This window comes from Lentzea sp. NPDC058436 (assembly GCF_042721515.1).
In the GTDB taxonomy this organism is placed as follows: Bacteria; Actinomycetota; Actinomycetes; order Mycobacteriales; family Pseudonocardiaceae; genus Lentzea.
This window is the reverse complement of sequence record NZ_JBHXLF010000009.1, coordinates 108,812-222,990: the sequence shown is the minus strand read 5'-3', so window position 1 is coordinate 222,990 and position 114,179 is coordinate 108,812. Positions and strand designations below refer to the sequence as shown.

Genomic DNA, 114,179 nt, shown 5'->3' with positions numbered 1-114,179 from the left:
GACCCCAACGGGCGCAGCACCCTGCTATGAATACCGGTCTCCTCGGCGACCTCGCGCACCGCGGTCTGTTCCGCGGTCTCGCCGGCCTCGATGTGACCCTTGGGCAAAGACCACAGCAACCGGCCTCGCCGGTCAAGTCTGCCGATCACCGCGGCCCGTTGCTCTCCGTCGAGCACCAGGCCACCCGCCGACGTCTCGTCGACGGTCTTGAGCCTCCGACCCCGGCGCTTCTTCCGGCGCCCCGGTTTGGGACTCCCGGAACGTGACGCTGACGGGGACATGAGCCCGATCGTACTTACGAACCTTAAGTACGCTGGTTTCTCGTGTCTCGATCGCTCCAGCAGAATGCGGTGGTGGAGAAGCCCGCCATCACACCAGTCGTCGCCGAGCTCGCCGCCCGGTTCGCAGCCGAGGGCAAGCGCCTCTACCTCGTGGGTGGAAGTGTGCGCGACGCCGTGCTGGGGCGCCCGACGAACGACTTCGACTTCACGACGGACGCGCGACCTGCGGAGATCCAGAAGCTGCTGAGCGGCTGGGCCGACGCGCAGTGGGACACCGGCATCGCGTTCGGCACCGTCGGGGCGTCCAAGAAGGGCGAGATCATCGAGATCACGACCTTCCGCGCGGACGTCTACGACGGCGTGACCCGCAACCCCGAGGTGACCTTCGGCGACTCCATCGACGGCGACCTGGTCCGGCGCGACTTCACCGTCAACGCGATGGCGTTCGACATCGCCGCCTCGCAGTTCGTCGACCCGACCGGTGGTCTGCAGGCGGCGCACGACGGCGTGCTGGACACCCCGGCGACCCCGCAGGAGTCGTTCGGCGACGACCCGCTGCGCATGCTGCGCGCCGCCCGGTTCGTCTCGCAGCTCGGCTTCACGGCCGCGCCGCGCGTGATCGAGGCGATGCGGTCGATGGCAGGCCAGCTCACCCGCATCACGCCGGAGCGCGTGCAGGTGGAGCTCTCGAAGCTCCTGTGCGGCGCGCACCCGCGCCGCGGCATCGAGCTCATGGTGGAGACCGGGCTGGCCGACGTCGTGCTGCCCGAGCTCACGGCCATGAAGCTGGAGATCGACGAACATCATCAGCACAAGGACGTCTTCGACCACTCGCTGGTTGTGCTGGAACAGGCAATTGATCTTGAAGAAGTTGATCAATCACCCGATCTGGTGCTGAGGATCGCCGCTCTCCTGCACGACATCGGCAAGCCGGCGACCCGGAAGTTCGAGTCCGGCGGCGGCGTCTCGTTCCACCACCACGAGGTCGTGGGAGCGAAGATGGTCCGCAAGCGCTTGCGCGCGTTGCGGTTCTCGAAGGAGATCACCGAGGACGTCGCGAAGCTCGTCTACCTGCACCTGCGCTTCCACGGGTACGGCAACGGCGAGTGGACCGACTCGGCCGTGCGCCGGTACGTGACGGACGCGGGTGACCTGCTGACGCGGCTGCACAAGCTCGTCCGTGCGGACTGCACGACCCGGAACAAGCGCAAGGCGAACCTGCTGAAGCGGACCTACGACTCCCTTGAGGAACGCATCGCGCGCATCGCCGCCGAGGAAGACCTCGCGCGCGTACGCCCGGACCTCGACGGCAACGAGATCATGAAGCTCCTCGGCCTGCCGCCGGGCCGTCAGGTCGGGGCCGCGTGGAAGTTCCTCAAGGAGCTCAGGCTCGACCGCGGACCACTGGATCGCGACGAAGCCGAGGCCGCGTTGCTCGACTGGGCGCGCGAACAGGGGATCACCCCGCCCGCGTAGTGACGCATTGTGAGCGAATGCAATCCCCGCGTTAGCGAAGTGTCAGCGCGGGGAGGCACCATGGAACCCGCGCTAGGGGGCGCATGGGGGGTGGTGCAGATGTTCGCCTGGGGACTTTCCGCAGGTCCTGCCGTCTACGACCTGGACGTTCTGACCGACGACCAACGGGCCGTGCTGCGGTGTCTCGCACGCGGTCACGCCGAGCACGAGATCGCGCGCGTGCTCGGCATGGGGCAGCAGCAGGTGGCCGACGAGGTGGCCGACATCCTGCTGCGCCTGGATCTACCCGATCGAGTGGCTGCTGTCGTTTTCGCGCACGAGGCCGGGATGCTGCACCTGCCGTTTCCGCGCTGACAGGAACAGGTAGGCGCCCAGCCCGACCAGGTAGAGGGACGCGGCGACGAGGATCAGGCCGGGCGAGCGCCCGTCCAGGGGGACCACCGTCGCCGTGATCGACACCGCCGTGACCTGCGCGATGTTGAAGAGGGTGTCGTAGAGGGCGAACACGCGCCCGCGCACCTCGTCGCCGACGTCGTGCTGCACGGCGGTGTCCACGCACAGCTTGACGATCTGACCAGCGAAGATGATCACGAAGCTGGCCAGCAGGATGGTCACCAGCGTCATCGGCAGACCGAGCCCGACCTGCGCGGCGGCAGTGAGCAGCAACGCGCCGCAGATCGTGCGCCGGACGCCGAACCTGTCGACGATCCGGTCGGTCAGGATGCCCGCGAGCAGCACACCCGCGCCGCCCGCGACCGCGACCTCGCCGAGCCCGCCGATGCCGGCCTTGAGGATGCCGACGTCCTCCAGGCTGTAGCGCATCAGCAGCAGCGTGATCATGAGGCTCATGCCGAACGCGGCCCGGTGCGCGAGCAGCGCGGCCAGACCGGCCGTGACGCTCGGCGTGCGCCAGGTGGCCTTCGCGCCGTCCACCAGACCCCGTGCGACCGCGCTGATGGCGTTGTGCGGCTCGTTGACCTCGTCCGGCCCGAGCACACCAGGCTTGAACCGGCTGGCGATGAACGCGCTGAGCAGCAACCCGAGCACGGCGATGCTGGTCGTCCACGCCGACCCGCCGTCACCGGCGCCGAGCACCGTGCGGAACCCGATCGCGCAGGCCGCACCGATCACGGCCATGATCGCGCCGGCCGTCGTGGCCAGCGCGTTCGCCTCGACGAGGTGGTCCTCGGGCACGACGTGCGGCAGTGACGCGGACAGCCCGGACCCGACGAACCGGCCGATGCCCATGGTGACGAGCGCGGAGACGTAGAGCGGCAACCCGCTGAGCCCCGCGCCGACCGCCGCGGCCGTGAGCAGGATGAACGCCGCCCGCGTGGCGTTCGCGACGACGATGACCTTCCTGCGGTCCCACCGGTCCAGCAACGCGCCCGTGAACGGCCCGATCAGCGAGTACGGCAGCAGCAGCACGGCGAACCCGGCCGCGATCGCCGCCGGATCGGCCTGCCGTTCGGGGTTGAAGAGCACAGCGCCGGCCAGACCGGCCTGGAAGAGTCCGTCACCCCACTGCGACGCGAGGCGGGTGGCGAGGAGCCTGCGGTACTCGGGAATGCCGAGGAACCGGCGTGATCCCCAGTGGTGCTTCTCCACCGCAAGCGTTGTCACCGTTGCACTCTATGCGCGCAGTGGTGAAAACCACGAAAGCCGGACCTCGCGGTCCGGCTCCCCTGGTGCCGGATGCCAGGTCGCCTCACGGCGCGTTGCACCAAGCGGTTCCAGCCGAACGGTATTCCGCAAGGGCGGTTGTCTGTTGAGCCCGGGGGACACAAAGACATCCGACACCTCAGTCTAACGGGGAGCGGGCCTGAGTTGTTCCGGCGATCACGAGTGATTTCATGGTGACGTGCGTCCCGATGACGAAGTCGAAGTCGAGCCAGGCTCCCTGTTGGTTGCCGCTCCGAGCCTCAACGACCCGAACTTCACGCGCACCGTCGTCTACATCATCGACCAACGTCCAGAGGGGACCCTCGGCGTCGTGCTGAACCGCCCCTCCGAGGTGGCAGTCCACGACGTACTGCCGCCGTGGGGCTCCCACGTCACGAAGCCGCAGTGCATCCACATCGGCGGCCCGGTCGAGCAGAAGACGGCGCTGTGCCTGGCAGCCCTGAAGGCGGGCACCGACCCGGCGACCGTGGAGGGCCTCGTCAGCGTGCAGGGCCCGATCGCCCTCGTCGACCTCGACGCCGAACCGGACGACCTGATGCCGCTGGTGCGCGGCCTGCGGGTGTTCGCGGGCTACTCGGGGTGGGGCGAGGGGCAGTTGCAGGGCGAGATCGACCGCGGCGACTGGATGGTCGTGACGGGGCTGGCCGACGACGTGCTGGTGGGCGCGCAGGTCGACCTGTGGGGCCGGGTGCTGCGCCGGCAGGGCATGCCCCTCGCGCTGCTGTCGACCTACCCGAAGGACGTCCGCGACAACTGATTCACGTGAAACCTCGGGCACGAAAAAGGCCGGATCACCCGGTGATCCGGCCTGATGCTTGCAGTTCCTAGAGCCCGGCGAGCGGCGAGCAACCGCCACCACCGCAGGCGCAGCCACCACAGCCCTTGGGCTTGACCGGCTCTGGCAGCGCCTCCGCCGCGCGGCTCCCCACGACCCCGGCGGCGAACGCGATCACCAGCGCCCCGACCAGGCCGATGATCCCGGCGGTGACGGCGAGGTCGGCCATGACGAACGCCATCGCGCCCGACACGATCGCCACGGCACCGGCCGCGATGTTCGGCACCCCCGCGACCCGGTTGGCCAGCGCGAACGTCTCCTCGTCGCGCAGGGCGGCGGCCGTGCGCACACCGACGAAGCGGTTGCGGCGCAGCTTGCCCTGCAGACCCATGAGACCGACCGCGCCGAGAGCGACGCCGAGCACACCCAGGACGACCGACAGCACGATGTTCACCCCATGAGGGTAAGCCGGTGCTCGCGTTCACCTCGACCTCACCCCGTGCAGATGTGCCTCAGGCCACCGCCGGGTGCATCCCGCTTGCGCTGCGCTGATACCGTTGACGACATGAGCACGGCCCGCCTGCTCCTTATCTAGCCGCGACGACCTCTTCGAGAGACGGTCGGCGCGGCCACCCTCCATGCCCATCTGGGCTGGGGGGTTTCGTCATGTCAGGGGCAGGAACAGACGTGAGAGGGACCTTGAAATGAGCACGGACGCGGCGGAGATCCCCGCCTACCGCTACACCGCCGACCTGGCGAACCAGATCGAGGCGCGGTGGCAGCAGTACTGGGAGGACCACGGCACCTACTACGCGCCCAACCCCGTTGGCGCGCTCAAGGGTGACGTGCCCGCGGACAAGCTGTTCGTGCAGGACATGTTCCCGTACCCGAGCGGCGCCGGCCTGCACGTCGGCCACCCGCTGGGCTTCATCGGCACGGACGTCTTCGCGCGGTACCACCGCATGAACGGCCGCAACGTGCTGCACACCATGGGTTTCGACGCGTTCGGCCTGCCCGCGGAGCAGTACGCGGTGCAGACGGGTCAGCACCCGCGCAAGACCACCGAGGACAACATCAACACCTACCTGCGCCAGATCCGCAGGCTGGGGCTGGGCCACGACGAGCGCCGTCGCATCTCGACGATCGACCCCGAGTACTACAAGTGGACTCAGTGGATCTTCCTGCAGATCTTCAACTCCTGGTACGACGCCGACGCCGGCAAGGCTCGGCCGATCGCCGAGTTGATCTCGCAGTTCGAGTCTGGCGAACGGGACGTCGAGGGCGGCCGCACGTGGTCTGAGCTGTCTTTTGCCGACCAGCAAAGGATCTTGGGCGAATTCCGCCTGGCCTACATGTCGGAGGCGCCCGTCAACTGGTGTCCCGGACTGGGTACTGTGCTGGCGAACGAAGAGGTCACCGCGGACGGTCGCAGTGAGCGTGGCAACTTCCCGGTGTTCAGGAAAAACCTGCGCCAGTGGATGATGCGCATCACCGCGTACTCGGACCGGCTGATCGACGACCTGGACCGGCTGGACTGGCCCGACAAGGTCAAAGCCATGCAGCGCAACTGGATCGGGCGCTCGCACGGTGCCCGAGTCCGATTTGCGGTGGGAAGCGAGAACATTGAGGTCTTCACGACCCGTCCGGACACGCTGTTCGGCGCGACCTACATGGTCCTGGCACCGGAACACGAGCTGGTGGACCAGATTGCGACGCCCGATCGCGTGGCAGACATCGCCGCGTACCGGCGCGCAGCGTCCCTGAAGTCCGAACTGGACCGGCAGGAGAACAAGGAGAAGACCGGCGTCTTCATCGGGGCGTACGCCAAGAACCCGGTGAACGGCGAGGAAATCCCCGTCTACATCGCCGACTACGTCCTGATGGGCTACGGCACCGGCGCGATCATGGCCGTCCCCGGCCAGGACCAGCGCGACTGGGACTTCGCCACGAAGTTCGACCTGCCGATCATCCGCACGGTGCAGCCGTCGGAGGGCTTCGAGGGCGACGCCTACACCGGCGACGGCCCGGCGATCAACAGCGGCTTCCTGGATGGCATGGCCATCGACGAGGCCAAGAAGACGATCATCGGCTGGCTGGAGGAGCAGGGCTCCGGCCACGGCACCGTCCAGTTCAAGCTGCGCGACTGGCTGTTCAGCCGCCAGCGCTACTGGGGCGAGCCGTTCCCGGTCGTCTACGACGAGGCCGGCACCGCCATCGCGCTGCCGGAGTCGATGCTGCCGATCGAGCTGCCGGACGTCGACGACTACTCGCCGCGCACCTTCGAGCCGGAGGACGCGGACACCGAGCCGTCGCCGCCGCTGTCGCGCGCCACGGAGTGGACGACGATCGAGCTGGACCTGGGCGACGGCCTGAAGTCCTACCGCCGCGACACGAACACCATGCCGAACTGGGCGGGTTCGTGCTGGTACCAGCTGCGCTACGTCGACCCGGTCGAGACCGAGCGGTTCGTCGACCCGGAGAACGAGAAGTACTGGCTGGGCCCGCGCACGGCAGAGCACGGCGCGAACGACCCCGGCGGCGTCGACCTGTACATCGGCGGCGTCGAGCACGCGGTGCTGCACCTGCTGTACTCGCGCTTCTGGCAGAAGATCCTGTTCGACCTGGGCCACGTGTCCGGCGACGAGCCGTACCGCCGCCTGTTCAACCAGGGCTACATCCAGGCGTACGCGTACGTCGACCCGCGCGGCGTCTACGTCCCGGCCGACGAGGTCGTGGAGCAGGACGGCAAGTTCACGTACAACGGCGAGGAAGTCCGCCGTGAGTACGGGAAGATGGGCAAGAGCCTGAAGAACGTCGTCACGCCGGACGAGATGTGCGAACGGTACGGCGCCGACACCTTCCGGTTCTACGAGATGTCCATGGGCCCGATGGACGTCTCCCGCCCGTGGGCGACCAAGGACGTCGTTGGCGCGCAACGGTTCCTGCAGCGCCTGTGGCGCAACCTGGTCGACGAGACCGACGGCTCGCTGCGCGTGACGACCGACGAGCCCTCGGCCGAAGCGCTGCGGCTGCTGCACAAGACGATCGCCGGCGTCCACGACGACTACGCGAACCTGCGCTACAACACGGCGGGCGCGAAGCTGATCGAGCTGAACAACTACGTCACCAAGCACTACGCCGGCGGCACGCCCCGCGCGCTGGCCGAGCCCCTGGTCCTGATGCTGGCGCCGCAGGCCCCGCACGTGGCCGAGGAGCTGTGGGCGAAGCTGGGCAACGACGGCACGCTGGCGCACGGCCCGTTCCCGAAGGCCGACGAGCAGTACCTGGTCGAGGACACGGTCGAGTACCCGATCCAGGTCAACGGCAAGGTCCGCTCGCGGGTCGTCGTGTCGGCGTCCGCGTCGCAGGACGAGATCAAGGCCGCGGCTCTGGCCGAGGAGAAGATCGCCGAGCTGGTCGCCGGTGGCGAGCCGCGCAAGGTGATCGTGGTGCCCGGTCGCCTGGTGAACATCGTTCTGTAGCAACGGGAGGAGCTGGCGTGGCTACGGCCGCGCCAGCTCCACCAGCACCTGCTCCACCTCCAAAGACGGGTCGGCCACGCGTGCCGCCCGCAGCGCCCCCGCGAGCACGGTCATGAGCATCTCCACGACCAGGTCCACGTCGAACGGGTGCTCGCTCGTCAGGTGATCTCGCGCCAGCTGGTCCGCCGCCGTCGTGTACATCCGCAGCACGGCCCGCACCGCCGGTCGCTCGAAGTCCAGGCCGAGGTTCTCGCACAGCTTCCGGTTGCCGTCGTCCCGCACGGCGTCGAACGGCTCCTCCGCACCCCACGGCCGCAGCACCAGGTTCAGTGCCAGATCGCGATGCGCTGCCAGGTACGTCAGGTGCGCCCGGTGCGACTGGCGGATCCGCTTTCCCAACGGCACGGCCGGGTCGCTGACGTGCAGGTCGAGCACCTCACGCCCGATCGTGCACAGCACCTCGCCGTAAAGCCCCTGCTTGCTGCCGAAGTGGTGGAACACCAACCCGTGCGCGACTCCCGCGGCTCGGGCGATGTCGGCTGCCTTCACCTCGTCGTACTTGGACGTGATGAACAGCTCTCGGGCGGCGACCAGGACCTTCTCCCTGGTCGCGGCGGCGGTGGCGGCGCGGGTCATGAGCCCACGCTAACAGGTTCGTTGACTCCCAGTCAGTGAAGGAGTATCCGTTGATTAAGAGTCACTGACTTGGAGTCAATGGAGGGACCATGACCAAGACGCTGATCATCGGCGCGACGGGCACCGTAGGTGGCCTGGTGCTGGACGAGGCCGTACGCCGAGGGGTGGACGTGCGCGCGTTGGTGCGCAACAAGGAGAGGGCGAACCTGCCGGACACCGTTGAGCTCGTCGAGGGCGACCTGGCCGACCGCGAGGCCGTGAGCAGGGCGGTCAGGGGCGTCGACTCGGCGTTCTACGTGTCGCCGCACGAGACCAACGAGATCGAGATCGCCACGGTCTTCGGGCAGGAGGCCGAACGCGCGGGCGCACGGCTCGTGTTCGGCGGCTTCCACATCGAGGACGCGGACGCGCGCGAGGCGGCGGCCCGCGCGATCCCTGCCTACAAGCCGAAACTGCAGCTCGCGGCGTTCCTCGCGAGCACCGACACCCGGCCCGCGATGTTCAGCCTGACCAACTTCGCCCAGAACGACGAGGTCTTCCGCGCGGACATCGAGGCTGGCGTCTTCCCGACTCCCCTGCACGTCGGCGGCGTCAACCGGATCGACCTGCGCGACGCGGCCGAGGTGCTCACGAACGCGCTCACCGACGTGAGCTTCGCGGCCGGCTCCTACCAGCTCGTCGGGCCGGAGTCGTTGAACGGCGAGCAGTCCGCGCGGATCTGGGCCGAGGCGCTCGGGCGCGAGGTCCGCTACACCGGTGACGACCCGCAGTGGCGCGAGGCGTTCGCGAAGAGGCTTCAGGGGCAGAAGCTGCAGGACTGGATCCGCAGCTTCGAGCTGCTCAGCGCGGCGGCGATCCCGACCGATCCCGCCGACGTCGAGACGATGACGAAGCTGCTCGGGCACGCGCCGCGCACGTTCCGCGACTACGTGCGCGACGCGGTCGCCTAGCCAGCGTTCTTGGCGATCAGCTTTCCTGGAAGCCGATGTCCGCCAGCATCTGGTCCAGCATGCTGTCGAACATCGGCTCCGGGTTGCTCACCGCGAACGGGAACCGTCCGAACACCTCCAAAGCCACGTGCCCGTACAGCCGCACCCACGACTGCACGACGTGGTAGATCTTGCCCAGGTTCAGGACCTCGTCCGACAGCGTCACGCCGTGCTCGGCCACCGCGTCCCGCAGCACCTGCTGGAACCGCACCAGATCCTCGTGCAGCACCGCCGGCACCGGCTCGTCCACGTGGTTCGCGTCCTGGTTCGACGCGATCAGCGGTCCGGCCAGCTGCAGGAACACCGAGCCGAACTGGTCGGCGCCGATCGGGTCCCGCGGCGACGCGAACACCAGCGCGAACTCCTGCGGGTGGGCCAGCGCCCAGCGGCGGAAGGCGTGGCACACCGCCCTCACCTTGCACCCCACCTGGCCTGACGTGTCGGCGGCGAGGTCCGCGTACAACGTGGCCGCCATGTCCGCGCAGATGTCGTCGCAGAGCTGCCGCAGCAGGGCGTCGTGCGAGTCGTAGTAGCGGTACAGCGCGGGTGCTGTGATGCCTAGTTTGCGCGCGATCGCACGGAGGGTAACCGCATCTTGGCCACTTTCGACCAAAAGGGTGCGGGCCGCCTGCCGAATCTCACGCTCGGTCTCGGCGCGGAGTCGTTCTCGGCGAGTGGCCTCGGTCATATGTCACTCCATCGGGTTGTAGACCCCGTCCACTGACCCGTACGGTTTCAGTGAACGGTGTTTACAAGAGTTCACGGGATTCACAGCACGGTAACCCAGGAGGCCGTCGTCGATGTTCGCGAAGTGGGGCTCTATCGCATATCGCCGCCGGTGGGTGGTGTTGATCGCGACCGTACTGCTCGCGGTGCTCGGCGGCGTGTGGGGCATCGGCGTGTTCGACAAGCTCAGCCAGGGTGGCTACGAGGCTCCTTCCAGTGAGGCTGCGCGGGCCGACAAGGTAGCCGAGGAGGCGTTCGGGCGGCAGAACGGTGATGTGATCGTCATTTACCGTGGCGATTTCGGTAATCCGCTCGAGCTCAAGAAGATCGCCGACCACATCAGCGGCTTCCCGAAGGACGACGTGCTCAAGGCCGTCGGGCCGGTGCCGTCGGACGACAAGCAGCAGGCGCTCGTCGCCATCACGCTGACCAGCGGTGACTCGAACGAGCAGATCAAGCAGTTCCAGGACGTCGAGTCGCAGCTCAAGATCGACGGCTTCACCGAGCAGGTCGGTGGGCTCGTGCCCACCCAGAAGGCCATCAACGACATGTCCCAGGAGGACCTGACGCGCGCGGAGATCTTCTCGCTGCCGCTGGTCCTGCTGCTGCTCGTGATCATCTTCGGCGGTCTGGTCGCCGCGTCCCTCCCGGTCGTCGTCGGCGGTCTCGCGATCATGGGCGCGCTCGGCGTGCTGCACGCAGTCGCCCTCTTCGCCGAGGTCAACTCGTTCGCCGTCAACGTCGCCTCGCTGCTCGGCCTGGGCATGGCGATCGACTACGGACTGTTCATGGTCGGCCGGTTCCGCGAGGAGCTCGCGCAGGGACGGACCACCGAACAGGCCGTCGGCCGCACGGTCGCGAGTGCAGGACGCACCGTCGTCTTCAGCGCGACGCTGCTGGTCATCGCGCTGGCGGGGCTGCTGCTCTTCCCGCACGGCTTCCTGAAGTCCCTCGCGTACGGCGGCGTGGCCTCGGTCGCGATCGCGGCGCTGGTCTCGGTCACGCTGCTGCCCGCGCTGCTCGGTGTGCTCGGCAAGCGGGTCGACAAGCTCGCGATGCCGTGGCGCAAGAAGGAGCCGAGCGACCGCGGCTGGCGCAAGCTCAGCGGTGCCGTCATGAAGCAGCCCCTGCTGATCGCCGTGCCGATCATCGGTGTGCTCGTCGCGCTCGGGTCGCCGTTCCTCGGCGTGCAGTTCGGCCAGGTCACCGAGAAGGTCCTGCCCGAGGGCAACGCCGTGCGCGTGGCCACCGAGAACATCAACCAGAACTTCTCGACTCTCTCCAACACCGGCTTCAAGGTCGTCGTCAAGGGTGGCGAGCAGGCCGCGGTCCAGGAGTTCCTGGGCAAGGTCGGCGACGTGCCCGGCGTCGGTGAGGTCCAGCCGACCGGTGCGGACAAGGGCGTCACGGCCGCGTCCGCCGGTCTGGAGCACGACGCGCTGAGCGAGGAGTCGAAGCAGGCGCTCAAGGACGTCCGCGCGCTCGCCCCGCCGGCCGGTGCCGAGGTGCTGATCGGCGGCAACACCGCGGTGGTCAGCGACTCGCTCGACGCCATCGCCGACGGACTGCCGTTGATGGTCACGCTGCTGGTCGGCGCGACGCTGATCCTGATGTTCCTGGCGTTCGGCTCGGTCGTGCTGCCGATCAAGGCGGTCGTCATGAGCGCGCTGTCGCTGTCGGCGACGTTCGGCGTGCTGGTGTGGGTGTTCCAGGAGGGCCACTTCGCCGACTGGCTCGGTGTCACGCCGGGACCGCTCGAATCCGGGATCGTCGTGCTGATGGCGGCCATCGTGTTCGGTCTGTCGACGGACTACGAGGTCTTTCTGCTGTCCCGCATGGTCGAGGCCCGCGGCCAGGGCGCGACGACCGAGGAGGCGGTGACCACCGGCCTCGCCAAGACCGGCCGCGTGATCACCTCAGCCGCGCTGCTGCTGATCGTGGTGACCGGCGCGTTCGCGTTCTCGCAGGTCGCGATGATGCGGTTCGTCGGCGTCGGCATGATCCTCGCGCTGGCGCTCGACGCCACCGTGGTCCGCATGCTGCTCGTGCCTGCCGTGCTCAAGCTGCTCGGCAACGCCGCGTGGTGGTCACCCGGTCCGCTCAAGAAGATCCAGGAACGCCTCGCGCTTCACGACGAGCCGGTGGACGACCTGGACGACTTCGACGACGAGGTCCGCAAGCCGGTCCCCGTGGGCTGAGGCGGGAAGGCGACCAGGGCCGCGTCGAACGGGCGCGGCCTCGCCTCCCGCAACTCACCCGTCTTCATCCGGTACGTGGTGAGCACCGCGTTCGTGCTGTCCAGCACCGTCGTCGTCGTGCCGGTCGCGAGGAACACCCTCGTGTCACCCGGCGCGATGGCGACGCTCGGCGAGTCGATGTACAGACGTTCGCGCACGGTCATCGTCGCCGCGTCGAGGACGACGACCGACCGCTCCTTCGGCAGCGTCAGGTAGATCGTGGCGCCGTCCGGGGTGACAGCGATGCTGCCCGCTCCCCTGCCGACCTCGACCGCGCCGACGACCTGGTTCGTGGTCGTGTCGATCACCGACAACGTGCCGGGCGTGGTCTTCCCGAGCCGCATGCCGCTCACGTAGAGGCGCTTGCCGTCCGGCGAGATCGTGAGGTGCTGCGGCAGCCCGCCGATCTGCACCGCCGACGTCTGGGACGCCGTCGCCGTGTCGATCAGGCCGACCGTGCCGTCCTGCGAGTTGGCGACGTAGAGGACCTTGTTGTCCGGGTGCACGGCGAGGCCCTGCGGCTGCCCGCCGGCCCTGACCACCGCGACCAGCTGGAAGGTCTCCGGGTTCACCACCGCGACGCCGCCGGAAGTCGAGACGTAGAGCCGCTCACCGTCCGGGCGCATCGCCGCGTGCGAGAGCTGGACCTGCGTGAAGAGCCGGTCGACGATCGCGCCGGTGGACGGGTCGACCGCGGTGATCGCGCCCGTCCACCCGTTGATCACGTAGAGGCGCCGCCCGTCGGGGGACACCGCGACGCCCGTCACCCGGCCGCCGGTGTCGGCCTCCACGAGAACGGCACCGTTGCGGGTGTCCACGACCTGGACGAGACCGGTCTTCCCCACGACGTACGCAAGCGGCGCAACCGATGCGGAGGAGGTGGTCGTGTACTCGTGTCCTTGGTGGACACCCGTCGCCGCGAAGGCCGCTGAGAGCGCTAGAACCGCGGCCACGAGGCGTGGCTTTGCCATACGCCCGATGGGAACACTTCCGGGTGCTTTCGATCCACTTCAGTCACTCGGTCGAGGGAAATCTTTGCCTGGACGTAGTAAGACCGTGGCCTCAGTAGCGGAAGGGCCGCGTTCCGGTCAGCGACCACGACCGGGCGACCTCACCGTCGCGCACCGCCAGCAGTTCGGCGCCGCTGGCCGCGGGACCGGTCCACAGGAACGCGATCGTGCCGCGAACCGGGTCCAGGACCGGCTCTCGGTGCACGGTGAGCCCGCGCCGGCTGAGCCAGTCGTCGAGCACCTTCTCCAGGTCGTCGCCGCCCGCGTACGGGAGGTCGGGCTCCGAGTCGTGCCAGTCGGCCGCGAAGGTCCAGTTCTCCGCGACCTTCCCGCCGTGCAGGACGTTGAAGTCGAAGCCCGTCACCACGCCGCCGTCTGGCTTCTTCACGTCCCACAGGTAGGCGAACCGGTCGCCGCCGTCGGCCAGCACCCGCGCGGTGAAGACGTTGACGTGCTGGGCGCGGTAGCCCTCGACGAACCGCACCTGTTCCGCCGGACCGACCACGCCGTCCAGCCCCGTGGTCTGCCCCGACCACTGCACGCAGCCGGGGGTCATCAGCTCGTGCGCCAGCATCGGGTCCTCGCTCCACATGCGACACCACTGCTGCATTCGTTCTTCGTTGTTCTCCATGTACGCCACGGTTTCAGCGGACCGCGACACCGTCCTGTCGGTGTTCGGCGTCACATTCAGCGCAGCGCTTCGGCGTCCAGGCGGTCGAGCTCCGCGGCCCACTCGGCCTCGCGCGGGCGGAAGCGTTCGCCGGTCGGTTCGGCGGCGGTGATGAGGTGCAGCTGGAACCCGCGCACACCGTTGCGCAGGCGGCACCACGCGACCAGGTACCAGCCGTGCGGCCCCCACAGCAGGCCCATCGGTTCGACGTCGCGTTCCGAGGTCGCGCCGGCCCGGTCGGTGTAGGTCAGGTGCAGCACGCGGCTGGTCACCACGGCGTCCTCGACGGCCTCGGCCACCGGTCCGCTGATCACCGGGAGGTCGGGGTGCGGTCCGACCCGGTGCACCCGCGCGGCCAGCGCGTCCTCCCGCCGGCGCACGTCCGCGGGCAGCACGGCCAGCACCTTCTGCGCCGCACGTCGAGCCGCGTCCGCGAACGGCGTGGCCGACGCCGCCCGCAGTGCGACGCTGATGGCCAACGCCTCGCGCGCGGTCAGCGTCACGGGCGGAAGCGTGCGTTCACGATCCAGGCTGTACCCGCCGTTGCGTCCGGCGTCGCCGCGGATGGCGACACCGGACTCCCGCAGGGCGTCGAGGTCCCGCTCGACCGTCCGCACGCTGACCTCGAACCGGCGTGCCAGCCAGGCCGCGCTGCGCGGCCTGGGCGACACGGCACGGAGTTCCTCGACGAGCGCGTACAGCCGTTCGGTGCGGTTCACGGGACCTACTGGTAGGTGGGCGGAGCCATCTGCTGGGTCTGCTGCGGCTCCGGGGCCTTGGCCGACGACACCAGTTTCGCGTACCGGGTGCCCGCGGTGAGCAGGACCAGACCGGCACCGAGGAACGCCAGCACGCGGGCGACGCCGTCGAGCGCGGACAGGTCGAACAGCACCAGCTTCACGACCGCGGCGGCGACCAGGATCAGGCCGGAGATCCGCAGCGCCTTGTTGTTGATCCCCCTGACCAGCAGGAACAACGCGGCGATCGTCCACGACACCGTCACCACCGAGTGTCCGAAGAGGAACCCGGTCTCGTCCGGCGACACGAGCAGCGCCGCGCACAGCACCACACCGGCCGCGCCGTAGAGCAGAACCAGCCCGGAGACGATCCACGGGAACGGGTGCCTGGCCGGCTCGCGCAGCACCTGCATCTTCAGCGCCGCCCACGGCAGCACGGCCGCGAAGACGCCCAGCACGATCGCCGTCACCAGACCGGCCGCGTAGTCGCCGGGCCCGACGTTGTCGAAGAACCGCGGTTCCTCGACCAGCCAGGTGATCGGCACGGCCAGGCCGATCGTCATGAAGAACCCGAGCAGACCGAACGCGATCGAGCCGACGAGCGCGCTCTTCTTGTTGAGGCGAGCCGCGAGGAACGCCAGCAGCACGGCCTCGGCCAGCACGATCGCCGTGCGGACGTTGCCGTCGAGCGCGATCACCGTGGTCTGGAACAACGCGAGCATGCCCGTCGCACCGGCCGCCGTCGTGAACGCGCGCGGCAGGTCGGGGACCATCCAGATCGCCAGCAGCACCGCCGCGACCGCACCGGCGAGGATCGAGTTCGTGGGGTCCGAGAGCAACGTCGTCGCGAACAGCGACGGCAGCGCCGAACCCACGACCAGCGCGATCGCGACGATGTCGTCGGGACGCTTGCGGATCGTCAGGAACGCCACGGCGATGCCGACGACGGTCGTGGCCGCGGCGACACCCACGACGGTCCACTCGAACGAGCGCGGGATGGCGTTCGCGGTGGCGAGCAGCGAGGCGAGGATCGGCGGGAACCCGCCGGCGACGGCGAGACCGGGCCAGTTGCGCTTGAGCTGGACGGGCGTGCTGGCGAGCTTCAGCACCAGCAGGAACGCCACCAGCAGCACCGAGAAGCCCTCGGTGATGATCGGCGAGCACACGGCACACGCTGCGACGACGGTGACCGCGAGCGCTTGCGACTCCCACTTCAGCGCGAGCACGACACCGGAGGCCGCGACGCCGAGCCCGAGCACGAGACCCACGCCTTCCGGCAGGTAGTGGTAGAGGCTCGTCGCGGCGATCACGTCCAGGTAGAGCCCGGCGAAACCGGTGAACGCCAACGCCATCGCACCGGTCCGGCCGGCGGGGTTGCGGTGCAGCCGCATGCCGATGCCGATCATCGCGGCGCTGAACACGGCACCACCGATGACGCGCGGCAACGGGCCGAGCCAGCCGCGCTGCACGGCCAGGACCAGCAGCATGACGAAGCCCAGCACGGTGATCGCGCCACCGACCCACGCCAGCAGCCTGGAGCCGGCGCCGTCCTTGCCGAGCTTCTCGAACAGGGTCTCGCGCGGAGGCTGCGGTGCCCACGGCTGCTGCGGGTGCGGCCACTGCTGACCGGGAGGCGGCGGGAAGCCGTGGCCGGGCGGAGGCGGCGGGAGCTGCTGACCGGGGAACTGCGGGCCGGGAGGCGGCAGCTGGGCGGACGCGGCTGCCTGCGGCGACCACGGGTTCGGCGGCATTCCGGCGGGCGCCTGCTGCGGCGGGACACCGGGTCCCTGCTGCGGCACCCCGGCCGGCGGCGTCGGCACGCTCGTGGCAGGCGGCTGCGGCACCTCGACGGGCCGTGCCACCTCAGGTGCCTCGATCACCGCGGTCGCGGTCGAGGCGGAGTGCTCGCGCATCTCCGAGCTGATCGTCGAGAGCCGCTGCCCGATCGCGGCGAGCTCCAGGGCGAGGCGCTGCTCGTACCCGAGGCGATCCTGTCCGTCCATGTGATCAGAGTGAGGCAGCGCACGCCCGGTGACATCCGTACACCTACTCATCCGCTTGACTAGATCCATGTGTAATCGATTAACTACTGCGCCGTGACCACAATGAAGGACGTCGCGCTGCACGCCGGCGTCTCCACGGCCACCGTGTCGCGCGTGCTCAACGGCCACTCGGCGCCGACCCCTGAGACGCGGGAGCGAGTGCTCGCCGCGATCGAGGAGCTCGGCTACCGGCCCAACGCACTGGCGCGATCCCTCAGGACCACCAGCACCCAGACCCTCGGTCTGGTCATCAGCGATCTGCTGAACCCGTTCTTCGCCGAGATCGCCCGAGCGGTCGAGGACGAAGCCCGGTCACACGGCTACTGCGTCGTGATCGGGAACGCCGACGAGAGCGCCGAGCAGGAAGCGACCTACGTGCGCACCCTGCTCGACCGCCGGGTGGACGGCCTCCTGCTGTGCCCCGCGACCGACGACCCGAGTCTGGTTCGCGAAGTGAGCGCAGGCGGCGTGCCCGTCGTCCTGCTGGACCGGACGGTCAGGGGCGCCACATGCCCCGTCGTCCGTGCCGACGGCAGCGAGGCGTTGACCGCGCTCGCCCGGCGGCTCGTCGGCGCCGGCCACACCCGCATCGGAGTGATCGCGGGTCCGCCGAACACCTCCACCGGAAGAGAGCGGACCGACGTGCTCACGGGGTCGCTCGGCGGCCTCGCGCAGGTCGTGCACGGCGACTTCCGGCAGGAGAGCGGCAGTCAGGCCGCCGCGAAGCTCCTCGACGGCGGCGCCACCGCGCTCGTCGCGATGGACAACCTGATGGGCCTCGGCGCTCTCGGCGAGATCAAGGCTCGTGGCCTGCAGATCCCGCACGACGTCGCGCTCGCGGTGTTCGACGACCAGCCGTGGTTCCCGCTGCTCGACCCGCCGATCACGGTCATCGCGCAGCCGACCGTCGAGATGGGCAGGGCCGCCGCCCGCAGCCTGCTCGCCCTGATCAACGGCCGGCAGCCCGACGACGTCCGGCTCACCGCGAAGCTCGTGCTGCGCGGCTCGCTCGGGGAGGCCGAGCTGTGAACGCCCTGATCACCGCTCGTGGGATCACCAAGCACTTCGGCGCCACCAAGGCGTTGGACGGCGTCGATCTCGACATCAACGCGGGCGAGGTCCACGTCCTGCTCGGTGAGAACGGCGCCGGCAAGTCCACGCTGGTCAAGGTCCTCGCGGGCATCCACGGCCACGACGCGGGCACGATCGAGGGCCACGCCAGCCTCGCCGTCATCCACCAGGAACTGGCGCTCGTGCCGGAGCTGTCCGTCGCCGAGAACCTGTTCCTGAACCGCCTCCCGCGCAGGTTCGGCCTCGTCGACCGTGCCGAGATGCGCCGCAGGGCACCGGAACTGCTCCGGAAGGTCGGCCTCCAGGTCGACCCGGACGCCAAGGTCCGTGACCTCGGCATCGCCCAGCAGCAGATGATCGAGATCGCCCGCGCGCTCGACAAGGACACCGGCGTGCTGATCCTCGACGAGCCGACCGCGGTCCTCACTGACACCGAGACCGACCGGCTGCTGCGGATCATGGCGCAGTTGCGGGACAACGGCGTCGGGCTCGTCTTCATCACCCACCACCTCGACGAGATCCAGCGGATCGCCGACCGCATCACCGTCCTGCGCGACGGGAGGTCGGTCGGCGTCCTCGGCCCGAAGGCCACCACCCAGCACATGATCGAGCTGATGGTCGGCCGCCCGATCGATGAGCAGTACCCGCGCGCACAACAGCGTCCGGGCCAGCCACTGCTCCACATCCAGGGCTTGACCAGGCGCGGGGCGTTCGAGGACGTCACCATCGAGGTCCACGCTGGCGAGGTCGTCGGCATCGCCGGACTGGTCGGCGCGGGACGCACGGAGGTCGCGCGGGCCGCGTTCGGCGTGGACGGCTACGACCGCGGCACGGTCGCGGTCGACGGAAAACCGTTGCCGCGCCACAACGTCCAGGCGGCGATCAAGGCGGGTCTCGGCCTGGTCCCCGAGGACCGCAAGGGCCAGGGCCTGGTCCTCACCGCGACCGTCGGCCAGAACCTCGAACTCGTCACGCTCGACGACCGCGACCAGACGCGCCTGCACGACATCGCGGGCAAGCTCCGCATCAAGGGCCGCGTCGAGCAGCCGGTCAAGGAGCTCTCCGGCGGCAACCAGCAGAAGGTCGTCATCGGCAAGTGGCTGCTGGCCGATCCGAAGGTGCTGATCCTCGACGAACCGACCAGGGGCGTCGACGTCGGCGCCAAGGTCGAGATCTACGAGCTGATCAACCGCATGACCGCGCAGGGCCGGGCCGTGCTGCTCGTGTCCAGCGACCTGCCCGAGGTGATCGGGATGAGCGACCGAGTCGTCGTCATGGCACACGGCCGCGTGGCCGGTGAGCTGCCCAAGGGCGCGACCCAAGACCAGGTGATGGCACTCGCCGTGCAGGAGATTCCAGCGTGAGCACGATCAGCATTCGCAAGTACGCCAGTGAGAACGGCGCCCTCGCGGGGCTTCTGGTCCTCGCCCTGGTCATCGCACTGATGCAGCCGGCGTTCCTCAACGCGCAGAACCTGCTCAACGTCGGCGTGCAGGCCGCGGTCATCGCGATCATGGCGTTCGGCATGACGTTCGTGGTGGTCGCGGGCGGCATCGACCTGAGCGTCGGCAGCATCGCCGCGCTGGCCGCGATGGTCGGCGCTCTCACCGCAGGACCGGTCGGGCTGCTGGTCGGCGCGTTGTGCGGTCTCGTCAACGGCGCGCTGATCAGCTACGGCAAGTTGCCGCCGTTCATCGCGACGCTGGCCATGCTGAGCGTCGCCCGCGGTCTCACGCTGGTGTTCTCCGAGGGCCAGCCGCACGAGACGGACGAGCTGGTCACGTTCCTCGGCTCGAACCTCGCGCCCAGCGTGCCGTTGCCGCTGCTGCTGATGCTCGCGTTCTTCGGCGTCACCGGCCTGGTCCTCACACGCACCAACCTCGGCCGTCGCATGTACGCGATCGGCGGCAACGAGGAGGCCGCGAAGCTCAGCGGCATCGACGTGCGCCGCAACAAGCTCTGGATCTACGCGCTCTCCGGCCTGTTCGCCGCCGCCGCGGGCCTCGTGCTGGCGGGACGGCTCGGGTCCGCCGGTCCGCAGGCAGCGGCCGGATACGAGCTCGACGCCATCGCCGCTGTCGTCATCGGTGGTGCGTCGTTGTCCGGTGGCGTCGGCCGCGCCACCGGGACGTTGGTCGGCGCACTCGTGCTCGCCGTCCTGCGCAACGGCCTCAACCTGCTGCAGGTGCCGCCGTTCTGGCAGCAGGTCGTCATCGGCGTGGTGATCGCTCTCGCCGCGCTGCTCGACTCACTTCGCCGTCGCTGAGAAAACCCGCAACAGGTAAGGAAGACACCAATGAAGGTGACCCGACGGATCGCGCTGACTCTCGGTGCCGCTGCTCTCGTGGCGACCGGTTGCAGCGGAACTGGGGCGTCCGGAGACATCACCATCGGCCTCGCGGTGTCCACTTTGAACAACCCGTTCTTCGTGGAGCTGCAGCAGGGCGCGCAGGAGATGGCCGACCAGCTCGGCGCCAAGCTGACCGTGGTCGACGCGCAGAACGACGCGACGAACCAGGTCAACCAGGTGCAGACGCTGGTGACGCAGGGCGTCAAGGCGATCATCCTGAACCCGGTCGACTCCAAGCAGTCCGCGCCCGCCGCGAAGGCCGCGGAGACGGCGAACATCCCGCTGATCTCGGTCGACCGCGCCGTCGAGGGCGGCAAGGTCGCCGCCGAGGTCGCGTCCAACAACGTCTCGGGCGGCAGCCTCGCGGCCATCGAGCTCGGCCGCGCCACCTCCGGCGACGTCGCGCACCTCAAGGGCATCCCTGGCGCGTCCGCGTCCCGTGACCGCGGCCAGGGCTTCGAGCAGGGCCTGAACAGCGGCAACATCAAGGTCATCGCCTCGGCCGTCGCGGACTTCGACCGCGCCAAGGGCCTCAACGAGACCACGAACCTGTTGCAGGGCAACCCCGGCCTCAAGGGCATCTTCGCCGAGAACGACGAGATGGCGCTCGGCGCGATCAAGGCCCTCGGCGCCCGTGCCGGCAAGGACGTGCAGGTCGTCGGCTTCGACGGCACCCCGGACGGCCTGAAGGCGATCCAGGACGGCACGCTCGCCGCGACCGTCGCGCAGCAGCCGAAGCTCCTCGGCTCCAAGGCCGTCGAGCAGGCCGTGCACGCGGCCAAGGGCGAGGCCGTTCAGCAGGTCGTGGACGTCGAGGTCAAGGTCATCACCGCGAAGAACGTGGCAGAGTTCGTCAAGTGACACAGACTCTGCTCGTTCTCGGGTCCGCCAACGCCGACCTCGTGGTCGAGGTCGGCAGGCGGCCCGCCGGCGGTGAGACCGTGCTCGGCGGCGACACCGTGGTGCTGCCCGGCGGCAAGGGCGCGAACACCGCCGTCGCCGCCGCTCGCGTCGGTGCCTCCGTCGCGCTGGTCGGCGCCGTCGGTGACGACGGGTACGGCTCGCTGCTGCGTGAGTCCCTGGAGTCGTCCGGCGTCGACACGGCGTTGGTGAAGACCTCCGCGCGTCCCACCGGGATCGCGTACATCACCGTGACGCCGGACGGCGAGAACTCCATCGTCGTCTCGCCCGGCGCGAACTTCGACGTGTCGTCGTCCGACGTGGACGGTCTGTCGTTCGACGGCGCCCAGGTGCTCACGTGCTCACTGGAAGTGCCGCTGGAGACGGTGATCCACGCGATCGGCGCCGCTTCGAAAGCCGGACTGAGCACCGTGCTGAACCTGTCGCCCGTGGCGGAACTGCCTGCGGAAACGTTGCGGCAGCTCACCGTGCTGGTCGTGAACGAGCACGAGGCCGCCCAGCTAGCGCCTGAGTGGAACGACCTCCTCGCGCTCGGCCCCACCTCCGCGATCGTGACGCTCGGCTCGCGCGGTATCGCCGTGGTCGAGCGGTCCGGTGTCGTCGAGGTGCCGGCGGTGGAGGTCGCCGAGGTCGTGGACACCACCGGCGCCGGTGACGCGTTCGCCGGAGCCCTGTCCGCCCGGCTGGCCGACGGCGACGACCTGGTCCAGGCCGCGCGCTACGCCGTGAAGGTCGCCGCGCTGTCCGTCACGAAGGCGGGCGCGCAGCCGTCCTACCCGACCGCCGCCGAGGTCGGCTAGGACCGCACCGCTGCCCGGTCGTCGAACAGGTCCTCGTCCGGCAGCGCGTACCTCTCGGCGTCCGGCGTCCTGCCCGGCAGCGGCCCGTTCGGCATCTCCGGCTGGACGGGCGGGGCGGCGACCTGCGTGAACGGGATTCCGCGCGGTGTCCTGGACTTCCGCGTGGGCATGCCGAACACCACGTCACCCCTGGGGTTGCCGACGACCAGGTTGCGGAACACCACGTTGCGCGGGCTCGACGTGATGCTCATGCCCACACCGAACCCGCCGTCGGGCCGCGCGGGTGCCAGCTCCTCGTCGTTGTCCGACACCAGGTTGCCGGCGACCGTGACGTAGTCCTGCCGTTCGGCGTTCGAGACCAGGCCGACCCGGTTGCCGCTGAACCTGTTGCCCAGCACGAACATCTCGCCGGACGCGTTCGCACCCTCGTAGCCGACGGCGTTGCGTTCGGCGACGTTGCCGCGCACGACGATCTCGCACGGCCGGCAGTGGCCCACGTAGATGCCGGCGGTCGCGCTGCCGCTCGCGTAGCTCTGCTCGATCACGCCGCGCTGCGAGTCGAACGCGTGGATGCCGAACACCGCGTTGTTGCTGGCCGTCACGTACGAGACGCGGAAGTCCCGCTGCGCGGAGATCAGCACGCCGTTGGACGTGTGGTTGCGGACCGTCAGGTTCTGCACGGACACCTCCGGCGCCGCGACCACGATCCCGTTGGCGCGCTCGGTCCTCCCGTCGATGATCACGCTGCCGCGGCGGGTCCCCCTGATCGTCAGACCCCTGGTTTTAACGCGCACGGACTCCTCGTAGACACCGGGGGCGACGAGGATGGTCGCGCCCTCGCGCGCCGCGTCGACAGCCTGTTGGATGGAGCCCAGCTCCGCGGGGACGGTGATCTCGGAGCCGAAGTCCGGTTGTGCCGAAGCGCATCCGGCGATCAGGAGCGCTGCGGTGAGGACGTACGGAAGGCGCACGGCTCGTCACCGTACTGCTCCGAACGGCCTACTCCGCGCGCGGGCGCTCCATTGGTCACACTGAACTGTCCGGGGTGAACGGTCGAAGGGTATGGTCTAGACCATGTCGAGCACGCGGCTCAGCGGTGTCGGTGTCAGCAGCGGCCGGGCAACCGGTCCCGTCGTGAGGGTCGCGGAGGCCCTTCCCGAACCTCCTGCGGGGCCCCGGCCTGCGGACACAGCGGCTGAGGCCGCACGCATCCGTCCGGCCACCGAGGTCGTGGCGCAGCGCCTGATGGAGCGCGCGAAGACGGTCGAGGGCGACGCCCGCGCCGTTCTGGAGACCACGGCGGCGATGGCGGGCGACCCGTCGCTCATCAAGTCCGCCGAGAAGCTCGTCAGCGACCAATCGCTGCCCGCCGCCCGCGCCGTCCACCAGGCCGCCGCGAAGTTCATCTCCGCGCTGCAGGCCGCCGGTGGCTACATGGCCGAACGAGCCCGCGACGTCCAGGACGTTCGCGACCGCGTGGTCGCCGAGCTCCTCGGCCTGGCCGCGCCCGGCGTCCCCGACCTGGCCTCGCCGTCCGTGCTGGTGGCCCGCGACCTCGCGCCCGCCGACACCGCGGGCCTGGACCCGTCGAAGGTCCTCGCCCTGGTCACGGAGGAGGGCGGCCCCACCTCGCACACCGCGATCCTCGCCCGTTCGCTCGGCATCCCGGCCGTGGTCGCGTGCCGCGGCATCCTGGCGTTCGAGGGCACCTCTCTCGACGTCGACGGCGACACCGGCCAGATCCGCGAGTCGGACGGCAAGGTCCGCACGGCGGGCACCGGCAAGAAGGCCGAGTGGAACGGCGTCGGTGTCCTCAAGGACGGCCACCGCGTGAAGGTCCTCGGCAACGTCGGCTCCCCGGCGGACGCGGCAGCAGCGGCGGCCGCGGGTGCGGAAGGCGTCGGCCTGTTCCGCACGGAGTTCTGCTTCCTGGATGCGGCAGAGGAACCGACCGTTGCTGAACAGACTGCTGCTTATGAAGCGGTGCTGGCGCCGTTTGCGGGCAAACCCGTTGTGGTGCGCACCCTCGACGCGGGCGCGGACAAGCCGCTGGCGTTTCTGAACCCGGATCCCGAGCCCAACCCGGCCCTGGGCGTCCGAGGTCTGCGCGTCGCCTTCGACCGCCCCGAGATCCTCGACCGCCAGCTCGAAGCCATCGCCGCCGCGGCCAAGTCCTCCGGCGCCGACGTCTCGGTCATGGCCCCGATGGTCGCCACCGCCGCCGAGGCCGCGTGGTTCGTCGAACGAGCCCGCAAGGCAGGCATCCAGCGCGCCGGCGTCATGGTCGAGGTCCCCTCCGCCGCCCTGTCCGCCCGCGAGATCCTGCAGGTCGTCGACTTCATCTCCATCGGCACCAACGACCTCGCGCAGTACGTCTTCGCCGCAGACCGCCAGCTCGGCGGCGTCGCGGCCCTGAACGACCCGTGGCAGCCGGCGTTGTTGCGCCTCATCGCGCAGGTCGGCGAGGCGGCGACCGCCACCGGCAAGCCCGTCGGTGTCTGCGGCGAGGCGGCCGCCGACCCGTTGCTCGCGTGCGTGCTCATCGGCCTCGGCATCACGTCGTTGTCCATGAACCACACGGCACTCACGGGCGTCGGTGCGAAGCTCGCGAGCACCAGCGTGGACATCTGCCAGCTCGCGGCCCGTGGCGCGCTGGCGGCAGGCGACCCGGCGGCGGCGAAGCTGGCGGCGCGCGCCCCGCACTAGGGGGCATCACTCGATCGTGTGATCAACGCGGGGGCTCGGCCCCCGCGTTGTGGTCGCATGACTCGGTTCATCACCAAGAACGGCAAGGTCATCCCGCTGAACGGCGGGGGCGGCGGCAAGAAGGGCGCCGGCGTCGTGGTGGCGGGAGCGCTGGCGTTGGCCGTGGCCGCGGGCACCGGTGGTGTCTCGACCATCGGCGGTCTCGGCACCGAGGCGGGCTCGGGCGGGTCGTCGTTACGGCTGGGCCCGCGCAAAGCCGAAGGCCAGAAGGCCGCGCGCAAGGGCGACGCCGAGGGTGCGTGGCAGCGCATGGGCATGAAGCAGCTGAGACGCACGACCCGTCAGCAGGCCGAGTGCGTGTCGGTGTCGTTCGGTGAGATCCGCGAGTTCTTCCTGCGCAACCGCTGCGCCTCACTGGACCGGGTGCTGTTCGCGGTGGCCGACGGGTCCGGCAACACGGCGGTGATCTCCGTCGTCTGGGTCGGCCTCGCCTCGGACGGCGACGCCCGCAGGTTCGAGTCGGTCATGACGAGGCACGGCAGCGGCGACGTCCACCCGCTCGGCAGCCACCTGCTCGACCTGGCCGAGATCCGCTTCACCGGCCTGCGCTACGGCAGCGATCGCGACGGCCGGACCGTGACCGTCGCCGAGGCCGAGACGGCGAGCGGCCAAGTCGACCACGACACCCTGGACGCCCTCGCCGAGGTCGCCGCCCACCTCCCCCGCGTCTAACCGATCGCCGTCACCCGGATCTCGATGCGCATCTTCGGGTGCCCCAGAGCCGTGACCCCGCTCTCGGTCCAGATCGGCGCCCGCTCACCCATCCGCTTGCGGAACTGCTCCACCATCACGCGGTTGTGGTCGTCGAACGTGTCGCCGCCGAGCACGTGGTACGAGTTCACGTGCACCACGTCGGCCCACGACGACCCCGCCGTCGCGAGGGTCCGCTCGACGTTGTCGAACGCGCGCACGATCTCGTCTTCGAGCGCCGAGGGGAACTCGAACTCGTCGCTCCACCCGCCCTGACCCGAGATCTCGACCCGGTCGCCGATGCGGACGGCCTGGCTGTAGCGCATGTTCTCCAGCTGCGTCTCGCCGTATCCGGGGGTGGCGAAGAACTCCGGCTTGCTCACGATTGCCTCCAATGACTTCACGCTTGAAGTCAACCGTACATGACTTCAAGCGTGAAGTCATGCGGGGCGCAGCTCGTCGAGAACGGCCCTGATCAACGGGTGGTCCTCGGAGCCGGGCCGCACCGCCGCCACGACCCGCCGCAACGGCGCCACCCCCGCCACGGCCCGCCGCACGGCCTTCACCCCGCCGACGGCGTTGCGAGGAGCCAACGCCACCCCGGCACCAGCCGCGACCAGTGCCTCGATGGCGCGGAAGTCGTCGGACGTGTGCCGGATGCGCGGCGTGAACCCGGCCTGCGCGCACGCCATCTCCACGACGTCCCGCAAAGGGTTGCCGGGCAGCGTCACGACCCAGTCCTCATCGGCCAGCGAGGCAAGGTCCACGGGGCCCGAACCAGAACGCCCCGGCGGCAGCACGACGTCGAAAGGCTCGGTGTACAGCGGAAACCGCGTGAAGCGCTCGGTGGTCCGGTGCTCCTCGGTGATCGCCACGTCGATCTCGCCGTCAAGCAGCAGCCGCACGCTCTCGTGCCCCTCGGCGTCGCGCACGGACAGTTCGATCGACCGTTCCTTCAACGCCGCCAACGCCGGCGCGACCACCTGCGTGATCGCCGACGCGAACGCCGCCACGGCCACGCGGCCCGCGACGCCCGTCGCCAGACCGTCCAAAGTGGCCTGTGCGCGTTCCAGTTCCGCGGCGACGGCGTGGGCGTGCGCGACGAGCAACGAGCCTGCCGGGGTCAGCGACACGCGGCGGCCCTTGCGCAGCAGCAACGGGTGTCCTGCCTCGGACTCCAGTGCCGCGAGCTGCTGCGACACCGCCGACGGCGTGAGGTGCAGCGCGGCGGCCGCGGCCGTCACCGTGCCGTGGTCGGCCAACGCGCGCAGCACGCGGAGCCGTCGTGGATCGATCACCGCTCAATGATGGGGGATTCCACCGGACCGTTCACGGGGACGCCCAGCGGCAGGATCGGCTCGATGTTCGTCCCCTCCAGCAGGAGGTACTGCTCCTCCGAGATCGCCGTGTTCGCGGACAGGCCGTGCTGGGACGTGGTGAGGACGTTCTGCCTCAGGATCGGCTTGCCGGTGCCGGGGTTGATGACGAACCGGGTCTCGACGCCGCTGAACTGGAACTGCGGCGGCGCGGGAATCGCCACCCCGACGCCCTCGCCCTCGTTGCGCAGGCGCACGTGGTCGAGGTACCGCACCCCGTCGAGCGACCTGAGCAGCTCGAACGCTCCCCGCCGCTGGTCGTCGCGCACGTTCGAGAGCATCACCGCCATGACGAGGTCCGCGAGCTCGTAGGTGCTCTTGTCCTCGGGCATCAGCTTCGCCTTCATCCCCGCCGGATCCGCGGGCAGGTCGTCGAACGACTCCAGCCGCTCCCAGTACATGGACGTCAGCGACAGCCCGGTCACGTAGGACTCCTGCACCGCCGGCTCCATCGCACCGACGCGCACCGACCGGCTGCCACCGAGCTGGGGAACGACCTCCGGCCGGCCCGCGGCCTCCCACGCGGCGTCGTCGTCCCGCGAGTACGGCTCGACCAGACCGTCCTTCTGCACCACCGCGATCTCGCGCTTCCCGGCCTGCCACTGGTCGGTCTTGGAGTCGAACCGCACGACATAAGGCTTCGACGGCTCCCCGACCACCATCAACGACGACTGCTGCCGCAACACCCGCCACCACTGAGTGGGCGCCGCAGGCTGCACGGGCTGAGAAGGCGGAGGCAGCGCCACGACCACAAGAGCAATCACGGCAGCAACGACAGTCAACGGAGCAAACCGCCGCACGAACTGCTTCCGCACCGGCCTCTCCCGCGGCAACGCGACGATGCGCGCGAGATCGCGTTCCATCCGCTCGGCGTCGACCTCGGGAACAGGCGGCCTGGCCTGGGCAAGGTCCTTCAGGACGTCTTCCATGACTCCCTCGCACTGTCGAATTTCGGAGTCCAGAGAGCGGCCTGCAACCGCCGCCGAGCCCGGTGCAGCCGCACGAAGAACGTCGCCGTCGTGCACCCGAGCACCTGCGCCGCCTCGGCGGCCGCCAGCCCGTGCCAGGCGATGAGCGTCAGAACTTCCTGGTCACCCTCGGACAGACTCGACAACGCCGCCCGCAGCTCGATCACCGCGAAGTCGTCGTCGGCAGGGAAGTCCGTGAGCTCGTAGTGCGTCGTCTGGCGGTGAGCGGCGCGCACCAGGTTGCGGGCGATGCCGAGCAGCCACGGCAGCGCGTTCGACGGCATCTGGGCCGACTTGCGCCAGGCGATCGTGAAGGTCTCGCTCGTGATGTCCTCGGCGAGGCGCGGCCCCGCGTGGCTCGCGGCATAGGCGAGCACCCGCGGGTAGCACTCGCGGTAGACGGCCGGGAAGTCCTCCACGGTGGGTAGTGCTGCGACCGCGCCGATTCTTACCGCGGAGTGATGCGGGTCACATCTCGGAGGAACGCCGACCAGGCCGTGGCCGACACGGGCAGGTGGGTGGCGGGCGCCTTGCTGTCCCGGATGCCGATGCCGTGTCCGACCTCAACGCAGTCGCTGGAGTTCGGGCTGTAGGAGCTCTTGCGCCAGGTCGACATGCGGAACGTCTCCTCAGATCAGGAAGTCTGTGATCAGCTCCTTCGATTCTTCCGGATTCAGAGCTTGATCGTCGAGCCGCTTCACGACGGAGGCGTAGACGGCGAGCGAGGCCGCGTCTTCGAGGAAGAGACCGGAGTTCTCGCCTTCGAGGAAGACCACCGGCTCGAACTTCTCGTAACCGAGCCGGATGAACGACCCCGAAACACCCGCGTGCGCGCCGATCGCGGCCGGCACGATTCGCATGGTGATGTAGGAGCGCTGCGCCATCACCAACAGGTGGATGTATTGATCCTTCATAACTTCCGGCCCGCCCACGGGGAGGCGGAGAGCGAATTCGTGGATGTAGAAGACGAACGTGCGGCTCCAGTGGAAGAGCTTGTGGCGTTCGAGCTTCGCGGCGATGACTTCCTCGTAGTCGACCGCCTCGGGGTGCACCACCCCGTCGATGGCCGCCCGCATGTAGTCGGTGGTCTGGAGGTGACCCGGGATGAGGAGCGACGACCAGACGGTGATCTCGTTGGCCAGGCGTTCCTGTTCGAGGAGAGCCGGCACCCGATCGTCGGGGAACTTGAGGTACCCGCGCACCCGAGTCTCGTGGAACAGCACGAGCAGGTCCCGGATCACGTCCGGCTTGACGTGGCAGTAGCTGAGCAACTGCATCACTTCGACCTCGGTCACGCCGCCCTTGCCGCGGACCAGGTCGGAGAGCTTGGCTTCGTCCCAGCCGAGTTCTTCCGCGAGTTTGCGATGGGTCAGGCCGGTCTGTCCGATGACCTGGCGAACGGCGTCACCGAACTCGCGGCCGACCACACTGGACTTTCGTCGTGGCATGTCGACGAAAGTAGAAGCACAGCCTGTACCGGCTCCATTGTTTCCTTCCGAATGTGCCCGAAGGAAGTAGTTCTTGGAGCCGGTACAAGTCCTACCTTTACATCTTCTCCCGCGCGGCGATAAACGCGTCGACAGCGCGGTTAACGTCCTCGGTCGTGTGTGAAGCGGACATCTGCGTGCGGATACGGGCCTTGCCGTGAGGTACCACGGGGTACGAGAAGCCGATCACGTAAATGCCCTGCTCCAGCAACAGGTCCGCGAGCTTCGCCGCCTCCGCCGCGTCGCCGATCATCACGGGGATGATCGGGTGCTCGCCGGGCAGCAGGTCGAAGCCCGCCTCGGTCATCCGCCGGCGGAACAGCTCGGTGTTCGACCGCAGCTGGGTGAGCAGCTCGGACGAGTTCGACAGCATGTCCAGCGTGGCGATGGCGGCCGCGGTGATCGACGGCGCCAGGGAGTTCGAGAAGAGGTACGGGCGCGAGCGCTGGCGGAGCAGTTCGATGATCTCCGCGCGACCGGACGTGTAACCGCCCGACGCGCCGCCCAGCGCCTTGCCCAACGTGCCGGTGACGATGTCGACGCGGTCCTGCACGCCGAACAGTTCCGGGGTGCCGCGGCCGGTCGGGCCGGTGAAGCCGACGGCGTGCGAGTCGTCGACCATGACCAGGGCGTTGTAGCGCTCGGCCAGGTCGCAGATCTCGTCCAGCGGCGCGAGGTAGCCGTCCATCGAGAAGACGCCGTCGGTCGCGATCAGGCGGTAGCGGGCGTCGGAGGCGTCCTTGAGCTGGCGCTCCAGGTCGTCCATGTCGCGGTTCTTGTAGCGGAACCGGCGAGCTTTGGACAGGCGCACGCCGTCGATGATCGAGGCGTGGTTCAGCTCGTCGGAGATGATCGCGTCCTCGGCGCCGAGGAGCGTCTCGAACAGGCCGCCGTTCGCGTCGAAGCACGAGCTGTAGAGGATCGTGTCGTCGGTGCCGAGGAACTCGCTGAGCTTGCGCTCCAGTTCCTTGTGCGGCTCCTGGGTGCCGCAGATGAACCGCACCGAGGCCATGCCGAAGCCCCAGTCGTCCAGCGCCTTCTTGGCGGCTTCGATCAACGTCGGGTGGTCGGCGAGACCGAGGTAGTTGTTGGCGCAGAAGTTCAGCACCTCGTCGCCGGAACCGACGCGGACGGCGGCGTTCTGCGGGGTGGCGATGACGCGTTCGGACTTGTAGAGCCCTGCCTCCCGGATCTCCCCGATCGTCTTGACCAGGTCGTTCTTCAGCTCGCCGTACATCAGGCTCCCGTCCAGTCGAGGATGACCTTGCCGCACTTGCCTTCGCGCGCGGTCGCGAACGCTTCCGCGTGCTGCGTGTGGTCGTACCGGTGGGTGATCACCGGCGCGAGGTCGAGGCCGCGCTGCAGCAGCACGGTCATCGAGTACCAGGTCTCGAACATCTCGCGGCCGTAGATCCCCTTGATGTGCAGCATCTTCAGCACGACGCTGCTCCAGTCGACGGAGAACTCGTCCGCGGGCAGTCCGAGCATCGCGATGCGGCCGCCGTGGGCCATGTTCGCGATCATGTCGCGCATCGCGACGGGCTTGCCGGACATCTCCATGCCGACGTCGAAGCCCTCGGCCATGCCGAGCTCGGCCTGCGCGTCCGCGATGGTCTTCTCGGAGACGTTCACCGCGAGGTCGACGCCGACCTTGCGGGCCAGGTCGAGGCGGTGCTCGGAGATGTCGGTGATCACGACGTTGCGCGCGCCCGCGTGCTTCGCGACGGCGGCGGCCATGATGCCGATCGGGCCGGCGCCCGTGATGATCACGTCCTCGCCGATGACGGGGAAGCTCAGCGCGGTGTGCACGGCGTTGCCGAACGGGTCGAAGATCGCGGCCACGTCCAGGTCGACGGGCGTGCGGTGCACCCAGGCGTTCTGCTCGGGCAGCACGACGTACTGCGCGAACGCGCCGTTGGAGTGCACACCCAGACCGCGCGTGTTGGCGCAGAGGTGGCGGCGGCCGGCCTTGCAGTTGCGGCAGGTCCCGCAGACGAGGTGGCCCTCGCCGCTGACCAGGTCGCCGACCTTCACACCGGTCACCGACGCGCCGATCTCGACGACCTCGCCGACGAACTCGTGGCCGAGGACCAGCGGTGCCTTGATGTTGGTCGCGGCCCAGTCGTCCCACGAGTCGATGTGCAGATCGGTGCCGCAGATGCCGGTGCGCAACACCTTGACCAGCACGTCCGCGGGACCCGGGGTGGGGTCGGGGACGTCGGTCAGTTCGAGTCCAGGCCCAGCGGCGACCTTGACGAGAGCCTTCATGCGGGAAGTCTCACCCTTTGCTGCTTGTGCAGTCCATCAGGACTTTCTGAAGTTGTTGTGCAGCTCAGCTTCATTGGCGATGTTGCGCACCATGCCGCCGAACACGATGCCGTGAAACGGCCAGACGGCCGCCCAGTAAGCGTGTCCGGCGAGCCCTTTGGGCACGAACACGGCGCGTTGGCGGTAAGTGGACCCGTGTCCCTCGTCGGCCGCCACTCGAAGCTCCAGCCACGCCTTGCCGGGCACCTTCATCTCGGCCCGCAACCGCAACAACGACCCGCGCTCGATCTCCTCGACGCGCCACCAGTCGAGCGCCTCACCGACGTTCAACCGGTGCGGGTCCCGCCGGCCGCGCCGCAGCCCGACCCCTCCCGCGAGCCGGTCCATCCACCCGCGCACGGCCCAGGCCAGCGGGAACGAGTACCAACCCCGTTCGCCGCCGATGCCCTCGACGACCTCCCAGAGCCGTTCGGGACTGGCGGTCGTGCGCCGCTCGCGTTCGTCGACGTAGGCCGAACCACCGGACCAGTCGGGGTCGCTGGGCAGCGGCTCACTCGGCGCCCCCGGCAGCGAAGCGCCCGACCAGCGCGTCTCGACGTCGGCGTCGCGGATCTTGTCGAGGGCGAGCGCCACGGCCTTGTCGTAGCCGATGTTCTCGCCGGGCAACACCTCGCGGATGTCGTTCTCCCGGCACACCACCTCGTGCACCAGCGACTCGATCAACGGCTGCGCGATCGACTTCGGCACCGGCGTCACGACGTTGACCCAGTGCGACGACAACCGCGGCGTCAGGAACGGCACGGGCAGCACGCGGCGCTTGGGCAGCCCGGCGACCTCGGCGTACCGGAACATCATCTGCAGGTAGGTCAGCACGTCAGGCCCGCCGATGTCGAACGTGCGGTTCTGGCCTTCGAGCGTCGTCGCGCCGACCAGGTACCGCAGCACGTCCCGCACGGCGATCGGCTGGATCCGGTTGTGCACCCACCGCGGCGTGACCATGACCGGCAGCCGTTCGGTGAGGTAACGCAGCATCTCGAAGCTCGCCGACCCCGACCCGATGATCACCGCCGCCTGCAGCACGACGGCCTCGGGCTTCGCGCGCAGGAAGACCTCGCCGACCTCCGTGCGAGAGGCCAGGTGCGGCGACAGCTCCGTGCCCTCGGGATGCAGTCCGCCCAGGTAGACGATCCGCTTCACGCCCGCGCGTTCGGCGGCGTAGGCCAGGTTCTGGGCGGCCTTGCGGTCGGCGTCGGCGAAGTCCTTCGACTGCAGCGAGTGCACCAGGTAGTGCACGACCTCGACGTCCCGCATGGCCTCGTCGAGGTCGCCGAACACGTCTCCGCGCACGATCTCGACGTCAGCGGCCCACGGGACGTCGCGCAGCTTCTCCGGTGAACGCACGAGGCAGCGGACCTCGTGCCCTTCGGCCAGCAGCCTGGGCACGAGCCGTCCGCCGAGGTACCCGGTCGCGCCGGTCACGAGGCATCGCATGCCTCGATCCTGCGGGTTCGCAGGTGGTCGCGCAGATCAGCGCTTGCTGCGCTTGACCACCACGGTCCCCCCGCGCACCACGCCCTTGAGCTGGAAGTGCGGGCTCCCGGCCGTGTTGCGGACCTTGTCCTTCACCTCACCGGCGGTGATCTCGACGGCGTCGAAGTTGAGCGACGCCCCCGCCGGCAGCAGCATCTTCACGGTGCCCAGCGACACGTCCAGGTCGACGTTGACCACGGGCGGCACCTCGGCGGCGGTGAAGTCGAGGTTCGTGGTGCCGAGGGTGTTGCGGATGACGAGCTCGTTCGGCACGACCCAGTGGCCCTTGCGGGTCGTGGTGCTCATCGTGTTCTTCAGCTCGGTGCGCTCGCGGGCCAGCTCGTTGTTGACCATGCCGGGCAGGTCGATCAACACGGCGTTCAAGTCTGCCCTGGTCTTCGCGGCGAGGGCGGTGTCCGTGCGGACGGTGAACTCGTCCAGCGTGATCATGCCGCGGCCCACGGCCTTGTTCAGCAGGCTGACGACGTGCTCACGTTCCGCGTCGGACACGCGTAAGTCTCTCGGTTCTGTCATTTCTCTGCCTCCGGTTCGGCGTCGAGACCGTGCTCGATGGCATAACGCGCCAGCTCCACCCGGTTGTGCAGTTGAAGTTTCCGCAATGTCGACTGGACGTGGTTCTCGACGGTGCGGTGGGAGATCACCAGGCGGTTCGCGATCTGTCGTGCGGTCAGGCCCTTGGCCACCAGCCGCAGCACCTCGGTCTCCCGATCGGTGAGCTGCGGCTTCTCCTCCGAGTCGTCCGGCGCGGCAGCCATGCGCCGGTACTCGCCCAGCACCAGGCCCGCGAGCCCGGCCGTGAACACGGCGTCACCCGCGGCGGTGCGGGACACGGCCTCGACCAGTTCCTCCGAGGACGCGGACTTCACCAGGTAGCCGGACGCGCCCGCCTTCACGGCCTGCAGCACGTCGTCGTGCTCGCCGGACGCGGACAGGACGAGCACGCGCGTCTCCGGCAGCTCGCTGGTGATCATCGCCGTGGCGTCGACCCCGGACAGCTCGCCGAGGTTGAGGTCCATCAGGACGACGTTGGGTCGCACGGCCTTCGCGATCCGGACGGCGGAGGGCGCGTCGCCCGCCGTCGCCACGATCTCGAAGCCGCGTTCCTGGAGATCGCGCGCGACGCCTTCGCGCCACATCGGGTGGTCGTCCACGACCATCACCGAGACCGTCATCGTGCTGCCCCCTTCCTGAACACCCGAACCTCCCACTCCGTGCCCTCCCCCGGCCCGGTCTGGAGCTCCAGCGTTCCGCCGAGCGACTCCACCCGGCCTTTGATCGACTTCTCGATCCCCAGCCTGCCCTCCGCGGCGGCCACCGCGATCCGGCCTTCCGGGATCCCCGGACCATCGTCCCTGACGCTCAGCACGATTTCCTCACCGAGGTCTTCCAGCAGGACCCAGGCCCGCGCGTCCTGGCCGGCGTGCTTGTCCACGTTGGACAGCGCCTCGCGCACCAGCGACGTGAGCTCGCCGGCCGCCGCGGACGCGAACATCACCTGCGTCGCGGGCGTCGAGACCTGGATCCTGGGCGTGGCGAGGACCTGCAGCCCCGGCCGCAGGTCGATCTCTCCATCCACAGTGGAGTCGACGGGAGCGGCGGCCACTAAATTCCTCAGCGCCACTTCCTGTTCGCCTGCCATCTGAGCCAGTTCGGCTGCCTCTCCACCGACTTCGAGGCCGCGCTTGCGGACGCGGGCGAGGACCTGCAGCACGCTGTCGTGGATCGAACGGGCAAGGCGCTCGCGTTCCGCCGTCGCCGCTTCCGCTCTCAAAGCCTGTGCGAGCAACACCGCGGAACGCCGTGCCGTGGCCGAGGCCATGCCGACGACCATGCCCGCGCCGGCCAGCAGCACGACGTCGCGCAGCAGGTCGAGGCTCGGCACGCCCTTGGTCAGGTAGGTGGAGAGACCGACCGCGAGGCCACCCGCCAAGCCCGCGTACGCCCCGCCCAACGCGCCCAACGCCACCGCGGGCACGCACGCCCAGATCGTCGTGATCAGCGGGACGTTCAGGGTGAGCAACTGGTGGTCGGACATGATCAACGGCGACAGCGACATCAGGCCGCAGGTCAGCACCAGGTCGACGAGGACGAGCGGCCAGCGCCTGCCCCACGTCGTGCTGTAGGCGCGGCTGGTGAAGACGGACCACAGCGCCATCACGCCCAGCGTCGTCCACGCGAGCCACGGCCGGACGTACTCCGTGTGGTTCGCGATGACGTTCGCCGCGGCGAAGAGGAATGTGACTATGCGTAGCGCGATCGTCCCGCGCCACAGGGGCGTGGCCGGGTCGTCGATCACCTTCGTCACACGTTCGGCAGGCTCTTTGGGCACGCTGTGCTCCTTTCGGACACCATCCTGCCGCGTGAACGTGTGCTGGCTAACCCCCAGGTGGCCGTCTTCTGCCGAACGGAGGAATGTGCGACGCTCTCCGGGTCCGGGGGAGGGCGAATGCGGGTGCGCGACTGGCCGTTGTGGACGTTGCGGCGGCCCGCGCTCTGCTACTGGTTGTTGATCGACGCCGCAGCTTTCGCGACCGTCGTCTACGCGATCGTTTCCTCCGAAACGCCGTCACCCTCCGAAATCGCCAGGTTCGCCGCGATCGCCGGCACCGCGGGCGCGGTGATCATCGGCAGCTCCATCTACAGCCACCGCCTGGGCGAGACCGAACGCAACCCGTGGGCCGCGCACCTCTCCTATCTCACGGCGGGCATCCTCGCCCTTCCGCCGAACCTGATGGTGCTGCTCCTGTTCGGCCCGGCCCTGCACTGCCTGCTCGCGCAACGCCCGGAGACCCACCGCTGGCTGTTCACGCTGAGCGCCACGACCCTGGCCGTCTTCAGCACCCGCTACCTGCTCGGCTGGGTCGACCCGCACGCGAACCTGGTGATCCTCACCCTGGGCGCCAGCGCTTTGCTGGTCCTGCGCGCCGGGCTGATCGCGTTCGGCCTGAAGCTCCGCCGCCCCGACGCGACGTTCGAGGAGAACGTCGGCGAACCCATCGACGCCGTCCTGGGCGTCGTCGCCGTGTCGATCGGCGGCCTGATGGGCTGCGTCGCGGAGTCGAACGCCGTCCACGCCCTGCTCGCCGGCCCGTCCCTCGCCCTCCTGGAACGCGCGGCGCAGCTCCCCCAGTGGCGCCGCTCGGCCCAGCGCGACGCCAAGACCGGCCTCGCCAACGCCGTGCACTGGGACAGCCGGGCCCGCTACGAACTCACCAAGGGCTCCGGCCGCACCCGCCCGATGGCCGTCATGCTCCTCGACCTCGACCACTTCAAGCGGGTCAACGACGAGGTCGGCCACCTGGCGGGCGACGCCGCGCTGGCCGCGATCTCGTTGCTGCTGCGCGGCACCGTCCGCCGCGGCGACCTCGTCGGACGGTTCGGCGGTGAGGAGTTCGTCGTGCTGCTGCCCGAGGCCACCGCGGCCGAGGCCGAGGTGGTGGCCGAACGCGTGCGCGACGCCGTGGAGAACCTCCGCGTGCCCACGATGGCGACCAACGGACAGCCGCACGAGCTGCACGGCCTGACAGTGTCTATAGGGGTGTCGACGACGACTCGGTTCGGGTACGAGCTGCCGGACCTGCTCGTGGCGGCCGACGCGGCGTTGCTCGCGGCCAAGGCGTACGGCCGCAACCTCGTTTCGATGGCCTAGAACACTGTGGTCATGACGCGTGATGCACCGCGCTCCATCCGACGGTCCGTCCTCACCCAGCGGTGGAGCGACGTCGCGTTCGTGCACTGGAGCGTTGATCCCGCCGCGGTGGCGCACCTGCTGCCACCCGGCACCGTGCCGGACGTGGTGGACGGCCGCACCTTCGTCGGCCTCGTCGCGTTCCGCCTCCACTCGCTCGGCTGGCCGCGCCTCGGGAACGTCTGGAGCTTCCCGGAGACCAACGTGCGCCTTTATGCCACCGACGACGCGGGACGGGCCGGTGTCGTGTTCCTGTCCATGGACGCCGCGAACCTCACGTTCTCTCTCGCAGCACGTGCCAGCGCGCGTCTGCCGTACATGTGGTCGGACATGACGATGAGCCGTTCCGCGGACGTGCTCAGCTACACGTGCCGGCGCCGGTGGCCTCGCCCAGGCGCGACGAGCAGGCTCACCGTGCGGGTCGGCGAGAGAGTCGCGCAACCGACTGCGCTGGAGCAGTTCCTGACAGCGCGGTGGGGTCTGTACACCACCCTGGCAGGCAGGACGGTCTACCTCCCCAACGACCACGCCGCCTGGGACCTGAACCGGGCCACCCTCGTCGAGTGCGAGGGCGACCTGGTCACTGCCGCAGGCGTTCCGATCTCGGGCGAGCCGGTGAGCGTTCTCCACTCGCCGGGCGTGCTGGCGAGGTTCGGTCTGCCCTCTCGGCGGCCTAGTCGTTCAGGTACTTCGTGATCTCCGACGCCATGTGCTCGTGCGCGAACCGGGCCTTCGCGAACGCGTAGGAGAACAACAGTGCGGGGCACTCGAACGTGACGCGGACCTTGATCTGCACCCCGTCGCCCGCCTCCGCCACCCGCACGTGGCTGGTCAGCGTCGTCCGCGGCTGCTGGTGAGCCACGGTCAGCACCTCGTCCTCGTCCCGCACCATCAGGTCGGCGCGGTAGGTGATGTGCATGCCGACCGGCCCGAACTTCAGCCGCGACGTCACGGCCGTGCTGCGCAGGACGTCCGGACCCGGCGGCGGCACGGCCTCCGCGCGCACCGCCAGCGGGTGCATCGTGACCAGCCGCGGCACGTCCGCCATCAGGTCGACCGCCGACGCGACCGTGCCCCTGCCGTTGATCGTGTAGTCGAAGGTTCCGGTCCGCACAGCGTCAAAGCTCCTTGACCCGCTCGCTCTTGTCGTCCTTGGGCGCTGTGTCCTGGGGGTTGAGCACGTCCACCTTGTCCGGGTTCTGCTCCGCGTCCGCGTCGGACAGGAGCGACCGGATCCCGGAGTTCAGCACCGCCAGCAACGGTACGGCCAGCAGCGCGCCGGCGATGCCACCGGTCACCAGGCCGCCCGCGATCGCCAGCACCACGGCCAGCGGGTGCAGCTTGACCGCGCGGCCCAGCAGGAGCGGCTGCAGCACGTGCGACTCCAGCTGCATCACGCCGATCAGAACGGCGAGCACCACGAGAGCCGCGATAGGCCCGTTGGTCACCAACGCGATCAAGACCGCGACGGCACCCGTGAACACCGCACCGATGATGGGGATGAACGCGCCGAGGAACACCAACGCCGACAGCGGCACCACGAGCGGCACGCCGATGATCGCCAGGCCGACACCGACGCCGACTGCGTCCACGATCGCGACCACGGCCGTGGCGCGCACATAAGAGACGAGAGAGCCGAACCCGCGACGGCCGGCCACGTCCACACGCTGACGCACGTCGCGAGGCACTGCCCGCGTCACGAACCGCCAGATGCCGTCGCCGTCGTGCAGGAAGAAGATCAACGTGAACAGCGCCAGCAGCAAGCCGGTCAGCAACTCGCCGAGGGTGGCAGCGGTCGTCAGCGCGCCGGACGTGATCTCGGCCTGGTTCTCCTTGATCGTCTTCACGATCTCGTTGACGTAGCTCTGCAACTGCTGGTCGGACAGGTGGGCGGGCCCGTCCTTCAGCCACGTCTGGATGGTGTCGAGCGAGGCGGCCACCTGCGTCTGCAGCTCGGGGAGACCGCGGGAGAACTCGCTGATCACGAACGTCAGCACGCCGCCGAGCACGCCGAGACCGATGATCATCATCACGGTCACCGCCACGCCGCGCGGCACCCGCCACTCGACGAGCTTCGAGACGCCCGGCGACAGCAGCGCTGCCAGCAACAACGCGATAGCGACGGGGATCACTATCGACGCGAGATAGCCGAACACGTAGGCGACCACGTACAACGCGGCCACGACGACGACGAACCGCCAGCTCAGCGCGGCACTCACCCGCAGCAGCTTCGGAACTCGGCCGCTGATCTCGGACTCCGGCGTGCTCATGGACCTCACGTTAACTGTTCGGACCCTCGCCAAGCCGGAACTCCACCAGGGATGATCCGACTCGTCAGGGGAGGACGAAGTGATCAAGCCGGAAGACTTGACCGAAGTCGAGCGCCAGGTCGCGGGGGCCTACGCGGGCGGTACCGAGTTGGACCTGACCGGGCAGAGCGCTCGCGGCGAGGTGCTCACCGGTCTGCTGACCGGCATGTACCGCGTTCCGCGCAAGGGACTACCCGCTCTGCGCCTGCGCAACGCACGAATCACCGGCAAGTTCGAACTGGAGGGCACGCGCGTCACGCGCGTCATCGACCTCACCCACTGCACGTTCGAGAACCCGCTCGACCTGCGGATGGCCCGCCTCATCGGCCTGCGGCTGCGCGGCACCCGCGTCCCGGGACTGCAGGGCCGCAACCTCAGGGTGTTCAGCGACCTGGTCCTGGAGGCCGGTTTCACCTGCACCGGCACCGTCGACCTCACCGACGCCGCCGTCGACGGCACGCTCCGGCTGGCCGGGGCGGTGCTGCGGTCCGACACCGACCACGCGCTGCTGGGCGCCCGCCTCCGGGTCAGCGGTTCCGTCCAGGCCATCGCGATGCGGGCCAACGGCGAGGTCAGGCTCAGGGGTTCGGCGATCGGCGGCAGCGTCCACCTCGGCGGCGCCCGGCTGATCAACCCCGGCAAGGACGCGCTCGACGCGTCCGGTGTCGTCGTCTCGGGCAACGTCTTCTGCAACTCAGAGGGCGGCCGCTTCACCGCCGACGGCCGGGTGCTGTTCGACGGCGCGCGCGTCGGCGGGAACCTCGAGTTCACCGGAGCCCGGCTGAACTCCACGCACCAGGTCGACAACCAGGTCCTGGTCCTGCCGCACGGATCGGCCGACGAGGCCGCGACGCTCGTGGCCGACCGCATCCGGGTCGAGGGCAACGTCGAGCTCGACGACGGCTTCACCAGCACCGGCACCGTCCGGCTGCCCAACGCGAGCATCGGCGGCTATCTCCGGCTGTCCGGTGCGGTGATCGGGCCGCGCGAGGTGGCGGAGGAGCTCGCCGGCGACGTCACCAACCGCATCCCGGTCGCCCTGCACGCGGACGGCATGCAGGTCCGCGGCGACGTCGAGGCCCGCAGCGCCGTCAACGGCGGCGGCACCCGTTCGCCCGCCCTGCGCACCTACGGGCAGGTCCGGCTGTCGAACGCGCACATCATGGGCAGCGCCAGCATGTCCGGCGTCTCGCTGCACGGGCCCGGCATCGACGTCCTGTTCGCCGACCGCCTCCAGATCGGCGGCACGCTCTTCCTGCGCGAGCTGAAGGCCAAGGGCTCGGTCCGCCTGCAGAACGCGAACATCGGCTCCACGCTCGACATGTCCGGCGCCGAGCTGACCCTGCCGCGGCTCCGTCCGAACGGCACGCAGAAGCCGTCGCTCGACGCCCGCGCCATCACGATCGGCAAGGACCTCCTGTGCAGCCGCGGGTTCACCGCGGTCGGCGGCGTGCGGATCCGGCTGGGCGAGGTCGGCAAGATGGCGACGTTCAGCGACTCGCACCTCGGCTCGACCGCGGCCGACATCGCGTTGAACGCGTACGGGCTGACGGTCCACCAGTTCCGCCTGCACATCCCCGAGGGCCAGCAGCCCAAGGGGAAAATAGTGCTGAGCCGCCTCAAAGCGGTGTCGGTGACCGACGGGCCGGGTCTGTGGGACGCCGAGGGCGGCGTCGCCGTGGACGACTTCGAGTTCGCCGGCATCACCGCCGACCCGGACGTTCCGGTGCAGACGCGGCTCAAGTGGTTGCTCAAGGTGCAGCCGGACTTCGCGCCGGGGCCGTACGAACAGCTCGCCGCCGTTTACCAACAGGGCGGTGAGGAGGAGCTCGCGCAGAAGGTCCAGCTGGAGAAGCAACGCCGTCGCTACTCCGAACTCGGTCGTGCCGGCCGGGTGTGGGGCGCGGTGCAGAGGTGGACGGTCGGCTACGGCTACCGGCCGTGGCTCGCGATCTGCTGGCTCGGCGTCTTCTGGCTCTTCGGCGCGCTGTGGTTCAACTGGCACCCCATGGTCAAGCTCAACAAGGACGAGGACCCGGTGTGGAACGCCGCCCTCCTCGCGCTCGACCTGTTGATCCCGATCATCGACTTCGGACACGACGGCAAGTGGCAGTTCACCGGTGCGTCGCAATGGATATCTTCGCTGCTCGTGGCCGTCGGATGGATCCTCGCGTCGACCGCGGCGGCGGGTGCGGCACGCGTCCTGAAGCGGGTGTGAGGCAGGGCAAGGCGTTCACACGATGTAGTTAACCGAGCGCTCAGAGCGTGCATTCATGGTGGATGGACTGGCAGAGTCGCCGACGTCGACTTGATCAGCTTGATCGTCGGCGAATCCCTTGAGTGCCACCGAGTAGCGAGGTTTCCTGCGTTGTCCGCTGATCTGCGAGCGAAGACGGGAGCGAACGGCATGCGCCGGTTCGCCTCTCGTGCGTTGCTCGCTGTTGGTGGTGCGATCGCGGGCACTGCGGTTGCCTGGGTGCTCAGCACTTCGGCTGCTCACGCGGCCGACGAGGTGGTCCCCGCCGAGGCGCAGCAGGTCGACGTCATCAGCAAGCTCGTCGCCAAGAGCGACGAGAAGCTGCCGGTCGTCGCCCCCGCCGCCAACGCGGTGCACAAGATCGACGAGACCCTGCGCGCCGAGCACGAGAAGGCTCGCGCCGCTCTGCCGGACGTGCAGGTCTCCCAGGCGGTCGAGCAGATCGCCGCACGAATCCTGCCGCAGGTCTCCAGGATCGGTCAGTCCGAAGCTCCCGCCACCGCGCGGTCGCTGGACGTGACGTTCCCGGAGATCCCGGCCGTTCCCGTCACCGAAGCCGTTCAGTCGCCGGCTCCGGTGGTTCCGCAGGTCACCGGCGTGTCCGGTGCCTCGTGGACGGATCTGTTGGAGCACAACAACTTCGTCGTGCCCTCCGAGCAGGCTCCGTCCCTGCCCAGCAACCCGATGCCGAAGTTGCCCGCACCGGCCCCCGCGCCGGTGCAGTGCTCCTCGTGCCACGACGGTTCTGGCTCTGCCAAGGGCAGCACCATTGCTGCTCTCGCTGCGTCCGGCAACGCTCACGGCATCTCGTCGACGCGCGCTCTCGCGCCGTCCACCGACGAGGTCACCGTGACGCCGGGCAAGCAGCCCGGTATCAACCCCGACTGATTCCAGCGCGCGGTCCGCGGCAGCCCTCCTCCCCTGGCTGTCCGGAAGTCGACCGTCGCGCTTTTTTCTTGCGCTCAATTCGGTCGATCACCGCGTGCGACTCCCCCGGTGATGGCGCGCCTTCCCCTGCGCGCTTCGGCCCCACCCCCTTGAGCCCCCGTCGCTTCTGACGGGAAACCCAATGAAGGAGTTCTAATGCAGACCTGGGCAAAGCGCGGACTTCAGACCGCGTTTGTCACTGGTGGTTTGCTGATGCTCGGTACGGGCATCGCTTCTGCCCAGGAGAACGTCGACCCCGACGCCGCGCCTCCGGCCGTCGACGTCGCGGCGGCTGTTCCGATCAAGGCCGACCAGAACAAGCTGGCGACGCCGGTCCGGGAGGTCACCCTCCCCAAGATCGACCGCACGATCAGCACGGACCGCGTCACCAGCGCGGTGCCGACCCGCACGGCAGCGCCCGTCGCGAACCCGCTCGTCCGCCAGGCCGGTGAGCGCCTGCAGGGCACGCCGCTGCAGAACGTGGTGCGCGGCAACACGATCCAGGCGCACGTCGATGTGCCGATCAACATCTGCGGCAACGCGATCGCGGTCCTCTCCAACACCGAGGCCACCGCCGACTGCTCGCAGCACACCCACCGCGACGGCACGATCGTCACGGACGGCGCGGGCCAGGCGCTTGCCGGCAACGTCGTCGCCGTCAACCACGTGCTCCCGGTCCAGATCACCGGCAACGCGATCGCGGCGGCGGGCAACGCCACCACGCACACCGCGGCCGAGCAGGTCTCCACGACCGGCGGCGACATCACCACCAACGGTGACAAGGGCGCCATCTCGGGCAACGTCATCTCCGAGCAGGGTGCGACCCCGGTCCAGCTGACCGGCAACGGCGTGGGAGCGGCCGGCATCGCCGACGCCAACTCGACCGCCGACACGTTCGCCTCCTCCGAGGGCGACATCTGGACGAGCGGCAAGAGCAGCTCGATCTCCGGCAACGCCATCCCGGTTCCGCTGTCCCCGCTGGCCGAGGTCAACGGCAACGCGGCCGCCGGCGCCGGCAACGCCGACACCGACTCGACGCAGACCGGCACCGCCATCACCGGTGGCAACGTCGACACCAACGGCGACCCGGCCACCCTGGCCGGCAACATCGTCGAGCCCGCGCTCGCCGGCCCGATCACGGTCGACGACAACGCCGCCGCCGTCGGTGGCAACTCGAACGCCGTCAGCGACACGTCCAACTGGGCGAACGCCGGTGGCACCAAGCACACCAGCGGCACCGGTTCGACCGGGTCGGGCAACGTGGCCGGCGCGCCGGTCTCGCTTCCCGCCGCCGTGGGTGGCAACGGCGCGTCCCTCGTGGGCAACGCCTTCACCGACCACGCCAACGAGGTCACCTCGAACGCGGGCGGCGAGACCTACACCCAGGCCGACAAGTCGGTCCTCTCGGGCAACATCGCCGACGTTCCCCCGGCCACGGCCGTCGACGTGTGCGGCAACGGTGCCACCCTCGCGGGTCAGGCCGCGGGCACCTGCGAGAACGACGTCAAGTCGACCACCAACGGTTACCAGGGCACGACCGGCAACGACTCGGTCCTCTCCGGCAACATCGCGCAGACCCCGCTCGCCGCTCCGGCCGAGGTCTACGGCCTCGCCGCCACCCTCGGTGGCCAGGCGTCCGGTGCCGCGGACGAGACCAAGCTGGTCCGTTCCAGCGGTCAGCCGAACACGCAGGACGACCACGGCACGGTCTCCAGCAACATCGTGACCGCGCCCACGGCCGTCGCGCCGCAGGTCTTCGCCGTCACCGCCGGCCTGGTGGGCAACACCACGTCCGACACGGCGAACGACACCAAGGTCATCGCGGGCAAGGACCCGAAGGCCTACGGCAAGAAGTCCTCGGTCTCCGGCAACATCGTCCAGGTCCCGACCTCGACGCCGGCCCAGGTCTTCGCCGACGGTGCCACCCTGGTCGGCAACAACAAGACCACGGGCGACAACGCCACCGACATGAAGGCCGGCGGCGACGCGCTCACCACCGGTGAGAAGGGCTCCATCGCGGGCAACGTCGTGTCGGCTCCGGTCGCCACCGGCACCCAGGTGCTCGGCTGGTCGGTCGGCGGCGGCAGCAACGTCGACGCCTTCTCCACCAACTCGCTGTCGTCCGTCGCCGGTGGCGACGTCAACAGCAAGGGCGACGGCGGCGCCGTCTCCGGCAACCTGATCGGCGCGCAGCCGGCCGTTCTCCCCGCGGTCCCCGGCAACTCCGTCGCGGCGGCCGGCATCACGAACTCCGACGTGGTCTCCGCCACCAACGTCGTCTCGGGTGCCGACAGCTACTCGACGGCTGAGGACGCCTCGGTCTCCGGCAACCTGATCCACGTCCCCGCCAACGCCTTCGCCGGCGTGTACGCGGACGCGGTCGCGGCTGCGGGCAACGCGACGACGGTCACCGACAAGTCGTCGTACACCTCCGCCGGTGGCGAGATGCTGACCGAGGGCTCCGGCCCGCTGACCGCCCGCGAGATGACCGTTCCGGTCGAGGCGGCGGCCAAGGTCGCGCGCATCCCCGTCGAGGTCGTCGGCCAGGCCGTGACCGAGGGCGTCAGCGACGACACGCAGCTCACCGGCGAGGACGCCGGCACCCTGCGTGCCGCGCAGCTCAAGGGCCTCGAGCTCCCCAAGGGCGTCGACAGCCTGCTGCAGGCCAACGAGGTCCCGGCGTTCCACGGCCTCGACAGCAAGCTCCCGGTCAACCAGTTCCCGAACCCGGCTGACCTGGCGGCCATGGCCGGCCAGCTGCCCACCCCGGCTCTGCCCGGCGTGGCGCAGGAGCGTTCCGCTCTGCCGCTGAACGGTGGCACCGGCAGCATCACCCCGAACGTGCAGGGCCTGCCCCTCGGCCAGGTGCTCGAGGTCGCTCAGGGCCTGGTGCCCGCCGGCGCCACCGCGCGTTCGCTGCCGTCCCTGCCCGTGACCGCCCCGGCCCTGCCGGTTCCGGTCCAGCTGCCGGCTCTGCCCACCGAGCGCTCGCTGCCGACCCTTCCGGTCGACGGCCCGGCGTCCCTCTCGGGTCTGAACCTGAACCCGACCCAGGGCCTGGCCCCGCAGGCCGACGAGCGCGCGCTGCCGCAGCTGCCGCTGGGCGCCCCGGCGCTCGCCATGATCGACCCGGCCAACCTGTTCCAGACGGTGACCGGCTCGCTGTAACACCCCGCAGTTGTAACACCCTCCTCCGGTAAGAAGCTGAGCCCCGGCGACACGACGGTGTCGCCGGGGCTCAGTGCCGTGCGGGGGGTGTTTGCGCTGTTCGGAGCACCTGCTCGGGCTCCGCGTCCCCGTCGCTCGTGACCCAGTGGACGTGCGGACTCTCCCCGGCCAGCCGCCTGATCCGTTCCGCGATCGGCGACCCGTCCCCGAAGTCGTGCTCGGCCAGCACCGCCAGCACCGAGTCCCCGTACCGCGCGACCGTGAAGTCCGGCCGCAGGTTCTCCCGAAGCGCTCGTGCGGTCGTCAGCAGGTCGTCCGGCCTGCTGACCAGGACCAACGTCACGAGCGTCCCCCTCGTCCGGGCGCGGATCAGCGACTGCTCCAACCGATCGAGCAGCAACGCGTGTCCGGGCAGCCCCGTCAGCGGGTCGTGCAGCACAGTCCGGTTCTAGCGGAGCCAGACCGCGTTGACCAGGGTGAACCTCACGGCTGGGGCATCGCCTTCTCCGCGGCGCGACTCGTCTCCTCCCAAGCCGCCCACGTCTCCATCCGCCGCCGCGAGATGTCGAACGCGACGTCGTAGACCATGCTGCCGAGCAACAACCGCAGCGGCGGCTCGTCACTGTCGACCAGCGTCATCACCGCCTCCGCCGCCAACGCCGGCGCGCTGTCGACAGACCCCTCGGCCCACATCTTCTGCAACTCCTCCCGAAGCTCGTCGTAGACGGCGTCCGGCGAGGCCGCCCGGCTGCTCGTGTAGAGGTCGGTCCAGTACCCGCCGGGCTGCACGATGGTCACCTTGACCCCGAACCTCGCGACCTCGGCAGCCAACGCCTCACTCATGCCTTCGAGCGCGAACTTGCTGGCGCTGTACAACCCGGTACTCGCGAACCCGCCCAACGCCCCGATGCTGGAAACCTGCAGCAGGTGCCCAGCTCCGTTCTGCCGCAGATGCGGCACGACGGCCTGACTCACCCACAGCGCGCCGAAGAAGTTGAGCTCAATCTGCGCCCGAGCCTCGGCCTCGCTGAACTCCTCGACCATCCCGGTGAACAGCGCCCCGGCGTTGTTGACCACGACGTCGAGCCGCCCGAACCGCTCGACGGCCTGCCCGACGACGTCGAACACCTTCTCCCGATCGGTGACGTCGAGGCTCAACGCCAGCAACCGCTCACCGTGCCGTTCCGCCAGGTCGTCGAGCGTGCTGATGTCGCGGGCCACGCCGACCACCCGATCGCCGGCGGCGAGCGCGGCCTCCGTGAACGCCCGCCCAAGACCCCGACTCGCACCGGTGACGAACCAAACCCTCGCTGAAGCAGTCATCGTGCATCCTTCGTTTTGGCGAGACGAGACGTCTCGTCTCGCTGACGAGCCGAAGCATGCCCCGAGCTGCAACGCCATGTCAAGACGAGACGTCTCGTCTCGCCATTTGCTATCGTCGGCCCCGTGTCCACGACAACCGCCCCGGACCCCACCCGGCGCAACGACGCAGTCCGGCGAGCCATCCTCACCGCCGCCATCGACCAGGTGGGCGAAGTGGGGTACGCGAAACTCACGATCGAACGCATCGCCAAGGCAGCGGGCGTGGGCAAACAGACGATCTACCGCTGGTGGCCCTCAAAGGGCGCGCTCTTCTTCGACGCCTTCCTGAGCCTCGCGGGAGACGGCGAAGCAGCAGCCCTACCCGACACCGGCGACCTGGCAGCAGACCTGAAACTCGTCCTGGTGGCCACCGTCGACGAGCTGAACGACGAACGCTTCGACCAGACGATGCGAGCCCTCCACACCGAGATCGTCTTGGACAGGGCTCTGGCCGCCGACTACGCCACCCGGCTCGACGGCCCGATGCGCGACCTCAAGAGGGCGCGGCTCCGCGCGGCCCAGCAGGCAGGGCAGATCGACGGGGACGTGGACCTGGAGGTGGCGATCGACCTGATCTGGGGGCCGATCCTCAACCGGTGGCTGCACCGGACGGCGCCTCTGACCGGGGCTTATGCGGAGCAGGTGGTGGACACGGCGTTGCGAGGCCTGCGGCCTCGCTCGTAGATCGGGTCCAGCCTTACCGCAGTTAGGCGCGGTGTCGCGCACCCATCCAGCTGGCCGCCGCTCTGGTTATGAGCAGGGCGTTTCGTGGTTTCCACAGGTGGTGTCGGCTTCATGACCGGAGAGCGCCGCGCCTCCAGCTCGTGCCTGGGGGCACCCGGCCAGCGCTGCGGCATGTGCTTGGCGCGGTCGAACTTCGCGAGGAACCCTTCCTCACGTGCCTCTCGCACCCACCTCGCGACGGTGGTGCTGAACTTGTCGATCGTGCCGGTGGTGTTCACCCGGTGCCCGTAGACCCTGGACAGCACCTTGAACGGACAAAGGCCCTGACCAAGAGCAACGCCGTAAACCATCGCGACCGTCTCGGCACGCTCCCGCTTGTTGTGCCTCCCACGAGGGTAGGGCCGCGATGCGACAACGAAGTCAACCGCGTCGAATCCCGTGGCCACCGGCATCCGCTGGCGCACGAGCTGCTCCTGCTCATCGGCTGCGCCCGATGCGCTGGGATCGAACACCCCGAACCCCCAGCGCACTCCGACCGCGCGCATGATGCGGCGGGCCTCTTCGCGCGGGAGTTGGCGGCGTGATCGTGGCGGTTTGCTGATACGACGCAGGAACACACGGCCGGTGCGCAGATCGACGTCAGCCTCGAACTCCCAGTTCTCGAATCCTGGCCAGTTGCGCACGATCGCACCGGTCGGCGTGTCGTCCATCTCCATGTGCTTGATCACGACTTCAGTGTCGGCCCGCCGTGGCGGCTGTCGCAGCGCGAACTCGCGAACCCCTTGTTTTTGGAGGGGACGATGCGTTCGACATCAGCGACAGCCTGACCTGCATGAACCACAACGCAGACACGAAACACTGTCCCGACTGCGGGGGCTCCGGCCTGCGCGGCGACGAGCAGTGCGAGATGTGTCAGGGCGCCGGCTGGATCTGGTGCTAGCCGATAGCTGATCACGTTCTGCGGCCGGCGGCCGACGGTCGCAGACCTGGATCAGCGTGCATCGTGTGGTTCGACTCGACGGGCGTGGATCAAGCCGCCGTGCCCGGTGTTTTGTTCGGGACCGCAGCGTGGTGGATGACGGCATCCGCGGGACAAAGAGGATCTGGTCGTGGGGATTGAACCCCGCAACCGCTGATCAGGTCTGTGCGAGGTCCGTGAAACGGCTGTAGTGCAGCTGGTGCGCCACCGTGATGGTCGCGGTCGGCCCCGCGCGGTGCTTAGCGATGATCAGGTCGGCCTCGCCAGCGCGCGGGTCGTCGCGCTCCCACGCGTCGGGGCGGTTGACCAGGATGACCATGTCGGCGTCCTGCTCCAGGGAGCCGGACTCTCGGAGGTCGGAGAGCATCGGGCGCTTGTCGGTTCGCTGTTCCGGGCCTCGGTTCAGCTGGGAGATCGCGATGACCGGGACGTGGAGTTCCTTGGCGATCAGCTTGAGGTTTCGGGAGAACTCCGAGACTTCCTGCTGGCGCGATTCCGTCTTCTTGCCCGAGGACATCAGCTGGAGGTAGTCGACGACCACGAGCTTGAGGTCGTGGCGTTGCTTGAGGCGGCGGGCCTTGGCCCTGATCTCCATCATCGTGAGGTTCGGGCTGTCGTCCACGAAGAGCGGGGCCTCGCTGATCTCGCTCATGCGGCGGGCCAGGCGGGTCCAGTCGTCGTCGCTCATCGTGCCGCCTCGCATGTCGCTGAGGCGGATGCGGGCCTCGGCGGAGAGCATGCGCATGACGATTTCCGTGCGGCTCATTTCCAGGCTGAAGATGGCGCTGGTCAGGCCGTGTTTGACGGAGCACGACCTGGCGAAGTCGAGGCCCAGCGTCGAGTTGTGGGTCGGGATCATCGTCTTGCCAGCGAGGTACAGGTGGTCGTGGTTGTCGACTTCCACGCACCTGACCGGCACCGACGCGATGGGGCGCACGGCGGTGATCTCCACCTGGTCGTGCTTGCCGAGGCTTGCGACGAGCTCGTCGACGTCCTGGCGCAGGCGGGCGAAGCGGCCGTCGATCTGGAGTGCGGCCAGCAGTTCTTCGCGCTGTTTGCGCGAGCCGCGGAGGTAGGCGGCTGGGATGTGCGGGTCGTCGGCCAGGTCCAGGTCCTTGGCGACGCGCAGTTCGTCGTCGGTCAGTTCGAGGTCGCCGAGGCCCGAGAGGAACAGGCCCAGCTTGCGCGGGGGCAGGGGCAGTGCGGCGGTCGGGAGGTCCCAGGCCGCCGACATGCGGACGAACATGCGGCAGACGCCCACGCGGTCGAACAGTTGCGCTGTCGTGCGGATCGCCCAGAAACCGCCGGTCTCGCTGCACGACTCCGTCAGCCACTGGTGCTCGGCGTCGGCGACGATGACCGTGCCGTCGGAGAACTCCACCTCGAAGCACGGGCGGCCCGTCATCACCTCGGTCGCGGCGGCCACTCGGGTCGGGCGGCCGTCGGCGCCGATCAGGAACGAGCCTACGGAGACCTCGCCCATCGTCGTCCAGCCGGACGGGGTGGGCAGCGGGGTGTCGAGCGCCAGCGCCTTGCCGACACCGGGGCGGGCGGCGACGATGATCATCTGGCCGCCGTGCAGGCCGTTCGTCAGGGCGTCTAGGTCGGCGAAGCCCGTCGGGATGCCCTGCGAGATGCCGCCTCGGGACGCGATGGCGTCGATCTCGTCCATCGTCGGCTGGAGCAGGTCTTCGAGGGCGACGTAGTCCTCGGTCGTGCGGCGGTCGGTGACCTCGTAGATCGCGGCCTGCGCGCGGTCGACCACCTCGTCGACGTCCGCGCCCTCGGCGCCGTTGTACCCGAGCTGCACGATCCGCGTGCCGGCCTCGACGAGGCGGCGCAGCACCGCCTTCTCGGCCACGATCTCGGCGTAGTAGCCGGCGTTCGCGGCCGTGGGGACCGTCGCGATCAACGTGTGCAGGTACGGCGCGCCGCCCACGCGCATCAGTTCGCCCCGGCGTTCGAGCTCGGCCGAGATGGTGATCGGGTCCGCGGGCTCGCCGCGGCCGTACAGGTCGAGGATGCAGTCGTAGATCGCCTGGTGCGCCGGGCGGTAGAAGTCGTTCGGCGCGAGGGCCTCGATCACGTCCGCGACCGCGTCCTTGGACAGCAGCATGCCGCCCAGAACGGACTGCTCGGCGGCGAGGTCCTGCGGCGGCTGACGCTCGAATGAGGGTTCTGCCATACCCCGGTCGTCCACGAGCGCCACTGCCGAATCACCCCTGCGAAGAGTCGAGAGACGGTGCCTGAGTCCCCTAGTTGTACCGCGCGGCACCGACAATTCCGGGCGGCCACGCTGTGCGATGGCGTCGCCCTGGACGCGACGCTAGAGGGACCCGTCCGGAGCAAGCAAACCAGCGTGTGGATCGACCTGTGGACAACTGGGGGACAACCTGTGGATGGTTGCTCACAGGGATCACGGCGCTGGGGACAACCTGTTGACAACCCGTGGAGTGACAGAAATAACCGCAGCTCAGAGGCTGTGCACAAGTTGTGGAAGAAGTTGTGTGCCACACCGTCGGCGTGTCGCGAGAAACACCTTTGTCGGCGTGTCGCGGACGAGCTAAACCTCGATTTTATCCACAGGACGTGGACAGAGCGGCACTAGTCCGAACGAGCGAAAGCGCCACCCACCCGGAGCATTCCGGGTGAGCAGCGCTTCAGCAAACCGAACCGTGGGCGAACCCCACCAACGTGTGGCGGGGACGCCCTACGAGATCGAACTACTCGCCCGCCGTCACAACGAGCGGCAGGGCGACGGTGACCTCGGGGTGGAGGCGAACCGTGACCGAGTGCTTGCCGGTCGTCTTGATGTGACCCGGCAGCTCGATGGCGCGCTTGTCCAGGACCGGACCACCGGCGGACTTGACGGCAGCCGCCACGTCCGACGCGGTGACCGAGCCGAACAGCTTGCTGCTGCCGGCGGCGGCCTTGGCCTTGAGCTCCACGGAGAGACCCTCGAGCGCGGTCTTGATCTCCTTGGCGTGGTCCAGGTCGCGCACGCGGCGGGTGTCCTGCGCGCGGGTGATGACCTGGATCTGCTTCTGCGCGCCGCGGGTCGCGACGATGGCGAGGCCGCGCGGGAGCAGGTAGTTGCGGCCGTAGCCGTCCTTGACCTCGACGATGTCGCCGGGCGCGCCAAGGCCGGAAACGTCAGCGGTGAGGATGAGCTTCATCGCAATGTTCCCTTTCTCTTAGCGGGCGGTCGAGGTGTAGGGCAGCAGGGCCATCTCACGGGCGTTCTTCACGGCAACAGCGACGTCGCGCTGGTGCTGCGAGCAGTTGCCCGTGACGCGGCGGGCACGGATCTTGCCGCGGTCGGAGATGAACTTGCGGAGGAGCGTCGTGTCCTTGTAGTCGATCAGGGACGCGCTCTTGTCCTTGCAGAAGGCGCAGACCTTCTTCTTGGGCTTGCGCACAGGCGGCTTGGCCATGTGTCTCTAACTCCTGGATACGCGATGTGTGAAGTACTGGATGACCGGTGCAGTCGGTCTAGAAGGGGGGCTCGTCGGCAAAGCCACCGGAGCCGGCCGGCGGGGCGGAACCCCACGGGTCGTCTGCCGGCGCGCCGCCGCCACCGCCACGAGACTGCTGACCGCCGCCGCCGCCGAAGCCGCCGCCACCGCCGCCGTCTCCACGGCTGACCTTGTTGACCTTCGCGGTCGCGTAGCGCAGCGAGGGGCCGATCTCGTCGACCTCCAGCTCCACGACGGTGCGCTTCTCGTTTTCCTTCGTCTCGAAGGAACGCTGGCGCAACCGTCCGGTGACCACCACTCGCGAACCGCGGGTGAGCGACTCGGCCACGTTCTCGGCGACCTGACGCCACACGTTGCACCGCAGGAACAGCGCTTCGCCGTCCTTCCACTCGCCGGACTGGCGGTCGAAGGTGCGGGGCGTGGAAGCGACCGTGAAGGACGCCACCGCGGCACCGCTCTGGGTGAAGCGGAGTTCGGGGTCGGCAGTCAGGTTCCCGACTACCGTGATCGTCGTCTCACCAGCCATGTCTTGGGAGCTCCCCTAATCGAGGTTCGTCAGGCCTTGGCGGCCGACTTGGCGGGCTCGCGGCGCAGGACCTTCGTCCGGAGCACCGTCTCCTGCAGACCGAGCTGGCGGTCCAGTTCCTTCACCGCGTCCGGCGTCGAGGTCAGGTCGAGCACGGCGTAGATGCCTTCGCTGCTCTTGTTGATCTCGAAGCTCAACCGGCGCTTGCCCCACACCTCGACCTTCTCAACGTTTCCGCCCGTGGTGCGGATGACGTTGAGGAACGTGTCGAGAGACGGCGCGATCGTGCGCTCGTCGAGACTGGGGTCGAGGATGACCATCACTTCGTAATGACGCATGAGGACCACTCACCTCCTGTGGACTCGCGGCCACGGGCTTTCCGTGGCAGGAGGGTCGTCGCGTCAGCAACTGACAAAGGTTAACAGAGCGCGTCCGGCGACTACGCAGGGGTGCGGCGGAGCACCCAGGTCCGCACCAGCGCGCCCGTGACCAGGGCCAGCATCAGCACCGCGACCAGCACCGGAGCGCCGACGCCGCCGGGACCGGAGAGCCTGGGCAACGCCGTCGCGCGACCGGCGGCCTGCACCGAGTCGCCCGCGACGCCGGTGCCGTTGGACGCGCGGGGCACCTGCGAGCCGTACCGCACGCCGGGCGACGGCGAGTACAGGCCGGGCATCGCGAACGGCAGCGAGCCGTAGCTGAACAGCGGCACGCGGCCGAAGTTCGAACCGATCGGGTACAGCGAGAAGTCGCGGTTGCTGGGCGCGCCAGCGCCCACACCGGGAACGCCGGGCTGCGTGCCCGGCTGGGTGCCGGGGTTGGTCCCCGGCTGCGGCTGGGGCTGCTGGCCGGGCGGCTTCGGTGCACCCGGAAGCGCGCCGACGGCTTCCTCGGACTTGTTCGCGATCGCCGCGGTCCCGTCCTGGATCGGCGCCGCGACCTGGTTGACGGCGACGACGGTGATGCTGCAGCCGCCCGTCAGCGTCGAACGGACGGTCTTGTCGAGCGTGCCGAGGATCGGCCCGAGCAGCGGGATCTTGTTGACCTCGACCATGACGGCGTTCGCGATCGTGCCGCCGGAGATGGTCGTCGTGCCGACCTGCACCGCGCCGATCGGAATGGGCTTGACCTGGGCGAACGCCTGCTTGAACGGTTCGGCGAGCGGTGGCCCGAGCAACGGGACGGCGCGCACGAGGTCCGTGATCGGCTGCGTCACGGCGGCCGGACTGAGGGAGACAGGAGTGCCGGGCGCGCCCTGCACGGTGGTGGCGCAACTGCCGACCACGATGGGATCCGCCGCGTGTGCGACCCCGCCCACCGAAGCGGACGCCAGGGCCAGCAGCGCCGTGGCGGCGACGCTCAACAGCCTCATGCGAACCCCTTTCCTACTCTCAAGTAACGACCGTAGGTCCTGGTGGTGACGCGAACCACCCCCAGTTTTCGCAATTACTCCTATCGGCGGCGGCTGCGATCGCGTTATGGACGCCGACTACCCTCCTGCACATGCGCATCGGGGCCCATGTACGCGACGACGACCCGGTCGGCGCCGCGGCCGAACGCGGGGCCGAGGTCGTCCAGTTCTTCCTGTCGGATCCCCAGGGCTGGAAGAAGCCGAAACCTCATCCACAGGCGGAAGCGCTGCTCGCCTCCGATCTGGAGGTGTTCGTCCACGCCCCGTACATGATCAACATCGCGTCGCTGAACAACAAGATCCGGATTCCGTCCAGGAAGAACGTGATCCAGCACGCGGAGGCCGCCGCGACCGTCGGCGCCAAGGGCCTGATCGTGCACGGCGGGCACGTCACCAAGGGCGAGGACCCGGCAGAGGGCTTCGCGAACTGGCGCAAGTTCTTCGAGCGCCAGGTCGCCGAGGGCGGCTTCGCGGTCCCGGTCCTGATCGAGAACACCGCGGGCGGCGACGGCGCCATGGCCCGCACCTTCGACTCCCTGAAGCTCCTCTGGGACGCGGTCGGCGAGTTCGGCGCGGGCTTCTGCCTCGACACCTGCCACGCGTTCGCCGCCGGTGAGGACCTGGTCGGCATCGTCGATCGGGTGAAAGCGATCACCGGCCGCATCGACCTCGTGCACCTCAACAGCTCGCGCGACGAGTTCGGTTCCTCGCGCGACCGGCACGACAACATCAAGACTGGCACCATCGACGCCGACCAGCTGGCGGCCGTGGTCGCCACCGCCGGATGCCCCGTCGTGGTGGAGACACCGGACGAGGGCCAGGCCGACGACATCGCCTTCCTGCGCGACCGCGCCGGCCGGTGAACACCGTGCACGAGGTGGTGAGCGTGACGCCCGAGCGAGGCGAAGGCGGGCGTTTCGCGAGCCGCTTCGGCAGGCCCGCCGCCGTCGTGCTCGTCCTGCTGTGCGGGCTCACGCTGCTGCTGGGCTTCGTCAACAAGGACCGCTGCACCGGTCCCGCGTTCGACCAGTGGGGCCGCACGCAGCCCGACTACGACGAGCGCAACAAGCAGGACGTCTGCTACTCCGACATCCAGCACCTCTGGATCGGGCGCGACATCGACCGCCACGTCTTCCCGTACGTGGACGGCAACATCAACGAGCAGGGCATCCTCATCGGGGGCTCGGTCGAGTACCCGGTGCTCTCCGGCCTGATCATCTGGGCGGGCGCGATCTTCGCGCACAACGACGCGCAGTACCTGCTCTTCTCGTCGCTCCTGATGGCGCCGTTCGGCCTGCTCACGGGCTGGTTGCTGGGCAAGCTGGCCCGCTGGCGCGCCCTGCTGTGGGCGATCGGGCCACCGCTGATCCTCTACGCCTTCCACAACTGGGACCTGCCCGTGGTCCTGTGCTCGGTCGCCGCGGTCTTCGTGGTGCACCGGTGGAACCGGCCACTGGTCGAAAGAGCGACCGTGGCGTCCGTGCTGCTCGGGCTCGGGTTCGCGTTCAAGGTCTACCCGGCTGCGTTCGTGCTGCCGCTGATGCTCTTCGTCGCCACCGGCGGCTGGCGCGGCCAGGAGATGCCGGAGGGCAAGAAGGTCGACGTCGCCGGCGCGGTCAAGGTCGCGCTCGCCTCGATCGTCACGGTCGTGCTGGTCAACGTGCCGTTCGCGATCGCGGGATACGACGGCTGGGCGGCGTCGTTCGAGTTCCAGTCGCTGCGCAGGGTCGACATCACCACGAACTCGATCTGGTACTGGGGCCTGCGGCCGTTCATCGGCGACGACGCGATGCAGTCGCTGGTCGGCGTGATCTCGCCGATCACGATCCTGATCTCGTTCGCGATCGCCGCCGGCTACGGCTGGATGCGGTTCCGGCGCGAGGGCAGCTACCCGTGGATCGCGGTGTCCGGCGCGATGCTGTGCGGCTTCATGTTGCTGCACAAGGTCCACTCGCCGCAGTACACGCTGTGGCTGGTGCCGTTCCTGGTGCTGCTGCGCGTGCGGCTGATGTGGGCGTTCGCGTACTTCGTGGTCGACCTGGCCATGGGCATCGGCATCTTCCGCTGGTTCTGGGCGATCGAGTTCGGTCAGCCGGCCGGGATCTACGACAGCTTCTCCGCGCAGGCCGTGATGATCGGCGTGTGGGGCCGTGCCGCGTTGCTCGTGGCGCTGTTCGTGGTGTTCCTCAAGGCCAGGGACGTGACCGAGGACGACCACGAAGATCTGAAATTCCTCCGCGGGGACGTAGCAGCACAGCGTTGACCGGCCGCAGACTGCACCCGTGAGGGTGATCATCGTGCTGGCGTTGCTGCTGGTCTGCGGTGCCTCCGGAGTGCCCGTGCGCTCGGAGGTGATCCGCTGGCTGCCGGTGTGGCAGGCCGTGCCGACCCTGTCGAGCACCGTGCCGGACCAGAGCGTGCGCACGACGGTCGACCTCGACGCGGGCGGTACGTCGGTCCGGGTGCGCCTGTCCAACCTGATGGGCACCAAGCCCGTCCGCGTTGAACAGGCCACCGTCACGGCCGACGGCGAGACGCGGCAGCTCACGTTCGGCAGGTCCCGCGCCGTCACGATCAGGGCCCGCGCCGAGGTCTACAGCGACGCCGTGCGGCTCGCGGTCGACAAGACGCTGGAGATCAGCACGTACACCCCGGCCGGCACGCCGTGTCAGGCGCGGGCACATCGCACGATCACGTCCACGCGCGAGCAGATCTGCCTCGTCTCGGCGGTCGAGGTCGCGGGCTTCACCGCACCGGGCGCCGTGGTGATGTTCGGCGACTCGATCACCGAGGGGTTCTACGAGAACACCTGGCCGTCGCTGGTCGAGAGCGACTACGCGATCCTGAACGCGGGCATCAACGGCAACGGCGTGGTGCTGGGCAACGCGCCGATGGTCACCCGTGTGCGCCGAGACGTCCTGTTCAGCAAGGAAGTCCGCAAGGTCGTGCTGCTCGGCGGCATCAACGACATCCAGAACGGCGTCAGCGCCGAGAACGTCATCGCGGGCATCCGCACCGTTCAGCTGCGCTGCCGCCAGGAGGGCGTGGAGTTCCACATCGGCACCATCACGCCGTGGCGCGGCTGGTTCGCCTGGACCGAGGAACGCGAGCAGCAGCGCCAGAAGGTGAACGCGTGGATCCGCGCCACCTACCCCGGCGCCATCGACTTCGACGGGGCCGTGCGCGACCCCGCCGACCAGCTCAGACTGCGTCCGGAGTTCGACTCCGGTGATCACCTGCATCCGAACGGGGCCGCATTCGGTGCAATGGCTCGCCTCGTGCGGGTATGACCAGCGGACGGTCCGGCGCGTCGGCCAGCACGCCCTCCAACGGGTCGTCGCCCGCCATCCGCACGCGGTCGCGCTCCGGGTGGTAGATCTCCCTGATGATCATCACGCACAACGTGATGACGGCCGCGTCGCGCAGCAGGACGGCGCCGAGGAACCAGTCGATCGGCAGGCCCTTGTTGTCCGTGCCGAGGTAGAAGTACATGCGCGGCACCCACACCAGCGCGTCGACCGTCATCCACGCCAGCAGCAGCTTCCAGCGCGGCAACGCGAGTACGGCCAGCGGCACCAGCCACAGCGAGTACTGCGGGCTCCACACCTTGTTCGTCAGCAGGAACGCCGCCACGACCAGGAACCCGAGCTGCGCGAGCCTCGGCCGGGTGGGCGCCGAGAGCGCCACGTAGGCGATGCCGGCGCAACACACGAGGAACAGCACCATGCTGACCGTGTTGAGGACGGTCGGCGGCTGCCCCTGCGTCAGCCCGGGGTCGAAGCCCTGCCAGCCCGTCCACTGCACGAGGACGTTGTAGAGCGTGTCCGGGTCCGCGTTGCGTTCGGTGTTGAGGCGGAAGAACTCTCTCCACCCCGTGTGCGAGGCCGGGTTCAGTGCGATCGGCGCGTTGACGAGCGCCCACGCGCCTATGGCCGCCGCGGTGGTGGTGAGACCGACCTTGATCCGGTTGGACCGCCAGCACAACAACAGCAACGGCCCCAGCAGGAACAACGGATAGAGCTTCGCCGCACCACCGAGCCCCAGCAGCACACCGGCGAGCACGGGCTTCTTCCGCGCCCACGCCAGCAGACCGGCCGTCGCGAACGCCGTGGCGATCGTGTCGAAGTTCGTGAACGCGTGCACGATGACCAGCGGCGACACGGCGACGATGGCCGCGTCCCACGTCCTGCGCCGCGCGATCCGGGCGACCGAGAACACCGTCACGAGCCACGCCACGGCCAGCCAGAACGCGGTGACGTTGAAGAACACGATCACCGTCATCGGCAGGCCGGGCACCAGCGCCACGAGCCCCTGCGCCACCCGAGCGTTGAGCCACATGAACACACCCGTCACCACGGGGTACTCCATGTACCGGACGTGCTCGGTCGGCTTGCCCTCGTCGTCCTTCCACGACGTGATGTACGGGAAGGAACCGCGCTGGTCGAGCCGTTCCGCGGTGTAGAGCGGCACGGTGTCGGAGTAGCAGAGCGCGGTGAACTGCTTGCTGCCCCGCCAGTCCAGCTGCACGACGCCCTTGTCGTCCACGTACTGCTGGATGCACGGCGACTTCTGCACCCACCCGAACAGCAACGTGACGATGGCGAGCAGCAGGATCACCCGCACGGCCGTCCAGAAGTAGTTCCGGCCGACCAGCGCGTGCTCGCCCAGCGGACCGCCGAACGGTCTGCTCAGGCCGCGCGCGAGGGACTCGGTCCACGTGGGCGCGACGCGCTCTTCGCGGGTGAGCGAGGCGGTGTCCTCGGCGAGGTCGGACTCGGGGGCCTCGGCGGGACGCTCGGCAGGGCTGCTGGGCACGTCGCGGATGTTACGGCCAAGACCGTTTCGCCGTGGTCAACATCCTGCCGACTGCGGATCCGTCGCGATCTTCGCGGCGGTGACGGTGCTGGCGGACGACAGCGGTGTGGAGACCGTGAACGTGTAGCACCCCTCCGCTGAGGAGGAACCGAGAAAGGAGCTGGTGACGACGTACACCGCGGTGTCGAAGTGCAGTGCGGACCCGTCCTGGCGCACCTTCGGATCGCCATCGCTGTCGCGGTGGGTGCTCCGCATTATTTCCTCGTTCGTCAGAATCCCGTCCGCAGCGCGTTCGCGGAGGCGGTTCTGGATGTTCTCCACCTCTTGGGAAAGCTGGTTCTCGGGGTTCATCTCGCGGAACTTGAGGTAGATCTGCAACGCGGCCAGCAGGAGGCCCACCAGAATCAGGATCGTAAGAATCGTGAGACCCCACCGACGCCGGACGGAACGCCCGGCGTCGGTGGGATTCGTGCGATCGGAGTCAGTCATCGACCGTAGTTCATCTCCTGGAGCTTTGCTTCCAACACCCTTCCGTAGCCATAGGTTCCCGAGACGTTCGGGTGCACGGACGAACGGCTGGCGCAGCTGGAATTGATGAGCCAGCAGAGCGTTTGTTTGTCACCGGCGTGGAAATCGCCTTCACCCTGCGGTCCGAAGATGTAGCTGTTGATCATCGGTTCCGGATCGCAGATGCCGTGACCTGCGAACTGGCTGCGCGGGTCGGCGAAGCTGACCGCCGATCCGGCACTGGTGACGGTCTGCTTCAGCTTGTCGCTCATGTACTGGGCGAGCCCGGCGATCGCCCTGGCTTCGTCTCCGGTGATTCCATAAGCACAGGCGTTCGTCGTGCTGAAAAGCGCGGGATAACCCATCAGCACGATTTTGGCGTTTCTCGCCTTGACCTTGATGTTGTTGAGAACGCGCAGGATGTTCGCCTGTGCCTTGTCGATGTTCGACTTGTGCAACGACTGGTAGCTTTCCGTTGAGCAGTCGAACACGACGCAGTCCGCGATGGCCTTGCTGAAATTGGCGTCGTTACCGCCGATCGACAGGGTGACCAAGGTGGTGTCGGCGGAAAGCACACCGCTGTCCAACTGCCTGATCTCGCGGAACTGCCCTTCACCCAGATCGTAGTTGTCCGGCTCGTCCCAGGACCTCGGGTAACTGGTCCCGCTCGCACCGCCGTCGAGATTCCAGGTCACCGCCCCGGAACAGGCCACGAATCCCAGCTCGACGTCGGACTGGAAACGGTCAGAAGCGTTCCCGACGTACCCGTCCACGCCGGGCAGGGTGAACTTGCGCGGCCACGCGTCCTGGCTGCGCCGGCAGGCGTTCCACTCCTGGTTGCCGTGGTTGTTGTCGGACTCCTTGTAGTACCCGCCGGCTCCTTCGCCCGACGAGAAGGAGTCACCGAGAGCGGCGATGACGTGCTTGGGCTTGCCCGGCAACGGCTGGAACGCGATCGCGTCCCAGGCGACGTCGGCGGTGCCGAGCCCTTCCCTGGTCGCCGAGCTCAGCCTGACCGTCGGCTTCCCAGGTCCGGCGAACTGGTACACGCCCAGCGAGACCCACTTGTTCGCCTCGGTGCCCTGGGAGATGTACCGCTCCCTCGTGATGCCGTTGCCGAGGTCGATCTCGTACTTCGCCTGCTGGGTGTGGGCGCCGTGGTCGGGCAGGTGCACCAGCACGCGGGCCCAGCTCAGCGACTGGTTCAGCGTCCACGTGCCGGTCACCCTGGCGAACCCGCCCTGCTCGTCGTTCTGACGGGTGTGCCCGAACCAGAAGTGGTTGTCGAAGCCGGCACCGATCTGGTGGAAGTCGATCCTCGCCGACGGTGAGTCGTGGAAGTCGAGCTCGAACTTGCCCTGGTTGTTCCAGTCGCGCACGCACTTGCGGGCCGGGTCGGCCCACGCCGGCGACGGTTGCTGAGGCGTGTTCACCGAGTCGTCGACGATCAGGGCGCCCTGCGGCAGGGTCTCCCGTCCGCACCGGGGCGGGTAGTTGGTGCCCCAGCCGGGAGACGGCTCGACGTCGTAGGTGAAGTTCCAGTTGCCGCACTCGGCGGTGCAGTCGTTCTTCCACGTCGCCGGGAAGTGCCACCAGCACTTCAGGTCCCGTTTGCCGGTGGCGGGGTTCTTGTTGTCGCACGGTCCGGCGGGCTCGGGGTCGTCACCCTCCTCCGGGAGCACCGAAGGGTCGTCCGGCACCCACTTCTGTCCGGGGTAGCAGTTGTTCTCCGCCTTGCAGAACAGGTCCGAGGGCGGTTTCACCGCCGAGCGGTACTCGGGGTTGACCCACCACGCGGGGGCGAAGCCGGGACCCGAGGTCGTGCCGATCGAGTGGGCGGCCCAGCCCATGATCTTCTCCGGGTACGGCCAGTACTGGGGGTTCTTGGCGTCGCACTGGCAGGTGTCCAGGAACGCGTTGCGGTTCGTCTGGTACCTCGGGTTGATCGGGTTGTTGGTCCAGCCGAGGCCCCACGGGGAGCCGTCGCCCTTGTTCACGTTGAAGCCGGAGTTGTAGGCCCACGCCGCGAAGAACCAGTTCTCGATCTTCCGGTAGCTGCCGTCGTTGACGATCAGGCCGGCACGCCGCGTCTGGTTCCACTTCTCCGAGATCATCTGGAGGCCCTTGGCGATGTTGGACTTGTGGTCCAACGCGATGGCGCGCTGCTGGTCGAGGGGAAGCGCCCGACCGTGCCTGTCTATGTCTCCCTCCCTGCCCGCCAGCCGCATGCCGTCGGTGACCTGCGTGATGCCGTAGCCGCAGTCCGCCTTGTCCCAGTGGATGTCCCAGTCGTCAGAGCCGTCCCTGTTGTAGATCAGCAGCCCGAAGTAGTTGCCGATCAACGGGTTCGCGGTGACGCCGGGCAGCGCGTACCGCGCGGCCTGCCACAGGTTCGACTCCTGGGCCATGATGCCGAGCAGGATCTGCGGCGGCACCTTGTCGCCGCCGTCGATCGCGACGCGCGGGAACATCTTCTGCGCGCCGGTGGTCTGCTCCAGCGTGCCGAGCACGGCCCGGTCGGCTGCCCACTCGACCTGGGCGGGCGTCGGCTGGGTCGCCATCTGGTCGGGATCACCACGCGGAATCGAGCAGACCCGGTCGGCGTCCACCGCGTCGGTGACGCCGGCGAGCTGGGCCTGCACCTTGCTGTCACCGAGCTTCGGGTGCAGCGCACGGCCGGAAGCCGCCTTGTCGCTGACCCGTGCCGCGGGGTCGACCTTGAAGCCGAGCCGTTGCCCGGTCGGGAGGACCTTCAGCTCGACCTTCGCCGGACGGGCGGCATCGCCCTCGGCAGGACCGTCCCATTCGGACCGTTCCACCGCGCTCCTGCCCTCGGTGGACACGGTGGCGTCCCTCGCGACGTCGATCTTCGCGACCGACGGCGGCAGAGCCGACACGGACTTCGCGGTGCCGGTGATGAAGACCTTGCCGGCCCGTCCGGACGTCACGGCCAGGTCCTTCAACGCACCGGTGGCCAGCGTCGTGAGCTTGGCCTTCGGGTCGGCCGGCAGCGAACGCCGCACCCGCACGTCGTCCTTCAGCTGTTCCAGGAAGACGAGGCCTCCGTCGGCGTCGGGCTTCAGCAGGAACGGCGTTCCGGTGGCGGCCGCGATCCTCGTGCGCACGCCCTTCTCATCGATCTTGACGACCGCGTCGCGTGCCGCCGCCACGATCCCGGCCTTCGTCGGCACCGCCGAGGTGACCTGTCCGTCCACCTCGATGCGCGCACTCGCCGACCCGGCCGCGGCGTCGACGCGGCTGAGGCCCGTCTTGTCGAACTCGTCGCCTTCCTGGGTGAGCACGGCCTGTTCGCCGTTGCCACAACCGGGGTTGAAGTAGGCGAGGCTGGACCGGACGTTCAGCTTCGTCACGGCACCGGTGTCGAGGTCGACCACGGCGCTGAATCCGCCGCGCGCCGAGAGCGCGTCGCGGTTGGTGAAGATGCGGGGCGCGTAGACGACGACGGCGCGCTTGCCGGACTCGGTGACGCAGGCGTTGCCGATCCACTGGTCGGCGTCGAAACCGGCCTCGGACAGGGTCGCCGCGGTGCGCCACGTGTAGCCGGTCGACGCGTCGGCCACCAGCAGGTGGAAACCGTCCGCGTCACCGCTCGTGGTCCACGCCCGGTCCCCCGACTGCTGCCAGCCGGCGCCGAGTTGTTCGGCGCGCTTGCCGGCGTCGGTCGTGCTGGGGTCGGTCCTGTCGACCGGTGCCGCGGGTCGCCGGGGCGCCTCAGGTGCCGCCGTGACTGGTTGAGCGGTGGTGACGAGCAACGACGCGATGATCGCGGCCACCGCGATCTTGGGTTTGCCGCGCAGGGCCCGGCCCCGCGCTCTTGCTCCGGGTAAGCGCATCTCGATCCCCCAGGTTCGGTCTTACGTCTTCCGGTCTGTGCGGTACTTCCTCCTGAGGCGGACGAACACCGCGAGCGCTCCGGCGACCCCGAGCGCGCCTGCGGCGGACCTCCACCACAAGAAGCTGTTTTCCGAACTGTGTGCGGGTTGTGCCGTCACGGCTCGTGCCGGATCGACGATGCCGTGTCCGTACTGCGGATCCCGGCCAGGTGAACCGGCGTCCTTCGCCGTCGACGTGAGCAGGTCGACCACCTCCGGCGCCGTCAGATCCGGGTGGGCGGCTCTGACGAGTGCCGCCGCACCCGACACGATCGCGGCGGAAAAGCTGGTGCCGGAACGCTTGTCCGGCGTCACCTCGACTCCCGGTGCGGCCAGCGCCACCTCTGGACCTTCGACGCTGACGTCCGGGCGGAACTTTCCGTCACCGTCCACAGCGGACACCGCCAGCACGCCGAAACCGTTGGCGGGAGCCGTGACCGCGGTGTCGGTGCCCGCGTTCCCCGCCGCCGCCACGACCACGACGTCGTGTTCCGCCGCGTAGCGCAGGCTTTCGTCGAACGTGCCCGTCGCCGAGCTGCCGAGCGACAGGTTCAGCACGCGAGCGCCGTGGTCGACCGCCCACCTGATCGCGGCGTTCGCCTCGACGCTGTTGCCGTTGAGCTTCACCGGAAGGATCTTGGCCTCGGGCGCGACGCCGACGACCAACTCGGCCACGTCGGTGCCGTGGCCGAGCCGGTCGCGTGTCCCGGTGCCGAGTTCGGGGAACTCGGCACCGGGCAGCACGGCGCCCGCGAGTGCGGGGCGGTCGTCGTTGACACCGGTGTCGACGACACCGACGACCACCCCGTTGCCCCTGGACACCTCCCAGGCGTGCTCAAGTTCGAGCTGCCAGGAGAGGTCCGCGAGCATCACCAGCGCGAGCAGGATCTTCATCGCGGGATCAGTAGTCCCACAGCAGGAAGCGACTCTGCGGAGGCTGGTCGACGTTGACCGCCTCCTGCTTCATGAAGGTCAGGTCCGCGCTGCTGTCGTTCTGCGGGCGAAGCCCCATTCCCGGCTTGGAGAACAGGAAGGTGCTGTCAGCCGCGGTGTCGAGCAGACGGTCGTTGATCCAGTACATGTAGGACGTGTCGTCGCACGGGCGTGCTTCAGCGATGGCACCGGGGTTGTACGTGTTGCCTTCGACCGCCATGCACAACCCTGTGCTGCGGTGGATGACCTGGTACTTCCACCAGTCGCGCGGCGCGACACCGGGCGGCGCCGTTTCGGTCTGCCCTCCCGCCTTGCGGATCAGCCAGTGATCGGTGATCGAACCCGCGCACGGCGTCTGGCTGACGCTGGTCCGCCCGCCGGTCTGGTCGGTGACGGTCAGGCACTTCCCGGTCTGGTCGTTGACGATCGGCGTGGACCTGTCGTTGTCGGTGCCGAGCGTGGGCAGGCTGAACGCGAGCGCGTCGAACACCATGACCTGATTGTTGAACCCGCCGCCGTTGGGCGTGATCGAGCTCAGACTCACCTTCGGCGTGTTGTTGAAGACGAACGACCCGACGAAGGCCCACTTGTCGGCGAACTTCGACTGGTCGACCGTGGTGGTCCGCACGCCGTCCGCCGTCTCGACCTTGTACTGCGCCTGGGTCGCCTTGATGTCGCTGTGTTTCGGGATGTAGGCCCAGACGTCGACCCGGCCCTTGAGCAACTTGTTGAGCTGCCACTCGGCGGTGATCGCCGCCTTCTGGTCGGTGAAGTTGTCACCCTTCACCGTGGTCTGCCACATGTGGCCGCCCAGCCCGCTGCCGATCTGGTGCAGGTCCACCATCGCGGCCGGTCTGCCGTCGGTGCGGAACGACAGGGCGCCGTTCGACGGTGGCCGGGCGCAGTCCGGGGCTCGCAGGCTCGGCGCGGGGTGTTCGACGATCAGGCTGGTGCCCTGGTTCGGCAGGTTCGCCAGGTCGCAGGTCGGCGGGTAGCTGGTCCCGTTGTCCGGTTCGGCCGCGAAGTCCGGGTAGTCGTAGCGGATGAACTCGAAACCGCAGGTGCGGTTGCAGTTGTCCTCCTTCCACGACACCGACTGGTTCCACCAGCACCGCAGGTCGTACAGACCGCTGCCGTTCTTGTGCCCGCAGGGCCCGGCGGGCTCACCGACGACGTCGGGGTCGTTCGGCGTGAAGCTCCCGCCCGGCACGCAGCTGTTGCTGGCGTTGCAGAACGTGTAGATGCCCGGCTTCACGTTCCGCCGGTTGTTCGCGGCGGTGCCGGGGACGCTCGCGGGACCGTCGATGCCGTTCCACGTCGCGGGGCGGAAGAACGGGACCTCGGTGGTCTCGTTCTCGAAGCCCGACGGCGGGTTGGCCGCGAAGCCCATCACCTTCTCCGGGTACGGCCAGTTCTGCGGGGTGGCGAAGTCACGGGGGTTCTCGCCGAACGAGCCGCGCTGCGGGTTGTACTTCGGGTTGGCCGGGTTGTTGAACCAGCCGAGACCCCAGGCGCTCGGGTCTCTCTCACCCGGTGCGTAGAAGCCGGAGTTGTAGGCCCAGACCGCGAGGAACCAGTTCTCGATGTTCGAGAAGTCGTTGTCGTGGACGCGCATTCCGGCGTTCTGGACCTGGTTCCACTTCTCCATCAGCTTCTGCAGACCGGCGGCGATGTTGACCGCGTAGTCGGTGGCGATGGCCTTCCGCGCGTTCGGGAAGACCTCCGAGTCCGTGCGGCGCATGCCGTCGGTCAGCTGCGTGATGCCGTAGCCGCAGTCGGCCTTGGAGAAGTCGACGTCCCAGTCGTTGCTGGGGATGTCGTCGTAGATCGGCAGACCGTAGTAGTTGCCGATCAACGAGTTGCCGGTCTCCCCAGGCAGCGCGTGGCGGGCCGCCTGCCACATGTTCGACTCCTGGCCCATGATGCCGAGCAGGATCTGCGCGGGCACCTTGCCGTTGTTGTTGGTGTTGGCCAAGGTGATCGGCGGGAACATGCCCTGCGGCGTGTAGGCACCCATGCCCAGCCCGCGCCAGTTCGCCGGACGCTGGACGTACAGGTGGTTCTTGACCGCCATGTTCGCCGCCCACTCAGCCTGCTTGGGCTTCGGCTGGTAGGTCTGGATCGAGGTGTCGTTGCGGGGAATCGCGCAGGTGTAGCCGGGCTCCACCTCACGCGGCTTCAGCGCCGCGGCGGCGTCGACCGTGAAGCCGACCTCCTTGCCCGTCCTGAGGCTCTTCGTCTTCAGGTGCCACGCCTGAGGTTCGCCCTGCACCGCCGAACCGGTCGGCAGTTGCTCGGTGATCGCCGCCTCGCCGTCGGTCGACACCTCGGCGCCGAGTCCGACGTCGAGCTTGCGGACGAACCGGGGCAGCGCCTCGACCTTGGCCGCCTTGCCGGTGATGAACACCTTGCCCGCGGTGCCCGACGTGACGCCGAGCTCACTGGCGTTGCCGGTCGCGAGCGTCGTGACCTTCGCACCGGCACCGGTGGTGGTGCGCTGGACGCTCACCTTCGTGGTGTCCTCGGGCGCGACGAAGACCACGCCGTTCTCGGCGTCGGGCCGCAGGAACGACGGCGTGCCCTTGGTGCGGGCAAGCCGTTCCTTCTTGCCGTCACCGCTCACCTTGAGCACTCCGCCGCTGCTCGCGACGGCGAACCCGCCCTGGTAAGGAACGGCGGAGGTCACCTGGCCGTCGAGGTCGGTCGGTGAGCTGAGCTTGGCGGTCTTGGTGTCGACGGTGAGCAGCCGCGTCTTGCCGCGGTCCTCCTCGCCGGCCTGCGTGAGCGCGACGGTGTCACCGACACCGCAGCCGGGGTTGAAGTACGCCAGCGTCGTTGTCACCGGCAGGTTCTTCACCTCGCCGGAGACCAGGTCGACGACGGAGGTGAGGCCACCGCGCGCGAACAGCTCCGGCTTGTTCGTGAAGATCCGCGGCGCGTACACGACCACGGCCTTGGTGCCGTCGCCGGTCACGCAGGCGTTGCCGATCCACTTGTCGGTGTCGACGGCCTTCGAACCCAGCGTGGCGACCGTGCGCCACGAGTAGCCCGTCTTGGCCTCCGCCACCAGCACGTGGAACCCGTTGCCGTCACCGGACGTGGTCCAGAGCCGGTCACCGGACTGCTGCCAGCCCTGGCCGAGCAACTCCTGCCGCTTCTCCGAGGGCACCACCGGCGGTTCGACCGGAGGCTTGGCCTTCATCGTTCCCGGTGAGTCCGGGTTGGTCGACGGAACGACCGGAACAGGTTTCGCGTCGGCCTGGACAACGGAAGCGAGCATCAGCGCCGCGGTTCCCGCGACGATCAGAGCTCGTCTTCGCATTCGTTTCCCTGACAAAACAACACCCCCAAATGATGTTTTTCGCATGCTGACCGGCTCGTGGTCGCACGAACACGTGCGACCACGAGCTGGAAATCAGAAGGTGGAAAAGATCAGTCGGTGACTAAGGGCGAAGCGAGACCCGGAACATCTCGATCGTGTCGTTCCAGTCGTCTCCGACGTACCAGACGCTGCCGTTGTCCCTGCGGGAGGCGCTGGATTCCACACCGGCCACGTCGTAGGACATGACGGAGTCGCAGGGCGCCCAGACCCGCCACGACGAGATCTTGTTCCGCCAGACGGTCTGGTCGCCCGTCATGGTGGTCTTGTAGCCCTCTCGATCACAGGGCCCGGCGGTGCCCCACCACTCGTACCAACCACCGGCGGTCGACCATCCGGCGTCGTTGTACCAGGTGATGAGGTCCTGGCGGTTGGCGGCGATCGCCTCGGCCCTGGCAGCCTTGAGCTTGCCGGAGTCGGGTTTGACGTCGCAGGTCAGCTTGGTCCGCTGACCGCTCTCGTCGGTCACGCCGACGCAGAAGTCGTCGGCGGGCCCCGCGCTGGCCGGCGTCGAGGAGCCGACCGCGATGACGCATCCGAGCAGGGCGAATACAGCCTTTTTCACATTTCCCCCAGAAATGTGCAACTGTTCCTGTCCGTTTTCGGGCAGGTTGAACGGCCTGCGCATGACGCAGGCTCAGTGCTGTGGAAGAAGCAGGAGTGTCGCCCGAATCGGCAACGATGATCGACAAAAGATCGGCGAGTTGCTCTCCGATACGCCCCCCAGCGCGGACATTGCCCGTGTGGAGGTCGTCCGGCCGCCACTGGACCGATTTAAGTTGCTGTCGGGTGCTGCGTCAAGACGGCGTGTGGTGGTTGTCCGGTCAGACAGGCAAGTCGCGAACACGGCGGTGCTTCTCGCGCCGACCGATTCCCGACAAAGCGAAGGGGCCCGGCGCTGTGCGCCGGGCCCCTTCGCTTTGTCAGCCGTCTCCTGGACCACCCCTGGGGCGGCCGCTCGTGGACGGATCGGGATCGTCGGACGGGTCCGGGCAGTTGATGCCCGGGATGCAGTTGGGCGGCTTCGTCTGCGACGGCTTGCCCGGCTCCGAGGTCTGCGACGGCGGCTGGTTGCTCGGCGGCGTGCTCGGCTGCTGGTTGCTCGGCGGAGCGACCGGCGGTTCGGACTTGCGCGGCGGGTTGAAGTTGCCGATCGGGTTCGGCTTCGCGAACTTCTCCTTCTGAGCGTCCGCGAGCGCCCCGTCCATGAACTTCTTCCAGATCTGGCCGGGAAGGCCGGAACCGAAGATCGCCTTGCCTTCCTTGTTCTTGATGGCGACGTTGCCGGCGTCCTTGCCCATCCAGACCGAGGCGGACAGCTGCGGCGTGTAGCCGACCATCCAGGCCTTCGAGTTCTGGTCGAGGCTGTTCACGAGCTCGTGCGTACCGGTTTTGCCGGCGCACTCGCGCTGGGCGGCGCACCCGATCTTCGAGTAGGTCGGGATCTCCTTCAGCGTCTCGGTGACGTTGTCGGCGATGTCGCGGCTCTTCGTCTCGACCGGGTCGAAGGCCGGTACCGGCTGGTCGACGTGCTGGTAGAGGAGGTCGCCGGTCGGACCCGTGACCTTGCTGACGAAGAACGGAGCGCGGTAGATGCCGCGGGCCGCGAACGTGGCGTAGGCCGAGGCCATGTCGAACGGGCGCACCTGGGCGCTCTCGGCGCCGATGGCGATACCGGCACTGGGGGCGTTGCCGCCCTCACCGACCAGCGTGTCCCTCTGCTTGCCTTCGATCATGATGGTCTTCGGGATGCCCGCCTCGTGCGCGGCGTCCGCGACGGCACGCGTGCCCGTGCCCCTCTTCTCGTCCGCCACCATTTCGTAGAAGACGGTGTTGAGGGACTCCTTCATGGCCTGCTTGACCGGGCATTCCTTGCCGCACGTGGTCGTGCTCGCGTTGCGGACCGGGATGCCGGCGATCTTGCGCGGCGTGCTGTCGTACACCTCGCCGATCCCGTTGCCCCGCTTCAGGTCCGCCACCAGGTCGAACGGCTTGAACGACGAGCCGGCCTCCTGGGCGGTGCCCATGGCGTAGTCGATGCCCTTGAGTCCGTCCTTGCCGGGGTAGTAGGCCCGGACGGCACCGGACTGCGGCTCGATCGCGCTGAGCGACGTGCGCAGCTCCGCGTCCTGGCCCTCCATGACGGAGTTGACGGCGTCGACCGCGGCCTTCTGCATCTTCGGGTCGATCGTGGTCGTGATGGTGACGCCTTCCTTCTGCGCCTTCTCCATCGTGATGCCGACCAGGTCGCTGTCGAGCTCGTTCTGGACTCGCTGGCTCACGCGGGCGAGCGGGCCGTCGAGGCTCGCGGGCTGCGTCTGCTCGAACGGCAGGGGCGTCGGGTACTGGCGTGCGTCGTAGTCGGCCTGGCTGAGCCAGTTCTTCTGAAGCATCTGGAGCATGACGAACTCCCAGCGCTTCTTCGCGTGCTCCTCGTCCTCTGACCACGAGGGGATCTGGATCATGCCGGCGATGAACGCGGCCTCGGAAGGCGTGAGGTCCTTCATCTGCTTGTTGTAGTAGACCTGCGCCGCGGCCTTCATGCCGTTCGCGCCACGACCGAAGTACACCGTGTTCATGTACGCGGTGAGGATCGTGTTGTGGTCCGACTCGTTGCTCATCTTGTAGGCCTTGACGAGCTCGGTGAACTTACGAGTCAGCGTCGGGGCCTCGTTGTTCGTCGCCTTCTTGATGTACTGCTGCGTCAGGCCGGAACCACCCGAGCTGCCGCCGGTCGCCTGGATCCAGACGGCGCGGACGATGGCCTTCGCGTCGAAGCCGGGGTTGTCGTAGAAGTTCGCGTCCTCGGCGGCCATGACGGCCTGCTTGACGGAGTCCGGGAGCTCGTCGTACGTGAGCAGCGTGCGGTTCTCACCGGGCGAGGTGATCTTGCCCATCTCGGAGCCGTCCGAGTAGAGCAACGTGATCGTCTTGTCCTGGTCGGCCGCGATCTTGTCCGGCCGCGGCCAGTCGACGAGCGGGTAGGTGACCGCCACGGCGATCACGGGGCCCAGGATCATCAGACCGATCGCGACGAACGCGCCGATGCGGACGCGCTTCCAGATCTTCTTCTTGCGCAGACGACGCTCCTCCTCTTCGGTGAGCTCCGGCTCGTCGTCGTACTCGTAGTCGTCGTCATCGGCGGCGGCACCGGCCATGAGGAACTCGTCCTCCGGCTCGCGGTGCGTGATGAGCTCGGGCTCGCGCTGCGTCGGCCGGTTGACCGGCGGCATCTGCGTGGTGCGTTCCTCGCCGGGGTTGCGCGGGGGAACGGGACGGCCGGGTCCACCGGGACCGCCCTGAGGGCCGCCGGGACCACCAGGTCCACCGGGGCGACGAGCACCGGGGGGCGGGGCGATCGGCATGCCGCCCGGAGGCGTCGGAGGACGGCCGGGGCCACCCTGCGGACCGCCTGGCCCGCCCTGGGGTCCACCGGGACCGTTCATCGGCCCCTGCGGACGGCCGGGACCGCCCTGAGGCCCACCGGGTCCACCCTGTGGACCGCCTGGTCCGTTCGGGCGGCGCGGGGGCTGCTGCTGTGGGAAACCACCGGGCGGCGTGCCACCCTGAGGAGGGCGCGCGAAACCGCCGGGCGGGGTGCCCGGTCGCGGCTGATTCGGGACATCGCGCCTCGTGCCGCCGCCGTCCGGGTCGTCCCCGGTCGGCCACTGCGGCTCGCCTCCGCGCTGCCGGTCATCATGCTGGTCGTTCACGTGAAAAGGCCTCCCAGACCGGCGTGCATCAGCACACGGTTCGGTGGTCGTACTTCGTTCGGAGCAGTGTCACCTGAGCGTCATTCCGCCGCAGTCCTCCTGCGTGGCTTTTCCAGCCCACGCTTCCCCAGGACGTATGACTGCACCAGGTGGTTCCAACTGCATGTGCGACAAACTTCAACTACGTACACGGAGAACTCGTCGAAGAGGTTCGCCATCTTCACCAGTTCTTCAGGCGTGCGTGCTGAACCGGCTGCGTGCTTGAGCTCGTCACCGTAGACCCAGGAGACGTGGGTCAGCGGTTCCTTCCGGCACACCGGGCATGGCACCTCCGTCACCGTTCCGTGGAACTTCGCAGCTCGCAGCAGGTACGGGGACGCGTCGCAGACCTCCATGGTGCCCGTCCGACCGGCATGGACCTCCGCCAGCAGCGCACGGCGCTGCAGCGAGTAGTCCACCACCTGTCGTTGGGTCAACACGTGACAAGAGTACGTGCCGGGCGCTTTTCGATGATGGGCCGTTCAGGGCAGCAGTGACGGACGCGGTATCACGGTGTGCCACATCCCACAGTTCTGAGGAGCACACGATGTATCGCGCCGATATAATCACCTCACCTATCGGTGCAGGTGCGAGGAGGTGACTCGTGTTCGAGTTCGCGCTGCTCGGCCTGCTGCACGAGGCGCCCATGCACGGCTACGAGCTGCGCAAGCGCTTGCATGACCTGCTCGGAGCGTTTCGCGCGTTCTCCTACGGATCGCTGTACCCAACACTGCGGCGACTCCAGAGGGCGGGCCTGATCGTGGAGGAGGGGCCGGAGGAGTCGGCTCTTTCTTGGGGACGTCGGGCTCGCAAGGTCTACAAGCTCACACCGGAGGGCAAGGAGCGGTTCGCCGAACTCCTGTCCGAGGCGGGGCCGCAGACCTGGGACGACGACTCGTTCGGGGTCCACCTGGCGTTCTTCTCGCGCACGCCGGCCGACATCAGGATGCGCATCCTGGAGGGCCGCCGGCGGTGGGTCGAGGAACGCAGGGAAGGACTCCGCGAGCGGCTCGCGCGCACGGGCGAGCAGATCGACCGCTACACCCGGGAACTGCACAGCCAAGGCCTGGAGAGCACGGAGCGCGAGGTGCGGTGGCTCAACGAGCTCATCGCGCACGAACAGTCCGAGCAGGACGAGCAGTAACTCACATGTTGATCAAGGAGGACTCGGCAATGGGCGAAAACCGCCGCACCGTTCGAGTGGCCATCGTCGGGGTTGGCAACTGCGCGGCGTCGCTGGTGCAGGGCGTCCACTACTACCGGGACGCCGACCCGAGCACCCGCGTGCCCGGTCTGATGCACGTGCAGTTCGGTGACTACCACGTGCGCGATGTCGAGTTCGTCGCAGCGTTCGACGTCGACGCGAAGAAGGTCGGTGTCGACCTCTCGGAGGCCATCGGGGCCAGCGAGAACAACACCATCAAGATCGCGGACGTGCCGCCGCTCGGCGTCGTCGTCCAGCGCGGTCACACCTACGACGGTCTCGGGAAGTTCTACCGGGAGACGATCGAGGAGTCCGACGCCGCGCCGGTCGACGTGGTCCAGGCGCTGCGCGACGCCGAGGTCGACGTGCTGGTCTCGTACCTGCCCGTGGGTTCCGAGGACGCCGACCGCTTCTACGCCCAGGCCGCGATCGACGCCGGTGTGGCGTTCGTCAACGCCCTGCCCGTCTTCATCGCGTCGGACCCGGAGTGGGCGGAGAAGTTCCGCGCCGCCGGCGTCCCGATCGTCGGTGACGACATCAAGTCCCAGGTCGGCGCCACCATCACGCACCGCGTGCTGGCGAAGCTCTTCGAGGACCGGGGCGTCCAGCTCGACCGCACCATGCAGCTCAACGTGGGCGGCAACATGGACTTCCTGAACATGAAGGAACTGGAGCGACTGGAGTCCAAGAAGGTCTCCAAGACCCAGGCCGTCACGTCCCAGGTCGACCGCGAGATGGGCAAGCGCAACGTCCACATCGGTCCGTCGGACTACGTGGCGTGGCTCGACGACCGCAAGTGGGCCTACGTGCGCCTGGAAGGCCGCGCCTTCGGCGACGTGCCGCTGAACCTGGAGTACAAGCTGGAGGTCTGGGACTCCCCGAACTCCGCGGGCATCATCATCGACGCGGTCCGCGCGGCGAAGATCGCCCTGGACCGCGGCATCGGCGGCCCGATCCTCTCGGCGTCGTCGTACTTCATGAAGTCCCCGCCCGTGCAGTACTCGGACTCCGAGGCGCACGAGGCCGTGGAGAAGTTCATCCGCGGCGAGGTGTGACGTGAGGGGCCGCTTCCGGGCGGCCCCTTCGCTCATCGCTTCGAGAGCCTGAGCTTCTGCCAGCTGCCGTCCGCGGTCCACCCGCCGTCGACGGGCAGCGCGACACCGTTGATGTACCTGGAGTTGTCGCTCGCGAGGAACCGCACGGCCTGCGCGATGTCGTCCGGCGCGGCGAAGCGCCCAGCGGGTACGTGGTCGGTGATGTCGTCGTCCACGTAGTACCCGCCGGCCTGCGACTCGACGTCCATCTCGGTCTTCACCCAGCCGGGACACACGGCGTTGACCCTGATCCCCCGCCCGCCCCACTCGACGGCGAGCGTGCGCGTCAACCCGATCAGCCCGTGCTTCGTCGTGTTGTACGCGGCCCGGTCCGCCACCCCCTGCAGCCCGGCGACGGACGCGATGTTGACCACGCTCCCGCTGCCCTGCCGGAGCATGACCTTGCCCAACGCCTGCGTGAGCAGGAACGGCCCGGTCAGGTTGACCGCCATGATCCGTTCCCACTGCTCCAGCGTGGTGTCCTCGAACGGCACGATGCCGGCGATCCCCGCGTTGTTGACCAGCACGTCGACCCTCTGGTGGGTGTTCACGACGTGCTCGGTCAGGCGCTGGACGTCCGCGGCGCTGGCCACGTTGCCGACGACCCCGCCCTCGCTCTCCTGCAGGTCGAAGCCGACGACGGCGAACCCGTCCTCGCGCAGCACCTCCGCGATCCGCAGCCCCATGCCCTGCGCCGTGCCGGTGACCACGGCAACTCGTTGCGTCATGACGGCCACGCTAGCCGTGCATCCGCTACGTTCGGCACGGTGCGCACGCTGCTCGTCGCCCTCCCCGGCCTGGTCCTGGCCGGCATCGGCCTGACCCACCCCCACCACCTGGACGCGTCGACCGCGCTGTGGTGGCAGAACATGCACATCATCCTGGCGGTGGTCTTCCCGTTGCTCGGTGCCGCGCAATGGGTCCTGCTCGACGACAGCCCGCGCTACGTCCGCTACCCGGCTCGCGCCGCCGCCTTCGGCTACGTCGTCTTCTACGGCGCACTCGACGCGCTGGCGGGCATCGGCGGCGGAGCGCTGACCGTCCAGAACGGGGGCCGCTCGCCCGGCGACGCGGCCATCTTCCGGATCGGCAACCAACTCGGAACCGTCGGCGCGTGGTGCTTCTTCGCGGCCAGTCTCGCGATCGCGGTCTGCGCGCTGATCGCACACCGGCTGAAGGCGATCCCCGGCGCCGCGTTCCTGATGCTCGGCAGCTACCTGTTCCTCAGCAGCCACATCTACTGGCCGAAGGGCGTCCTCGCCTGCACCTGCATCGCCGTCGGCATGGCCGCCATCAGCTACGCCAGCGCGTCCGGCAGGTCGGCGATCGACCCCAGCACCCGCACCTGAGCCAGCACGTCCTCGGCGGGCGGGAAGTGCGGGTTCGGCACCGCCAGCACGGTCATTCCGGCGGCGAGTGCGGCCTTCAACCCGTTGGTCGAATCCTCGACGGCGTAACAGGAAGAAGCCTCGATGCCGAGCCGCGAAGCCGCCAGCAGGTACACGTCCGGCGAAGGCTTGCCCGCCGCGCACTCCTCGGACGACACCGCGACGGGCACGGGCAGTCCGGTCACGTCCAGGAAGACCTTGATCAGCGCCGCCGGCGCCGACGAGGCGATGGCCACCGGGAAGCGGGACGCCACGGCCCGAACGACATCCACGGCTCCGGGAATCACCGGCAGATGGGCGGCGTAGGCCTTCTCCATCTCGGCGATCACCCCGGCGGACACCTCGGCGGCGGGCAACCGCACCCCCACGGCCGACACCAGGTGCGCAGCCCACTCCGGCGTCGACATCCCCTGCATGTCGCGGGTGGCGGTCGGAGTCCACTCCCCGCCGTGAGCCGCGGCGAAGGACTGGCGCACCTCGTCCCACACCTGCTCGGAGTCGATCAGCACGCCGTCGAGGTCGAAGATCACCGCATCCACGCCCCGAACCGTACCCTGTGACCCACGATGCTTCGCCATGCTAAGCAAAATCAGTTAGGATGGCGAAGTGAATTTCAAGGCTCAGCCCAAACAGGTCTGGATCACGGCTTTTGCCGCCGTGATCGCCTTCATGGGGATCGGGCTCGTGGACCCGATCCTGCTGTCCATCGCAGAGGGTCTGCACGCAACACCGTCGCAGGTCACGCTCCTCTTCTCCTCCTACCTCGGCGTCCAGGTCGTGGCGATGCTCTTCACCGGTGCCGCGACGGCGCGGTTCGGGGCCAAGCGCACGCTCGTCGGCGGGCTCGCGCTGATCGTCGTCGCGACGCTGCTGTGCGCCGCTGCGGGGAACATCGCGCAACTCGTCGGCCTGCGGGCCGTGTGGGGGCTCGGCAACGCGTTCTTCATCGCCACCGCGCTCAGCGTCATCGTCGGCGCGGCGAGCGGCGGGCAGAAGGCCGCGATCCTGCTCTACGAGGCCGCGCTCGGTCTCGGCCTGAGCGTCGGACCGCTGCTCGGTGCGCTGCTCGGCAGCGTCTCGTGGCGCGGGCCGTTCCTCGGCACCGCGATCCTGATGGCGGCCGCGTTGATCCTTTGTGCAACGTTCCTGGCCAAGGACTCGCACCACGAACGTCCGAAGATCGGCCTGCTCGACCCGCTGAAGGCCCTCAAGAACCCCGTGTTGCTCCGCACCTCGATCGGAGCGGCGCTCTACACGGCGGCCTTTTTCACCGTTCTGGCGTGGTCGCCGTTCGTGCTGCGGTGGGGTGCCGTCGAGATCGGACTGATCTTCTTCGGCTGGGGCGTGTGCGTCGCCGTCTCCAGCGTCTTCCTGGCGCCGCGGCTCGCGGACCGCGTCGGTGAGAAGCGGGCGATCATCGGGTCAGTGCTCGCGTTCGCCGTGCTGATGCTGCTGATGGCGGTGCCCAGCAAGCCGTTGCTCGTGGTGGCCGTCGTCATCTCCGGCCTGGTCAGCGGCCTGCTCAACACCCTGTTCACCGGCACCGCGATGAGCGTCAGCGACGCGCCGCGGCCGGTGGCGAGCGCCGGGTACAACTTCCTGCGCTGGCTTGGCGGCGCGCTGGCGGCGACGTTCGTGAGCCACCTCGCCCAGCCGTTCGTGGTGGCGGCGGTGCTCTGCGCGGTCGCGGCCGTGCTGCTGGCGTTCAACCGAACCGACACGCGTGAGGTACCTACGGAAGTCGTGATCGCGAGCGAGCAGCTAGTGGGTTAACGGAAGGTGAACTACGGTCGGTCGCGGTTCCCGCACCGACCGTAGGAGGCCACCACCATGATCCCCCTGCCGCTCGTCAACCACCGCGTCGGCAGAGCTGCGGTGACATGCGAATACCGTTGTGGCGACGCCTGCTTCCACGACGTCCCGAACACTTCGGACAACCCGTACTTCGGCGATCTCGTCAGCCGCCGCACCGCGCTCAAGGCCGGTGCGGTCGTCGCCGCCGCGGCCACCATCGCGACACCGGCTGTGGCCGCCGCCGAACCGCAGCAGTCCCAGGGCCGCCCACCCAGGGGACTCGACTTCAAGCCCGTCGCGGTCAACACCAAGGACGAGGTCGTCGTCCCCGAGGGCTACGAGCAGGGGATCGTGATCCGCTGGGGCGACCCGCTCTTCCCCGGCGTCCCCGAGTTCGACTTCGACAACCAGACGGCCGCGAAGCAGGAGAAGCAGTTCGGCTTCAACTGCGACTTCGCCGCCATCCTGCCGCTGGACCCGTTGGACCTGACCGGGATCATGGTCACGAACCACGAGTACACCAGCGAGCCGTTCATGTTCCGCGGCTACGACGCGAACAACCCCACCGAGGAACAGGTGAAGATCGCCTGGGCCGCGCACGGGCTCTCGGTGTTCATGATCAAGCGGTCGCTGTTCTCCGGGCACTACCGGCCGCGCTTCAGCAGGTACAACCGCCGCATCACGCTGAACACGGCGTTCGAGGTGCGCGGTCCGGCCGCCGGCAGCGACCTGCTCAAGACGTCCGTCGACCCGACGGGCAAGAAGGTCTTCGGCACGATCAACAACTGCTCCGGCGGCGTCACGCCGTGGGGCACGATCCTGTCCGGCGAGGAGAACTTCAACCAGTACTTCGCGAACGCCGCCGGCCGCAACGACCCGAGGCTCACCCGCTACGGCGTCACGGGCACGGCGACCACGCGCAAGTGGGAGCGCTTCGACAAGCGCTGGGACCTGGCCCAGGAACCCAACGAGGTCAACAGGTTCGGCTGGGTCATCGAGCTCGACCCGCACGACCCGGACTCCACACCGGTCAAGCACACGCACCTCGGCCGGTTCAAGCACGAGACCGCGAACATCCGCGTCGCCGACGACGGCCGCGTGGTCGCGTACTCCGGTGACGACGAGCGGTTCGAGTACATCTACAAGTTCATCTCCAACGGGAAGATGAAGCACGGCAACAGCAAGGCCGCGCGCCGCCACAACATGACGCTGCTCGACGACGGCACGCTGTACGTCGCGCGCTTCAAGGGCGACAGCCCCGCGTCCGAGATCGACGGCACCGGAAAGCTGCCCAGTGACGGGAAGTTCGACGGCGCCGGCGAGTGGATCCCGCTGGCGGCGGGCAAGAAGTCGTTCGTGCCGGGCATGAGCGCCGAGGAGGTGTACGTCTTCACGCGGGAAGCGGCCGACAAGGTCGGTGCCACGAAGATGGACCGCCCCGAGGACATCGAGTGCCACCCGCGCACCGGCACGGTCTACTGCGCGCTCAGCAACAACGTCGAACGCGGCGTCACGGCGGGCAAGGAGGGCGCGACCGAGCCGAACCCGCGCGTCAACAACCGCCACGGCCAGGTGCTGGAGCTGGAGGAACGGCGCAAAGACGCGCTCGCGCTGACGTTCAACTGGGGCCTGTTCCTCGTCTGCGGCTTCCCGGAGGACCCGAACACCTACTTCGGCGGCTACGACAAGTCGCAGGTCAGCCCGATCTCCAGTCCCGACAACGTGGCGTTCGACCGGCACGGCAACCTGTGGATCTCCACCGACGCCGACGGCAAGCTCGACGGGCTCAACGACGGCCTCTACGGCGTGCCGCTGGAAGGCCCGGAACGCGGCCACCTGAAGCTCTTCCTCACGGTGCCGCGCGGGGGTGAGACGTGCGGCCCGGTGATCGGCGAGCGGGTGATCACCGTGTGCGTCCAGCACCCCGGCGAGGTGGACGGCGCGAACGCCGACAAGCCCGTCTCGAACTGGCCGGACCGGGGTACCGCGCGACCGAGGCCGTCGGTCGTGGCCGTGTGGCGCAAGGGTCGTCGTCAACTGGGAGAGATCGGTTGATCACGGCGCGTGCTGTGATCGTTCGGGTGTAGTACGAGTTCGCCTGCCGTTCACCTTCTGGACGGCAGGCGATCTCGTTGGGCTCTTAGGTTCGGCCAGTTCCCACACTGACCGATCTCGGAGGCCTGCGTGTCCTCACCCACCGATCGGGGCCGCCGCCTGCTGCCCCTGCTCCCGACGAACCACCCGCTCGGGCGTCAGGCTGTGACCTGCGAGTTCCGCTGCGGCAACGCTTGTTCGCACGAGGCGCCCAACTCGTCGGCCAACGCGTACTTCGGCGACGTCGTCAAGGAGGTCGTGAGCCGCCGCGGCATGCTCAAGGCCGGTGCGGTCGTCGCGGCCGCCGGCGCCGGTGCCCTCGCGTTCTCCGGCGCGGCTTCCGCCGCACCCGACCAGCCCGACGCCGAGATCCTCGGCCGTGGCGGCAACAACGGCCACGGGAACGACGGTCTGAACTTCGAGCCGGTGGCGCCCAACACCCTCGACCAGATCAGCGTGCCGAAGGACTACCAGCAGGACGTCGTCATCCGCTGGGGTGACGCGGTGCTGCCCGGCGCGCCGAAGTTCGACTTCGACAACCAGACGCCAGAGGCGCAGGCCAAGCAGTTCGGCTTCAACAACGACTTCTGCGGCCTCGTCCCGGTGCCCGGTCACCACGACAGCTGGCTCATGGTGAGCAACCACGAGTACACGACCGAGTCCTTCATGTTCAAGGACTGGGCGCCGGACAAGATCACCGAGAAGCACGCCAAGATCGCGTGGGCCGCGCACGGCCTGTCGGTCGTCCTGGTCGACCGCGACCGCCGCACCGGCAAGCTGGTCGTCTGCAAGGACGACATGAAGAAGTACAACCGCCGGATCACGCTCACCACGCCGTTCGAGGTCAAGGGCCCGGCCGCCGGCTCGAAGTTCCTGAAGACCTCCGCCGACCCGACGGGCCGCAAGGTCCTGGGCACGCAGAACAACTGCGCCGGTGGCGTCACGCCGTGGGGCACGATCCTGTCCGGCGAGGAGAACTTCAACCAGTACTTCGCCAACGGCGGCAACGTCACGGACCCGGACACCAAGGCCAAGTTCGCCCGCTACGGCATCAGCGGCGGCGCGTCGCTGCGCCAGTGGGAGCGCTTCGACAAGCGCTTCGACCTGGCTCAGGAACCCAACGAGGCCAACAGGTTCGGCTGGATCGTCGAGATCGACCCGCTCGACCCGAAGTCGACGCCGGTCAAGCACACCGCGCTCGGCCGCTTCAAGCACGAGGGCGCCAACGTCATCGTCGCCAAGGACGGCCGCGTGGTCGCGTACATGGGCGACGACGAGCGCTTCGACTACATGTACAAGTTCGTCACCGACGAGAAGATGCAGAAGGGCGACTCGAAGCGCGCCCGCGAGCACAACAAGCAGCTGCTGGACAAGGGAACGCTCTACGTCGCCAAGTTCACCGGTGACAGCCCCGCCGCCGAGATCGTCGGTGACGGCACCCTGCCGAAGGACGGCGAGTTCGACGGCTCCGGCGAGTGGATCGCGCTGGCGCACAACGACAAGTCGTTCGTCCCCGGCTTCACCGCCGAGGAGGTCTACGTCTTCACGCGCCTGGCCGCCGACAAGGTGGGCGCCACGAAGATGGACCGCCCGGAGGACGTCGAGCCCTCGCTGCACAACCGCCGGATCTACGCCGCGCTCACCAACAACACCGACCGCGGCAAGGCGGGCAAGGAAGGCCCGACCGAGATCAACCCGCGCAACGGCAACAAGCACGGCCACGTCCTGGAGATCGAGGAGCGCCGCAGCGACAACACGGCGCTGGCGTTCTCGTGGAAGCTGTTGCTGGTCTGCGGTGACCCGAAGGACCCCGGCACGTACTTCGGCGGTTTCGACAAGTCGCAGGTCAGCGCGATCTCGTGCCCGGACAACGTCGCGTTCGACTCGCGCGGCAACCTGTGGATCTCCACGGACGGCAACGCGCTGGCCTCCAACGACGGCCTGTTCGCGGTGCCCGTCTCCGGCAAGCGCCGCGGCCAGGTGAAGCAGTTCCTCACCGTGCCGAGGGGCGCGGAGACCTGCGGTCCGGTCATCACCGACGACTTCGTGCTGGTGTCCGTGCAGCACCCCGGCGAGATCGACGGTGCCTCGGCGAACAACCCGCTGTCGCACTGGCCGGACGGCGGCACCTCGCAGCCGCGTCCGTCCGTCGCGGTGGTGTGGCGCAAGGACCGCCGCAGGATCTGCGACTGATCATGTGGTCCGGCTCACTCTGAAGCCGTGAACCGGTGCGGCCACCCGTCCGTGTGATGGGTGGCTGCACCGCGGACAGCCAAGGGAAAGTCCACTTTGGTCGTCCACTTTGGAGTGAGTCGTGAAGGTTCGTCTTCTCGTTGGTGCTGCTGCTCTTCTGGGTCTCGCCGCGTGTGGCACCCCCACCGCCGGCACCGCCACCCCCACGCCCGTCGCTCAGGAGAAGGACGCGCCCGTCGCGGCCGCCGTCCAGATCCCCGCGGGGCAGAAGCTGGTCGGCAAGTACCAGGCGGAGGGGGTCCAGACGTACTCGTGCCAGGGCAACGCGTGGAAGGGCCTGGAGCCCACCGCGACGCTCATGGACAAGAACGACGAGCCGATCATCATCCACTCCCGCGGTCCCGTCTGGATCTCCACGGTCGACGGCAGCGCGGTCGAGGCGACCCCTGTCGAGGGTGCCAAGAACGACGTCAAGGGCGCCGTGCCCGAACTCCTGCTGAAGGCCAAGGCCGTGCGCGGCGACGGCCTGTTCGGCAAGGTCACCTTCGTCCAGCGCCTCGCGACCGAGGGCGGCGTCGCCCCGGCGGGCGGCTGCAAGGCAGGCGCGCAGACGTCCGTTCCGTACAAGGCGCTCTACACCTTCTACGCCGCCAACTGAGACGAGACTGAACCGGTCCGTTGACCGGTCCGTACGACCGGGGGTGATGAAACGAACTGGCATCGTCCTGGTCGCATCAACTCTTCTGGGCATCCTCGCGGGAGGTGTGGCCTCCACGGCCGCGCCGACCGAGGCTGCCACGAGCGAAGCCTCCGCGAGGGTCGCACCCGCGGTCCAGGTCCCGTCCGGCCACAAGATCGTCGAGAGGCTCCAGGCCAAGGGCGTGCAGACCTACACCTGCACAGCGGGCGCGTGGAAGGGCCTCGAACCCGCCGCCACCCTGGCCGACAGGCTCGGCAGGGCGGTCGGACTGCACTCCCGCGGCCCGATCTGGGTCTCCACCGTCGACGGCAGCGCGGTCGAGGCCGCCCCGGTCGACGGCGCCCGCAACGAGGTGCCGGGAGCCGTTCCCGAGCTGCTGCTCAAGGCCAAGTCCACCAGGGGCGCGGGCGTCTTCGCGGGCGTCAGCTACGTGCAGCGCCTCAACACCAAGGGCGGCCTCGCGCCGACCGGCGCCTGCACCGAGGGCGCCCAGACCTCCGTCAAGTACGAAGCCCTCTACACCTTCTCCGTGCCCGCCGTCTGAACGAGCCCGCCCGCCGTGCCGCTTCCGTTCTCCGGTGCGGTCTCCGTGCCTGGCCCACAGGACCACGGCGACCGCACCGATCGACTTCTTGGGCACTAGGGTTCTCCCATGACTGATCGTCCGGTCGCCCTGGTCACCGGGGCATCCAGCGGAATCGGCTCGGCCATCGCCCGCGCTCTGGCCCCCACCCACGACCTGCTGCTGGGCGGCCGCGACGAGGACTCCCTGTCCGTGCTGGCCGCCGAGCTATCGGGCTCGCAGGCCTGGCCGTTCGACCTGACGAACGTCGCCTCGGCCGACCTCGGCGCCCTCTCACGCCTCGACGTGATCGTGCACAGCGCCGGCATCGCCCTGCTCGGCCCGCTGGGCGAGGCCACGCAGGACGAGTGGCGGAAGACTTTCGACGTGAACGTCTTCGCGGTGGCCGAACTGACCAACCTCGTCCTCCCCCAGCTGCGCACGGCGGGCGGGCACGTCGTGTTGATCAACTCGGGCGCGGGCTTGAACGCCAACCCCGGCTGGGGCGTGTACGCGGCCTCGAAGTTCGCCCTCCGCGCCTACGCCGACGCCCTGCGCGGCGACGAGCCGTCGATCCGCGTGACCACGGTGTACCCCGGCCGGACCGCCACGCCCATGCAGGAGGACGTGCGGCGGCACGAGGGCGGCGAGTACGACCCGTCGAAGTACCTCGACCCGGCCTCGGTGGGGCGGGCGGTGGCGGCGGCCGTGCTGGCGACGCCCGACGCCCACATCACCGAGATCAACGTGCGGTCGCGCCCGCACTGAGTTGTCCACAGGTCCATCAACAGCCTGTGGCTAGAGGTTGACGCTCCGGAGTCGTCGCGCCACCGCGGTGACCCCGGCCTGGGCCTCGTGCCGGTCCACGCGAGTCGACTCCCCACCGGCGACGACCTGCTCCCCGGCCACCCACACGTCGGTGACCCGCCGCGACCCCGACCCCCAGACCAGGTTCGCCAGCAACTGCGGGTCCGGCGAGTCCAACCCGGTCGCGAAGGCGGGGTCATCAGCGGCGATGTGCACGACGTCGCCCCACCGACCGGCCTCCAGCGCCCCGATGTCGTCGCGCCCGAGAGCCGAGGCCCCACCCCGAGTGGCCATCAGCAACGCCTGCGCGGCCCCGAGCACCGTCGCGTCCATCTTGGAGACCCGAGCCAGCAAACCGGCCAGCCGAGCCTCCTCGAACAGGTCCAGGTCGTCGTTGGACGCGGGCCCGTCCGTCCCGAGCCCGACGGCCACCCCGGCGGCCAGCATCTCCGGCACCCGAGCGATCCCCGAGGCCAGCTTCGTGTTGGACCCCGGGCAGTGCGCCACGCCGACACCGAACGACGCGTACAGGGCGATGTCGTCATCGGACAGGTGAACGGAGTGCGCGGACAGCACCCGCCCGCCCAGAACGTCCGAAGCCTTCATCAACGCCGGCACCGACCCGAACTCGGCGCGAGCGGCCTCGTCCTCGAACGGCGACTCGGCCACGTGCACCATGAACAACGCACCGCGCGCCCGCGCCTCCACGGCGATCGAGGACAGCTGAGCGGCGGAAAGGGTGTAGGCGGAGTGCGGCCCGTAGGCCAGTTCGACCCGCTCACCAGGCCCGAACCGCAGCCCGTCGGCGTCGATCCACGACGAGATCTCGCCGGTCAGCGACTTCCAGTCCATCCCGGGCACGTCGAGGATCGCCCCGCCGAACACCACCCGCGAACCGGCCTCCAGAACGGCGGACACCAGCTCGGGGCCGTGGAAGTACATCTCGGCGGAGGTGGTGACGCCGTGCCGCAGCATCTCGACGGCGCCGAGCAGCATGCCCGTGCCGACGTCGGCCGCGGTCATCTGCGCCTCGTTCGGCCACATCTGCTCCTGCAGCCACCGCAGCAGGGGCAGGTCCGAGCCCAGGCCGCGCAGGACCGTCATCGGGCTGTGCGCGTGGGTGTTGACCAGGCCGGGGAGCAGGATGCCCGTCAGCGAACGGACCTCGCCGTCGAACTCGGGCGCGGACGAGAACTCACCCACGTAGGTGATCCGGCCGTCGACGACGTCCACGACCGCGTCGCGCAACACGGCGCAGGACGGGTCGCAGGGCAGGACCACCGGGGCGTGCAGACGCAGTGACATGCGGAGAATCCTGCCATTGTGACCGCAGTCACATTCACGCATACTTCCGGGGCGCCTGGGCATCCTCGCTGTGTCGGGCGCGGGCCGACCCCCAGGGTCCGCCCCGGCCTAAAACTTCTCCCCGACCAAGGGGCCCGTCAGTGCATGAGCCGACGGGCCCTTTGTGCATCCATGAGCAACCACGGGCAGGACAGGGGCGTCCCAAGATCATGTCGAAGAAGTCGTGCACGTCTGCCGGTCAGTTCCGCCGGGCGCAGAAGCCCGCCACCCCCAAGCCGCCGACCCGGCGCTGAGTTGGCATGATCACACTCCACGGTACGGGCGTGATCATGCGGAGGCATCAGTGGCCGACATCGACCCTCAGAACGACGACCAGCAGAGCGATCTTGAGATGACCCAGGAGTTCGAAGCCATCCGCGACGACGCCTGAGCTAGTGGTGTGCCGCGCAACGTCGGCGGCGTGATCCACGCTCAGCAGGGCGCCTCGCGGCACCGCCCCCACGCCCCCATGCGTCCAGTACGAGGACGTGGGGGCGGCACCACGACGCACCCGTCTGACCGCGAATTCCACCGGCGACGTTGCGAGCCACACCACTAGCTGATCGGCAGATCGGCGCGGACCGTCCACCCGGTCGGTTCGCGTCGGCCCGCGGAGAACGAACCACCCAGCAGTTCCACGCGCTCGCGCATGCCGACGAGCCCGTAACCTCCCGATCCGCCAACGGGAACGCCCGACGCGATGCCGTCGTCGAGCACGGCCAGGTGCAGCACACCGTCGCTTGAGGACAGTGATACGTCCACTGAGGACACAGCGGCCGCGTGCTTCTGGGTGTTCGTCAGCGATTCCTGCACCAGTCGCAGCACCGAGCGGGCCAGCTCCTGAGGCACTGCGTCCTCCAGGTCGAACGAGAGCCGCACCGGCAGTTCGGACTCCGCCGCCAGCGAGCGCACGTCGTCCACGAGCGACGAGGACGCCGCCGGCCCTGAGGACTCACCGTCCCGCAACGTTCCCACCAGGCGGCGCATCGCGGTGAGCGCCTCGTTCCCGGACGCCTCGATGCCCGGCAGCACGTCGAACTCGCGGTTGAGCTGACCTGCCCGCGCGTGCACGACGATCGCCGTCACGTAGTGCGCCACGACGTCGTGGAGTTCCCGTGCCAACGCCATCCGCTCGGAGTTCTGCGCCGAAGCGACGGAGACCGCGAGTTGGGACGCGCGTTCGTTGTCGCGGGCGCGGAAGTACAGGCCGGTGCCGACGGCGAGCACGAGCATGATGCACGCGCCGAACAGGTACGACGACGGATCCGGTTCCCACCTGCGGTACTCGAGCTCCGCCACGATCGGCCACCCCAGGACCTCCATCGTGATCATCGCCGCGATCACCAGCAGCGTTCCCGCCACCGCGCGCCACTGCGACGCCTCGCGCACCAGGATCGCGACGGTCGCCATGGCCGCGCCGGTGATCGAGATGTTGGCGCCGCTCAGGAAGAAGTGCGGTTCGATCGAGGCGCCGAGGAACCGCATGTAGATCGCCACGCAGACGATCGCGAACGCCGCAGCCAGTGCCGCGTCGAACGGTCTGCGCGGCGCGAGCACCGAGATGGCGCAGATGACCAGCACGCCGGGGATCTGCCACCAGCCGGACGTGGTGCTGATCGACCCGGTCTCGGCGAGGGTGATCCCGGCCAGCGAGAGTGCCAGCGGCCACTGGCGCTTGGCGAGCAGCCGCCAGGTCAAGTCCGTGCTCTCCACCCGAGCAACCCTAGAGCCGGAAGGACCACCCCGCGTCCGACCAGGGGCTACCTGGGCATCAGCCGGAAGGCTGAGGAAGCGACCTGCGGAAACACCCTCACGGCGGATGCCGGATTACGCGGCGGTCACGGACTCTGGAGGAGCAGGAAGTCGGGGAAACGGAGGAAAGCCATGTTGTCAGTCGTGTTCACTTGGGCCGCCGCGGTGGTCGGCCTGCTGGTCCTCGCGCTGATGGCCCTCTCGGGCGTGATGATCGACTCGAAGAACTAGGCCCTGACGTCGACCAGCGTGTGATGGGGAAGTCAGGCGCTGGTCAGGGAGTGTTGCTGGCGGAGCAGTTCCGCCAGCCTGCTCGTCGGCTGGGGACGGGTCTCGTCCAACGCGGCCGTGAAGCGCGCGGGTGAACCGTTCCGTGCGCGCGCCGCGGCTGCGGTGTCCAGCCGGAACGCGGGCCGTGCGGCAGAAGGTCGTTGCCGCGAACGCAGCCAGGCCAGGCGGTGCAACGCTTCCGCGTGGTGGTCCGTGATGGTGACGGCCGCCTTGTCGAACGAGTGCAGCACTGCAGCGTTCAGGTGAACGGTCGCGAAGTCCCGCCACAGCGTGCGTTCGGACGAGGTGTCCAGACCCAACGCCTCGGCGACCTCGCGCGCCACGCCGTAGGCACCTTCCTCGGCAAGGGAACGCGTGCCGATCTCGGCGCCGACGAACCACGAGTTGAACGGCGCCGCGGGGTAGTGCACGCCACCGATCGACAGCCGCATGTTCGCGATGACCGGAACCGCGTGCCAGCGCAGGCCCATCTCGCCGAACCACGGCAGGGTCGGGTGCTCCAGAGGAACCTCGTGCACGATCTCGGACGGCAGCGTGAACAGCCGCGGGCCCTCGTGCTGCGTCTCCACCACCAACGGCAGCAGGTCGAAGCGTGAGCGCCGCACGGGCGGACGCCACCCCATGCCCTGCATGGACTCGGTGAACCCGGCGTACCGGCGGTCCCCCATGCCGTCGGCGTACCCGGCGTACCGGATCAGCTGCTCGTTCCAGATCACCGGACCGGGAGAGCCGGGGGCGTCCGGCGCGAAAACCGTTACCAGCGGCCGGATCTCACCGCCGTTGGTCGCCAGCCGCAGGTGCTCCACGCACTCGCCGGCGACGGCGGCAGCGTTGCGGTAGCCGCGCAGATCGCGGACCTTGAGCCTGCGCCACGGCACACCCGAGGTGCACCAACCGGAGTCGCGCAACGCGATCCGCGCGCCGTACGCGAGTTCGTCGGTGGTGTGGCGGTAGGTTCCGGTCTCGGCGATCTCGGCGCGCACTTGGGCGATGCGGGCGGACAGAGAGCCTGCGTCGGAGTGCGCCGCGTGGAACATGCGGACGAACTCCTCCGCGACGGGGAGGACGTCGGGGGTCACGGAGCGAGACGCTAAGCCCGGAACAGCCTCACGCGTCACTGCCACTCGGGGCATTTCGGGTGATCAACACCGGCCACTCCAACGAGTGAACGGTAGACCCAAGGTGTTCACTCGATCGGCTTGAGACCTCGATCAGGTGAGGTCGTTCCGCCTGAACATCAGGTCGTGCGAGACCCGATCTTCGTTGACCGCACGCTGCTCGAACTTGGTGACGGGCCGCCAGTCCGGCCGAGGCGCCCAGCCGTCGTGCAGGTTGGTCAGCAACCGCTCGCCGGAACAGACCTCCAGCATCTGGTCGGCGTAGTTCTCCCAGTCCGTCGCGAGGTGCAGCACGCCACCGGGCGCCAGCCGCGACGCGATCAGCGACACGAACTCCGGCTGCACGAGCCGGCGCTTGTGGTGCTTCTTCTTCGGCCACGGGTCCGGGAAGAAGATCCGCACGCCGTGCAACGACGCGGGCGCGATGTGGTCGGTCAGCAGCACGACGGCGTCACCGCGCAGCACGCGCAGGTTGTCGAGACCGCCGAGGTGCTCGGCGCGCAGCAGCAGCTGGGCGAGGCCGGGCTTGTAGACCTCGGCGGCGACGTAGTTGAGCTCGGGCGCGGCGGCCACGAGCTGCGAGGTGGTCTCGCCCATGCCGGATCCGATCTCCAGCAGCACGGGCGCGGAGCGTCCGAACCACGAGTCGAAGTCCAGGGGCCCCTCGGGCAACGACTTCACGTCGTTGCCCATCTTCTCCCAGTACGTGTCCCAGGCTCGTTCCTGTCCCACGGTCATGCGCTCGCCGCGCTGGACGAAGCTGACGATGGAACGGGGGAACTCAGCGCTGGTCACGACCGGACATTCTAAGCAATCAGTTCGATGTCCTCGATCTGAGCACGCAGGTCGTCGACCGTGAAGTCGATGGCCTCCGGACGGCCCGGCCCGCGGTGCGCAGGAACCAGGTGCACGAACCCGCGGTGCGAGTCGGTGAACTGCACGGTCGTCGGGGTGGCTGGCCCGTAGACGCCGCTCTCGGACGGCACGTACTCCCAGTACCCGACCTCGCCGAGGTCGACCCAGGGCACGAACACCCAGCCGGGACGGGAGGCGAGCAGCTCGCTCACCGCGTCCTCGACGGCATGACCTTCTGCACGGGAGCGCAGACGGCCCCGTTCCATCGCACGCAGCCACCACGGCGCGGGCGCCTTCTCGGCGTTGAGCACCGAGCGGTACATCGTGAGCACCTCGTGCTCGGGGGCGCGGTTCACCCAGGAACGACGCGCCTGCGCAGGGGTGAGGGCGATCTCATCAGGGTTGGGTGCTTCGAGTGCACTGGACCACTCGAGGCCCAGCATTGCTTCCACACGGACCACTGGCCACCTCCGCAGCGGGGATAACCCCATTGAACGGGAAACCAAACGTTGGTGTTGTCCAAAATGCCTGTTTTTATCGGTTGTTAACAGCCCTCTTACGCAAGATGGCGCACAACCTGTGACGCCAGGCACGTTGCGTTGTGACGTGGAAACACGATGTAGCTGACGTGTCACTGCTCCCCGCGCTCGCCGTCGCGCTGCCGTTGCTGCTCGCCGCGCAGACGATCGAGGAGCAGGAGTGGCACCTCGACGCGCTCGACGTGTACTCGGCGCAGGCCCAGGCGCGCGGCGACGGCGTGATCGTCGCGGTGATCGACTCCGGCGTCGACGCCAAGCACCCCGACCTCGCCGGCCGCGTTCTACCCGGTACGGGCTTCGGCAGGTCCAAGGGCACGGACGGCACGACTGATACCGACGGCCACGGCACGGGGATGGCCGGGATCATCGCCGCCACCGGCAAGGGCGGCGGCGCGCTCGGCATCGCACCCGGCGCGAGGATCCTGCCGATCGCGAGCGCCGACGAGAAGGAGCAGTTCGGGCTCGACGTCGTCGCCGAGAGCATCCGGTGGGCGGCCGACCACGGCGCCAAGGTCGTCAACATGTCGCTGGGCTTCTCCAGTTCGATGACGCCGTCGCTGGTCAAGGCCGTGAACTACGCGATCGAGAAGGACGTCGTCCTCGTCGCCGCCACCGGCAACGACGGCAAGGAGGTCTCCGCGCCCGCCAACATCAAGGGCGTGATCGCGGTCGCCGGCACGAACAAGGTCGGCAAGCCGTGGGCGTCGTCCAACGTCGGCGCGGACACGGTGCTCGCGGCTCCGGCGCAGGGCGTCGTGACGACCGCGCCGGTGAGCGTCTACGCCAGCGGGTACGCCGAGATGGACGGCACGAGCGCGGCGTCGGCGATCGTGTCCGGGGTCGCGGCGCTGGTGCGCGCCAAGCACCCGGAGATGCCCGCGAAGGACGTCGTCAACGCGTTGGTCAGCACCGCGACGGACCTGGCCGAACCCGGCAGGGACGCGACGACGGGGTTCGGCATGGTCAACCCGATGGGCGCGTTGACCGCGAAACTCCCGCCGGTGGAACGGAACCCGTTGCTGCCGGCACCGAAACCCTCGACGCCGCAACCGACTCCGACCCTCGCCGCGCAACGACCCGAGCAGCCGGCCGACATGAGCGACCGGCTGCCGTTCGTCGCCGCGATGGCGGGCGGCACCGCCGTGATGACCGGGCTGCTGATCGCGTTGCCCGCCATCCGGTCGCGGCGCCCCAGGCCCGTCAGTGAGCCTGGTACTCCACCGACTCCTTGGTGAGCTGCATGAAGGCCTCCTCCAGCGAACCGCGCTGAGGGCTGAGCTCGTGCAGCACGATCTGGTTCTCCGCCGCGAGCTCACCGATCTGCTGCGCCGGGATTCCGTGCACCACAAGGCTTCCGCTCACCGAGTCGTCCGTCACCGTCGCGTGCGCCGCGAGGATCTCGCGCAGCTTCGCGGCGTGCGGCGACCGCACCTTCACGGTGTCCTGGGTGGCGTCGGCGATGAACTGCTCGGTGGAGGTCTGCGCGATCAGCTGACCCCTGCCGATCACGATCAGGTCCTGGGCGGTCTGCGCCATCTCCGACAGCAGGTGGCTCGACACGAACACCGTGCGGCCCTCGTCCGCGAGGCGGTGCATGAACTGCCGGATCCAGAGGATGCCCTCGGGGTCGAGGCCGTTGACCGGCTCGTCGAACAGCAGCACCTCGGGGTCGCCGAGCAGCGCGCCCGCGATTCCCAGGCGCTGCGACATGCCGAGCGAGAAGCCACCGGCGTTCTTGTGCGCGACCTCGGTGAGGCCGACGACCTCCAGCACGTCCTTCACCCGGCTGACCGGGATCTTGTTGGAGACCGCGAGCCACTTGAGGTGCGAGCGCGCGGAACGGTTGGGGTGCACCCACTTCGCGTCGAGCAGCGCGCCGACCTTGCGCAACGGCTGCTTGAGCTCGGCGTAGTGCTTCCCGTCGATCTTGACGTCACCACCGGTGGGGGTGTCGAGGCCGAGGATCATCCGCATGGTGGTGGACTTGCCGGCGCCGTTCGGCCCGAGGAACCCGGTCACGCGGCCGGGCCGGACGGTGAACGACAGGTCGTCGACGGCCTTCGTCTTGCCGTAGTGCTTCTGCAGGCGGACTGCTTCGATCATGACCTCTCCCGGTTCGCTCGACGAAACTGACAGGGACCTGGGTCACCCCCCGACGGATGACCCAGGTCCCTCTCCCCCTTACCTGGAACAGGTCACGCGTCCCGCCGCTTCGCGACGATCAGTGCGACCACCAGCATCGCGATGGCGACACCGGCGAAGTACGCCAGCGAGCCCCACTGGCTGAACTTGAAGTCGACGCCCGCCGCCGCCTGTTCGGCCGGGTTGTCCCCGCCGAGCTGCAGGAAGTGGTTGGCGTTCATGAACGGCAGCCACGCCTGGATCTTCACGCCGACCTTCGGGATGATCCCGATCAGGCCTTCGAGCAGCATGTTCCAGACCAGCAGGATGGCCACGGCGCCGGCGGTCTGGCGGACCAGGATGCCGACCGCGATCGCGATGATCGCGCCGATGCCGTAGAGCAGGCCGACGCCCGCCACGTGCCGCCACTCGTCGCCCGTGGTGATCGCGAGGTCGGAGGCGGGCGACAGCACCTTCGCGATGCCCACCGAGCCGAACGCGATGATCTCGCCGAGCAGAGCGGCGATGAACGCCACCACGACGGTCTTCGCGACCAGCGCGGACGTGCGGTTCGGCACCGCGAGGAACGTGGCGCGGATCGTGCTGAAGCGGTACTCGGTCGTGACCGCGAGCGCGGCCATCACCAGCACGACGGACAGCGCGAGCTGGCTGCTGCCGAACTGCGTGGCACCGAGGGACAGCTGGCCGTTGTCGGTCGAGGCCGCGATGATCGCGGTGAGCCCGACGCCGAGGACCAGGGCGAGCGCGCTGCACCAGTACGGTGAGCGGGTCGAGAAGAGCTTGATTCTCTCAACTGCCAACAGGGTCATCAGACTCACTTCCCGATCTCTGCGTGGTACTCGACAGCATCGCCGGTCAGCTGCATGAACGCCTCTTCGAGCGAACCGCGCTGCGGGCTCAGCTCGTGCAGGACGACACCGTTCGCAGCGGCGATGTCCCCGATCTGGTCACTGGTGGCACCCGATACGGACAACGCGCCGTCCGCGCCGTCACGAACCGTGAAGCCCTTGTCGACGAGCAACGGGCCGAGCTTGAAGAGCTGAGGGCTGCGCACGAGCACGGTGTTACCCGTTGAGCGGTCGATGAACTCCTGCGTGGTGCTCTGCGTGATCAGCTTCCCCCGGCCGATCACCACGAGCTCGCTGGCCGTGAGGGCCATCTCCGACAGCAGGTGGCTCGACACCAGGACCGTGCGGCCCTCGGCGGCGAGGTTCTGCATGAACGTGCGGATCCAGAGGATGCCCTCGGGGTCCAGGCCGTTGACCGGCTCGTCGAACAGCAGCACCTTCGGGTCGCCGAGCAGTGCCGCGGCGATCCCCAGCCGCTGCGACATGCCGAGCGAGAACCCGCCCGCGTTCTTGCCGGCGACCTGCGTGAGCCCGACCGCCTCCAGCACCGCGTCCACGCGGGTCTTCGGCAGGTTGTTGGACTTCGCGAGCCAGCGCAGGTGAGCGCGAGCCGAACGGTTCGGGTGCACCCACTTGGCGTCGAGCAGCGCGCCGACCGTCTGAAGTGGACGGCTGAGCTCGGTGTAGGGCTTGCCGTCGATCAGCACGCGGCCTGCCGTCGGACGGTCGAGCCCCAGGATCATGCGCATCGTGGTCGACTTGCCTGCGCCGTTCGGACCGAGGAATCCGGTCACCCGTCCAGGTTGGACGGTGAACGACAGGTCGTCGACCGCGACCGTCCTGCCGTATCTCTTGGTGAGGCCGATTGCCTCGATCATTGGCTTTCCCCTCTCGGTGATGGGACTACCTTCCCGCTCCGAGGGGTGCCGCCACATCGGCCTGCGGTCTGCGCGTGCGTCAACTTCCGTCGTCGTGTGGCGCTACCTCGGTCGTAGTTGAATGAGCCACATGGGATACACGGAAGCGCCCGAAGGCTGGTGGCGTGAGTTCGTGCTGGCCAAGCCGGCCCGCACCGCCAAGCTCGCGGTCACCCGCAAGGACGGGTCGCCGCACGTCGCACCGGTCTGGGTGGACCTCGACGGCCCCGACGTGGTCTTCCTGACCGCGCGGGACACGGTCAAGGGCAAGTCGATCCTGCGCGACGGCCGGGTGGCGCTCTGCTTCGACGACGAGACCCCGCCGTTCAACTTCGTGACGATCACCGGCCAGGCCGTGGTCGACGAGGACCCCGAGCAGCTCAAGTACTGGGCGGGCCGCACGGCCGCGCGCTACATGGGCGACGACCGCGCCGACGAGTACGCCGAACGCAACGGGGTGCCCGGTGAGATGGTCGTGCGGGTCAAGGTCGACAAGGTCGTCGCCGTCCGGAACGTCTCCGACTAGTTGTCGATGGTGGAGACCGGGTCGATGCCGTAGTTGCGCGCGTACCCGTTCTCCACCCCCACGAGCAGGTCCACCACCTCGAAGTAGGTGTCCCAGAACGGGGTTTCGCGCAACGCCTCCACGAGCAGCTGGTACGACTCGTGGTCACGCGCCTCCCACACCCAGATGTCGGTGACGCGCGTCGAGTAGAACTCCGTGTCGTAGAAGCGGAAACGCACGCTCTCGGAGTTCTTCTCGATCGCCGGCAGGATCTCGGCCTTGAACACCTCCACCCGCTGCGGGACGGTCAGGGTGAGCCACTCGGGAGTGGTCTTGACGAGCATGAACGCGGTGACGCCGGCTTCCTCGAAAGTTGTCATGCGCCCATGCTGCGAGCGGCCAGGCTTTGCTCGCCACGCAACTTTGGCAAGTCTGGGTTGCATACGATGCAAATATGCCTGATCAGCTCGATCTGAACCTGCTGCGCGTGTTCGACGCCCTGGTGCAGGACGGCAGCGTCACCGCGGCGGCCGAGCGGTTGCACCTGTCGATCCCGGCGGCCAGCCGGGCGCTGGCGCGGCTGCGCAGGGCTGTGGGCGACCCGGTGCTGGTCCGCGCGGGTCGCGGGATGGTGCCGACGCCGTTCGCGCTCCAGATCGCGCCGCGGGTGCGGTCACTGCTCGACGAGGCCGCCGCGCTGGTCAACGCGAAGGAGCTCGACCCCGCCGAACTGCGTCGCACGTTCACGATCCGGGTCAGCGACGGCGTGGTGACCTCCGTCGTAGCCGCTGTCGCCGCGCAGGCCCCCGGCGTGGTGCTGCGGTTCGTGGCCGAGGGCGACGAGAGCGTGGAGGCGTTGCGCGACGGGTCGGTCGACCTCGAAATCGGTGCCGGTCACGACGACGAGTCCGACATCCGTTCCGCGGTGCTGTTCACCGAGCGGTTCGTCGGCGTCGTCCGCGCCGACCACCCGCTCGGGAACCGCCCCACGCCGCGTCAGCTCTGCCGCCACCCGCACGTTTCGGTGTCCCGCCGCGGCCGGGTGCGCGGCCCGCTGGACGACGCCTTGCACGCCATCGGTCTGCGCAGGCACGTCGCCGCGGTGGTGCCGTTCTTCTCGGCCGCCGTCCAACTGGTGGCGTCGAGCGACTACGTCGGCCTGGTCCCGCAGCGCCTCGCCGCGCAGCACTCGGGCCTGCGGTGGTTCCCGATCGGCCTGCCGCTGCCGGAGGTGGAGGCGCGCATGCTCTGGCACGCCCGCCTCGACGCCGACCCGGCGCAGCGCTGGTTGCGCGAGACCGTCCTGTCGTCCGTCTAGCCGGGGAAGAAGCGGTTCAGCACCTGGGCGGCGCCGTCCTCCAGCACGGTCGGCGCCACCTCGTCCGCGATCGCCTGGACGTGCGCCGGCGCCTGTCCCATCGCGACGCCGAGTCCGGCCCACGTCAGCATCTCGATGTCGTTGGACCCGTCCCCGATTGCCAGCGCGTCCGCCGGAGTCACGCCCAGTTGCACGCAGAGCTCGTCCAGCGCCGAGCCCTTGCTCACGTCGAGCGGCACGGCGGTCAGCCACGCCTCGGTGTGGTCGACGGACCACTCGACACCGGGGAGTTCCAGCTCCCGCACGGCGAACGACAGCTCGGCCGGCGTGTGGTCGAGCCAGCGCATGACCAGCCGTGGGGTCGGCACGGCCATCTCCTCGAACGTCGCCCGGGTCTTGACGCCCCACAGGTCGTCCGGCAGGAACTCGCCCAGGTGCAGGCTGCCGACGCCGGTCTGCTCCACCGCGAACACCGAGTTCGGCAGCAACGCCTGCAGCGCCTTGATCGTCGGGCCGGGGTCGAACGTCACGCGCCTGGTGATCTCGCGCAGAGCCGGGTCCCACCACACGGCGCCGTTCGAGCACACGGCGTACGAGGCGGGCAGTTTCGCGGCGACCTCGCGGATTCCGACGACGCTGCGACCGGTGCACAGCACGACGTGAGCACCGTGTTCGGAAGCGCGGGTGACGGCTGCCGTCACGGCGGGCGAGATGTCGTTCGACCCGACCGGGGTCAGGGTTCCGTCGATGTCGAGCGCTACCAGGCGCGGTCTCCAGCTCACGTGACACCACCCTATGCGAAGGTTAGTGAATTGTGGTTCACTAACTGGGTGGCACGACCTCGCACGATCACCGACGAGCGGATCCTGAACGCCGTCGCGGCGGTCATCGACCGGCGCGGACCGGAGTTCACCGTCGCGGACGTGGCGGCGGAGGCGGGGGTGTCGGTCGGGGCGGTGGCCAAGCGGTTCGGGTCCAAGAGCGGACTGCTGCAGGCGTTGACGAAGGCGGGGACCGAGGAGGTCGCGCGCCGGATGCGCGAGGCGGGCACTGTCCGCGACGCGCTGATGCTGTGGTTCGACCGGCTGGCCGACCCGGTGGTCGCCACGAACAACCTGGCACAGCTCGGGGTCGACCTGATCGACCCGGAGCTGCGCGCGCTGCTCGCCCAGCACTACGCGGTGCTGGAACGGGAGCTGGAGACGTTGTGCGCGGCGGAGATGCTGCCGCCGAACGCGGCGCGCGTCCTCGCCGCGCTGGTGTACGGGATATCGATGGACTGGTCGGTGCGCCCGCGCGGTGACCTGATGGCGCGCATGGGCGAGGACATCGACCTGGTGCTGGAAGGGATGCGCTGAATGGCTACCTGGGCGGAGTTCGCGGCGGAGCAGCCCGCCATGGCCGCGTTCGCGGAGGGCAGGTTCGCCGCGGACCGGCACGCGCTGCTCGCGACCCTGCGCAAGGACGGCTCGCCGCGGATCAGCGGCGTGGAACCGGACTTCAACCGCGGCGAGCTGTGGGCGGGCATGATGCCCGGTTCGTTGAAGTCGAAGGACCTGCAACGCGACCCGAGGTTCGCGCTGCACTGCATGAGCACGACCGCGTCGATGACGGAGGCCGGTGACGCGAAGATCAGCGGCACCGCCGAGTTCTGGACCGACAAGGCGAACTACCTCAAGGACCTGTTCGACCGCACGGGATGGGATCCGGGCGAGATCGACGTGTTCAGGTTCGATGTCACCGAGGTCGTGCAGATGACTGTCGAGGGCGACGAGATGGTCGTCCTGTCTTGGCACGAGGGAAGGGGAACTCGCCGTGTCGTCAAGAAGTGAGCCCGATCTGAGCGGGAAGGTCGCGGTCGTCACCGGCGCCACGCGTGGTGCGGGACGGGCGATCGCCGTGGAGCTCGGGGCGGCGGGCGCGACGGTGTTCGTCGCCGGCCGCAGCACGCGGGAGCAGCGGTCGGAGGTCGGGCGGGCGGAGACGATCGAGGACACCGCCGAGCTCGTGGACGCGGCCGGTGGCAAGGGGATCGCCGTGCGCTGCGACCTCACGAAACCGTCCGATGTGGACGCTCTGGCAGCGCGCATCGAGAAGCTGGACGTCTTCGTCGACAACGCGTGGGGCGGCGAGAACCTCGTCGAGTGGGGCAAGTTCTGGGAGCACGACCTCGACAGGCAGTTGCACATGTGGCGCAACGGCGTCGAGACCCACCTGGTCGCCATCCACAAGCTGATGCCGCTGGTCCTGAAGTCCGACGACGGCCTGGTGGTCGAGGTGACCGACGGCGAGGACGGCGAGGCGTACTTCGTGAACCTCCCGTACGACGCGGTGAAGAACACCGTGCGGCGGTTCGGCGAGGTGCTGGCCAAGGACCTGAAGGACCACCCGAACGTGACGGCGCTGGCCGCCACACCGGGGTTCCTGCGCTCCGAGCAGATGCTGGAGGGCTTCGGCGTCACCGAGGAGAACTGGCGCGACGCGATCAAGGACGTGCCGGACTACGCGTTGTCCGAGACGCCGCACTACCTCGGCCGCGGCCTCGCGCACCTCGCGGCGGACGAGAACCGCAGGCGTTTCGCCGGGCAGTGCCTGTCGTCGTGGAAGCTCAAGCGCGAGTACGGGTTCACCGACCTCGACGGCTCGCAGCCCGACTGGGGCCACTGGTGGGACGACGTCGTGAAGCCGCGCATGGCGGGTCAGGTCGTCGAGGCCGACCCGGAGAAGTACCGCTAGGGCGGTGACCACCAACCCTTGCCGGGTTGTGGTCACCGCACTAGGCGTCGCCGGGGCGGACGAGACCGGTCTCGTAGGCCAGCACCACCGCCTGCACCCGGTCTCGCAGCTCCAGCTTCGCCAGGATCCGTCCGACGTGCGTCTTCACCGTCGCCTCTGACAGGAAGAGCTTGCGGGCGATCTCGGTGTTCGACAGGCCCTTCGCGATCAGCACGAGCACCTCGCGCTCGCGTTCGGTCAGCACGTCGAGCATCGAGGCGTCCCGCAGCTCACCACCGCCGTCGCCGAGGAACCGGCCCAGCAGCCGCTTCGTGACCGACGGCGAGACCACGGCGTCGCCCGAGGCCACCGCGCGCAGGGCCGACACGAGGTCGGACGGCGGGGTGTCCTTCAGCAGGAAGCCGCTGGCTCCGTTGCGCAGGGCCGACAGCGCGTACTCGTCCATGTCGAAGGTGGTCATGACCAGCACCTTCGCCGAGTCGGCCTCGGCGATGCGCTTGGTGGCCTCCACCCCGTCCATCACGGGCATGCGGACGTCCATCAGCACGACGTCGGGACGCAGCTTGTCGGCCATCTGCACGGCGTCGAGGCCGTCGGCCGCCTCGCCGATCACGTCGATGTCCTCCTGCGCACCCAGCACCATGCGGAAGCCCATGCGCATGAGTTCCTGGTCGTCGACCAGCAGCACCCGAATCACTCGATCACCCTATGCGGCCAGTGGGAAGATCGCGCGGACGCGCCAGCCCCCGCCGGGGTTGGGACCCGCCTCGAACTCGCCACCCAGCACCGCAGCCCTTTCCCTCATGCCGATCAGTCCGTTGCCGCCGGAGACCTTGACCACGTCGTGGGGTGTGCCGAAGCCGTTGTCGGTCACCTCCAGGCGCAGCTCTTCCGGCGTGCGAGCGAGCCGGACCAGAGCGGTGGTGTCCGCTCCCGCGTGCTTGATGACGTTCGTGAGTGCTTCCTGCACGATCCGGTAGACGCTCAGGCCGACGCCCACGGGCAGGTCGTCCACGTCACCGGTGATCTCCAGCTGCACCGGCACGCCGGCGGCGCGGGTGTTCTCCGCGAGCTCGACCACACCCCGTGCGTCGGGCTGGGGAGCCCACTGCGTCTCGGCGTCCTCGCTGCGCAGAACGCCCAGCAGGCGGCGCATCTCGGTCAGTGCGAGGCGGCCGGTGTCGGCGATCGTGCGGACGGCGTTCTCCGCCATCTCCGGTTTGGTCCTTATCGTGTACGCGGCGCCGTCGGCGTGGACGATCATCACGCTCACCGCGTGGGCGACGACGTCGTGCAGTTCGCGGGCGATCCGGGACCGCTCCTCGCCCACCGCGATCTTGGCCTGCTGGTCGCGTTCGGTCTCCAGCAGGAGCAGCCGCTGTTCCATCTCGCGCTGGTAGGCGCGGCGGGCGCCGATGAACTCGCCCATGGCCCAGCTGAACCCGAAGATCACGGAGATCAGGAACACGAAGAACACGGCCTGGATCTCGCCGACCCGGAAGACCGCCCACAGGAACGTGCCCGCGAGCAGCCACCCCGTGTAGATCAGCGCGGTCTTGCGGTTCGTGTACGCGACGAGCGTGTACAGCGCCACGGCCAGCGCGAAGTCGGACATCCGCACCGGTATGCCGTCGGCGCCGCCGTGCGTGAACAGCTGGAGGAACGCGCCCCCGAGGATCAGGTAGCTCGCGCCCAGCGGGTGGTGGCGCCGGAACGGCAGCGGGCCGAGCATCAGCAGCGTCACGGCGAGGAAGGCCGAGAAGGACACGCCCCTGTCGATCCCGGTGACCGCGAAGCCCAGGTCGAAGATCAGCAGAAAACCGGCGATCAGGGAGTCCCCGAACGCCGGATGAGACTTCATCCACAGGCTGAACCGCCGCACCGGACAAGATTAGGTTCGGATCGAACTTCCGCGCGTCGCGCCACGGGCTGACCCTGCGTACGACTTCAGTGTGAGTTATTGTGTCGAGGGGTTGATACAAAACTGAGGGGGTGGCGCGGTGTACGACGTACTGGTCTCGGCCGGCATCGGCCTGGTGCTGCTGGTCCTGTTGTGGCCCACGCGGTCGACCGGCAGGCGCCTGCTCAAGAGCTGGAAGGTCACCGATCCGACGCCCGCCCAGATCGACGACGCGATCCGGTACCTGAAGCGGCGGCGGTTGCTCTACCCGTGGCTCTTCGTCGGCCTGTCGTTCGTGCCGTTCGCCAGCGGTCGCGGTCTGGGGTCGCTCGCGGCGATCGTGCTCGGGGGCACGTTGCTCGCCGAGCTGATCGCCTTGTCGCTGCCGCGCGAAGGCCGTCAGCGGTCGGCCTCGCTCGCCCCGCGCGGCCTGTTCGACATCGCCTCGCAGTACGTGCTGGGCGCGTACGCGGTGGTCGTGTTGTTCGGGCTGGTGTGGCTCGTCGTGAACCTGCAGATCACCCAACTGCCCGTCTTCGTGGTGTCCGTGGCCGCGGTCGCGACGGTCGTCTGGGCGGCCGTCGCCCGTCCGGTGGACGGTGACGAGGAGGTGGACCGGGTGCTGCGCACCCGCAGCGTGCACGTGTCGGCGGGCATCGGCGCGGCCATGATCTGCGCGCTCATCGGCGGCGGCTACCTGTTCCTGGGCGTCTTCGCGTGGGTCCTGATGGCCAACACGAACGTCGTGTCCAAGAAGATTGCTTGGTGAACTCTCCCCGGATCGTCGTAGACGTCGAGAACGGTGTCCCGCCGTGGCGCCAGGTCCGGGACCAGCTCGTCCGGTTGATCAACGGCGGGGTGCTGCCGGTCGGGTCGCGGTTGCCGACGATCCGGCAGCTCGCCGCGGACCTCGGGCTCGCCGCCGGCACGGTCGCGCGGGCCTACCGGGAGCTGGAGACGTCGGGCGTGATCACGACAGGACGAAGGCAGGGCACCGTCGTGGCTGCCCTGCCTTCGCATGCACCGGACCCACTCTCCGCCGCCGCGGCGGAGTACGTCGCCATCGCTCGGTCGCTCGGCGCCAGTGAGGGGGAGGCACTGAACGCCGTGCGAGCCCACTACGTGGGTGAGTAAGGCGACTCGATCTTGGGTGCGGGTCGCGGTTCGCCGATGTGCGCCTGACGTTCTTCCTGGCGCTCCTCGTAGATCCTGTGCTCTTCCGCCATCTGGTCCGCGAGCTGCTGCTGCATCTGGCGATCCCTGATCCTTGCCAGGATCGCCATGGTCGCGCCGTGAGCCAGTGCCAGCAGCAGGAGCACCACGCCCAGCTTCACGACCACGTCCTTCACCGCGTCACCGGTCTCGATCTTGATGACCGAGACCAACGCGAGCAGGCCGAGCACGACGAGGTGGAAGAGCACGGCCGTCAGCTTCATCATGCCGCTGGCCTGCTCGTCGTCGTACGCAGCGCGCCTCAGGTATCCCTTGCCGCTGTGGTAGATCAGCTGGCCGTCGACCACGACCAGGACGATCCCCAGCACTAGGAACGTCACGTAGCTGTCACCCATGCGCTGTGGCTACCCGCGCACGCACGCGCACAAACCGTGGCACGATCAGTGCTCGTGACGGCGCTGCAGGGACAACAACTGGCCGGTCCGCTGTGCGCGGCGGTGGCCAATTTGTGCGTTGCCCTGCAGCCGCAGGTGTCGCCTCGGACGGCCGCCGGTTTCCAGGAGGTGCTGCGCCGCCTGCACGCGCCGTTGCAGGTCGCCGTCGCCGGCCGGATCAAGTCCGGCAAGTCGACTCTGGTGAACGCGTTGATCGGCCGCCGTGTCGCGCCCACCGACGTCGGCGAGTGCACACGACTCGTCACGCGCTATCAGTACGGCACGGTCGATCGCATCGAAGTCGTGCTGCGGGACGGCAGGCGGCAGGTGCTGCCGTTCGACGCGAACGGCATGATCCCCGCTTCTCTTGGCGTGGAAGGCATTTCGCACATCGAGGCATATCTGACGAACGCCGTGCTGCGCGACTTCACCGTCATCGACACACCGGGACTCGGTTCGCTGGACGCCGGCTCGGTCGCCCGCACCGAAGAACTCCTGGATCCCGTGTCCAGCAACGCCGTCGCGGGTGCCGAGGCCGTTCTCTACGTCGTGACGCAGGGCGTGCGCGCGGACGACCAGTCGACGCTGGCCGCCTTCACCGCCGCGACCGCGTCCCGCGAGGCAGGTCCGGTCAACGCCATCGCCGCGTTGAACAAGGTCGACGCCGTGGCGCCAGAAACCGTCGAGGGTTCGGAGGGCGACGTCTGGCGCGCGGCGCAGATCCTCGCGGCGAAGCAGGCCGACCTGCTCAAGCCGCGCGTCGCGGACGTGCTGCCGGTGATCAGCCTGCTCGCCGAGTCCGCGGAGACCGGGGAGTTCACGTCGGCGGACGCGGAGGCGCTGCGGGCGTTGGCGGCGCTGGACGCGGACACCCGCACGATGATGCTGATGTCCGGCGACCTCTTCACGTCGTGGGAGTGCGACGTCGCGGCCGGCGTGCGGTCCCGGTTGCTGGAGAAGCTGGACCTGTACGGCATCGGCCGCGCGCTGGAGGCCCTGGACGCCGAACCCGCGCTGCCCGCGGGGGCGTTGCGGCGCGTGCTGTTCGACGCGTCCGGGTTCGCCGCCGTCCGCGGCCGCCTCGACGCGGTCTTCCGCGCGCGTGCCGACGGCATCAAGGCCGCCGCCGCGCTGGCCTCCGTCACGTCGCTGGCCTCGGGTGATCCCGGCGAACGGCAGCGCGTGCACGACGCGATCGAGGTCCTGCTGGCCCGTCCGGAGGCGCACCAGCTGAGGCTGCTGGAGGCGTTGACGCTCGTCTCGTCCGGCACCGTCGCGCTCGCGCCCGACCTGACGGACGAGGTGCTGCGCGTCGGCAGCACCCCCGACGTGGCCGCCCGGCTGGGCCTGGTGGGCAGGCCGGGCGCGGAACTGACGGCGTTCGCGCTGGAAAGAGCCGGTTGGTGGCGTTCGTTCGCCTCCTTCGGGGCGACCCCCGCGCAGGCTCGAGTGGCGCACGTCGTCCACCGGGCGTATTTCCTCATCTGGCAGCAACTACGTGCTGGGGGGCACCGATGAGCGTGAACGGAACCGAACACCCCGATCTGGCGTCGGACGACGGTGTGGAGACCATTGCCGACGAGCTGCTCGACCAGGCGCTGGCCGAACGCCGCGCGCTGGTCCAGCTGTGCCTGTACGCGCTGGACCGCGCCAGTGCGGGCGTGGTCGCACGCATCGAGGAAGGCCTGTCGTCCATAGGGGTCGTGGCGGTGCGGGCGGACGGTGAGCGCTTCGACCCGTCGCAGCACGAGGCAGGCGGCGCCGTGCCGACGGACGACCTGTCGCTGCAGGGCCTGGTCGCCGAGACCGAGGTGCCCGGCTTCCGCGACCGCGGCCGGACCCTGCGGGCCCCGATCGTGACGGTCTACACGGCCCGATGAGCAACCTCTCGCAGACGGTCCGGCAGACCCGCGAACGCCTCACCTCTCTCGTACGCGACCTCGACCCGTCGATGGCCGACTGGGTAACGCGGAGCGCAACGCCCGAGGTGTCGTCGGTCGTGATCGTCGGCGAGACGAACCGCGGCAAGTCGTCGCTGGTCAACGCCCTGCTGGCAACCCCAGGCCTGTCTCCGGTGGACGCGGACGTCGCCACCTCGACGTACCTGGTCTTTCAGCACGGCCCGTCGTGGGCGGCCCGAGCCTGCTACCCCGGCCTGCTCGCGCCGGTCTCGTTCCCGCTGCCCGCACTGATCAACTGGGTCTCCGCGGCCCACGACCTCCCCGAGGGCGAACTACCCCCGCGCTACGTCGAGGTCGACGCCCCGATCCCGCTGCTCGAACGCATGTCGGTCGTGGACACCCCTGGAGTAGGCGGCCTGGAGTCCGTGCACGGCGAACTGGCCCTGGAGGCCGTCACCTCGGCGACCGCCCTGGTCTTCGTGGTCGACGCCTCGTCCCCGTTCACCCGCGGTGAGCTCGACTTCCTGAAGCGTGTCGGCGACCGGGTCGAAACCGTCGTCTTCGCCCTGACCAAGACCGACCAGTACCGGGGCTGGCGCCAGGTCCTGGACGCAAACCGAGCCCTGCTGGCCGAACACGCCCCCCGCTTCGCCGACGTGACCTGGTACCCGGTGTCGTCGCGCATGTTCGGCATGGCCGCACAGGCCCCGAACCCGGACGCGGCCTCCATGCTCCGCGAGCGTTCCGGCATCTCCGGTCTGCAGACCGCCCTCCAGGAACTGGTCACAGGCCGCGCCGGCATGCTGGCCGAAGCCAACGCCCTCCGCGCCCTCTCCACAGTCCTCGCCGAACTGGTCGTACGCCTCGAACACGAGAAGCGCGCTCTCTCCGTGGGCGAAGACGAAGCAGCAGTGCTCCGCGCCCGCCGCGAAGAACTCCAGACCGAACGCCGTTCCTCGACCAGAGGCTGGCAGGTCCGCCTCCGAGGCGAGGTCCAGCGGGCCCGCATCGAGAACTCGCACGAGATCTCCCGCCAGATGCGCGACCTGCAAACGTGGTACCGCCAGGCCATCGACGCGGCCGACCGCACGGCCCTGGCGGGTCTGCCGGGCCAGGTCGACACGGCCCTGCAGGTCGTCTCCAGCCGAATCTCCACAGCGCTGTCCGTACGCCTCGCCCAGGTGACCGACGCAGTCCTCGCGACGCTGTTCTCCGCAGAGGAACTGACCCTGATCCGAGGCCAGTTCGCCCGAGGCGAGCAACCGCCAGTGGTGTTGCGCCCCAAGGAGAAGCGCCCTCCGACAGCCGAGGACAAACTGCTGGTCTTCATGGGCGTCTCCGGCGGCTTGGGCGCGGGCAAACTGGCCGTCATGCCCCTGGCCGGTTTGGGCATAGCCGTGCTGAACCCGATCGTCCTGCCCGTCACCATCGCCCTGGGCCTCGGCGCGGGCTGGTGGATGGCCCGCACCCGCACCCACACCGCGGAGAAGCAGCACGTCAAGCAGTGGCTGTCCGACGCCATCGCCGATGCTCGCTCCACAGTGGACCAACTGGCCGCCGAGCAGCTGATCGAGGCCGAGCAGGCGCTGTCGTTGGCGTTGGACGAGGCCCTGGCCAAGCGCATCGAGGCGATCGAGGCGGAGCTGCGGGAGGTGGACCGGGCGTTGCGGATGGAGGCCGGCGAGAGGGGTCGCGAGCTGCAGTCCGCGACCCGTCAGTTGGCCGAGGTGGAGTCGGGGCAGTCGAAGGCCGAGGAGCTACTGGGCCGGATCAGGTCCGTGCGAGACCGAGCTTAGGAACGCCCGCCACGCGTGCGACGAGACGTCGAACAACGGCCCCTCGGCGTTCTTCGAGTCCCGAATGGACACAACGCCGCTGCTCAGTCGCACTTCCACGCAACTGTCATTACTGCTACCGCTGTGGCTGCTCTTGGTCCACGCGAACAAGTCAGGTGCTCCTTGCCAGAAAACGAATGAGAGCACCGCGGCTGTCCTGTGGGCTCAGGGCGATGTCCTGCGCCGCCGCGAAGAGCCGTCTCATCGGTCCTGTGTCAGCAGGCTGGTCGAAGTACTGCGACGGCCCCCAGACCGCGGGAGCGAACGTGATCATAGTGGCGTTCTCGAATTCCAGCGACACCAACCCGCCGCCCAGCAGGGGGTTGTTGCCGACGCTGAGCGGCACGATCCGCACCTCGAGGTGGGGGTGCTGGTCAAGCAACCCGAGGAGGTACACCACCTGCTGGCTCATCACTGCCTCGTCGCCGACCACCCGCAGAAGCGTTTCCTCGGTGAACACGATGTCGATCTGCTCTGCGTTCCCGAGTTCGAACACGCGCCGCTGGGACTGCAGCCGGAACTCGATCCGTTCGGCCGTCTCCGCTTCCGACCTCACCGCGCTGGCGGCATCCATCAGCGCTCTGATGTACGGCTCCGACTGCACGATCCCCGGCATGACTCCGGCCTCGTAGTAGCCGATCCGCTTCGCTGCAGCCAGCATGTCGGTGAACCGCAGGTAGGAGTCTGGCAAGGTGTCGAGATAACCGGCTCGTGGTTGTCTGCGCCTGCTCGCCTTGCCGAGAGAAAGAATGGTCTCGCGGTCTGACGACGTGACGCCGTAGAGATCGAGCAAGCGGACCAGCTCGTCCAACCCCAGTGCGCCCTTGCCGTTCTCGACCTGGCTCAACCTGCCGGCGCTTCTGCCGATCGCGTTGGCAGCGTCCTGCTGCGCTACTCCTGCGGCCAGCCGATGGCGCTGGAGCGTCAATCCCAACTGGAGACGCTCCGCCGTCTGCCTGGCTTGACCCACGCGGCTGCCACCCTTCATACGCTTAGGCGAGCGACTTTAGCCTCAAGTAGTTCTAAAGTTAAGTCTAATATGAGCTGACTGGGGCGAAGATGAGGTTGACCATGGGCGTCAGGCGCGAGTGGCTCCTTCGCTGCAGTGACAGCTACGCGGACAGCGCGGTGTGCGAGGTCAGCGTCAGCGCCGGAACCGTGGAGATCGCCGGCCCGGAAGGTCCCTCCTTCACTCTCGCCGGTGCGCAGATGCGGGAGTTCCGCGACGCCCTGAACGCGGCCATCGACCAGAGCGACGACGACCTTCACGCCCCGTGAGGTTGGCCGGGGAACCAAACCGGCATAACGTGGGTCATACCGGTACATGAGCAGGCATGGAGGTGTGTCCCGGTGTACATCGACGAGAACGGTGCGGCCGACGCCGAGCTGAAGGTGACCGTCGAGGACGAGGAGTACACCGCCGACGTCACCTTCGACCTCGACCAGGACGGCGTGAACGACTCCGCCGTCGTCGAGACCGATGACGGCGGTCATCTCGCGTTCACCGACACGAACGGCGACGGTGACGCCGATCTGATGAGCACGTTCGACAAGGACGGCAATCTCCTGAGCCAGGCGCGGTTCGAGGAGAATTCCGGTGAGTGGGTCGCGGTCGATCCGAACGACTCGCAGCAGGAAAAGACGAATTCGACTTCCAAGCAGTCGATTGTCGTGGAGACCGACGACGGTGAACGAAACGTCGGTCAGGCCACCGAGGACACCGACGGGGACGGCAAGGCTGACACCGTTGTCGTCAAGGACGACGACGGCGACACCTGGTTGTTCACCGACAAGAACGGCGACGGCAAGGCCGACGTGGCGACCGAGATCACACGATCCGGCGAGGTCACGATGTCGGAACACCGCGGTGACGACTGGGTCGAGGTCGAGCACGGCCACATCGAGTCCGACGGCCGGTACGTGACGGACTCGAAGAGCGGCATTCTGGACGACTCGGACGACTGGCTCGAGGAAGAACGGTTCGACGGCGTCGTCCGAATCGATTCCACAACGGGGCAGTGGATCAGCCCGAACTGACACCAGAACTGAAGCGCAGGTCACAGGCCCCGATGTGGTGAGAACCGCATCGGGGCCTCTTGTGTTTTTCCCACCTCAAGCCGGCCTTAACGCCGTCCGAGTGCTGAATCGATTCCAGAATCGGTTTTGTGAGCGAAGCGACAGGCTGGGGGTGCTTTACCTGCCATTCACCGGGCTAACCTCGGTCCAACCCCTTCCACGCACGCCCGGCCCCACCGGGCGTCTGGAGCTATTCCCGAGGACGACGAAGTCCTGCACCGGACCACCACGTGCTCGGGTTGCCGAGGCGTTCAGTCAGGAGACGAGACGAGATGACGGCAGTGACCATTCCCGGTCTCGAACAGGCACCCACCAACCACGCGCAGCTGCTCGCATGGGTTCAGGAAGTCGCTGAGCTGACCTGCCCCGACGAGGTTGTTTGGGCCGACGGGTCTCAGGGCGAATGGGACCGTCTCACGAAGAAGCTCGTCGACGCCGGCACGTTCGTGCCGCTCAAGAAGAAGCCCAACTCGTTCTGGGCCGCCTCGGACCCCAGTGACGTCGCCAGGGTTGAGGAGCGCACGTACATCTGTTCGGTGCGCGAGGAGGACTCGGGCGCGACGAACAACTGGATGGACCCTTCCGAGATGAAGGCCATCATGACCGAGCTCTACCGGGGCTGCATGCGTGGCCGCACGATGTACGTCATCCCGTTCTGCATGGGCCCGCTCGACGCGGAGAAGCCGATGCTCGGTGTCGAGATCACCGACTCGGAGTACGTCGTCGTCTCCATGCACATCATGACCCGCATGGGCACCAGGGCGCTGAAGCTGTTCGGTGAGGACGCCTCGTACGTCCCCGCGCTGCACTCGCTCGGCGCCCCGCTGGAGCCGGGCCAGGAAGACGTGCAGTGGCCGTGCAACACGACCAAGTACATCTCGCACTTCCCGGAGACCCGCGAGATCTGGAGCTTCGGCTCCGGCTACGGCGGCAACGCGCTGCTGGGCAAGAAGTGCTTCTCGCTGCGCATCGCGAGCGCGATGGCGCGCGACGAGGGCTGGCTCGCCGAGCACATGCTGATCCTCAAGCTCACCTCGCCGGAGAACAAGGCGTACTACATCGCCGCCGCGTTCCCGTCGGCCTGCGGCAAGACGAACCTCGCCATGCTGGAGCCGACCATCCCCGGCTGGAAGGTCGAGACGCTCGGCGACGACATCGCCTGGATGCGCTTCGGTGAGGACGGCCGCCTGTACGCGGTGAACCCGGAGAACGGCTTCTTCGGCGTCGCGCCCGGCACCGACTACCACACCAACCCGAACGCGATGCGCACCATCGCGAAGGGCAACTCGCTGTTCACGAACGTCGCGCTGACCGACGACGGCGACATCTGGTGGGAGGGCATGGGCGAGCCCCCGGCCCACCTCACCTCGTGGAAGCACCAGGACTGGACGCCGGACAGCGAGGAGCTCAGCTCGCACCCGAACTCCCGGTACTGCACGCCGATCGAGCAGTGCGACATCAAGGCGCCGGAGTGGGAGGACCCGAACGGCGTCCCGATCAGCGCGATCTTCTTCGGTGGCCGCCGCGCCACGACGATCCCGCTGGTCACCGAGTCGCGCGACTGGCAGCACGGCACCTACATGGGCGCCACGCTGTCGTCGGAGACCACGGCCGCCGCGGTCGGCAAGACCGGTGTCGTGCGCCGCGACCCGATGGCGATGCTGCCGTTCATCGGCTACAACGCCGGCGACTACTTCCAGCACTGGGTCGACCTCGGCAAGCGCGCCGACGCCGACAAGCTGCCGAAGATCTTCTACGTCAACTGGTTCCGCCGGGGCGAGGACAAGCGCTTCCTGTGGCCCGGGTTCGGCGAGAACTCGCGCGTGCTGAAGTGGGCCATCGAGCGCATCGAGGGCAAGGCCGCCGCGCAGGAGACGCCGATCGGTTACGTGCCGACCGCGGCCGACCTCGACTTGGACGGCCTGGACGCGTCGCGTGAGGACATCGAGGCCTCACTTGAGTTCAACGCCGACGAGTGGCGTGCCGAGATCCCGCTGGTCGAGGAGTGGTTCGCCAAGATCGGCGAGAAGGTGCCGACCACGCTCCGCGACGAGCTGGCTGCCCTGAAGCAGCGCCTGGGCTGAGCGGCGCGGCCCGGCCCGTTGGCGGGCGGATTCACGCCCAGCAGGGCACGTCGCGGCACCGCCCCCACGCCCCCGTACAACCAGTACGGGGGCGTGGGGGCGGCACCACGACGCACCCGTCTGACCGCGAATCCGCCCGGCAACGTTCCGGGCCACACCGCTTCCCAGGTGTTCGCAGAAGCCCCATCGGTCAACGGCGACCGGTGGGGCTTCTCCATGAGGTACTACTAGTCGTGTGAAGCAGGACGACTTCCTCGGCGGGCTGAACTTCGACGGTTCGACGCGCGATGTGGAGGTCGGCCCGACGACGGGCATCGTGCGCTACTACCCGGTGCCCCCGACCGCCGAGCCGGCCCGCACGTCGTGGTGGCGCTACCTGCTCGTGTTCGGGCTGGGGTTGGCCATCGGCGTGGTCGCCGGCGTGGTCCTGTGCAGCGAATTTCTCTGAGTCAGCCCAGCTCATCGTCCACTTGGGATGAAGTTGTCCACAGTTGTGGACGGACTTGTGCACATGTTGTGGATGGCTGTGGACAAGCCTGGGGACTGCTCCGCGGGTCGTGAAAATGCTCTTGCACCAGGAATGAACCTGGACCCTTCCGGGAACGTCTTAGGTATGTGATGGCGGTCACAAAGATCGTCACCGGAGGCGGAACGGGAGGTGTGCCGTGGGTATCGCAGGAATCGCGATGTTGGTGCTGTCCCTGGCCGCCGTGTTGATGGTCGTGATCGCCGGGTCAGCTCGGGAGCGGGTTGTCGCGGATGCCGAGGAGGGTGCCGGTGAAGGCCTTGGTGGACTCCGCGTAGCAGACGGCGTTGGTCCAACCCTCTGACCAGGCCTGCGAGCCGGGGTTCCGCCACGCAGGGAACACGTCCGTGCGCTTGGTCGAACCCAGGTAGTCGTGCACGGCCTTGGTGCACTTCTCGTTCGCGATGGAGTTCATCTGCTCCTTGGACGGAGCGGGGTCGGTCGACTTGCCGAGCGACACGACACCGGCGGGCACTGCCTCTGCCAGGTGCGCGGTGTTGCAGGCGACGACCTTGACCTCCTGGTCCTTCGACGGCGAGCCCTGGGTGCAGGTCTGGAACGTGCCGAAACCGTTGTCCTTCAGGATGTCGCGCACGGAACCCTTGCGCGCCAGCGGCTTCTCGTCGGGGCTGATCTCCACGACGGTGCACAGCCGCCAGCGCTGGCCGTCCTTCCAGCCCTGCTCGTTCGGCCAGAAGGCCCACACCCGCAGGCGCGTCGAGTCGGCGTCGCCGCTGCCCAGGTACTCGCTGAGCGTCTGGCGGCACGGCGGGAGAGCGGCCTTGCGCAGCGCCTGCGTGTCCGGGTAGGTCGACGGCAGGCCGCTCATCTCACCGACGCTCATGACCTCGGCCTCGTGCGAGTCGGTGCACTGCAGCACCTTCAGCTCGTAGGCGTTCATGCACTGCCCCGTTTTCGGCAGCGTGGGCGCGGAGGCGGAGGCCGTGGACGGCATCGGTCCGGGGACCGCCTGCCCTCCCACCTGAATCGCGCACGCGGACAGCGTCAACGCGCTCAGGACAATTGCCACCGCCAGCCGCACACGAGTCACACCACAGAGACTAGGGCCTTCACTTGGTCGGCGATGTCCCGACGCTGTTTTTCGAACGCCGCATCGGTCAACGCGGCCGGATCGGCGGGCTGTCCGAGCACCGGCGTGTGGAGATGTCCACCGAGGACGTTCGTTGCGCCGTAACCGATTCGCAGCCTGTTGGCCCGGTACATGCTCTCGTTGGAGAGGTAGTCACCACCGCCACCGGAGGCCGCGACCCTGCCCGGAGTCGGCTGGTCCGTGCGGCACGACTGCTGCGAGCCGACGACGACCCACTCGCAGAAGGCCAGGTTGTAGTTCACGGTGAACGGCCCGGTGCCCGCGTCGATCATCTTCTGGTGCGGCAGCGAGGTCTCGATGAACTCGTTGGTCGGCTGCGGCCAGCCGGGAGCGTTCGGGACGCTGCCGTACGAACCGACGTTGTTGTTGTCCGCGAAGCCACCGCGCCAGCGCGCCGCCCACCGCTCGATGTCGAACCGGCCGGGCCTGCCCTGGCTGATCGTCACGAACGCGTCGGGCTTCTGGCCCAGCGCGGTGCCGTAGAACTGCTCCACGACACCCTCGTCGAACCCGCCCCACAGCACCGGGAGCACCGAGGCCTGCAGCACGACCTTGCCCTCCGGCGTGGAGATCTCGCGTCCGTCGAGCTGCAACGCCGCCGCGCCGGCCGGGTTCGCGCGCCGCACGTTCACACCCGTGAGCTGGAACGGGTCGAAGCCGGTGACGGCGATCCTGCGCACGCCGGGCTTGGCGGGGAACGCGGCGTCGCTGAGGCCGCGGGACGCCCAGTCGAACTTCTGGAGGAGCGTCGCGCGGTCGTGCGGTGACAGGGCGAAGCGCGGCCTCCACTGGCGCAGCGCGGAACTGAGCTGCAACCGCGCCCAGTAGAGCGGCCGGTCGTCGTAGGCGTCGTGCGCCTGCGGTGCCGTGCTCTGAGCTCTCGCGACGGCGGCCTTCCACAGGGCGTTGCCCTCGCGTTCCACGAACTGCTGCGCCTGCTTCGGCAGGACCTGGCGGCACAGCTTCGCGGTGAAGTCCGTGACGCGGCCGTCGAACCCGGCCAGCTTCACGAGCGACGGGCCGACGGCGGGGCCGCCGACGACGAGCACGTCGTCGAGCCGCTGTTCCTCGACGGTCAGCGCGGCGGTGGTGTCGTAGCAGTTCGCGTTCTGCGCGTGCGCGACGGCAGGGCTCAGGGTGACGGCGAGAGCGGTCAGTCCTACCAGTCCGGCGATGGTTTTCACGTAGTCGATCCTCGACGCAAAGGGCCACCCGCCGTAACCGACGGGTGGCCCATAGTGTTGCCGATTTGATCTCAGTGGGCAGCGATGGGCTTGACCCGCGGGTTGTCCTCGTCGACGTGGTAGTCCGACGGGTCGGTGTGGTCGACGCCGTTGGGGGCCTTGGCCTTCTTCGCGATCAGCGTGACGATCACCGCGACCAGCAGGTTGACGAACAGCGCGACGATGCCGACGTAGATCTGCGTCGTCGAGGCGCCGAACGGGTGCCACCCGAAGATCGAGATGTTGCCCAGCGGCAGCGCGGAACCGGCGAAGTGCGCCTTGCCCACGGCCGGGTTGCCGATGTTGTAGAGCAGCCACATGCCGTAGCCCATGCCGCCGATCCAGCCGGCGACCAGGCCGTACACGTGGAACCAGCGGGTGTAGAGCGCGATCGCGACCGCGGGCAGCGTCTGCAGGATCATGACGCCGCCGATGAGCTGCAGGTCGATCGAGAACTGCGGGTCGACGAACACGATGAACGCCACGGCGCCGAACTTCACCACCAGGGAGGCGAGCTTGGCCTGCTTGGCCTCCTCCGCCGGGGTGGCGTTCTTCTTCATGTACTCCTTGTAGACGTTGCGCGTCCACAGGTTCGCCGCCGCGATGGACATGATCGCCGCAGGCACCAGCGCGCCGATGCCGATGGCCGCGAACGCGATGCCCGCGAACCACGACGGGAAGTTCGCGCCGAAGAGCTCAGGCACGATCGTGTTGGTGTCCGGACGGCCGGTCGCCTGGTTGACGATCGGCTTCGTGCCCGCGCTGATCGCCACGAAACCGAGCAGTGCCAGCAGACCCAGCAGCAGCGAGTACGCCGGGAGCGCGACCATGTTGCGCTTGATGACGTTGCGGCCGCGGCTCGCGAGGATGCCGGTCAGCGAGTGCGGGTAGAGGAACAGCGCCAGCGCGGAACCGAGGGCCAGCGTGGCGTACTGCAGCTGGTTCGTGCCGGTGAGCAGGATGCCGTCGGCCTTGCTCGGCGTCGCGTCGAACTTGGCCTGCGCGTCGTTGAAGATCTCGCCCCAGCCGCCGAACTTCGAGGGCAGGTAGATGATCGCCACCAGGATCACCAGGTAGATCAGGATGTCCTTGACGAACGCGATCAGCGCCGGCGCCCGCAGACCCGACTGGTAGGTGTAGAGCGCGAGGATCAGGAACGCGATGAACAGCGGCAGGTGGCCGAGGATGCCGGAGCCGTTGAGGCCCATCGACCGCAGCACCGCTTCGAGGCCGACGAGCTGCAGCGCGATGTACGGCATGGTCGCGACGATGCCGGTGATCGCGATGAGCAGCGCCAGCCAGTGCGAGCCGTAGCGGCCCTTCACGAAGTCGGCGGGCGTGACGTAGCCGTGCACGCGGCTGACCGACCACATCCGCACCAGCGGCAGGAAGACCAGCGGGTACAGGATGATCGTGTAGGGCAGGGCGTAGAAGCCGAGCGCGCCCGCGCCGAACATCAGCGCCGGCACCGCGACGAAGGTGTACGCCGTGTAGAGGTCACCACCGACCAGGAACCACGTGATCCAGCTGCCGAACTTCCTGCCGCCGAGACCCCACTCGTCGAGGTGTTCGAGCGTGTCGCCCTTCTGCCACCGCGCGGCCAGGAAGCCCATCACGGTGACGAGCAGGAAGAGGGCGCTGAAAACGATCAGCTCTGTCCACTGCATCAGTTCGCTCCCTCGTCCAGGTCGTCAACGCCGAGCTTGTCGGGCTTGCCGGTGACCACGGGCTCGTCCTTGGTCTTCACGTAGACGATCCCGACGCACAGGACGCCGAGCGGCACGAACAGGAACTGGTACCAGTAGAAGAACGGCAACCCGAAGATCCGGGGCTCGTCCTGGTTGAACCACGGCGTGATGAGCATGAACAACGGGAGTATCAGCAGCAGGTTCCAGTTGCTCCAGCGCAAGCCGGTCTTGTGGTCCGACGGCATGGTGGCCCTCCGTGTACGCGGTGTTGCGCGGATGTTAGGCCTGCATCTCGGTGCCGTCAGCTCCGTGATCGCAATCGTTGCCTTCGCCTTAACGTTCTCTTTGGACTAATCCGCCACCAGACGGCTGGCGAGGTCTCGTTCGGCGGCGTCGAAGTACTCGTCGAGCTGCAGGACCGCCTGGTCGACCGTTCCGTTGTTGAGGAGCTCGACGATCTTGCGGTTCCACGGCAGGTAGGTCTGGTGGAAGGCGTCCATCTCGCGGGCGACGCGGAAGGCGAGCATGAGCTCGGCGAAGAGCCGGTCGGACTCGTCGCTGAGCCGCGCGCTGCCGGCGAGGCCGACGATGCCGCGGTGGAACTGGATGTTCGCGCTGCCGGTCTTGCTGAAGTCGTTCTTCTCGGCCCTGGCCACGGCCTGGCGGACCGGCGCGCGCACGGCTTCTCGCCGAGCCTCGCTGACGTCGTTCCACAGGCGCAGCGCGCCGCACTCGATGGCGCGGCGGGCCGAGTAGAGGTCCTTGACGTCGTCGCTGGTGGGACGCCTGACGAAGACGCCGCGGCTGTGCTCGTGCACCAGGATCCGGTCGCGGGTGAGCAGCCGGAACGCCTCCCGCAGCGTGTTGCGGCTGACGCCCAGCGCGCCGCCGATCGCTTCCTCGCTCAGCCGCAGACCCGGCTCCAGCTCACCGTCGAGCACCCGCTCCCGCAGCATGTCCGCGACCTTC

Annotated in this window: 109 protein-coding genes (2 of these 109 running past the window's edge); 46 read left to right on the top strand and 63 right to left on the bottom strand. The window is 68.7% G+C overall.

What is annotated here, in order from left to right:
- Positions 1 to 281 carry the 5' portion of an NUDIX hydrolase gene (locus tag ACFWN2_RS29035; RefSeq protein WP_382432686.1) on the bottom strand. It extends 235 nt beyond the left edge of the window, so 281 of the gene's 516 nt are visible here — the first part of the coding sequence; the start codon lies at positions 279 to 281; its stop codon lies off the left edge, out of view.
- 42 nt (positions 282 to 323) lie between these two features.
- Between ACFWN2_RS29035 and ACFWN2_RS29030 the strand changes: the two genes are divergently transcribed.
- Both ACFWN2_RS29030 and ACFWN2_RS29025 read left to right on the top strand, forming a co-directional pair.
- Complete coding sequence (locus tag ACFWN2_RS29030; RefSeq protein WP_382432684.1) at positions 324 to 1,757, top strand: CCA tRNA nucleotidyltransferase; 1,434 nt, start codon at positions 324 to 326, stop codon at positions 1,755 to 1,757.
- A 99-nt stretch (positions 1,758 to 1,856) separates the two neighbouring features.
- Entirely contained in the window at positions 1,857 to 2,111 is a 255-nt protein-coding gene (locus ACFWN2_RS29025; RefSeq protein ID WP_382432682.1) for a LuxR C-terminal-related transcriptional regulator, read from the top strand.
- Here the strand turns inward: ACFWN2_RS29025 and ACFWN2_RS29020 are convergent.
- Complete coding sequence (locus ACFWN2_RS29020) at positions 2,040 to 3,380, bottom strand: MFS transporter (protein WP_382432680.1); 1,341 nt, start codon at positions 3,378 to 3,380, stop codon at positions 2,040 to 2,042. The two genes, ACFWN2_RS29025 and ACFWN2_RS29020, sit on opposite strands and share 72 nt — an antisense overlap.
- A gap of 238 nt (positions 3,381 to 3,618) precedes the next feature.
- Here ACFWN2_RS29020 and ACFWN2_RS29015 point away from each other — a divergent pair, with 238 nt between their 5' ends.
- Positions 3,619 to 4,197 carry a YqgE/AlgH family protein gene (locus tag ACFWN2_RS29015; RefSeq protein ID WP_382432678.1) on the top strand — a complete coding sequence of 193 codons (579 nt, stop codon included), beginning with the start codon at positions 3,619 to 3,621 and terminating at the stop codon, positions 4,195 to 4,197.
- Positions 4,198 to 4,264: 67 nt separating this feature from the next.
- Here ACFWN2_RS29015 and ACFWN2_RS29010 read toward each other — a convergent pair whose 3' ends face one another.
- A complete protein-coding gene (locus tag ACFWN2_RS29010; protein WP_382432676.1) occupies positions 4,265 to 4,669 on the bottom strand; it encodes an SdpI family protein in 405 nt (134 codons plus the stop codon).
- Between the two features lie 250 nt (positions 4,670 to 4,919).
- Here ACFWN2_RS29010 and leuS point away from each other — a divergent pair, with 250 nt between their 5' ends.
- On the top strand, positions 4,920 to 7,697 hold the full coding sequence (gene leuS, locus ACFWN2_RS29005) for a leucine--tRNA ligase (protein WP_382432674.1): 2,778 nt from the start codon (positions 4,920 to 4,922) through the stop codon (positions 7,695 to 7,697).
- Between the two features lie 21 nt (positions 7,698 to 7,718).
- Here the strand turns inward: leuS and ACFWN2_RS29000 are convergent, their stop codons facing one another.
- Positions 7,719 to 8,333 (bottom strand): TetR/AcrR family transcriptional regulator, encoded by a 615-nt coding sequence (locus tag ACFWN2_RS29000; RefSeq protein WP_382432672.1) that lies wholly within the window; start codon positions 8,331 to 8,333, stop codon positions 7,719 to 7,721.
- An 89-nt stretch (positions 8,334 to 8,422) separates the two neighbouring features.
- Here ACFWN2_RS29000 and ACFWN2_RS28995 point away from each other — a divergent pair, with 89 nt between their 5' ends.
- Positions 8,423 to 9,283: an SDR family oxidoreductase gene (locus ACFWN2_RS28995; RefSeq protein WP_382432670.1), complete on the top strand. Its 861-nt coding sequence runs from the start codon at positions 8,423 to 8,425 to the stop codon at positions 9,281 to 9,283.
- Positions 9,284 to 9,299: 16 nt separating this feature from the next.
- Here ACFWN2_RS28995 and ACFWN2_RS28990 read toward each other — a convergent pair whose 3' ends face one another.
- On the bottom strand, positions 9,300 to 10,010 hold the full coding sequence (locus ACFWN2_RS28990) for a TetR/AcrR family transcriptional regulator (RefSeq protein ID WP_382432668.1): 711 nt from the start codon (positions 10,008 to 10,010) through the stop codon (positions 9,300 to 9,302).
- A 112-nt stretch (positions 10,011 to 10,122) separates the two neighbouring features.
- On the opposite strand from ACFWN2_RS28990, the gene ACFWN2_RS28985 reads away from it, so the two are divergent.
- Positions 10,123 to 12,246: an MMPL family transporter gene (locus ACFWN2_RS28985; protein WP_382432666.1), complete on the top strand. Its 2,124-nt coding sequence runs from the start codon at positions 10,123 to 10,125 to the stop codon at positions 12,244 to 12,246.
- Here the strand turns inward: ACFWN2_RS28985 and ACFWN2_RS28980 are convergent.
- The 4 genes from ACFWN2_RS28980 to ACFWN2_RS28965 all read right to left on the bottom strand — a co-directional run bounded on the left by ACFWN2_RS28980 (position 12,177) and on the right by ACFWN2_RS28965 (position 16,705).
- Positions 12,177 to 13,256 (bottom strand): hypothetical protein, encoded by a 1,080-nt coding sequence (locus ACFWN2_RS28980; protein WP_382432664.1) that lies wholly within the window; start codon positions 13,254 to 13,256, stop codon positions 12,177 to 12,179. The two genes, ACFWN2_RS28985 and ACFWN2_RS28980, sit on opposite strands and share 70 nt — an antisense overlap.
- Positions 13,257 to 13,347: 91 nt before the next feature.
- Positions 13,348 to 13,926: a nuclear transport factor 2 family protein gene (locus tag ACFWN2_RS28975; protein ID WP_382432662.1), complete on the bottom strand. Its 579-nt coding sequence runs from the start codon at positions 13,924 to 13,926 to the stop codon at positions 13,348 to 13,350.
- 56 nt (positions 13,927 to 13,982) lie between these two features.
- On the bottom strand, positions 13,983 to 14,684 hold the full coding sequence (locus ACFWN2_RS28970) for a helix-turn-helix transcriptional regulator (protein ID WP_382432660.1): 702 nt from the start codon (positions 14,682 to 14,684) through the stop codon (positions 13,983 to 13,985).
- 5 nt (positions 14,685 to 14,689) lie between these two features.
- Positions 14,690 to 16,705, bottom strand: coding sequence for a DUF2339 domain-containing protein (locus ACFWN2_RS28965; protein WP_382432658.1), 2,016 nt, complete (start codon positions 16,703 to 16,705; stop codon positions 14,690 to 14,692).
- A gap of 102 nt (positions 16,706 to 16,807) precedes the next feature.
- Between ACFWN2_RS28965 and ACFWN2_RS28960 the strand changes: the two genes are divergently transcribed.
- From ACFWN2_RS28960 to ACFWN2_RS28940, 5 genes are read left to right on the top strand one after another with little or no spacing between them, the layout of a single operon-like run.
- Complete coding sequence (locus ACFWN2_RS28960) at positions 16,808 to 17,773, top strand: LacI family DNA-binding transcriptional regulator (RefSeq protein WP_382432792.1); 966 nt, start codon at positions 16,808 to 16,810, stop codon at positions 17,771 to 17,773.
- Positions 17,770 to 19,179, top strand: coding sequence for a sugar ABC transporter ATP-binding protein (locus ACFWN2_RS28955; RefSeq protein WP_382432656.1), 1,410 nt, complete (start codon positions 17,770 to 17,772; stop codon positions 19,177 to 19,179). Before ACFWN2_RS28960 ends, ACFWN2_RS28955 begins: the two co-directional genes overlap by 4 nt.
- A complete protein-coding gene (locus ACFWN2_RS28950) occupies positions 19,176 to 20,081 on the top strand; it encodes an ABC transporter permease (RefSeq protein ID WP_382432654.1) in 906 nt (301 codons plus the stop codon). The genes ACFWN2_RS28955 and ACFWN2_RS28950 overlap by 4 nt, the downstream gene beginning before the upstream one ends.
- Before the next feature lie 30 nt (positions 20,082 to 20,111).
- Positions 20,112 to 21,026 (top strand): substrate-binding domain-containing protein, encoded by a 915-nt coding sequence (locus ACFWN2_RS28945; RefSeq protein WP_382432652.1) that lies wholly within the window; start codon positions 20,112 to 20,114, stop codon positions 21,024 to 21,026.
- On the top strand, positions 21,023 to 21,886 hold the full coding sequence (locus ACFWN2_RS28940) for a ribokinase (RefSeq protein ID WP_382432650.1): 864 nt from the start codon (positions 21,023 to 21,025) through the stop codon (positions 21,884 to 21,886). The genes ACFWN2_RS28945 and ACFWN2_RS28940 overlap by 4 nt, the downstream gene beginning before the upstream one ends.
- Here ACFWN2_RS28940 and ACFWN2_RS28935 read toward each other — a convergent pair.
- A complete protein-coding gene (locus tag ACFWN2_RS28935; RefSeq protein WP_382432648.1) occupies positions 21,883 to 22,857 on the bottom strand; it encodes a nitrous oxide reductase family maturation protein NosD in 975 nt (324 codons plus the stop codon). The genes ACFWN2_RS28940 and ACFWN2_RS28935 overlap by 4 nt on opposite strands.
- A 103-nt stretch (positions 22,858 to 22,960) precedes the next feature.
- On the opposite strand from ACFWN2_RS28935, the gene ptsP reads away from it, so the two are divergent.
- Both ptsP and ACFWN2_RS28925 read left to right on the top strand, forming a co-directional pair.
- A complete protein-coding gene (gene ptsP / locus ACFWN2_RS28930; protein WP_382432646.1) occupies positions 22,961 to 24,592 on the top strand; it encodes a phosphoenolpyruvate--protein phosphotransferase in 1,632 nt (543 codons plus the stop codon).
- Between the two features lie 57 nt (positions 24,593 to 24,649).
- Positions 24,650 to 25,324, top strand: a complete 675-nt coding sequence (locus tag ACFWN2_RS28925; protein WP_382432644.1) for a hypothetical protein — start codon at positions 24,650 to 24,652, stop codon at positions 25,322 to 25,324.
- On the opposite strand, the gene ACFWN2_RS28920 is transcribed toward ACFWN2_RS28925, so the two are convergent.
- From ACFWN2_RS28920 to macS, 12 genes are all read right to left on the bottom strand, one after another.
- Entirely contained in the window at positions 25,321 to 25,725 is a 405-nt protein-coding gene (locus ACFWN2_RS28920) for a Rid family hydrolase (protein WP_382432642.1), read from the bottom strand. The two genes, ACFWN2_RS28925 and ACFWN2_RS28920, sit on opposite strands and share 4 nt — an antisense overlap.
- A 57-nt stretch (positions 25,726 to 25,782) precedes the next feature.
- Entirely contained in the window at positions 25,783 to 26,640 is an 858-nt protein-coding gene (locus tag ACFWN2_RS28915) for a LysR family transcriptional regulator (RefSeq protein ID WP_382432640.1), read from the bottom strand.
- Entirely contained in the window at positions 26,637 to 27,647 is a 1,011-nt protein-coding gene (locus ACFWN2_RS28910; protein WP_382432638.1) for a hypothetical protein, read from the bottom strand. The genes ACFWN2_RS28915 and ACFWN2_RS28910 overlap by 4 nt, the downstream gene beginning before the upstream one ends.
- Positions 27,632 to 28,105 (bottom strand): RNA polymerase sigma factor, encoded by a 474-nt coding sequence (locus ACFWN2_RS28905; protein ID WP_382432636.1) that lies wholly within the window; start codon positions 28,103 to 28,105, stop codon positions 27,632 to 27,634. The genes ACFWN2_RS28910 and ACFWN2_RS28905 overlap by 16 nt, the downstream gene beginning before the upstream one ends.
- A gap of 29 nt (positions 28,106 to 28,134) precedes the next feature.
- Positions 28,135 to 28,302: a DUF397 domain-containing protein gene (locus tag ACFWN2_RS28900; RefSeq protein ID WP_382432634.1), complete on the bottom strand. Its 168-nt coding sequence runs from the start codon at positions 28,300 to 28,302 to the stop codon at positions 28,135 to 28,137.
- A gap of 13 nt (positions 28,303 to 28,315) precedes the next feature.
- A complete protein-coding gene (locus ACFWN2_RS28895; protein WP_382432632.1) occupies positions 28,316 to 29,134 on the bottom strand; it encodes a helix-turn-helix domain-containing protein in 819 nt (272 codons plus the stop codon).
- Positions 29,135 to 29,231: 97 nt separating this feature from the next.
- Positions 29,232 to 30,410 (bottom strand): glycine C-acetyltransferase, encoded by a 1,179-nt coding sequence (locus ACFWN2_RS28890; protein ID WP_382432630.1) that lies wholly within the window; start codon positions 30,408 to 30,410, stop codon positions 29,232 to 29,234.
- Entirely contained in the window at positions 30,410 to 31,441 is a 1,032-nt protein-coding gene (gene tdh / locus ACFWN2_RS28885; protein ID WP_382432628.1) for an L-threonine 3-dehydrogenase, read from the bottom strand. The genes ACFWN2_RS28890 and tdh overlap by 1 nt, the downstream gene beginning before the upstream one ends.
- 36 nt (positions 31,442 to 31,477) lie before the next feature.
- Complete coding sequence (locus tag ACFWN2_RS28880) at positions 31,478 to 32,932, bottom strand: SDR family oxidoreductase (RefSeq protein ID WP_382432626.1); 1,455 nt, start codon at positions 32,930 to 32,932, stop codon at positions 31,478 to 31,480.
- 36 nt (positions 32,933 to 32,968) lie between these two features.
- Positions 32,969 to 33,481: a DUF1707 domain-containing protein gene (locus ACFWN2_RS28875; protein WP_382432624.1), complete on the bottom strand. Its 513-nt coding sequence runs from the start codon at positions 33,479 to 33,481 to the stop codon at positions 32,969 to 32,971.
- A 20-nt stretch (positions 33,482 to 33,501) separates the two neighbouring features.
- Positions 33,502 to 34,164: a response regulator transcription factor gene (locus tag ACFWN2_RS28870; protein ID WP_382432622.1), complete on the bottom strand. Its 663-nt coding sequence runs from the start codon at positions 34,162 to 34,164 to the stop codon at positions 33,502 to 33,504.
- The gene (gene macS / locus ACFWN2_RS28865) at positions 34,161 to 35,321 is read right to left on the bottom strand and encodes a MacS family sensor histidine kinase (protein ID WP_382432620.1); all 1,161 of its coding nucleotides are present in this window, start codon (positions 35,319 to 35,321) and stop codon (positions 34,161 to 34,163) included. The genes ACFWN2_RS28870 and macS overlap by 4 nt, the downstream gene beginning before the upstream one ends.
- 117 nt (positions 35,322 to 35,438) lie before the next feature.
- Here macS and ACFWN2_RS28860 point away from each other — a divergent pair, with 117 nt between their 5' ends.
- Both ACFWN2_RS28860 and ACFWN2_RS28855 read left to right on the top strand, forming a co-directional pair.
- Positions 35,439 to 36,641 (top strand): diguanylate cyclase, encoded by a 1,203-nt coding sequence (locus tag ACFWN2_RS28860; protein ID WP_382432618.1) that lies wholly within the window; start codon positions 35,439 to 35,441, stop codon positions 36,639 to 36,641.
- A gap of 12 nt (positions 36,642 to 36,653) precedes the next feature.
- Positions 36,654 to 37,376 (top strand): YqjF family protein, encoded by a 723-nt coding sequence (locus ACFWN2_RS28855; RefSeq protein ID WP_382432616.1) that lies wholly within the window; start codon positions 36,654 to 36,656, stop codon positions 37,374 to 37,376.
- Here ACFWN2_RS28855 and ACFWN2_RS28850 read toward each other — a convergent pair.
- Together ACFWN2_RS28850 and ACFWN2_RS28845 are read right to left on the bottom strand one after the other, a co-directional pair.
- Positions 37,354 to 37,794, bottom strand: coding sequence for an SRPBCC family protein (locus ACFWN2_RS28850; RefSeq protein ID WP_382432614.1), 441 nt, complete (start codon positions 37,792 to 37,794; stop codon positions 37,354 to 37,356). The two genes, ACFWN2_RS28855 and ACFWN2_RS28850, sit on opposite strands and share 23 nt — an antisense overlap.
- Before the next feature lie 4 nt (positions 37,795 to 37,798).
- Entirely contained in the window at positions 37,799 to 38,950 is a 1,152-nt protein-coding gene (locus ACFWN2_RS28845; protein ID WP_382432612.1) for an AI-2E family transporter, read from the bottom strand.
- Positions 38,951 to 39,029: 79 nt separating this feature from the next.
- Between ACFWN2_RS28845 and ACFWN2_RS28840 the strand changes: the two genes are divergently transcribed.
- The 3 genes from ACFWN2_RS28840 to ACFWN2_RS28830 all read left to right on the top strand — a co-directional run bounded on the left by ACFWN2_RS28840 (position 39,030) and on the right by ACFWN2_RS28830 (position 45,341).
- Positions 39,030 to 41,207, top strand: a complete 2,178-nt coding sequence (locus tag ACFWN2_RS28840; RefSeq protein ID WP_382432610.1) for a hypothetical protein — start codon at positions 39,030 to 39,032, stop codon at positions 41,205 to 41,207.
- Between the two features lie 150 nt (positions 41,208 to 41,357).
- Positions 41,358 to 42,134 (top strand): hypothetical protein, encoded by a 777-nt coding sequence (locus ACFWN2_RS28835; RefSeq protein WP_382432608.1) that lies wholly within the window; start codon positions 41,358 to 41,360, stop codon positions 42,132 to 42,134.
- Between the two features lie 195 nt (positions 42,135 to 42,329).
- Positions 42,330 to 45,341, top strand: a complete 3,012-nt coding sequence (locus ACFWN2_RS28830) for a chaplin family protein (RefSeq protein ID WP_382432606.1) — start codon at positions 42,330 to 42,332, stop codon at positions 45,339 to 45,341.
- A gap of 70 nt (positions 45,342 to 45,411) precedes the next feature.
- Here the strand turns inward: ACFWN2_RS28830 and ACFWN2_RS28825 are convergent, their stop codons facing one another.
- Positions 45,412 to 45,780 carry a hypothetical protein gene (locus tag ACFWN2_RS28825; RefSeq protein ID WP_382432604.1) on the bottom strand — a complete coding sequence of 123 codons (369 nt, stop codon included), beginning with the start codon at positions 45,778 to 45,780 and terminating at the stop codon, positions 45,412 to 45,414.
- Positions 45,781 to 45,824: 44 nt separating this feature from the next.
- Entirely contained in the window at positions 45,825 to 46,664 is an 840-nt protein-coding gene (locus tag ACFWN2_RS28820; protein ID WP_382432602.1) for an SDR family oxidoreductase, read from the bottom strand.
- Positions 46,665 to 46,787: 123 nt separating this feature from the next.
- Here ACFWN2_RS28820 and ACFWN2_RS28815 point away from each other — a divergent pair, with 123 nt between their 5' ends.
- The gene (locus ACFWN2_RS28815; protein WP_382432600.1) at positions 46,788 to 47,387 is read left to right on the top strand and encodes a TetR/AcrR family transcriptional regulator; all 600 of its coding nucleotides are present in this window, start codon (positions 46,788 to 46,790) and stop codon (positions 47,385 to 47,387) included.
- Here ACFWN2_RS28815 and ACFWN2_RS28810 read toward each other — a convergent pair.
- From ACFWN2_RS28810 to ACFWN2_RS28780, 7 genes are all read right to left on the bottom strand, one after another.
- Positions 47,333 to 48,115, bottom strand: coding sequence for a hypothetical protein (locus ACFWN2_RS28810; RefSeq protein ID WP_382432598.1), 783 nt, complete (start codon positions 48,113 to 48,115; stop codon positions 47,333 to 47,335). The genes ACFWN2_RS28815 and ACFWN2_RS28810 overlap by 55 nt on opposite strands.
- A 408-nt stretch (positions 48,116 to 48,523) precedes the next feature.
- Positions 48,524 to 50,482, bottom strand: coding sequence for a replicative DNA helicase (gene dnaB, locus ACFWN2_RS28805; protein WP_382432790.1), 1,959 nt, complete (start codon positions 50,480 to 50,482; stop codon positions 48,524 to 48,526).
- A 607-nt stretch (positions 50,483 to 51,089) separates the two neighbouring features.
- A complete protein-coding gene (gene rplI, locus ACFWN2_RS28800; RefSeq protein ID WP_382432596.1) occupies positions 51,090 to 51,542 on the bottom strand; it encodes a 50S ribosomal protein L9 in 453 nt (150 codons plus the stop codon).
- A gap of 18 nt (positions 51,543 to 51,560) precedes the next feature.
- A complete protein-coding gene (rpsR, locus tag ACFWN2_RS28795) occupies positions 51,561 to 51,800 on the bottom strand; it encodes a 30S ribosomal protein S18 (RefSeq protein ID WP_030480165.1) in 240 nt (79 codons plus the stop codon).
- A gap of 58 nt (positions 51,801 to 51,858) precedes the next feature.
- Positions 51,859 to 52,368: a single-stranded DNA-binding protein gene (locus ACFWN2_RS28790; RefSeq protein WP_382432594.1), complete on the bottom strand. Its 510-nt coding sequence runs from the start codon at positions 52,366 to 52,368 to the stop codon at positions 51,859 to 51,861.
- Positions 52,369 to 52,397: 29 nt separating this feature from the next.
- Positions 52,398 to 52,706 carry a 30S ribosomal protein S6 gene (gene rpsF, locus ACFWN2_RS28785; protein ID WP_089919040.1) on the bottom strand — a complete coding sequence of 103 codons (309 nt, stop codon included), beginning with the start codon at positions 52,704 to 52,706 and terminating at the stop codon, positions 52,398 to 52,400.
- A 101-nt stretch (positions 52,707 to 52,807) separates the two neighbouring features.
- Positions 52,808 to 53,740, bottom strand: a complete 933-nt coding sequence (locus tag ACFWN2_RS28780; protein WP_382432592.1) for a hypothetical protein — start codon at positions 53,738 to 53,740, stop codon at positions 52,808 to 52,810.
- A 131-nt stretch (positions 53,741 to 53,871) separates the two neighbouring features.
- Between ACFWN2_RS28780 and ACFWN2_RS28775 the strand changes: the two genes are divergently transcribed.
- The 3 genes from ACFWN2_RS28775 to ACFWN2_RS28765 are packed head-to-tail and all read left to right on the top strand — an operon-like array spanning position 53,872 to position 57,069.
- On the top strand, positions 53,872 to 54,642 hold the full coding sequence (locus ACFWN2_RS28775) for a deoxyribonuclease IV (RefSeq protein WP_382432590.1): 771 nt from the start codon (positions 53,872 to 53,874) through the stop codon (positions 54,640 to 54,642).
- 23 nt (positions 54,643 to 54,665) lie between these two features.
- Complete coding sequence (locus ACFWN2_RS28770) at positions 54,666 to 56,042, top strand: glycosyltransferase family 87 protein (RefSeq protein ID WP_382432588.1); 1,377 nt, start codon at positions 54,666 to 54,668, stop codon at positions 56,040 to 56,042.
- A 19-nt stretch (positions 56,043 to 56,061) separates the two neighbouring features.
- Positions 56,062 to 57,069 (top strand): GDSL-type esterase/lipase family protein, encoded by a 1,008-nt coding sequence (locus ACFWN2_RS28765; RefSeq protein WP_382432586.1) that lies wholly within the window; start codon positions 56,062 to 56,064, stop codon positions 57,067 to 57,069.
- Here ACFWN2_RS28765 and ACFWN2_RS28760 read toward each other — a convergent pair.
- From ACFWN2_RS28760 to ACFWN2_RS28725, 8 genes are all read right to left on the bottom strand, one after another.
- Positions 56,981 to 58,594: a glycosyltransferase family 87 protein gene (locus tag ACFWN2_RS28760; RefSeq protein WP_382432584.1), complete on the bottom strand. Its 1,614-nt coding sequence runs from the start codon at positions 58,592 to 58,594 to the stop codon at positions 56,981 to 56,983. The genes ACFWN2_RS28765 and ACFWN2_RS28760 overlap by 89 nt on opposite strands.
- A 36-nt stretch (positions 58,595 to 58,630) precedes the next feature.
- Complete coding sequence (locus ACFWN2_RS28755; protein ID WP_382432582.1) at positions 58,631 to 58,993, bottom strand: hypothetical protein; 363 nt, start codon at positions 58,991 to 58,993, stop codon at positions 58,631 to 58,633.
- Between the two features lie 86 nt (positions 58,994 to 59,079).
- Positions 59,080 to 62,955 carry an SGNH/GDSL hydrolase family protein gene (locus ACFWN2_RS28750; protein WP_382432580.1) on the bottom strand — a complete coding sequence of 1,292 codons (3,876 nt, stop codon included), beginning with the start codon at positions 62,953 to 62,955 and terminating at the stop codon, positions 59,080 to 59,082.
- 21 nt (positions 62,956 to 62,976) lie between these two features.
- Complete coding sequence (locus tag ACFWN2_RS28745; protein WP_382432578.1) at positions 62,977 to 63,888, bottom strand: S8 family serine peptidase; 912 nt, start codon at positions 63,886 to 63,888, stop codon at positions 62,977 to 62,979.
- 7 nt (positions 63,889 to 63,895) lie between these two features.
- On the bottom strand, positions 63,896 to 67,249 hold the full coding sequence (locus ACFWN2_RS28740; protein WP_382432576.1) for a hypothetical protein: 3,354 nt from the start codon (positions 67,247 to 67,249) through the stop codon (positions 63,896 to 63,898).
- 121 nt (positions 67,250 to 67,370) lie between these two features.
- Positions 67,371 to 67,871 (bottom strand): hypothetical protein, encoded by a 501-nt coding sequence (locus tag ACFWN2_RS28735; RefSeq protein ID WP_382432574.1) that lies wholly within the window; start codon positions 67,869 to 67,871, stop codon positions 67,371 to 67,373.
- A 358-nt stretch (positions 67,872 to 68,229) separates the two neighbouring features.
- On the bottom strand, positions 68,230 to 70,752 hold the full coding sequence (locus ACFWN2_RS28730; RefSeq protein WP_382432572.1) for a transglycosylase domain-containing protein: 2,523 nt from the start codon (positions 70,750 to 70,752) through the stop codon (positions 68,230 to 68,232).
- Between the two features lie 347 nt (positions 70,753 to 71,099).
- Positions 71,100 to 71,498, bottom strand: coding sequence for a DUF5318 domain-containing protein (locus tag ACFWN2_RS28725; RefSeq protein ID WP_382432570.1), 399 nt, complete (start codon positions 71,496 to 71,498; stop codon positions 71,100 to 71,102).
- Positions 71,499 to 71,662: 164 nt separating this feature from the next.
- On the opposite strand from ACFWN2_RS28725, the gene ACFWN2_RS28720 reads away from it, so the two are divergent.
- Together ACFWN2_RS28720 and ACFWN2_RS28715 are read left to right on the top strand one after the other, a co-directional pair.
- On the top strand, positions 71,663 to 72,202 hold the full coding sequence (locus tag ACFWN2_RS28720) for a PadR family transcriptional regulator (protein WP_382432568.1): 540 nt from the start codon (positions 71,663 to 71,665) through the stop codon (positions 72,200 to 72,202).
- A gap of 29 nt (positions 72,203 to 72,231) precedes the next feature.
- The gene (locus ACFWN2_RS28715) at positions 72,232 to 73,317 is read left to right on the top strand and encodes an inositol-3-phosphate synthase (protein ID WP_382432566.1); all 1,086 of its coding nucleotides are present in this window, start codon (positions 72,232 to 72,234) and stop codon (positions 73,315 to 73,317) included.
- Positions 73,318 to 73,349: 32 nt separating this feature from the next.
- Here the strand turns inward: ACFWN2_RS28715 and ACFWN2_RS28710 are convergent, their stop codons facing one another.
- A complete protein-coding gene (locus ACFWN2_RS28710) occupies positions 73,350 to 74,084 on the bottom strand; it encodes an SDR family NAD(P)-dependent oxidoreductase (protein ID WP_382432564.1) in 735 nt (244 codons plus the stop codon).
- A gap of 39 nt (positions 74,085 to 74,123) precedes the next feature.
- Between ACFWN2_RS28710 and ACFWN2_RS28705 the strand changes: the two genes are divergently transcribed.
- A complete protein-coding gene (locus tag ACFWN2_RS28705) occupies positions 74,124 to 74,705 on the top strand; it encodes a hypothetical protein (RefSeq protein ID WP_382432562.1) in 582 nt (193 codons plus the stop codon).
- Here ACFWN2_RS28705 and ACFWN2_RS28700 read toward each other — a convergent pair.
- Positions 74,654 to 75,283 (bottom strand): HAD family hydrolase, encoded by a 630-nt coding sequence (locus tag ACFWN2_RS28700; RefSeq protein ID WP_382432560.1) that lies wholly within the window; start codon positions 75,281 to 75,283, stop codon positions 74,654 to 74,656. The two genes, ACFWN2_RS28705 and ACFWN2_RS28700, sit on opposite strands and share 52 nt — an antisense overlap.
- 67 nt (positions 75,284 to 75,350) lie before the next feature.
- Between ACFWN2_RS28700 and ACFWN2_RS28695 the strand changes: the two genes are divergently transcribed.
- From ACFWN2_RS28695 to ACFWN2_RS28670, 6 genes are all read left to right on the top strand, one after another.
- On the top strand, positions 75,351 to 76,517 hold the full coding sequence (locus ACFWN2_RS28695; protein WP_382432558.1) for an MFS transporter: 1,167 nt from the start codon (positions 75,351 to 75,353) through the stop codon (positions 76,515 to 76,517).
- Between the two features lie 57 nt (positions 76,518 to 76,574).
- Positions 76,575 to 78,593, top strand: a complete 2,019-nt coding sequence (locus ACFWN2_RS28690) for a PhoX family protein (protein WP_382432556.1) — start codon at positions 76,575 to 76,577, stop codon at positions 78,591 to 78,593.
- A 129-nt stretch (positions 78,594 to 78,722) separates the two neighbouring features.
- A complete protein-coding gene (locus tag ACFWN2_RS28685; RefSeq protein WP_382432554.1) occupies positions 78,723 to 80,825 on the top strand; it encodes a PhoX family protein in 2,103 nt (700 codons plus the stop codon).
- A 121-nt stretch (positions 80,826 to 80,946) separates the two neighbouring features.
- The gene (locus ACFWN2_RS28680; RefSeq protein ID WP_382432552.1) at positions 80,947 to 81,483 is read left to right on the top strand and encodes a DUF3455 domain-containing protein; all 537 of its coding nucleotides are present in this window, start codon (positions 80,947 to 80,949) and stop codon (positions 81,481 to 81,483) included.
- 46 nt (positions 81,484 to 81,529) lie between these two features.
- Positions 81,530 to 82,069, top strand: a complete 540-nt coding sequence (locus ACFWN2_RS28675) for a DUF3455 domain-containing protein (RefSeq protein WP_382432550.1) — start codon at positions 81,530 to 81,532, stop codon at positions 82,067 to 82,069.
- 108 nt (positions 82,070 to 82,177) lie between these two features.
- Positions 82,178 to 82,855, top strand: a complete 678-nt coding sequence (locus ACFWN2_RS28670; protein ID WP_382432548.1) for an SDR family oxidoreductase — start codon at positions 82,178 to 82,180, stop codon at positions 82,853 to 82,855.
- A 30-nt stretch (positions 82,856 to 82,885) separates the two neighbouring features.
- Here the strand turns inward: ACFWN2_RS28670 and ACFWN2_RS28665 are convergent, their stop codons facing one another.
- From ACFWN2_RS28665 to ACFWN2_RS28645, 5 genes are all read right to left on the bottom strand, one after another.
- Positions 82,886 to 84,199 carry an amidohydrolase family protein gene (locus tag ACFWN2_RS28665; protein WP_382432546.1) on the bottom strand — a complete coding sequence of 438 codons (1,314 nt, stop codon included), beginning with the start codon at positions 84,197 to 84,199 and terminating at the stop codon, positions 82,886 to 82,888.
- Between the two features lie 594 nt (positions 84,200 to 84,793).
- A complete protein-coding gene (locus ACFWN2_RS28660; RefSeq protein ID WP_382432544.1) occupies positions 84,794 to 85,951 on the bottom strand; it encodes a sensor histidine kinase in 1,158 nt (385 codons plus the stop codon).
- A 302-nt stretch (positions 85,952 to 86,253) separates the two neighbouring features.
- On the bottom strand, positions 86,254 to 87,360 hold the full coding sequence (locus tag ACFWN2_RS28655; RefSeq protein WP_382432542.1) for a nitric oxide synthase oxygenase: 1,107 nt from the start codon (positions 87,358 to 87,360) through the stop codon (positions 86,254 to 86,256).
- A 132-nt stretch (positions 87,361 to 87,492) separates the two neighbouring features.
- The gene (gene trmB, locus ACFWN2_RS28650; protein ID WP_382432788.1) at positions 87,493 to 88,137 is read right to left on the bottom strand and encodes a tRNA (guanosine(46)-N7)-methyltransferase TrmB; all 645 of its coding nucleotides are present in this window, start codon (positions 88,135 to 88,137) and stop codon (positions 87,493 to 87,495) included.
- Between the two features lie 68 nt (positions 88,138 to 88,205).
- Entirely contained in the window at positions 88,206 to 88,610 is a 405-nt protein-coding gene (locus ACFWN2_RS28645; protein ID WP_382432540.1) for a hypothetical protein, read from the bottom strand.
- A gap of 272 nt (positions 88,611 to 88,882) precedes the next feature.
- On the opposite strand from ACFWN2_RS28645, the gene mycP reads away from it, so the two are divergent.
- Positions 88,883 to 90,028 (top strand): type VII secretion-associated serine protease mycosin, encoded by a 1,146-nt coding sequence (gene mycP / locus ACFWN2_RS28640; protein ID WP_382432538.1) that lies wholly within the window; start codon positions 88,883 to 88,885, stop codon positions 90,026 to 90,028.
- Here mycP and ACFWN2_RS28635 read toward each other — a convergent pair.
- The 3 genes from ACFWN2_RS28635 to ACFWN2_RS28625 form a co-directional block, all read right to left on the bottom strand.
- Entirely contained in the window at positions 89,994 to 90,896 is a 903-nt protein-coding gene (locus tag ACFWN2_RS28635) for an ABC transporter ATP-binding protein (protein WP_382432536.1), read from the bottom strand. The genes mycP and ACFWN2_RS28635 overlap by 35 nt on opposite strands.
- Before the next feature lie 92 nt (positions 90,897 to 90,988).
- Positions 90,989 to 91,744, bottom strand: a complete 756-nt coding sequence (locus ACFWN2_RS28630; protein ID WP_382432534.1) for a hypothetical protein — start codon at positions 91,742 to 91,744, stop codon at positions 90,989 to 90,991.
- Between the two features lie 5 nt (positions 91,745 to 91,749).
- Positions 91,750 to 92,661 carry an ABC transporter ATP-binding protein gene (locus ACFWN2_RS28625; protein WP_382432532.1) on the bottom strand — a complete coding sequence of 304 codons (912 nt, stop codon included), beginning with the start codon at positions 92,659 to 92,661 and terminating at the stop codon, positions 91,750 to 91,752.
- Between the two features lie 130 nt (positions 92,662 to 92,791).
- Here ACFWN2_RS28625 and ACFWN2_RS28620 point away from each other — a divergent pair, with 130 nt between their 5' ends.
- Positions 92,792 to 93,226, top strand: a complete 435-nt coding sequence (locus ACFWN2_RS28620; RefSeq protein ID WP_382432530.1) for a PPOX class F420-dependent oxidoreductase — start codon at positions 92,792 to 92,794, stop codon at positions 93,224 to 93,226.
- Here the strand turns inward: ACFWN2_RS28620 and ACFWN2_RS28615 are convergent.
- On the bottom strand, positions 93,223 to 93,585 hold the full coding sequence (locus tag ACFWN2_RS28615; protein WP_382432528.1) for a darcynin family protein: 363 nt from the start codon (positions 93,583 to 93,585) through the stop codon (positions 93,223 to 93,225). The two genes, ACFWN2_RS28620 and ACFWN2_RS28615, sit on opposite strands and share 4 nt — an antisense overlap.
- Before the next feature lie 74 nt (positions 93,586 to 93,659).
- Here ACFWN2_RS28615 and ACFWN2_RS28610 point away from each other — a divergent pair, with 74 nt between their 5' ends.
- Entirely contained in the window at positions 93,660 to 94,523 is an 864-nt protein-coding gene (locus tag ACFWN2_RS28610) for a LysR family transcriptional regulator (protein WP_382432526.1), read from the top strand.
- Here ACFWN2_RS28610 and ACFWN2_RS28605 read toward each other — a convergent pair.
- Complete coding sequence (locus ACFWN2_RS28605; RefSeq protein ID WP_382432524.1) at positions 94,520 to 95,305, bottom strand: HAD family hydrolase; 786 nt, start codon at positions 95,303 to 95,305, stop codon at positions 94,520 to 94,522. The two genes, ACFWN2_RS28610 and ACFWN2_RS28605, sit on opposite strands and share 4 nt — an antisense overlap.
- Before the next feature lie 48 nt (positions 95,306 to 95,353).
- Here ACFWN2_RS28605 and ACFWN2_RS28600 point away from each other — a divergent pair, with 48 nt between their 5' ends.
- Genes ACFWN2_RS28600 through ACFWN2_RS28590 form a run of 3 tightly spaced genes read left to right on the top strand, consistent with a single transcriptional unit; the run spans position 95,354 to position 97,259 of the window.
- A complete protein-coding gene (locus ACFWN2_RS28600; RefSeq protein WP_382432522.1) occupies positions 95,354 to 95,881 on the top strand; it encodes a TetR/AcrR family transcriptional regulator in 528 nt (175 codons plus the stop codon).
- Entirely contained in the window at positions 95,882 to 96,355 is a 474-nt protein-coding gene (locus ACFWN2_RS28595) for a pyridoxamine 5'-phosphate oxidase family protein (RefSeq protein ID WP_382432520.1), read from the top strand.
- Positions 96,339 to 97,259, top strand: coding sequence for an SDR family oxidoreductase (locus ACFWN2_RS28590; RefSeq protein ID WP_382432518.1), 921 nt, complete (start codon positions 96,339 to 96,341; stop codon positions 97,257 to 97,259). Before ACFWN2_RS28595 ends, ACFWN2_RS28590 begins: the two co-directional genes overlap by 17 nt.
- A 40-nt stretch (positions 97,260 to 97,299) precedes the next feature.
- On the opposite strand, the gene ACFWN2_RS28585 is transcribed toward ACFWN2_RS28590, so the two are convergent.
- Positions 97,300 to 97,956: a response regulator transcription factor gene (locus ACFWN2_RS28585; RefSeq protein ID WP_355297838.1), complete on the bottom strand. Its 657-nt coding sequence runs from the start codon at positions 97,954 to 97,956 to the stop codon at positions 97,300 to 97,302.
- A gap of 9 nt (positions 97,957 to 97,965) precedes the next feature.
- Entirely contained in the window at positions 97,966 to 99,141 is a 1,176-nt protein-coding gene (locus tag ACFWN2_RS28580) for a sensor histidine kinase (protein WP_382432516.1), read from the bottom strand.
- Positions 99,142 to 99,259: 118 nt separating this feature from the next.
- Here ACFWN2_RS28580 and ACFWN2_RS28575 point away from each other — a divergent pair, with 118 nt between their 5' ends.
- Together ACFWN2_RS28575 and ACFWN2_RS28570 are read left to right on the top strand one after the other, a co-directional pair.
- On the top strand, positions 99,260 to 99,928 hold the full coding sequence (locus tag ACFWN2_RS28575) for a hypothetical protein (RefSeq protein WP_382432514.1): 669 nt from the start codon (positions 99,260 to 99,262) through the stop codon (positions 99,926 to 99,928).
- The gene (locus tag ACFWN2_RS28570) at positions 99,925 to 100,293 is read left to right on the top strand and encodes a GntR family transcriptional regulator (protein ID WP_382432513.1); all 369 of its coding nucleotides are present in this window, start codon (positions 99,925 to 99,927) and stop codon (positions 100,291 to 100,293) included. Before ACFWN2_RS28575 ends, ACFWN2_RS28570 begins: the two co-directional genes overlap by 4 nt.
- Here the strand turns inward: ACFWN2_RS28570 and ACFWN2_RS28565 are convergent.
- The gene (locus tag ACFWN2_RS28565; protein WP_382432511.1) at positions 100,278 to 100,727 is read right to left on the bottom strand and encodes a hypothetical protein; all 450 of its coding nucleotides are present in this window, start codon (positions 100,725 to 100,727) and stop codon (positions 100,278 to 100,280) included. The two genes, ACFWN2_RS28570 and ACFWN2_RS28565, sit on opposite strands and share 16 nt — an antisense overlap.
- A 54-nt stretch (positions 100,728 to 100,781) precedes the next feature.
- Here ACFWN2_RS28565 and ACFWN2_RS28560 point away from each other — a divergent pair, with 54 nt between their 5' ends.
- Genes ACFWN2_RS28560 through ACFWN2_RS28550 form a run of 3 tightly spaced genes read left to right on the top strand, consistent with a single transcriptional unit; the run spans position 100,782 to position 104,463 of the window.
- Positions 100,782 to 102,284, top strand: coding sequence for a dynamin family protein (locus ACFWN2_RS28560; RefSeq protein WP_382432509.1), 1,503 nt, complete (start codon positions 100,782 to 100,784; stop codon positions 102,282 to 102,284).
- A complete protein-coding gene (grpE, locus tag ACFWN2_RS28555) occupies positions 102,281 to 102,646 on the top strand; it encodes a nucleotide exchange factor GrpE (RefSeq protein ID WP_382432507.1) in 366 nt (121 codons plus the stop codon). Before ACFWN2_RS28560 ends, grpE begins: the two co-directional genes overlap by 4 nt.
- The gene (locus ACFWN2_RS28550) at positions 102,643 to 104,463 is read left to right on the top strand and encodes a dynamin family protein (protein WP_382432502.1); all 1,821 of its coding nucleotides are present in this window, start codon (positions 102,643 to 102,645) and stop codon (positions 104,461 to 104,463) included. Before grpE ends, ACFWN2_RS28550 begins: the two co-directional genes overlap by 4 nt.
- Here the strand turns inward: ACFWN2_RS28550 and ACFWN2_RS28545 are convergent.
- A complete protein-coding gene (locus ACFWN2_RS28545) occupies positions 104,425 to 104,556 on the bottom strand; it encodes a DUF397 domain-containing protein (RefSeq protein WP_382432786.1) in 132 nt (43 codons plus the stop codon). The two genes, ACFWN2_RS28550 and ACFWN2_RS28545, sit on opposite strands and share 39 nt — an antisense overlap.
- A 58-nt stretch (positions 104,557 to 104,614) precedes the next feature.
- Positions 104,615 to 105,472 (bottom strand): helix-turn-helix domain-containing protein, encoded by an 858-nt coding sequence (locus ACFWN2_RS28540; protein WP_382432500.1) that lies wholly within the window; start codon positions 105,470 to 105,472, stop codon positions 104,615 to 104,617.
- Between the two features lie 89 nt (positions 105,473 to 105,561).
- Here ACFWN2_RS28540 and ACFWN2_RS28535 point away from each other — a divergent pair, with 89 nt between their 5' ends.
- From ACFWN2_RS28535 to ACFWN2_RS28520, 4 genes are all read left to right on the top strand, one after another.
- Complete coding sequence (locus ACFWN2_RS28535) at positions 105,562 to 105,780, top strand: hypothetical protein (protein WP_382432498.1); 219 nt, start codon at positions 105,562 to 105,564, stop codon at positions 105,778 to 105,780.
- Positions 105,781 to 105,852: 72 nt separating this feature from the next.
- A complete protein-coding gene (locus ACFWN2_RS28530) occupies positions 105,853 to 106,539 on the top strand; it encodes a DUF6802 family protein (protein WP_382432496.1) in 687 nt (228 codons plus the stop codon).
- 311 nt (positions 106,540 to 106,850) lie between these two features.
- Positions 106,851 to 108,662 carry a phosphoenolpyruvate carboxykinase (GTP) gene (locus ACFWN2_RS28525; RefSeq protein WP_382432494.1) on the top strand — a complete coding sequence of 604 codons (1,812 nt, stop codon included), beginning with the start codon at positions 106,851 to 106,853 and terminating at the stop codon, positions 108,660 to 108,662.
- A 235-nt stretch (positions 108,663 to 108,897) separates the two neighbouring features.
- Positions 108,898 to 109,110, top strand: coding sequence for a hypothetical protein (locus ACFWN2_RS28520; RefSeq protein ID WP_382432492.1), 213 nt, complete (start codon positions 108,898 to 108,900; stop codon positions 109,108 to 109,110).
- Between the two features lie 286 nt (positions 109,111 to 109,396).
- Here ACFWN2_RS28520 and ACFWN2_RS28515 read toward each other — a convergent pair whose 3' ends face one another.
- From ACFWN2_RS28515 to ACFWN2_RS28495, 5 genes are all read right to left on the bottom strand, one after another.
- Positions 109,397 to 110,239 (bottom strand): septum formation family protein, encoded by an 843-nt coding sequence (locus ACFWN2_RS28515; protein ID WP_382432490.1) that lies wholly within the window; start codon positions 110,237 to 110,239, stop codon positions 109,397 to 109,399.
- Positions 110,236 to 111,483 (bottom strand): hypothetical protein, encoded by a 1,248-nt coding sequence (locus ACFWN2_RS28510; protein WP_382432488.1) that lies wholly within the window; start codon positions 111,481 to 111,483, stop codon positions 110,236 to 110,238. Before ACFWN2_RS28510 ends, ACFWN2_RS28515 begins: the two co-directional genes overlap by 4 nt.
- 71 nt (positions 111,484 to 111,554) lie before the next feature.
- Entirely contained in the window at positions 111,555 to 113,189 is a 1,635-nt protein-coding gene (mctP, locus tag ACFWN2_RS28505; RefSeq protein WP_382432486.1) for a monocarboxylate uptake permease MctP, read from the bottom strand.
- Positions 113,189 to 113,455, bottom strand: coding sequence for a DUF3311 domain-containing protein (locus ACFWN2_RS28500; RefSeq protein WP_382432484.1), 267 nt, complete (start codon positions 113,453 to 113,455; stop codon positions 113,189 to 113,191). The genes mctP and ACFWN2_RS28500 overlap by 1 nt, the downstream gene beginning before the upstream one ends.
- A gap of 105 nt (positions 113,456 to 113,560) precedes the next feature.
- Positions 113,561 to 114,179, bottom strand: partial view of a GntR family transcriptional regulator gene (locus ACFWN2_RS28495; RefSeq protein WP_382432482.1) — the 3' portion only. The gene runs 68 nt beyond the window's last position; only the last 619 of its 687 coding nucleotides appear in the window; its start codon lies beyond the right edge, outside the window — the gene reads right to left on this strand; its stop codon occupies positions 113,561 to 113,563.

Bases quoted from the DNA above. Each gene is read 5' to 3' on its own strand.
- ACFWN2_RS29025 (WP_382432682.1), top strand. From the start codon at position 1,857: ATGTTCGCCTGGGGACTTTCCGCAGGTCCTGCCGTCTACGACCTGGAC.
- leuS (WP_382432674.1), top strand. From the start codon at position 4,920: ATGAGCACGGACGCGGCGGAGATCCCCGCCTACCGCTACACCGCCGAC.
- ACFWN2_RS29000 (WP_382432672.1), bottom strand. From the start codon at position 8,333: ATGACCCGCGCCGCCACCGCCGCCGCGACCAGGGAGAAGGTCCTGGTC.
- ACFWN2_RS28995 (WP_382432670.1), top strand. From the start codon at position 8,423: ATGACCAAGACGCTGATCATCGGCGCGACGGGCACCGTAGGTGGCCTG.
- ACFWN2_RS28990 (WP_382432668.1), bottom strand. From the start codon at position 10,010: ATGACCGAGGCCACTCGCCGAGAACGACTCCGCGCCGAGACCGAGCGT.
- ACFWN2_RS28985 (WP_382432666.1), top strand. From the start codon at position 10,123: ATGTTCGCGAAGTGGGGCTCTATCGCATATCGCCGCCGGTGGGTGGTG.
- ACFWN2_RS28980 (WP_382432664.1), bottom strand. From the start codon at position 13,256: ATGGCAAAGCCACGCCTCGTGGCCGCGGTTCTAGCGCTCTCAGCGGCC.
- ACFWN2_RS28975 (WP_382432662.1), bottom strand. From the start codon at position 13,926: ATGGAGAACAACGAAGAACGAATGCAGCAGTGGTGTCGCATGTGGAGC.
- ACFWN2_RS28965 (WP_382432658.1), bottom strand. From the start codon at position 16,705: ATGGACGGACAGGATCGCCTCGGGTACGAGCAGCGCCTCGCCCTGGAG.
- ACFWN2_RS28960 (WP_382432792.1), top strand. From the start codon at position 16,808: ATGAAGGACGTCGCGCTGCACGCCGGCGTCTCCACGGCCACCGTGTCG.
- ACFWN2_RS28945 (WP_382432652.1), top strand. From the start codon at position 20,112: ATGAAGGTGACCCGACGGATCGCGCTGACTCTCGGTGCCGCTGCTCTC.
- ptsP (WP_382432646.1), top strand. From the start codon at position 22,961: ATGTCGAGCACGCGGCTCAGCGGTGTCGGTGTCAGCAGCGGCCGGGCA.
- ACFWN2_RS28925 (WP_382432644.1), top strand. From the start codon at position 24,650: ATGACTCGGTTCATCACCAAGAACGGCAAGGTCATCCCGCTGAACGGC.
- ACFWN2_RS28910 (WP_382432638.1), bottom strand. From the start codon at position 27,647: ATGGAAGACGTCCTGAAGGACCTTGCCCAGGCCAGGCCGCCTGTTCCC.
- ACFWN2_RS28900 (WP_382432634.1), bottom strand. From the start codon at position 28,302: ATGTCGACCTGGCGCAAGAGCTCCTACAGCCCGAACTCCAGCGACTGC.
- ACFWN2_RS28895 (WP_382432632.1), bottom strand. From the start codon at position 29,134: ATGCCACGACGAAAGTCCAGTGTGGTCGGCCGCGAGTTCGGTGACGCC.
- ACFWN2_RS28890 (WP_382432630.1), bottom strand. From the start codon at position 30,410: ATGTACGGCGAGCTGAAGAACGACCTGGTCAAGACGATCGGGGAGATC.
- tdh (WP_382432628.1), bottom strand. From the start codon at position 31,441: ATGAAGGCTCTCGTCAAGGTCGCCGCTGGGCCTGGACTCGAACTGACC.
- ACFWN2_RS28880 (WP_382432626.1), bottom strand. From the start codon at position 32,932: ATGCGATGCCTCGTGACCGGCGCGACCGGGTACCTCGGCGGACGGCTC.
- ACFWN2_RS28870 (WP_382432622.1), bottom strand. From the start codon at position 34,164: ATGACGGTCTCGGTGATGGTCGTGGACGACCACCCGATGTGGCGCGAA.
- ACFWN2_RS28860 (WP_382432618.1), top strand. From the start codon at position 35,439: ATGCGGGTGCGCGACTGGCCGTTGTGGACGTTGCGGCGGCCCGCGCTC.
- ACFWN2_RS28855 (WP_382432616.1), top strand. From the start codon at position 36,654: ATGACGCGTGATGCACCGCGCTCCATCCGACGGTCCGTCCTCACCCAG.
- ACFWN2_RS28845 (WP_382432612.1), bottom strand. From the start codon at position 38,950: ATGAGCACGCCGGAGTCCGAGATCAGCGGCCGAGTTCCGAAGCTGCTG.
- ACFWN2_RS28830 (WP_382432606.1), top strand. From the start codon at position 42,330: ATGCAGACCTGGGCAAAGCGCGGACTTCAGACCGCGTTTGTCACTGGT.
- ACFWN2_RS28820 (WP_382432602.1), bottom strand. From the start codon at position 46,664: ATGACTGCTTCAGCGAGGGTTTGGTTCGTCACCGGTGCGAGTCGGGGT.
- dnaB (WP_382432790.1), bottom strand. From the start codon at position 50,482: ATGCTGCTGTCCAAGGACGCGGTCGCGGACGTGATCGAGGCCCTCGCG.
- rplI (WP_382432596.1), bottom strand. From the start codon at position 51,542: ATGAAGCTCATCCTCACCGCTGACGTTTCCGGCCTTGGCGCGCCCGGC.
- rpsR (WP_030480165.1), bottom strand. From the start codon at position 51,800: ATGGCCAAGCCGCCTGTGCGCAAGCCCAAGAAGAAGGTCTGCGCCTTC.
- ACFWN2_RS28790 (WP_382432594.1), bottom strand. From the start codon at position 52,368: ATGGCTGGTGAGACGACGATCACGGTAGTCGGGAACCTGACTGCCGAC.
- rpsF (WP_089919040.1), bottom strand. From the start codon at position 52,706: ATGCGTCATTACGAAGTGATGGTCATCCTCGACCCCAGTCTCGACGAG.
- ACFWN2_RS28780 (WP_382432592.1), bottom strand. From the start codon at position 53,740: ATGAGGCTGTTGAGCGTCGCCGCCACGGCGCTGCTGGCCCTGGCGTCC.
- ACFWN2_RS28775 (WP_382432590.1), top strand. From the start codon at position 53,872: ATGCGCATCGGGGCCCATGTACGCGACGACGACCCGGTCGGCGCCGCG.
- ACFWN2_RS28750 (WP_382432580.1), bottom strand. From the start codon at position 62,955: ATGCGCTTACCCGGAGCAAGAGCGCGGGGCCGGGCCCTGCGCGGCAAA.
- ACFWN2_RS28745 (WP_382432578.1), bottom strand. From the start codon at position 63,888: ATGAAGATCCTGCTCGCGCTGGTGATGCTCGCGGACCTCTCCTGGCAG.
- ACFWN2_RS28740 (WP_382432576.1), bottom strand. From the start codon at position 67,249: ATGCGAAGACGAGCTCTGATCGTCGCGGGAACCGCGGCGCTGATGCTC.
- ACFWN2_RS28730 (WP_382432572.1), bottom strand. From the start codon at position 70,752: ATGAACGGTCCCGGTGGACCCCAGGGCGGGCCAGGCGGTCCGCAGGGT.
- ACFWN2_RS28715 (WP_382432566.1), top strand. From the start codon at position 72,232: ATGGGCGAAAACCGCCGCACCGTTCGAGTGGCCATCGTCGGGGTTGGC.
- ACFWN2_RS28710 (WP_382432564.1), bottom strand. From the start codon at position 74,084: ATGACGCAACGAGTTGCCGTGGTCACCGGCACGGCGCAGGGCATGGGG.
- ACFWN2_RS28690 (WP_382432556.1), top strand. From the start codon at position 76,575: ATGATCCCCCTGCCGCTCGTCAACCACCGCGTCGGCAGAGCTGCGGTG.
- ACFWN2_RS28675 (WP_382432550.1), top strand. From the start codon at position 81,530: ATGAAACGAACTGGCATCGTCCTGGTCGCATCAACTCTTCTGGGCATC.
- ACFWN2_RS28670 (WP_382432548.1), top strand. From the start codon at position 82,178: ATGACTGATCGTCCGGTCGCCCTGGTCACCGGGGCATCCAGCGGAATC.
- ACFWN2_RS28665 (WP_382432546.1), bottom strand. From the start codon at position 84,199: ATGTCACTGCGTCTGCACGCCCCGGTGGTCCTGCCCTGCGACCCGTCC.
- trmB (WP_382432788.1), bottom strand. From the start codon at position 88,137: ATGACCGTGGGACAGGAACGAGCCTGGGACACGTACTGGGAGAAGATG.
- ACFWN2_RS28635 (WP_382432536.1), bottom strand. From the start codon at position 90,896: ATGATCGAAGCAGTCCGCCTGCAGAAGCACTACGGCAAGACGAAGGCC.
- ACFWN2_RS28630 (WP_382432534.1), bottom strand. From the start codon at position 91,744: ATGACCCTGTTGGCAGTTGAGAGAATCAAGCTCTTCTCGACCCGCTCA.
- ACFWN2_RS28625 (WP_382432532.1), bottom strand. From the start codon at position 92,661: ATGATCGAGGCAATCGGCCTCACCAAGAGATACGGCAGGACGGTCGCG.
- ACFWN2_RS28620 (WP_382432530.1), top strand. From the start codon at position 92,792: ATGGGATACACGGAAGCGCCCGAAGGCTGGTGGCGTGAGTTCGTGCTG.
- ACFWN2_RS28615 (WP_382432528.1), bottom strand. From the start codon at position 93,585: ATGACAACTTTCGAGGAAGCCGGCGTCACCGCGTTCATGCTCGTCAAG.
- ACFWN2_RS28610 (WP_382432526.1), top strand. From the start codon at position 93,660: ATGCCTGATCAGCTCGATCTGAACCTGCTGCGCGTGTTCGACGCCCTG.
- ACFWN2_RS28595 (WP_382432520.1), top strand. From the start codon at position 95,882: ATGGCTACCTGGGCGGAGTTCGCGGCGGAGCAGCCCGCCATGGCCGCG.
- ACFWN2_RS28565 (WP_382432511.1), bottom strand. From the start codon at position 100,727: ATGGGTGACAGCTACGTGACGTTCCTAGTGCTGGGGATCGTCCTGGTC.
- grpE (WP_382432507.1), top strand. From the start codon at position 102,281: ATGAGCGTGAACGGAACCGAACACCCCGATCTGGCGTCGGACGACGGT.
- ACFWN2_RS28550 (WP_382432502.1), top strand. From the start codon at position 102,643: ATGAGCAACCTCTCGCAGACGGTCCGGCAGACCCGCGAACGCCTCACC.
- ACFWN2_RS28535 (WP_382432498.1), top strand. From the start codon at position 105,562: ATGAGGTTGACCATGGGCGTCAGGCGCGAGTGGCTCCTTCGCTGCAGT.
- ACFWN2_RS28525 (WP_382432494.1), top strand. From the start codon at position 106,851: ATGACGGCAGTGACCATTCCCGGTCTCGAACAGGCACCCACCAACCAC.
- mctP (WP_382432486.1), bottom strand. From the start codon at position 113,189: ATGCAGTGGACAGAGCTGATCGTTTTCAGCGCCCTCTTCCTGCTCGTC.
- ACFWN2_RS28500 (WP_382432484.1), bottom strand. From the start codon at position 113,455: ATGCCGTCGGACCACAAGACCGGCTTGCGCTGGAGCAACTGGAACCTG.